This window comes from Mycolicibacterium cosmeticum (genome assembly GCF_000613185.1).
Lineage (GTDB): Bacteria > Actinomycetota > Actinomycetes > Mycobacteriales > Mycobacteriaceae > Mycobacterium > Mycobacterium cosmeticum.
On the sequence record NZ_CCBB010000003.1, the window covers coordinates 1,242,728 to 1,354,317 of the forward strand.

114 protein-coding genes and 1 other RNA gene (2 of these 115 running past the window's edge) are annotated in these 111,590 nt (G+C 68.2%); 50 read left to right on the forward strand and 65 right to left on the reverse strand.

Annotated elements, in window-relative coordinates; all coding sequences use genetic code 11:
• Positions 1–307, reverse strand: partial view of a flavin monoamine oxidase family protein gene (locus BN977_RS25155; protein WP_165576370.1) — the beginning only. It extends 1,022 nt beyond the left edge of the window; 307 of the gene's 1,329 nt are visible here — the first part of the coding sequence; it begins with the start codon at positions 305–307; its stop codon lies beyond the left edge, outside the window.
• Positions 308–366: 59 nt separating this feature from the next.
• Here BN977_RS25155 and BN977_RS25160 point away from each other — a divergent pair, with 59 nt between their 5' ends.
• Together BN977_RS25160 and BN977_RS25165 are read left to right on the forward strand one after the other, a co-directional pair.
• The gene (locus tag BN977_RS25160; RefSeq protein ID WP_036404381.1) at positions 367–1,350 is read left to right on the forward strand and encodes a TIGR03617 family F420-dependent LLM class oxidoreductase; all 984 of its coding nucleotides are present in this window, start codon (positions 367–369) and stop codon (positions 1,348–1,350) included.
• A 45-nt stretch (positions 1,351–1,395) separates the two neighbouring features.
• Positions 1,396–2,943 (forward strand): flavin-containing monooxygenase, encoded by a 1,548-nt coding sequence (locus tag BN977_RS25165; RefSeq protein WP_051561890.1) that lies wholly within the window; start codon positions 1,396–1,398, stop codon positions 2,941–2,943.
• Here BN977_RS25165 and BN977_RS25170 read toward each other — a convergent pair.
• Complete coding sequence (locus BN977_RS25170) at positions 2,893–3,450, reverse strand: YdcF family protein (RefSeq protein WP_036402328.1); 558 nt, start codon at positions 3,448–3,450, stop codon at positions 2,893–2,895. The two genes, BN977_RS25165 and BN977_RS25170, sit on opposite strands and share 51 nt — an antisense overlap.
• An 18-nt stretch (positions 3,451–3,468) precedes the next feature.
• Positions 3,469–4,224: an AraC family transcriptional regulator gene (locus tag BN977_RS25175; protein ID WP_036402329.1), complete on the reverse strand. Its 756-nt coding sequence runs from the start codon at positions 4,222–4,224 to the stop codon at positions 3,469–3,471.
• 37 nt (positions 4,225–4,261) lie between these two features.
• On the opposite strand from BN977_RS25175, the gene BN977_RS25180 reads away from it, so the two are divergent.
• Positions 4,262–4,612 carry a DUF4345 domain-containing protein gene (locus BN977_RS25180; protein WP_036402332.1) on the forward strand — a complete coding sequence of 117 codons (351 nt, stop codon included), beginning with the start codon at positions 4,262–4,264 and terminating at the stop codon, positions 4,610–4,612.
• On the opposite strand, the gene BN977_RS25185 is transcribed toward BN977_RS25180, so the two are convergent.
• Positions 4,609–5,724 carry an Rv3169 family protein gene (locus tag BN977_RS25185; RefSeq protein WP_036402335.1) on the reverse strand — a complete coding sequence of 372 codons (1,116 nt, stop codon included), beginning with the start codon at positions 5,722–5,724 and terminating at the stop codon, positions 4,609–4,611. The two genes, BN977_RS25180 and BN977_RS25185, sit on opposite strands and share 4 nt — an antisense overlap.
• Positions 5,724–6,851, reverse strand: a complete 1,128-nt coding sequence (locus tag BN977_RS25190) for a phosphotransferase family protein (protein ID WP_036402337.1) — start codon at positions 6,849–6,851, stop codon at positions 5,724–5,726. The genes BN977_RS25185 and BN977_RS25190 overlap by 1 nt, the downstream gene beginning before the upstream one ends.
• Before the next feature lie 42 nt (positions 6,852–6,893).
• Between BN977_RS25190 and BN977_RS25195 the strand changes: the two genes are divergently transcribed.
• Together BN977_RS25195 and BN977_RS25200 are read left to right on the forward strand one after the other, a co-directional pair.
• Positions 6,894–7,490: a TetR/AcrR family transcriptional regulator C-terminal ligand-binding domain-containing protein gene (locus BN977_RS25195; protein ID WP_024454811.1), complete on the forward strand. Its 597-nt coding sequence runs from the start codon at positions 6,894–6,896 to the stop codon at positions 7,488–7,490.
• Positions 7,491–7,528: 38 nt separating this feature from the next.
• Complete coding sequence (locus BN977_RS25200) at positions 7,529–8,419, forward strand: alpha/beta hydrolase (RefSeq protein WP_036402345.1); 891 nt, start codon at positions 7,529–7,531, stop codon at positions 8,417–8,419.
• Here the strand turns inward: BN977_RS25200 and nuoN are convergent.
• The 17 genes from nuoN to BN977_RS25285 all read right to left on the reverse strand — a co-directional run bounded on the left by nuoN (position 8,409) and on the right by BN977_RS25285 (position 24,988).
• Positions 8,409–9,962 (reverse strand): NADH-quinone oxidoreductase subunit NuoN, encoded by a 1,554-nt coding sequence (gene nuoN / locus BN977_RS25205; RefSeq protein ID WP_036402347.1) that lies wholly within the window; start codon positions 9,960–9,962, stop codon positions 8,409–8,411. The two genes, BN977_RS25200 and nuoN, sit on opposite strands and share 11 nt — an antisense overlap.
• Complete coding sequence (locus tag BN977_RS25210) at positions 9,959–11,521, reverse strand: NADH-quinone oxidoreductase subunit M (RefSeq protein WP_036402349.1); 1,563 nt, start codon at positions 11,519–11,521, stop codon at positions 9,959–9,961. Before BN977_RS25210 ends, nuoN begins: the two co-directional genes overlap by 4 nt.
• Positions 11,518–13,398, reverse strand: coding sequence for an NADH-quinone oxidoreductase subunit L (gene nuoL / locus BN977_RS25215; RefSeq protein WP_024454807.1), 1,881 nt, complete (start codon positions 13,396–13,398; stop codon positions 11,518–11,520). The genes BN977_RS25210 and nuoL overlap by 4 nt, the downstream gene beginning before the upstream one ends.
• Positions 13,398–13,697 (reverse strand): NADH-quinone oxidoreductase subunit NuoK, encoded by a 300-nt coding sequence (gene nuoK / locus BN977_RS25220; RefSeq protein ID WP_024454806.1) that lies wholly within the window; start codon positions 13,695–13,697, stop codon positions 13,398–13,400. The genes nuoL and nuoK overlap by 1 nt, the downstream gene beginning before the upstream one ends.
• The gene (locus BN977_RS25225; protein WP_024454805.1) at positions 13,694–14,398 is read right to left on the reverse strand and encodes an NADH-quinone oxidoreductase subunit J; all 705 of its coding nucleotides are present in this window, start codon (positions 14,396–14,398) and stop codon (positions 13,694–13,696) included. The genes nuoK and BN977_RS25225 overlap by 4 nt, the downstream gene beginning before the upstream one ends.
• Complete coding sequence (nuoI, locus tag BN977_RS25230; protein ID WP_407661211.1) at positions 14,395–15,024, reverse strand: NADH-quinone oxidoreductase subunit NuoI; 630 nt, start codon at positions 15,022–15,024, stop codon at positions 14,395–14,397. Before nuoI ends, BN977_RS25225 begins: the two co-directional genes overlap by 4 nt.
• Positions 14,918–16,144 carry an NADH-quinone oxidoreductase subunit NuoH gene (gene nuoH, locus BN977_RS25235; RefSeq protein ID WP_036402352.1) on the reverse strand — a complete coding sequence of 409 codons (1,227 nt, stop codon included), beginning with the start codon at positions 16,142–16,144 and terminating at the stop codon, positions 14,918–14,920. Before nuoH ends, nuoI begins: the two co-directional genes overlap by 107 nt.
• Positions 16,141–18,501 carry an NADH-quinone oxidoreductase subunit G gene (locus tag BN977_RS25240; RefSeq protein WP_036402355.1) on the reverse strand — a complete coding sequence of 787 codons (2,361 nt, stop codon included), beginning with the start codon at positions 18,499–18,501 and terminating at the stop codon, positions 16,141–16,143. The genes nuoH and BN977_RS25240 overlap by 4 nt, the downstream gene beginning before the upstream one ends.
• A 76-nt stretch (positions 18,502–18,577) precedes the next feature.
• On the reverse strand, positions 18,578–19,882 hold the full coding sequence (gene nuoF / locus BN977_RS25245) for an NADH-quinone oxidoreductase subunit NuoF (RefSeq protein ID WP_036402358.1): 1,305 nt from the start codon (positions 19,880–19,882) through the stop codon (positions 18,578–18,580).
• Positions 19,879–20,580 carry an NADH-quinone oxidoreductase subunit NuoE gene (nuoE, locus tag BN977_RS25250; RefSeq protein ID WP_036402361.1) on the reverse strand — a complete coding sequence of 234 codons (702 nt, stop codon included), beginning with the start codon at positions 20,578–20,580 and terminating at the stop codon, positions 19,879–19,881. Before nuoE ends, nuoF begins: the two co-directional genes overlap by 4 nt.
• The gene (nuoD, locus tag BN977_RS25255; RefSeq protein ID WP_036402364.1) at positions 20,577–21,878 is read right to left on the reverse strand and encodes an NADH dehydrogenase (quinone) subunit D; all 1,302 of its coding nucleotides are present in this window, start codon (positions 21,876–21,878) and stop codon (positions 20,577–20,579) included. The genes nuoE and nuoD overlap by 4 nt, the downstream gene beginning before the upstream one ends.
• Positions 21,878–22,615 (reverse strand): NADH-quinone oxidoreductase subunit C, encoded by a 738-nt coding sequence (locus BN977_RS25260; protein WP_165576371.1) that lies wholly within the window; start codon positions 22,613–22,615, stop codon positions 21,878–21,880. The genes nuoD and BN977_RS25260 overlap by 1 nt, the downstream gene beginning before the upstream one ends.
• A complete protein-coding gene (locus BN977_RS25265; protein ID WP_024455018.1) occupies positions 22,612–23,166 on the reverse strand; it encodes a NuoB/complex I 20 kDa subunit family protein in 555 nt (184 codons plus the stop codon). Before BN977_RS25265 ends, BN977_RS25260 begins: the two co-directional genes overlap by 4 nt.
• Positions 23,157–23,531 carry an NADH-quinone oxidoreductase subunit A gene (locus tag BN977_RS25270; RefSeq protein WP_024455019.1) on the reverse strand — a complete coding sequence of 125 codons (375 nt, stop codon included), beginning with the start codon at positions 23,529–23,531 and terminating at the stop codon, positions 23,157–23,159. Before BN977_RS25270 ends, BN977_RS25265 begins: the two co-directional genes overlap by 10 nt.
• A 159-nt stretch (positions 23,532–23,690) precedes the next feature.
• Positions 23,691–24,092: an Rv3143 family two-component system response regulator gene (locus BN977_RS25275; protein ID WP_036402368.1), complete on the reverse strand. Its 402-nt coding sequence runs from the start codon at positions 24,090–24,092 to the stop codon at positions 23,691–23,693.
• Positions 24,093–24,101: 9 nt separating this feature from the next.
• Positions 24,102–24,623 carry a YceI family protein gene (locus tag BN977_RS25280; RefSeq protein WP_024455021.1) on the reverse strand — a complete coding sequence of 174 codons (522 nt, stop codon included), beginning with the start codon at positions 24,621–24,623 and terminating at the stop codon, positions 24,102–24,104.
• Positions 24,620–24,988: a nuclear transport factor 2 family protein gene (locus BN977_RS25285; protein WP_024455022.1), complete on the reverse strand. Its 369-nt coding sequence runs from the start codon at positions 24,986–24,988 to the stop codon at positions 24,620–24,622. The genes BN977_RS25280 and BN977_RS25285 overlap by 4 nt, the downstream gene beginning before the upstream one ends.
• 53 nt (positions 24,989–25,041) lie before the next feature.
• Between BN977_RS25285 and BN977_RS25290 the strand changes: the two genes are divergently transcribed.
• On the forward strand, positions 25,042–25,656 hold the full coding sequence (locus tag BN977_RS25290) for a class I SAM-dependent methyltransferase (protein ID WP_024455023.1): 615 nt from the start codon (positions 25,042–25,044) through the stop codon (positions 25,654–25,656).
• A 1-nt stretch (position 25,657) separates the two neighbouring features.
• On the opposite strand, the gene BN977_RS25295 is transcribed toward BN977_RS25290, so the two are convergent.
• From BN977_RS25295 to BN977_RS25345, 11 genes are all read right to left on the reverse strand, one after another.
• Positions 25,658–26,002: a DUF6285 domain-containing protein gene (locus BN977_RS25295; protein ID WP_024455024.1), complete on the reverse strand. Its 345-nt coding sequence runs from the start codon at positions 26,000–26,002 to the stop codon at positions 25,658–25,660.
• 13 nt (positions 26,003–26,015) lie between these two features.
• Positions 26,016–26,960, reverse strand: a complete 945-nt coding sequence (locus tag BN977_RS25300) for a phosphotransferase family protein (protein WP_109790288.1) — start codon at positions 26,958–26,960, stop codon at positions 26,016–26,018.
• The gene (locus BN977_RS25305; RefSeq protein ID WP_036402371.1) at positions 26,957–28,195 is read right to left on the reverse strand and encodes an acyl-CoA dehydrogenase family protein; all 1,239 of its coding nucleotides are present in this window, start codon (positions 28,193–28,195) and stop codon (positions 26,957–26,959) included. The genes BN977_RS25300 and BN977_RS25305 overlap by 4 nt, the downstream gene beginning before the upstream one ends.
• Before the next feature lie 20 nt (positions 28,196–28,215).
• The gene (locus BN977_RS25310; RefSeq protein ID WP_036402373.1) at positions 28,216–28,830 is read right to left on the reverse strand and encodes a TetR/AcrR family transcriptional regulator; all 615 of its coding nucleotides are present in this window, start codon (positions 28,828–28,830) and stop codon (positions 28,216–28,218) included.
• A gap of 1 nt (position 28,831) precedes the next feature.
• Entirely contained in the window at positions 28,832–29,734 is a 903-nt protein-coding gene (locus BN977_RS25315) for a hydroxymethylglutaryl-CoA lyase (RefSeq protein ID WP_036402375.1), read from the reverse strand.
• Complete coding sequence (locus BN977_RS25320) at positions 29,731–30,930, reverse strand: CaiB/BaiF CoA transferase family protein (RefSeq protein ID WP_036402378.1); 1,200 nt, start codon at positions 30,928–30,930, stop codon at positions 29,731–29,733. Before BN977_RS25320 ends, BN977_RS25315 begins: the two co-directional genes overlap by 4 nt.
• Positions 30,930–32,120: an alpha/beta hydrolase family protein gene (locus tag BN977_RS25325; protein WP_084172671.1), complete on the reverse strand. Its 1,191-nt coding sequence runs from the start codon at positions 32,118–32,120 to the stop codon at positions 30,930–30,932. The genes BN977_RS25320 and BN977_RS25325 overlap by 1 nt, the downstream gene beginning before the upstream one ends.
• On the reverse strand, positions 32,120–33,211 hold the full coding sequence (locus BN977_RS25330; protein ID WP_036402380.1) for a homogentisate 1,2-dioxygenase: 1,092 nt from the start codon (positions 33,209–33,211) through the stop codon (positions 32,120–32,122). The genes BN977_RS25325 and BN977_RS25330 overlap by 1 nt, the downstream gene beginning before the upstream one ends.
• A 138-nt stretch (positions 33,212–33,349) precedes the next feature.
• Entirely contained in the window at positions 33,350–33,757 is a 408-nt protein-coding gene (locus BN977_RS25335) for a DUF3887 domain-containing protein (protein WP_036402382.1), read from the reverse strand.
• Between the two features lie 25 nt (positions 33,758–33,782).
• A complete protein-coding gene (locus BN977_RS25340; protein ID WP_036402384.1) occupies positions 33,783–34,940 on the reverse strand; it encodes an acyl-CoA dehydrogenase family protein in 1,158 nt (385 codons plus the stop codon).
• A gap of 33 nt (positions 34,941–34,973) precedes the next feature.
• The gene (locus BN977_RS25345; protein ID WP_036402387.1) at positions 34,974–35,540 is read right to left on the reverse strand and encodes a TetR/AcrR family transcriptional regulator; all 567 of its coding nucleotides are present in this window, start codon (positions 35,538–35,540) and stop codon (positions 34,974–34,976) included.
• Between the two features lie 244 nt (positions 35,541–35,784).
• Here BN977_RS25345 and BN977_RS25350 point away from each other — a divergent pair, with 244 nt between their 5' ends.
• On the forward strand, positions 35,785–36,753 hold the full coding sequence (locus BN977_RS25350) for an esterase family protein (RefSeq protein ID WP_036402390.1): 969 nt from the start codon (positions 35,785–35,787) through the stop codon (positions 36,751–36,753).
• A gap of 65 nt (positions 36,754–36,818) precedes the next feature.
• Here the strand turns inward: BN977_RS25350 and BN977_RS25355 are convergent, their stop codons facing one another.
• The 4 genes from BN977_RS25355 to hisN form a co-directional block, all read right to left on the reverse strand.
• Entirely contained in the window at positions 36,819–38,198 is a 1,380-nt protein-coding gene (locus BN977_RS25355) for an FAD-dependent oxidoreductase (RefSeq protein WP_036402392.1), read from the reverse strand.
• 109 nt (positions 38,199–38,307) lie between these two features.
• Complete coding sequence (locus BN977_RS25360) at positions 38,308–39,516, reverse strand: acyl-CoA dehydrogenase family protein (protein WP_024455037.1); 1,209 nt, start codon at positions 39,514–39,516, stop codon at positions 38,308–38,310.
• A 30-nt stretch (positions 39,517–39,546) separates the two neighbouring features.
• Positions 39,547–40,935, reverse strand: coding sequence for an acyl-CoA dehydrogenase family protein (locus tag BN977_RS25365; protein ID WP_036402394.1), 1,389 nt, complete (start codon positions 40,933–40,935; stop codon positions 39,547–39,549).
• Between the two features lie 81 nt (positions 40,936–41,016).
• Positions 41,017–41,784 carry a histidinol-phosphatase gene (hisN, locus tag BN977_RS25370; RefSeq protein ID WP_036402396.1) on the reverse strand — a complete coding sequence of 256 codons (768 nt, stop codon included), beginning with the start codon at positions 41,782–41,784 and terminating at the stop codon, positions 41,017–41,019.
• 24 nt (positions 41,785–41,808) lie between these two features.
• Between hisN and BN977_RS25375 the strand changes: the two genes are divergently transcribed.
• The gene (locus BN977_RS25375) at positions 41,809–42,168 is read left to right on the forward strand and encodes a hypothetical protein (RefSeq protein WP_036404391.1); all 360 of its coding nucleotides are present in this window, start codon (positions 41,809–41,811) and stop codon (positions 42,166–42,168) included.
• Between the two features lie 67 nt (positions 42,169–42,235).
• Here BN977_RS25375 and BN977_RS25380 read toward each other — a convergent pair whose 3' ends face one another.
• A complete protein-coding gene (locus tag BN977_RS25380; RefSeq protein WP_036402398.1) occupies positions 42,236–43,576 on the reverse strand; it encodes an FAD-dependent oxidoreductase in 1,341 nt (446 codons plus the stop codon).
• 141 nt (positions 43,577–43,717) lie between these two features.
• Between BN977_RS25380 and prfB the strand changes: the two genes are divergently transcribed.
• From prfB to BN977_RS25415, 7 genes are read left to right on the forward strand one after another with little or no spacing between them, the layout of a single operon-like run.
• A complete protein-coding gene (gene prfB, locus BN977_RS25385) occupies positions 43,718–44,824 on the forward strand; it encodes a peptide chain release factor 2 (RefSeq protein ID WP_036402401.1) in 1,107 nt (368 codons plus the stop codon).
• 3 nt (positions 44,825–44,827) lie between these two features.
• Positions 44,828–45,736, forward strand: coding sequence for a mechanosensitive ion channel family protein (locus tag BN977_RS25390; protein WP_036402404.1), 909 nt, complete (start codon positions 44,828–44,830; stop codon positions 45,734–45,736).
• The gene (locus BN977_RS25395; RefSeq protein WP_036402407.1) at positions 45,733–46,263 is read left to right on the forward strand and encodes an Rv3103c family proline-rich protein; all 531 of its coding nucleotides are present in this window, start codon (positions 45,733–45,735) and stop codon (positions 46,261–46,263) included. The genes BN977_RS25390 and BN977_RS25395 overlap by 4 nt, the downstream gene beginning before the upstream one ends.
• A 35-nt stretch (positions 46,264–46,298) precedes the next feature.
• Entirely contained in the window at positions 46,299–46,988 is a 690-nt protein-coding gene (gene ftsE, locus BN977_RS25400; RefSeq protein ID WP_024455045.1) for a cell division ATP-binding protein FtsE, read from the forward strand.
• Positions 46,989–47,885 carry a permease-like cell division protein FtsX gene (gene ftsX / locus BN977_RS25405; RefSeq protein WP_036402410.1) on the forward strand — a complete coding sequence of 299 codons (897 nt, stop codon included), beginning with the start codon at positions 46,989–46,991 and terminating at the stop codon, positions 47,883–47,885.
• Positions 47,886–47,887: 2 nt separating this feature from the next.
• Positions 47,888–48,394, forward strand: a complete 507-nt coding sequence (gene smpB / locus BN977_RS25410) for an SsrA-binding protein SmpB (protein WP_036402415.1) — start codon at positions 47,888–47,890, stop codon at positions 48,392–48,394.
• The gene (locus BN977_RS25415) at positions 48,391–49,236 is read left to right on the forward strand and encodes an EamA family transporter (protein WP_338100697.1); all 846 of its coding nucleotides are present in this window, start codon (positions 48,391–48,393) and stop codon (positions 49,234–49,236) included. Before smpB ends, BN977_RS25415 begins: the two co-directional genes overlap by 4 nt.
• 71 nt (positions 49,237–49,307) lie before the next feature.
• On the opposite strand, the gene BN977_RS25420 is transcribed toward BN977_RS25415, so the two are convergent.
• The 5 genes from BN977_RS25420 to BN977_RS25440 form a co-directional block, all read right to left on the reverse strand.
• Positions 49,308–50,858: an ATP-binding cassette domain-containing protein gene (locus tag BN977_RS25420; protein WP_051561892.1), complete on the reverse strand. Its 1,551-nt coding sequence runs from the start codon at positions 50,856–50,858 to the stop codon at positions 49,308–49,310.
• A complete protein-coding gene (locus tag BN977_RS25425; protein ID WP_051561893.1) occupies positions 50,855–51,703 on the reverse strand; it encodes a phosphatidate cytidylyltransferase in 849 nt (282 codons plus the stop codon). The genes BN977_RS25420 and BN977_RS25425 overlap by 4 nt, the downstream gene beginning before the upstream one ends.
• Positions 51,687–52,289, reverse strand: a complete 603-nt coding sequence (locus tag BN977_RS25430) for a lysophospholipid acyltransferase family protein (protein WP_051561895.1) — start codon at positions 52,287–52,289, stop codon at positions 51,687–51,689. The genes BN977_RS25425 and BN977_RS25430 overlap by 17 nt, the downstream gene beginning before the upstream one ends.
• A gap of 62 nt (positions 52,290–52,351) precedes the next feature.
• Complete coding sequence (locus BN977_RS25435) at positions 52,352–53,092, reverse strand: CDP-alcohol phosphatidyltransferase family protein (RefSeq protein WP_084172672.1); 741 nt, start codon at positions 53,090–53,092, stop codon at positions 52,352–52,354.
• A 74-nt stretch (positions 53,093–53,166) separates the two neighbouring features.
• Positions 53,167–54,981 carry a serine/threonine-protein kinase gene (locus tag BN977_RS25440; RefSeq protein WP_036404406.1) on the reverse strand — a complete coding sequence of 605 codons (1,815 nt, stop codon included), beginning with the start codon at positions 54,979–54,981 and terminating at the stop codon, positions 53,167–53,169.
• 142 nt (positions 54,982–55,123) lie between these two features.
• Between BN977_RS25440 and ssrA the strand changes: the two genes are divergently transcribed.
• Positions 55,124–55,492, forward strand: a transfer-messenger RNA (tmRNA) gene (gene ssrA / locus BN977_RS32055).
• A 132-nt stretch (positions 55,493–55,624) separates the two neighbouring features.
• Positions 55,625–56,203, forward strand: coding sequence for a hypothetical protein (locus tag BN977_RS25445; protein ID WP_131590210.1), 579 nt, complete (start codon positions 55,625–55,627; stop codon positions 56,201–56,203).
• Here BN977_RS25445 and BN977_RS25450 read toward each other — a convergent pair.
• A complete protein-coding gene (locus tag BN977_RS25450; protein WP_036402421.1) occupies positions 56,200–56,991 on the reverse strand; it encodes a helix-turn-helix transcriptional regulator in 792 nt (263 codons plus the stop codon). The genes BN977_RS25445 and BN977_RS25450 overlap by 4 nt on opposite strands.
• A gap of 76 nt (positions 56,992–57,067) precedes the next feature.
• Between BN977_RS25450 and ilvD the strand changes: the two genes are divergently transcribed.
• Positions 57,068–58,924, forward strand: coding sequence for a dihydroxy-acid dehydratase (ilvD, locus tag BN977_RS25455; protein WP_036404409.1), 1,857 nt, complete (start codon positions 57,068–57,070; stop codon positions 58,922–58,924).
• A 73-nt stretch (positions 58,925–58,997) separates the two neighbouring features.
• A complete protein-coding gene (locus BN977_RS25460; RefSeq protein WP_036402423.1) occupies positions 58,998–59,651 on the forward strand; it encodes a hypothetical protein in 654 nt (217 codons plus the stop codon).
• Between the two features lie 85 nt (positions 59,652–59,736).
• Here the strand turns inward: BN977_RS25460 and BN977_RS25465 are convergent, their stop codons facing one another.
• Complete coding sequence (locus tag BN977_RS25465; protein WP_036402425.1) at positions 59,737–60,696, reverse strand: hypothetical protein; 960 nt, start codon at positions 60,694–60,696, stop codon at positions 59,737–59,739.
• Positions 60,697–60,702: 6 nt separating this feature from the next.
• Complete coding sequence (locus tag BN977_RS25470; protein ID WP_084172673.1) at positions 60,703–61,245, reverse strand: M23 family metallopeptidase; 543 nt, start codon at positions 61,243–61,245, stop codon at positions 60,703–60,705.
• Positions 61,246–61,444: 199 nt separating this feature from the next.
• On the opposite strand from BN977_RS25470, the gene BN977_RS25475 reads away from it, so the two are divergent.
• The 6 genes from BN977_RS25475 to BN977_RS25500 all read left to right on the forward strand — a co-directional run bounded on the left by BN977_RS25475 (position 61,445) and on the right by BN977_RS25500 (position 73,605).
• Positions 61,445–66,562 carry a hypothetical protein gene (locus BN977_RS25475; protein ID WP_036402431.1) on the forward strand — a complete coding sequence of 1,706 codons (5,118 nt, stop codon included), beginning with the start codon at positions 61,445–61,447 and terminating at the stop codon, positions 66,560–66,562.
• Positions 66,562–69,636, forward strand: a complete 3,075-nt coding sequence (locus BN977_RS25480) for a hypothetical protein (protein WP_036402434.1) — start codon at positions 66,562–66,564, stop codon at positions 69,634–69,636. The genes BN977_RS25475 and BN977_RS25480 overlap by 1 nt, the downstream gene beginning before the upstream one ends.
• 111 nt (positions 69,637–69,747) lie before the next feature.
• Positions 69,748–70,515, forward strand: coding sequence for a LuxR C-terminal-related transcriptional regulator (locus BN977_RS25485; RefSeq protein ID WP_051561897.1), 768 nt, complete (start codon positions 69,748–69,750; stop codon positions 70,513–70,515).
• 117 nt (positions 70,516–70,632) lie between these two features.
• Complete coding sequence (locus tag BN977_RS25490; protein ID WP_036402437.1) at positions 70,633–70,929, forward strand: hypothetical protein; 297 nt, start codon at positions 70,633–70,635, stop codon at positions 70,927–70,929.
• Complete coding sequence (locus BN977_RS25495; protein WP_036402440.1) at positions 70,922–72,328, forward strand: radical SAM/SPASM domain-containing protein; 1,407 nt, start codon at positions 70,922–70,924, stop codon at positions 72,326–72,328. The genes BN977_RS25490 and BN977_RS25495 overlap by 8 nt, the downstream gene beginning before the upstream one ends.
• A 2-nt stretch (positions 72,329–72,330) precedes the next feature.
• A complete protein-coding gene (locus BN977_RS25500) occupies positions 72,331–73,605 on the forward strand; it encodes a S8 family peptidase (RefSeq protein WP_036402443.1) in 1,275 nt (424 codons plus the stop codon).
• A 70-nt stretch (positions 73,606–73,675) separates the two neighbouring features.
• On the opposite strand, the gene BN977_RS25505 is transcribed toward BN977_RS25500, so the two are convergent.
• The 3 genes from BN977_RS25505 to BN977_RS25515 form a co-directional block, all read right to left on the reverse strand.
• The gene (locus BN977_RS25505; protein ID WP_036402446.1) at positions 73,676–74,416 is read right to left on the reverse strand and encodes an SDR family NAD(P)-dependent oxidoreductase; all 741 of its coding nucleotides are present in this window, start codon (positions 74,414–74,416) and stop codon (positions 73,676–73,678) included.
• Between the two features lie 65 nt (positions 74,417–74,481).
• On the reverse strand, positions 74,482–74,841 hold the full coding sequence (locus tag BN977_RS25510) for a nuclear transport factor 2 family protein (RefSeq protein WP_036402449.1): 360 nt from the start codon (positions 74,839–74,841) through the stop codon (positions 74,482–74,484).
• A gap of 27 nt (positions 74,842–74,868) precedes the next feature.
• Positions 74,869–75,384, reverse strand: a complete 516-nt coding sequence (locus tag BN977_RS25515) for a MarR family winged helix-turn-helix transcriptional regulator (protein ID WP_036402452.1) — start codon at positions 75,382–75,384, stop codon at positions 74,869–74,871.
• Positions 75,385–75,568: 184 nt separating this feature from the next.
• Here BN977_RS25515 and BN977_RS25520 point away from each other — a divergent pair, with 184 nt between their 5' ends.
• Positions 75,569–78,418, forward strand: coding sequence for an MMPL/RND family transporter (locus BN977_RS25520; RefSeq protein WP_036404414.1), 2,850 nt, complete (start codon positions 75,569–75,571; stop codon positions 78,416–78,418).
• Between the two features lie 30 nt (positions 78,419–78,448).
• Here the strand turns inward: BN977_RS25520 and BN977_RS25525 are convergent, their stop codons facing one another.
• Complete coding sequence (locus BN977_RS25525) at positions 78,449–78,778, reverse strand: hypothetical protein (protein ID WP_051561898.1); 330 nt, start codon at positions 78,776–78,778, stop codon at positions 78,449–78,451.
• Positions 78,779–78,881: 103 nt separating this feature from the next.
• Between BN977_RS25525 and BN977_RS25530 the strand changes: the two genes are divergently transcribed.
• The 10 genes from BN977_RS25530 (at position 78,882) to BN977_RS25570 (ending at position 86,268) form a co-directional block, all read left to right on the forward strand.
• Positions 78,882–79,514: a DsbA family protein gene (locus BN977_RS25530; protein ID WP_036402454.1), complete on the forward strand. Its 633-nt coding sequence runs from the start codon at positions 78,882–78,884 to the stop codon at positions 79,512–79,514.
• A 486-nt stretch (positions 79,515–80,000) separates the two neighbouring features.
• A complete protein-coding gene (locus BN977_RS32705) occupies positions 80,001–80,279 on the forward strand; it encodes a hypothetical protein (protein ID WP_131590212.1) in 279 nt (92 codons plus the stop codon).
• 230 nt (positions 80,280–80,509) lie between these two features.
• Entirely contained in the window at positions 80,510–81,478 is a 969-nt protein-coding gene (locus BN977_RS32965) for an amidase domain-containing protein (protein WP_191262493.1), read from the forward strand.
• A gap of 7 nt (positions 81,479–81,485) precedes the next feature.
• Positions 81,486–81,962, forward strand: coding sequence for a hypothetical protein (locus tag BN977_RS25540; protein ID WP_036402458.1), 477 nt, complete (start codon positions 81,486–81,488; stop codon positions 81,960–81,962).
• Positions 81,959–83,236, forward strand: a complete 1,278-nt coding sequence (locus tag BN977_RS25545) for a hypothetical protein (protein WP_036402461.1) — start codon at positions 81,959–81,961, stop codon at positions 83,234–83,236. Before BN977_RS25540 ends, BN977_RS25545 begins: the two co-directional genes overlap by 4 nt.
• Positions 83,237–83,267: 31 nt before the next feature.
• On the forward strand, positions 83,268–83,714 hold the full coding sequence (locus tag BN977_RS25550; RefSeq protein ID WP_131590214.1) for a hypothetical protein: 447 nt from the start codon (positions 83,268–83,270) through the stop codon (positions 83,712–83,714).
• Between the two features lie 52 nt (positions 83,715–83,766).
• Positions 83,767–84,411: a hypothetical protein gene (locus BN977_RS25555; protein WP_036402467.1), complete on the forward strand. Its 645-nt coding sequence runs from the start codon at positions 83,767–83,769 to the stop codon at positions 84,409–84,411.
• Between the two features lie 170 nt (positions 84,412–84,581).
• Positions 84,582–84,938, forward strand: a complete 357-nt coding sequence (locus BN977_RS25560; protein WP_036402470.1) for a hypothetical protein — start codon at positions 84,582–84,584, stop codon at positions 84,936–84,938.
• Between the two features lie 150 nt (positions 84,939–85,088).
• The gene (locus BN977_RS25565) at positions 85,089–85,379 is read left to right on the forward strand and encodes an ANTAR domain-containing protein (RefSeq protein WP_051562159.1); all 291 of its coding nucleotides are present in this window, start codon (positions 85,089–85,091) and stop codon (positions 85,377–85,379) included.
• A gap of 31 nt (positions 85,380–85,410) precedes the next feature.
• Positions 85,411–86,268: an NAD(P)-dependent oxidoreductase gene (locus BN977_RS25570; protein WP_084172675.1), complete on the forward strand. Its 858-nt coding sequence runs from the start codon at positions 85,411–85,413 to the stop codon at positions 86,266–86,268.
• 25 nt (positions 86,269–86,293) lie between these two features.
• On the opposite strand, the gene BN977_RS32710 is transcribed toward BN977_RS25570, so the two are convergent.
• Positions 86,294–86,614 (reverse strand): hypothetical protein, encoded by a 321-nt coding sequence (locus tag BN977_RS32710; RefSeq protein ID WP_024451325.1) that lies wholly within the window; start codon positions 86,612–86,614, stop codon positions 86,294–86,296.
• Between the two features lie 221 nt (positions 86,615–86,835).
• Between BN977_RS32710 and BN977_RS25575 the strand changes: the two genes are divergently transcribed.
• The gene (locus BN977_RS25575) at positions 86,836–87,891 is read left to right on the forward strand and encodes a DUF7159 family protein (protein WP_036402476.1); all 1,056 of its coding nucleotides are present in this window, start codon (positions 86,836–86,838) and stop codon (positions 87,889–87,891) included.
• Between the two features lie 3 nt (positions 87,892–87,894).
• Here the strand turns inward: BN977_RS25575 and BN977_RS25580 are convergent, their stop codons facing one another.
• Positions 87,895–88,632, reverse strand: coding sequence for an SDR family oxidoreductase (locus BN977_RS25580; protein ID WP_036402479.1), 738 nt, complete (start codon positions 88,630–88,632; stop codon positions 87,895–87,897).
• Between the two features lie 56 nt (positions 88,633–88,688).
• On the opposite strand from BN977_RS25580, the gene BN977_RS25585 reads away from it, so the two are divergent.
• Positions 88,689–89,096, forward strand: coding sequence for a MerR family transcriptional regulator (locus BN977_RS25585; RefSeq protein ID WP_036402483.1), 408 nt, complete (start codon positions 88,689–88,691; stop codon positions 89,094–89,096).
• Positions 89,097–89,213: 117 nt separating this feature from the next.
• On the opposite strand, the gene BN977_RS25590 is transcribed toward BN977_RS25585, so the two are convergent.
• Both BN977_RS25590 and BN977_RS25595 read right to left on the reverse strand, forming a co-directional pair.
• Positions 89,214–89,717 (reverse strand): lipocalin-like domain-containing protein, encoded by a 504-nt coding sequence (locus BN977_RS25590; RefSeq protein ID WP_036402485.1) that lies wholly within the window; start codon positions 89,715–89,717, stop codon positions 89,214–89,216.
• Positions 89,718–89,883: 166 nt separating this feature from the next.
• A complete protein-coding gene (locus BN977_RS25595) occupies positions 89,884–90,249 on the reverse strand; it encodes a DUF1330 domain-containing protein (protein ID WP_036402487.1) in 366 nt (121 codons plus the stop codon).
• A gap of 73 nt (positions 90,250–90,322) precedes the next feature.
• Between BN977_RS25595 and BN977_RS25600 the strand changes: the two genes are divergently transcribed.
• The 3 genes from BN977_RS25600 to BN977_RS25610 all read left to right on the forward strand — a co-directional run bounded on the left by BN977_RS25600 (position 90,323) and on the right by BN977_RS25610 (position 92,464).
• On the forward strand, positions 90,323–90,952 hold the full coding sequence (locus tag BN977_RS25600) for a TetR/AcrR family transcriptional regulator (RefSeq protein ID WP_207384147.1): 630 nt from the start codon (positions 90,323–90,325) through the stop codon (positions 90,950–90,952).
• A 99-nt stretch (positions 90,953–91,051) separates the two neighbouring features.
• Positions 91,052–91,960, forward strand: coding sequence for a haloalkane dehalogenase (locus tag BN977_RS25605; protein WP_036402490.1), 909 nt, complete (start codon positions 91,052–91,054; stop codon positions 91,958–91,960).
• A gap of 225 nt (positions 91,961–92,185) precedes the next feature.
• Complete coding sequence (locus BN977_RS25610) at positions 92,186–92,464, forward strand: hypothetical protein (protein ID WP_051561900.1); 279 nt, start codon at positions 92,186–92,188, stop codon at positions 92,462–92,464.
• A gap of 250 nt (positions 92,465–92,714) precedes the next feature.
• On the opposite strand, the gene BN977_RS25615 is transcribed toward BN977_RS25610, so the two are convergent.
• Positions 92,715–94,322 carry a peptide chain release factor 3 gene (locus BN977_RS25615; RefSeq protein WP_036402494.1) on the reverse strand — a complete coding sequence of 536 codons (1,608 nt, stop codon included), beginning with the start codon at positions 94,320–94,322 and terminating at the stop codon, positions 92,715–92,717.
• Positions 94,323–94,436: 114 nt separating this feature from the next.
• Here BN977_RS25615 and BN977_RS25620 point away from each other — a divergent pair, with 114 nt between their 5' ends.
• On the forward strand, positions 94,437–95,120 hold the full coding sequence (locus BN977_RS25620) for a YceI family protein (RefSeq protein WP_036402496.1): 684 nt from the start codon (positions 94,437–94,439) through the stop codon (positions 95,118–95,120).
• A gap of 2 nt (positions 95,121–95,122) precedes the next feature.
• Here the strand turns inward: BN977_RS25620 and BN977_RS25625 are convergent, their stop codons facing one another.
• Entirely contained in the window at positions 95,123–96,883 is a 1,761-nt protein-coding gene (locus tag BN977_RS25625; protein WP_036402500.1) for a sulfatase-like hydrolase/transferase, read from the reverse strand.
• A 48-nt stretch (positions 96,884–96,931) separates the two neighbouring features.
• Here BN977_RS25625 and BN977_RS25630 point away from each other — a divergent pair, with 48 nt between their 5' ends.
• A complete protein-coding gene (locus tag BN977_RS25630; protein WP_036402502.1) occupies positions 96,932–97,819 on the forward strand; it encodes an LmeA family phospholipid-binding protein in 888 nt (295 codons plus the stop codon).
• Positions 97,820–97,825: 6 nt separating this feature from the next.
• Here BN977_RS25630 and BN977_RS25635 read toward each other — a convergent pair whose 3' ends face one another.
• Positions 97,826–99,382 carry a PTS transporter subunit EIIC gene (locus BN977_RS25635; RefSeq protein WP_036402505.1) on the reverse strand — a complete coding sequence of 519 codons (1,557 nt, stop codon included), beginning with the start codon at positions 99,380–99,382 and terminating at the stop codon, positions 97,826–97,828.
• A 69-nt stretch (positions 99,383–99,451) separates the two neighbouring features.
• Here BN977_RS25635 and BN977_RS25640 point away from each other — a divergent pair, with 69 nt between their 5' ends.
• From BN977_RS25640 to BN977_RS25650, 3 genes are read left to right on the forward strand one after another with little or no spacing between them, the layout of a single operon-like run.
• Entirely contained in the window at positions 99,452–99,907 is a 456-nt protein-coding gene (locus BN977_RS25640) for a PTS sugar transporter subunit IIA (RefSeq protein ID WP_036402508.1), read from the forward strand.
• Entirely contained in the window at positions 99,907–100,692 is a 786-nt protein-coding gene (gene nagB, locus BN977_RS25645) for a glucosamine-6-phosphate deaminase (protein WP_036402511.1), read from the forward strand. The genes BN977_RS25640 and nagB overlap by 1 nt, the downstream gene beginning before the upstream one ends.
• On the forward strand, positions 100,693–101,853 hold the full coding sequence (locus BN977_RS25650) for an N-acetylglucosamine-6-phosphate deacetylase (protein ID WP_036402514.1): 1,161 nt from the start codon (positions 100,693–100,695) through the stop codon (positions 101,851–101,853). It begins immediately after the preceding gene.
• On the opposite strand, the gene BN977_RS25655 is transcribed toward BN977_RS25650, so the two are convergent.
• Positions 101,810–102,046 carry a hypothetical protein gene (locus BN977_RS25655; protein ID WP_036402516.1) on the reverse strand — a complete coding sequence of 79 codons (237 nt, stop codon included), beginning with the start codon at positions 102,044–102,046 and terminating at the stop codon, positions 101,810–101,812. The genes BN977_RS25650 and BN977_RS25655 overlap by 44 nt on opposite strands.
• A 127-nt stretch (positions 102,047–102,173) precedes the next feature.
• On the opposite strand from BN977_RS25655, the gene BN977_RS25660 reads away from it, so the two are divergent.
• The gene (locus BN977_RS25660; RefSeq protein WP_024451303.1) at positions 102,174–102,560 is read left to right on the forward strand and encodes a DUF2237 family protein; all 387 of its coding nucleotides are present in this window, start codon (positions 102,174–102,176) and stop codon (positions 102,558–102,560) included.
• A 7-nt stretch (positions 102,561–102,567) separates the two neighbouring features.
• Here BN977_RS25660 and ptsP read toward each other — a convergent pair whose 3' ends face one another.
• The 4 genes from ptsP to BN977_RS25680 are packed head-to-tail and all read right to left on the reverse strand — an operon-like array spanning position 102,568 to position 107,348.
• Complete coding sequence (gene ptsP, locus BN977_RS25665) at positions 102,568–104,994, reverse strand: phosphoenolpyruvate--protein phosphotransferase (RefSeq protein WP_036402519.1); 2,427 nt, start codon at positions 104,992–104,994, stop codon at positions 102,568–102,570.
• Positions 104,991–105,572 (reverse strand): dihydroxyacetone kinase subunit DhaL, encoded by a 582-nt coding sequence (gene dhaL / locus BN977_RS25670; RefSeq protein WP_036402521.1) that lies wholly within the window; start codon positions 105,570–105,572, stop codon positions 104,991–104,993. The genes ptsP and dhaL overlap by 4 nt, the downstream gene beginning before the upstream one ends.
• 2 nt (positions 105,573–105,574) lie before the next feature.
• Positions 105,575–106,573 (reverse strand): dihydroxyacetone kinase subunit DhaK, encoded by a 999-nt coding sequence (dhaK, locus tag BN977_RS25675; RefSeq protein ID WP_024451300.1) that lies wholly within the window; start codon positions 106,571–106,573, stop codon positions 105,575–105,577.
• Between the two features lie 10 nt (positions 106,574–106,583).
• Positions 106,584–107,348 (reverse strand): MIP/aquaporin family protein, encoded by a 765-nt coding sequence (locus BN977_RS25680; RefSeq protein WP_024451299.1) that lies wholly within the window; start codon positions 107,346–107,348, stop codon positions 106,584–106,586.
• Positions 107,349–107,489: 141 nt separating this feature from the next.
• On the opposite strand from BN977_RS25680, the gene BN977_RS25685 reads away from it, so the two are divergent.
• On the forward strand, positions 107,490–108,230 hold the full coding sequence (locus BN977_RS25685; protein ID WP_024451298.1) for an IclR family transcriptional regulator: 741 nt from the start codon (positions 107,490–107,492) through the stop codon (positions 108,228–108,230).
• On the opposite strand, the gene BN977_RS25690 is transcribed toward BN977_RS25685, so the two are convergent.
• The gene (locus BN977_RS25690; RefSeq protein ID WP_024451297.1) at positions 108,227–108,436 is read right to left on the reverse strand and encodes a hypothetical protein; all 210 of its coding nucleotides are present in this window, start codon (positions 108,434–108,436) and stop codon (positions 108,227–108,229) included. The two genes, BN977_RS25685 and BN977_RS25690, sit on opposite strands and share 4 nt — an antisense overlap.
• 18 nt (positions 108,437–108,454) lie before the next feature.
• Here BN977_RS25690 and BN977_RS25695 point away from each other — a divergent pair, with 18 nt between their 5' ends.
• The gene (locus tag BN977_RS25695; protein WP_407661212.1) at positions 108,455–108,799 is read left to right on the forward strand and encodes a DUF488 domain-containing protein; all 345 of its coding nucleotides are present in this window, start codon (positions 108,455–108,457) and stop codon (positions 108,797–108,799) included.
• Between the two features lie 41 nt (positions 108,800–108,840).
• Complete coding sequence (locus BN977_RS25700) at positions 108,841–109,470, forward strand: GNAT family N-acetyltransferase (RefSeq protein ID WP_036402524.1); 630 nt, start codon at positions 108,841–108,843, stop codon at positions 109,468–109,470.
• Between the two features lie 2 nt (positions 109,471–109,472).
• On the opposite strand, the gene mbtN is transcribed toward BN977_RS25700, so the two are convergent.
• Complete coding sequence (mbtN, locus tag BN977_RS25705) at positions 109,473–110,642, reverse strand: mycobactin biosynthesis acyl-ACP dehydrogenase MbtN (RefSeq protein ID WP_036402526.1); 1,170 nt, start codon at positions 110,640–110,642, stop codon at positions 109,473–109,475.
• Positions 110,639–111,590: the 3' portion of a long-chain-fatty acid--ACP ligase MbtM gene (gene mbtM, locus BN977_RS25710; protein ID WP_191262510.1), read on the reverse strand. Its footprint extends 617 nt past the window's final position; only the last 952 of its 1,569 coding nucleotides appear in the window; its start codon lies off the right edge, out of view; its stop codon occupies positions 110,639–110,641. Before mbtM ends, mbtN begins: the two co-directional genes overlap by 4 nt.

The window sequence follows — 111,590 nt, forward strand, 5'->3', positions numbered from 1 at the left end:
ACAGCTTCGGGATGGTGCTGCGGTAGGACCGCACCCGCCCGTGCCAGTCGATCAGGTTCTTGCCGCGGCAGTAGGTGGGCACGGTGTCGCAGCCCAGTTCGGCCGCCAGCTTCAGCACCGCGGTCTGGGTGGGGCCGACGAAGGTGGCACCGAGGTCGACCGGCACGCCGGCGATCGTCGTGGTGTGCGAGCGGCCGCCGACCCGGTCGCGCCCCTCCAGCACCACCACGTCGTGTCCCCGTCTGGTCAGTTCGCGCGCCGCCACCAGCCCCGCGAACCCGGCTCCCACCACGATCACATCGCCCACGGCCTCAGTCTGCACCGAAGAACCGCCGCTGCGCACTAGGGTGAGCCGCTGTGAAGGTCATGACGGCGTTGTACGGACCGACCGATGCCATCGAGCGTGCGCGGGCGTTGCGCGATGCCGGTGCCAGTGGGGTGTTCACCTTCGAAGGGCCGCACGACGTGTTCACCCCGCTGACGCTGGCCTCGACGGTCGGCGGCCTGGATCTGATGACCAATGTGGCGATCGCGTTCCCCCGCAATCCGATTCATCTGGCGCACCAGGCGATCGACCATCAGATCCTCACCGGCGGCCGGTTCACGCTGGGGCTGGGCACCCAGATCCGCACCCAGATCGAGAAGCGGTTCGGCGCCGACTTCGACCGGCCGGTGGCGCGCATGACCGAGCTGGTGGCCGCCCTGCGGGCCATCTTCACCACCTGGTCGACGGGTGAACGGCTGGATTTTCGGGGCGAGTTCTACCGGCACACCCTGATGACCCCGACCTTCACCCCGCGTGACAACGTCTACGGGCCGCCGCCCATCTATGTCGGCGCGCTCGGGCCGAAGCTGACCCGCGCGGTCGCCGAGCACGCCGACGGCCTGCTGGTGATGCCGTTCGGGTCGAAACGTTTCCTCAACGAGGTGACCATGGCCGCGGTGGACGCCGGCCTGAGTGCGGCAGGTCGTGGTCGGGCGGATCTCGCGATCGTTCCGGAGGTCATCGTGTCGGTCAGCTCCGACACCAATCCCGACCATGCTGCCACCCGCCAGTTGCTGGCCTTCTACGGTTCCACCCCGGCGTACCGGCCGGTGCTGGAGGCGCACGGCTGGGGCGAGCTGCAGCCCGAACTGAACGCGCTGTCCAAGCAGGGCCGCTGGGCCGAGATGGGCGGGCTGATCGACGACGATGTGCTGCACACCATCGCCGCCTGTGGCACTCCCGCCCAGGTCGCCGCCCATATCGCGGACCGGGTGCGCGGGGTGTCCGACCGGGTGTGCATCTACCAGCCCGGACCGATCGCGGTGGATTCGCTGGCCCAGATCGTTGACGCACTGCGTACCTGAGCACCTATGGTGGTGGTACGGCGCAGGACCACGAGGAGGTCGTCCATGGGCGAGGAGCACGTCGAGTCCGGGTTGATCCCTGGCGTCGCCCCCGAATTCACTGATGTGCTGATCATCGGGGCGGGCATCTCCGGCATCAACGCCGCCTACCGCATCCACGAGCAGAACCCGCGGCTGACCTACACCATCCTGGAACGTCGCGAGCGCATCGGCGGCACCTGGGACCTGTTCCGCTACCCGGGTATTCGCTCCGACAGCGATATCTTCACCCTCAGCTTTCCCTACGAGCCGTGGACCCGCGAGGAGCACGTCGCCGACGGTGCCGATATCCGTGCGTACCTCACGCACACCGCCCGCAAGTACGGCATCGACCGGCATATCCGGTTCGGCACCCGGGTGCTGTCCGCCGACTGGGATTCGGCGACCGACACCTGGTCGGTGCGCACCGAGTCCGACGGGGTACCGGCCACCCGCCAGGCCCGCTTCCTGTTCTTCGGCACCGGGTACTACGACTACGACCACCCGCACACCCCGCCGATCGCGGGGATGGACGACTTCACCGGTACGGTGGTGCACCCGCAGTTCTGGCCCGAATCGTTGGACTACGCCGGCAAGAACATCGTGGTGATCGGGAGTGGAGCCACCGCGATCAGCCTGGTTCCCGCGCTGGCCCGCACGGCCGGTCACGTCACCATGCTGCAACGTTCGCCCACCTACATGATGGCCATGCCCGCCGTCCCGGCCGTCATGCAGACCGTCCGGAAGCTGTTGCCGGACAAGCTTGCTCATCGCTTCATCCGGTTCCGCAACGCCTGGATGCACTATGCGCTGTTCCTGTTCTTCAGGAAGGCGCCGGGCCTGGGCCGGCGATTGATCCGCAACAGGACCATCGCGCGCCTGCCCGCGGGTTATCCCGTCGACGTGCACTTCAAGCCCCGCTATCGACCCTGGGACCAGCGAATGTGTCTGGTGCTCGACGGGGACCTGTACGAGGACCTCGGTGCGGGGCGCGCCGACATCGTCACCGATCACATCGATCACGTCGACGCCACTGGCATCGTGCTGGCCGGCGGTGGCCGGCTGGACGCCGACATCATCGTCACCGCAACGGGGTTACAGCTGCAGGCGCTCGGCGGGATCGAGTTGCGCATCGACGGACAGCGGATCGAGCCCACCGACCGGTTCGTCTACAAGGAGCACCTGCTCGAAGAGGTGCCGAACATGGCGTGGTGTGTCGGATACACCAACGCGTCGTGGACGCTGCGCGCCGACATGACGGCGAAATCGGTGGCGAAGCTGTTGGCGTACATGGATACCCACGGCTATACCCACGCCTACCCGCACCGCAACGGTGTGCCGATTCAGGAGAAACCGGCGTGGGACATCAACGCCGGCTACGTGGCGCGGGCGCCGCACGCACTGCCCAAGTCCGGTACCCGCCGGCCGTGGAACGTGCGGCACAACTACGGCCTGGACGTCATCGACCACCGGTTCGATCGGATCGAGGAGTCGATGGTCTTCGGGCGTGCGCCGGCCCGCACGCTAGCCGAACCGGCGCCGGTACAGGTGGTAGGCCAGCAGGGCCACGTGTAGCGGTCCCCATTCACCGGGGAGGTAGTCGCGGGCGGGGCGCAACCGGCGGGCCAGCGTCGGTGCCTCGTCGTGGACGATCTGTCGCGCCCGGCGCGCGTGGAAGGTGTTGGACGCGATCTTGATCGCCGGGCTGTCGGTCATCAGCGGGATCGAGTTCACGATGTTCTGCACGGTGTTTCGCGCCCGATCCTCCACGGTGACGTTCGCCGGCGGCACCCCGAGACGGGTGACGGCGTAGTCGGCCATCAGCGCCGCCTCCGGCACCGGTGTGCGCACCGCGGCCCCGGAGAAGATGAACCGCGCCGTCGACGGATCGGTCGAGCGGACGGCGATGCGGACCCGCCACTTCCACAGCGCGGTGATCGGGCACCCCAGCACCAGGACGGTTTCGCCGGGCACCGGCGCATCGCCGGCACTCTCGGTCAGCTCGCGGGAAGCTCGCCAGGTCACCCACTCCGCCGCGCCGAAAACCAGGACGGCCGGCACCCACACCCGTTTCGACGCCATCGCTCCATTCGACCACGCTCACAGAATCCGGATGGTCAGCCCCGTCGCCAGTAACCGGGTGGCCGACAACCCGAATGTCGTCTTGAACCGGTCGGCCAGGTGCGAGGGGCTGGCGAAGCCGGCTTTCGCCGCGGCGGTGGTGAGGTTGTGCCCGGCCGCCAGTTCGGCGCCGGCGCGGATCAGTCGGCTCCACATCCGGTAGCGGCGCAGGCTCGATCCGGTCTCCTGGCGGAATAGGTGCAGGAACCGCGATTCGGACAGCCCGGCAGCCGCCGCCAGCTCACGCGCTGGGGTCTGCGTGCTGGGATCGTCGCGAATTTGCTTGGCCACCAGCTCGATCCGGGCGTCGATCACGTCGATCGCGACCGGCGCCGCCGCGGCCAGCCACCGCGCCGCCGCGGCATCATCCTGCGGCACGGTCAGCAGGGTCCGCTGTGCGTCGTGGTGCACGCCGATCTGGTGATCGAACTCGGTGAACCGCTGCCGGCAGGGCCGGGTGCGCTCGGACGCGGGGTCGAGGTAACACGACACCAGGCGGCCGTCGACCGCCAGGTGGTGGGTGAGCCGCGGTGGGATTAGCGCGGAGCGGGCCACGATCCGGCGGGTGCCGACGGTGACGGTCAACGGCGCGTCGATACCCACGGCCAGACACCACACCGATCCGGAATGCGGTTCCAGGCCCAGCCCGGGGCCGGCGTAGAGCGCCTGTCCGGGGCTCAACCACACCGCGGGATAGCAGGTTTGTGGAAGCGCCGCCGGATTCGCGCTGGGCATGCTGGACTCCTGATCGCTGACGAAACAGGAGGTTACCGTGGTCGAAGTGGTCATTGCGGTGTTCTTCGCCGGGATGGGCGTCTACGCACTGGCCGCGCCGGCGGCCATGTTGGGTCCGTTCGGCGTCACGCTCGGCACCGCGACCGCGCGCTCGGAGGTGCGGGCCGTCTACGGCGGATTCGGTCTGGCCATCGCCGCGGTGCTGATCTACGCCGTCCGGGTGCCCGAGGTGCGCACCGGTGTGCTCGTCACCGTGGGTGCCGCCCTGGCCGGGATGGCGGTCGGTCGGCTGGCGTCGGTGTTCGGTGAGCGGACACCGTTCTACCCCAACTGGTTCTACTGCCTGGTCGAAGCCGTGGGCGCGGCGGTGCTCTTCTGGTCCGTCTAGGGAGCCACGGTCAGCCAGTCGGCGAACCCGGACGGGTCGTGCCGGCCCAGCGCGCCGTGCTCGAACAGGCCCCACCCCTCGGCCGGGGCGCGGTCACCCTCGGTGCACACCGCCCGGCCGACGTGGTCGATCACCCCGAAGCCGGAGCGCCCGATGATGGCCGGGTCGGTCATGTCGTAGGTGAGCCGTTCGGTGAACTTCTCGCCCCGCCACACGCCGTGCGTCCAGTCCGAATCACCGCCGTAGCCGCCGCCGACGTGAATCGGCACCGGCAGTTTGGATTCCACGTCGAACCGGACCGGCGAGCCGTCCTGCGCGGTCGCGTCGATCGTCGCGCCGGTGGGGATGCGGGTGCCGGAGCGGTAGTGGATCCGCACCCGCGGCCAGCCCAACTGTTCCACCCGCCCGTCCTTCCAGATGCGGGTGCAGTCGTTCAACGACCGGAATCCGTTGGGCTCCTCCTGGATGATCAGCACGATCGAGAAGTCGTCGAATGCCATCGGCACGTACAGCCACCACATACCCTCGAACGGGGGATCGGCGGGCCGCCCGGCGGGCTCGGCCTCACCGATCGGTCGGATACCCCAGGACCGGTCCCGGGATCCGATCCACACCGCGGGATCGACGGTGATCCGCTCCCCGTCGATCTCCAAAGTGCCTCGCCATGAACCCAATTGGGCGAATCGCTGGGCGTCCAGGGTCACCCGGTTGCCCTGCCGCATGATGTGCGGTTGTTCCTGCACGACGTCGAACAGTCCGGTCCAGGTGAGATCGGCGGCGATGCCGTCGGTTTCGTCGAGGGTGATGCGCAGCGAGTGCAGCGGGTCGGTGACGTCGACGCGGTAGCCCAGCACATGCTGGTGCAGCCGGTCGGCGTCGATGGCATCGGACAGGTGCACGGCGGTTTGGGTGTCCCCGCGCCTCAGCAACAGGAAGGCGTCTTTCACCCCGAGGTTCGGGTAGTACCCGATCCCGGTGATGACGAAGATGTCACCGGTGCGGTCGTGGGCGTTGAAGTAGGACCGGTCGTAGAAGTTGCGGTCCGACGTTCCCGGCCAGGCGATCGGCTTCGGGATCTGGTGGACCGGGAATTCGTCCATCGGGCCAAGCATCAGTGCTCCTCTTCCAACAGTCGTCGCAGCAGGGAGGCGTGGTAGAACGTCGACTCCACGTCCTCGGGTTTGTCCATCTCGCCGAAATGCACGCGGCGTGCGGTGGTGCGCATGAACACGCAACACCAGATCACCCCGGAGTAGATGTAGAACCAGCGCAGGTCACCGAGGGTGACGCCGGTCAGGCCTTCGTAGGTGGCCCGCACATCGTCCTCCCGCAGGACATCCGGCAGGCCCGGTAGCCCGGCCAGTCCGGCCAGTTCCTGGAACACCATGTGGGCGAAGATGATCCACGAGACGTCGAGTTCGCGGGGTCCGACGGTGGCCATCTCCCAGTCCAGGACCGCGGCGGGGCGGAAATCCTGGTACAGCACATTGCCGATGCGGGAGTCCCCCCAGGCCAGCACCGGGGTGGTGGCGGCGACGTCGGTGGGGAAGTTGTCCTCCAGCCAACCCAGCGCCCGTTCGACGAGTTCGGAGCGGCCGATGTCCGGGACGGCGAACTCGTACCAGCCCTTGAGCCAACCGAAATGCCGGCGCAGCGGGGTGTCCCCGGCCGGGTCGGCTTCGATGAGGAACGAGAACCGTTGGGCCGCATCGGGGATGGAGTGCAACTTGGCGAGCACCTCGACGGTGCTGTCCTGCAGTTCGCGTCGGCGCTCGGCCGGTGCGTCGGCGAACCAGTTGCCGCCGAAGGTGTACGGCATGACATCGGGCGGGACCACGCCGTCCACCCGGTCCATCAGGAAGAACGGCGTGCCCAGCACGTCACCGGTGGTGTCGATCCAGCGGACGCGGGGGACCGGGACGTCGGTGAGTTCGCCGACCTGGCGGATCAGCTCGAATTGATGGTCCAGCCGGTAGGACGAGAACACCGGAACGTCGGCGGCGGTGGGGGCGACCCGGGCGACCAGGTTCTGCTGCGTGCCGTGCCAATCGACGCTCAGCAGCAGCGTCTCCGAGGACATGCCGTTGGCGTCGACGCCGCTGTCAACGGTGACCGTGGGGGTGCCCTTGCCGGGCAGTTGCGTCGCCAGCCACTGCGCGATCGCGGCGGGCACGGCGCCGATATCTCGGCTGGAATGCTGCAGGCGGCTGACGTCTTCGACGGCCGGTTCGTTCGACACGGTGTTCCTTCCCGTACCAATTACGCTACGATCGGTAGCGTTATGAAAGCAGACTCACCTACGGTTGACAAGGGGGCGGGCCGACCCCGTGATCCCCGCATCGACGCTGCCATACTCGGCGCCACCGCGGATCTGCTTGTGGAGATCGGCTATTCGAATCTGACGATGGCCGCCGTCGCCGAACGCGCAGGCACCACCAAGACGGCGCTGTACCGCCGGTGGTCGAGCAAGGCCGAGTTGGTGCACGAGGCGGCGTTCCCCACCGCGCCGACCGCGCTCGGCATGCCGGAGGGTGACATCGCCACCGATATCAGGGCCATGATCGCCGCCGCCGGGGCGGTGTTCACCAGCCCGGTGGTGCGTGCCGCGCTACCCGGGGTGATCGCCGACATGGCCGCCGACCCGCAGCTCAGCCAGCGGGTGATGAGCCGCTTCACCGGGCTTTTCGACATCGTCCGGGACCGGCTGGTGCACGCCGTCGAGCGCGGTGAGGTGCACCCCGATATCGACCCGGACCGGCTCATCGAGGTGATCGGCGGGGCCAACCTGCTGCGCATGCTGCTGGTGCCGGGCTGGGAGATCGACGATGAGTGGATCGACCAGACCACCGCCATCGTCGTGCACGGCGTCATCCGCTAACCCATCCCGCCCTGCAACCTATGCGTATGGTCGTTGGCGTGTCCGTGTTATCGACGCCCGTCATCGCCGACGCGCTCGCGCGCCTGTTCGCCCGCGTCGTCAATCCCAGCCCGAAACCGGGGGTGCGGTTTCCCGAGTTCGTCGTCGACAGCGCCGAGGTCAGCATCCCCACCCGGCACGGCGACACCCCGGCCACCGTGTACCGCCCCGACGGTCCGCCGGCCGGGGTGTACGTCAACATCCACGGCGGTGGCTTCGTGGTCGGGCACCGCGAACAGGACGACCCGTGGTGCCGCTTCCTCGCGGCGCGAGCCGGCGTCACCGTGGTCAACACCGACTATCTGCTTGCTCCGCACCACCGTTTCCCGACCCCCGTGGAACAGCTCTACGACGTGGTGACCTGGGCGGCAGCGCAGGAGGCCGCCGACATGCTCTGCGTCGGCGGGCAGAGCGCGGGTGGCAACCTGTCGGCCGCCGTCGCCCGGATGGCGCTGACGCACGCAGGCCCGTCGATCGCATTGCAGGTTTTGCACTACGCACCCCTGGATTTGGTGACGGCGACCGCCGAGAAGCGGTCACCGCTGGCCGCCAAGGCCATCATGAAACCGTGGATGGGTGAGGTGTTCGACACCGCCTACATACCCGAGGTCGCACGACGGCGGGACCCGTTGGCCTCACCGGCCTGGGGCGACAACGCCGATGACATCGCCGGTATCGCGCCGGCTTTGGTGATCGCCTGCGAGTACGACCGGCTGCGCGACGAAGCGGCGGCCTACGCCAAGAGCCTCGACGCGGTCGGGGCCCTCGTCGATTACGTCGAGGTGCCCGCTGTCGACCACGGCTACAACATCATGAGCGACGCCACCGAGGTGACCCGCGGCATGTACGAACTGATCGCCGGGCAGGTGCGCCGGGCCGTCAGCCGGTGAACTGCTGACCGTTGACCAGATCCAGCAGGGGCTGGGGCAACGCGCCCAACGCGAAGGTGACGGCGGCGGTGATCGTCACCGTCGCCGAACTCAACATGCTGGGCACGACGACGGTCGGCGCGTCCTCGGGTGGGTCGGTGAAGAACATCAGCACGATCACCCGGACGTAGAAGTAGGCGGCCACGGCGCTGGCCACCACACCGATGATCACCAAGGGTGCGGCACCGCCTTCGGCGGCGGCCTTGAACACCGCGAACTTGCTGACGAAGCCGCTGGTCAGCGGGATTCCGGCGAATGCCAGCAGGAACAACGAAAAGACTACGCCCACCACGGGATAACGCCGCCCCAGGCCGGCCCACCGGGCCAGTGCGGTGGCTTCCTCGCCGTCGGCGCCGCGCACCAGGCCGGCCAGCGCGAACGCGCCCAGCGTGCTGAAGCCGTAGGCGAACAGATAGAACAGTGTCGCCGCCAAGCCGGCACCGTTGAGCGCGATGACGCCGGTCAGGATGAACCCGGCATGGGCCACCGACGAGTAGGCCAGCATCCGTTTCACGTCGTTCTGGGATACCGCGGTGACGGTGCCGACGACCATGGTGACGATCGCGATGACCCACAGCACCGGACGCCAGTCGTCGGCCAGGCCGGGCAGCGCCACGTAGAACAGCCGCAGCATCGCGCCGAATGCCGCGATCTTGGTGGCGGCCGCCATGAATGCCGTCACGGGCGTGGGAGCGCCCTGATAGACGTCGGGTATCCAGGAATGGAACGGCACCGCGCCGACCTTGAACAGCACTCCGACCGAGACCAGCGCCGTGCCGACCAGCGCCATCGAGGTGTCGCCGCCGGTCCGCACCGCCGAGGCGATGCCACTGAGGCCGAAGGTGCCGGAGAATCCGTACAGCAGCGCGATCCCGTACAGGAAGAACGCCGATGAGAACGCGCCCAGCAGAAAGTATTTCAGCGCGGCTTCCTGGGACAGCAGCCGGCGCCGACGCGCCAGCCCGCACATCAGGTACAGCGGCAGCGAGAACACCTCCAGGGCCACGAACATCGTCAGCAGATCGTCGGCGGCCGGGAACAGCATCATGCCGGCGACCGCGAACATCGTCAGCGGGAACACTTCGGTCTGGGCCACAACCGCTTTCGCGGCGATCTTCTCCGCCACACTGCCCGGCACCGCCGCGGCTTGCGGGGTGAAGGCGTCCAGGCCGCCTTCCTCTTCGGTGGGCAGCCGCCGTTCCGCGATCAGCAACGTGCCGAGGATGCCCACCAGCAGCAGGGTGCCCTGTAGGAACAGTGCCGGCCGGTCCACGGCGACGGCGCCCACCGCCACCGGGGCACCCGTACCGTCGAGCGCCGACGTCACCAGCACCACCGCCGCCAGCGCGGCCAGTTGGCCGCCGATCGCGAGCACCAGTTGTGCGGCGTAGCGGACGCCGCGCGGCAGGAATGCTTCCACCAGCACCCCGGCCACCGCCACCCCGAGGATGACGAGAACCGGTGCGAGCTGGAAGTATTCGATGGACGGTGCCTCAATTCTCATCGGGCCGCACCCTCCGCGGTCGGGACGGGATCCTGCTGATGGATGGTGCGCAACGTGTGGTCGACGGCCGGGTTGATGACGTCGAGCGCCGGTTTGGGATAGATGCCCAGCACCAGCAGCAGCGCGATCAGCGGCGCCACCACGGCCAGCTCGCGCGGCACCAGGTCCCGCAGCCGCTCGTTACCCTCCTTGACCGGGCCCGTCATCATCCGCTGGTACGCCCACAGGATGTAGATCGCCGAGAGCACCAGGGCGGTCACCGCGAACACCGCCATCGCCGGGTAGCGGGTGAACGTGCCGATCAGCACCAGGAATTCGGAGATGAACGGTGCCAAGCCCGGCAACGACAGCGTGGCCAGCCCGGCGATCAGGAACGTGCCGGCCAGCACCGGCGCCACCTTCTGCACGCCACCGAAGTCCGCGATCAGGCGGGATCCGCGGCGCGACACCAGGAATCCGGCGATCAGGAACAGCGCCGCCGTGGAGATGCCGTGGTTGACCATGTACAGCGTGGAGCCGGACTGGCCCTGGCTGGTCATCACGAAGATGCCCAGGATGATGAAGCCGAAATGCGAAATCGACGTGTAGGCGATCAGGCGCATCACGTCGGTCTGGCCGATCGCCACGATCGCGCCGTAGACGATGCCGATCACCGCCAGGGTGATCACCAACGGCCGGAACGTCATCGACGCGTCCGGGAAGAGTTGCAGGCAGTACCGCAACATGCCGAACGTGCCCACCTTGTCGACGACGGCCATCATCAGCACGGCCGTGGCCGGGGTGGCCTCCACCGCCGAGTCCGGTAGCCAGCGATGGAACGGCCACAGGGGTGCCTTCACCGCGAAGGCGAACATGAACCCGAGGAACAAGGCGTTGAGCACGGCGGGGCTGGCGCCCAGTTCACCGCGTGACGCGGCACCGGCGATGGCCCGGAAGTCGAATGTGCCACCGAGCGGATCGGCCGTCACCACGTACAGACCGATCACCGCGGCCAGCATGATGAGGCCGCCGAACAGGTTGTACAGCAGGAACTTCACCGCCGCGGCCGACCGGTTGGCCCCACCGAACCCACCGATGAGGAAGTACATCGGAATGAGCATCGCCTCGAAGAACACGTAGAACAGCAGCACGTCCAGGGCCACCAGCGAGATCAGCACCATGCCCTCGACGGCGAGCGTCAGGGCCAGGTAACTCTGGGTGGACCGGGTACCGAAGCGCGTCTCATCCGCGCCGCCCTGCGCCCCGCCGTCGTTCCAGCCCGCGACCAAGAGCAACGGCACCAGCACCGCGGTGAGCACCACCAGAGCCAGCGCGATCCCGTCGACGCCGAGGAGATATCCGGTGCCGAACGACGGAATCCATTGACGGTCTTCGACGAACTGGAACTGCGGCCCGCCCGGATCGAACCGGACCGCCAACACCAGCGCGATGGCCAGCACCCCCAGCGAGACGACCAGTGCCAGGTAGCGCGCGATCTGTTTGCCGGGCAACACGATCACCACCGCGGCACCGACGATGGGTACCGCCCACAGCGCGCTCAGCCAGCCGATGCCGTTCACCAGATCCTCACCACCAGGAACGCTCCGATCACCAGGGCCGCACCGCCGAGCATGGACAGCGCGTAGGAGCGGGCGAATCCGGTCTGCCACGACCGCATCCGCCGCGAGAGGTCACCGATCCCGGCGGCCAGCCCTCGCGTCACCCCTTCGACGGCGTCATCGTCGATCTCGACCAGGCCCGCGGTGAGCTGCTGCCCGGGCCGCATGAAGACGGTTTCGTTGAACCGGTCGCCGTACAGGTCGGCCCGGGCGGCGGCGGTCAAAGCCGAACCCGCCGGGGCGGTTTCGGGGACGGGACGGGCGGCATACAGCCGGTAGGCGATAGCGACGCCGACCGCCACCACCGACAAGGTGATCACCGTCATCACCCACACCGGGACCGCGCCGTGCGCTTCATGGCTGCCCGCCGGGTTCACTACGGGCTCCAACCAGTGCGCCAGCGTGCCGCCGACGGCCAGCAGCGCACCGGCGCCGACGGAGCCGACGGCCAGGACGATCATCGGGGCGGTCATGACGCCGGGCGACTCGTGCGGATGAGCGGTCTCTTCCCAGCGCTTGTCACCGAAGAACGTCATCAGCATCACCCGGGTCATGTAGAACGCGGTGATCCCGGCGCCCAGCAGCGCCGCCCCGCCGAGCAGCCAGCCGCGTGCACCGCCCGCCGCGAACGCGGTCTCGATGATGGCGTCCTTGGAGAAGAACCCGGCGAACGGTGGCACGCCGATGATCGCCAAGTAGCCCAGCCCGAACGTCACGAAGGTCACCGGCATGTACCTGCGCAATCCGCCGTAGCGGCGCATGTCGGTTTCATCGTTCATGCCGTGCATCACCGAGCCCGCGCCCAGAAACAGCCCGGCCTTGAAGAAGCCGTGGGTGAGCAGATGCATGATCGCCACCGCGTACCCGGCCGGCCCCAGCCCGGCCGCCAACACCATGTAGCCGATCTGCGACATGGTCGACGCGGCAAGGGCTTTCTTGATGTCATCCTTGGCGCAGCCGATGACGGCACCGAACAGCAGTGTCACCGCACCGACGATGGTGACGGCCAGCTGCGCATCGGGAGCCAGGTTGAACACCGGTCCGGACCGGACGATCAGGTAGACGCCCGCGGTGACCATGGTGGCCGCGTGGATGAGTGCCGAGACCGGCGTGGGGCCTTCCATCGCATCGCCCAGCCAGGACTGCAGCGGCACCTGCGCGGACTTGCCGCAGGCGGCCAGCAGCAACAGCAGGCCGATCGCGTTGAGCGACCCGGCCGACAGTGCCGGTGCCGTCTGGAAAAGGCCGGCGTACGAGACGGTTCCGGCGACGCTGAACATCACCATCAACGCCAGCGCCAGGCCCATGTCCCCGACGCGGTTGACGATGAACGCCTTCTTGGCCGCCGTCGCCGCCGACGGCTTGTGCGACCAGAACCCGATGAGCAGGTAGGACGCCAGCCCCACGCCCTCCCAGCCCATGTACAGCCCGAGGTAGTTGTCGGCGAGCACCAGCAACAGCATGGCCGCGACGAACAGATTGAGGTACCCGAAAAACCTTCTGCGGTCCGGGTCGTGTGCCATATAGCCGATGGAGTACAGGTGGATCAGCGAACCGACCCCGGTGATCAGCAGCACGAAACAGATGGACAGGGCATCGACCTGCAAGCCGAAATCCACCGTCAGCTCGCCGACCGGCACCCAGGTGAACAGCGTCTGGTGGATCACCCGGTCCTCGGCGGCGCGGCCGGCCAGGTCTGCGAACAACACCGCACCGACGACGAACGACGCCAGCGCCGTGGCGCAACCGAGCAGGTGCCCCCAGGCGTCGGTGGCCCGGCCGCCGAGCAGCAGCACGGCCGCACCGGCCAGGGGGAGGGCGATCAGCAGCCAGGTCATCAGTTCCTCAGCAGACTGGCCGCGTCCACCGAGGCCGAGCGTCTGGCCCGGAAGATGGTCATGATGATGGCCAGCCCGACCACCACCTCGCAGGCCGCCACCACCATGGTGAAGAACGCCACCACCTGACCGCCCAGGTGACCGTGCATGCGGGAGAAGGTGACAAAGGCGAGGTTGGCCGCGTTGAGCATCAACTCGACGCACATGAACATGACGATCGCGTTGCGCCGCAACAACACTCCCGCCGCGCCGATGGTGAACAGCAACGCCGACAGGTACAGGTAGTTCGCCGGGTTCATTTTCCACCGCCTGTGCGGGGCACGAGGATGGTGCTCACCGATGTCCGCGCGGCGGTGCCGTCGGGCAGCCGGGCCGGGATGTCCACAGCGTTGTGCCGGGCATACACGCCGGGGTTGGGCAGCGTGGTCGGATATCCGCCCGGGCCGAACCGTTCGACGGCAAGCTCGCGCTGGGTCTTGCGGCGGTCGAACCTCTCCCGGTGCGCCAGCACCATGGCGCCCAGGGTGGCGGTGATCAGCAGGGCGCTGGTGAGCTCGAATGCCCACACGTACCGGGTGAAGATCAACACCGCCAGGCCCTGGACATTGCCGCCGGCGTTGGCCGAGTCCAGGCCGGTGAACCCGTTGACCGACACGTTGCCGATACCGCCGATCAACAGCACCCCGAAACCGATACCGGCGATGGTGGCCGCCACCCGTTGGCCGCGAATGGTCTCGACCAACGACTCCGACGAGTCGACGCCGATCAGCATGAGCACGAACAGGAAGAGCATCATCACCGCGCCGGTGTAGACCACCACCTGCACGATGCCCAGGAACAGGGCGTCCTGCGCGATGTAGAGCACCGCCAGGTTGATCATCGTGATCGCCAGGAACAACGCCGAGTACACGGCCTTGGTGGCGGCCACCACGCCGAGCGCGCCCAGCACGGCCAGCGTCCCGACGACCCAGAAGACGACGGCTTCCGCGGTGGAGGTCATTGCGCCGACTCCCGTTGGCGGGCAAGGCCGGTGGCGGTGATGTTGCCGCGGTAGTAGTCCTCGTCGGTGCTGCCCGGCGCCATCTCGTGCGGTGGCGCGGTCATCTCCGGCGTCAACGGCGCCAACAGCTTGTCCTTGCCGTAGATCAGGTCGGCGCGGTTGTCGTCGGCCATCTCGTAGTCGTTGGTCATGGTCAACGCGCGGGTGGGGCATGCCTCGATGCACAGCCCGCACCCGATACAGCGCAGATAGTTGATCTGATACACCCGGCCGTAGCGTTCGCCGGGCGAAAACCGTTGTCCCTCGGTGTTGTCGGCGCCTTCGACGAAGATCGCGTCGGCCGGGCAGGCCCAGGCGCACAGTTCGCACCCGATGCATTTCTCCAGCCCGTCGGCATAGCGGTTGAGTTGGTGGCGGCCGTGATAGCGCGGCGCCACCGGCCCCGGTTCCTCCGGATACTGCTCGGTGATCGGCTTCTTGAACATCGTCTTGAAGGTGACGCCGAACCCGGCGAGTGCATCACCGACCTTGGACATCTGCGACCTCCTTGTTCGGGAGCGGTGGCACCGGGAAGGCCCCGGCGTCGGGTGGCGGCGGCGCGACGGTGGTGTTGTGCCGCACCGCATGCCAGATCAGCAGCAGCAGCGCGGCGCCGGCGAGGGCGCCGATGCTGACCACCGCCGTCATCCAGGACGGGCTGCCCTCGGCGCGCAGCTGATGCGTCACCGCGACGACGACGATCCAGCCCAGCGACAGCGGGATCAGCACCTTCCAGCCCAGCGCCATGAACTGGTCGTAGCGCAGCCGGGGCAGGGTGGCCCGCAGCCAGATGTAGAAGAAGAGGAACGTCCACACCTTGGCGACGAACCACACCAGCGGCCACCAGCCCGAGTTCGCGCCGTCGATCAGGTTGAACGGGAACGGTGCGTGCCAGCCGCCGAGGAACATCGTGGTGGCCAACGCCGACACGGTGGTCATGTTGACGTACTCGGCGAGCATGAACATCGCGAACTTCAGCGACGAGTATTCGGTGTGGAAGCCGCCCACCAGTTCGCCTTCGGCCTCCGGGAGGTCGAACGGCGCCCGGTTGGTCTCGCCCACCATCGACGTGACGTACACCAAGAACGACGGCAGCAGTAGGAAGACGTACCAGGTGTCGTGCTGGGCGGCCACGATGCCGGACGTCGACATGGTGCCCGCGTACAGGAACACCGCGGCGAACGACAGCGCCATCGCGATCTCGTAGGAGATCACCTGGGCGCTGGAGCGCAACCCGCCCAGCAGCGGATAGGTGGACCCGGATGCCCAGCCCGCCAACACGATTCCGTACACCCCGATGGAGGTGACCGCGAGGACGTACAGCACCGCCACCGGCAGGTCGGTGAGCTGCAGGGGCGTGGTGTGCCCGAACACCGACACGGTGCCACCCATCGGGATGACGGCGAAGGCCATGATCGCCGGGATCACCGACAGAACCGGGGCCAGCAGGTAGATCGGCTTGTCCACACCGGCCGGGATCAGGCCCTCCTTCAGGGCGAGCTTGATCCCGTCGGCCAGGCTCTGCAGCAATCCGAACGGGCCGACCCGGTTGGGGCCGAACCGCATCTGCATGCGGCCCAGCACCTTCCGTTCCACCAGGATGGCGACCAGCACGGTGAGCAGCAGGAAGACGAAGATGCCGAGGGCCTTCGCGATCATCAGCCACCACGGGTCGTGGCCGAATGCGCTCAAATCCGGGGAGGTCATGCCGGCTCGATTCGCACGATGGATCCCATGCCCGCCCCGAGCGTGCCGTGCACATGCGAGCCCGGTGAGTTCAGCGGCAGCCACACCACCCGATCCGGCATGTCGGTGATCTCCAGGGCCAGGGTGATGGCGCCGCGGTCGGTACTCACCCGAACCGCGTCCCCGCACCCGGTCTCGGCGGCCGTGGCGGCCGACAACCGGGCCACCGCCGGCCGGGCGGTACCGGCCAGATACGGTTCGCCGTCCTGCAGCCGGCCGTCATCCAGCAGCATCCGCCACGACGCCAGCACCGCCTCGCCCGGACCCGGCTGTGCCGGGACGGCCCCGACATCGGGTGCGGATGCCGGCGCACCTTGCCACACCCCGAGCCGGGCGATGTCGGCACGCACCCGCGCCGCGTCGGTCAGACCCAGGTCCACCCCCACCTCGTCGGCCAGTGCGGCGAGCACCCGCATATCGGAGGTCGCCGACGGGGGCAGGGCGCCGTCGAACGGGCGGGGCCGGCCCTCCCAGTCGACGAAGGCGCCGCTCTTCTCGGTGACCGGTGCGACGGGGAACACCACGTCGGCGCGTTCGGTGATGGCGCTGTGCCGCACCTCCAAGCTGACCACGAAGCCGGCGGCCTCGACCGCGGCCAGCGCCGCGGCCGGGTCGGGCAGGTCACCGATCTCCACGCCGCCGACCAGCAGGGCCTTGATGTCACCGGCCGCGGCGGCGGCCAAGATCCCCGCCGTGTCCCGGCCCGGGCCCTCGGGCAGCTCTTCGACGTTCCAGGCGGCGGCGACCTCGGCGCGCGCGGCCGGATCGGCGATCGGCCGGCCGCCCGGCAGCAGGTTCGGCGCGGCACCGACCTCCAGCGCGCCACGCTCCCCGGCGCGCCGCGGCACCCAGCCGATCCGGGCGCCGGTGGCCTGGGCCAGGCGCAGGACCGCGGAGTAGGCGCCGGGTGCGGCCGCCAGCCGTTCACCGGCCAGGATGATGCTGCCGGTGGGCAACTCGGTGCCCAGCCGGTCCAGGGCCATGGCCTCGGCACCGGGTGCCGCGCCGATCAGCCGGCCGTTCAACTTGGCCAGTCCCCGGCTGGCGAACGGGGCGACGGCGATCACCGGTAGCCCGGCTCTGCGGACGGCCTTGCGCAGCCGCAGGAAGACGATGGGGGATTCCTCCTCGGGTTCCAGCCCGGCCAGCACCACCGCGGGAGCGGTTTCCAGGTCGGCGTAGGTCACCGCGAACGACCGGCCCGCCACCGCGTGGGCCAGGAACTGGGCCTCCTCCGCCGAGCCGGCCCTGGCCCGGAAGTCGATGTCATTGCTGCCCAACATGATCCGGGCGAACTTGGCGTAACCGTAGGCATCTTCGACGGTGAGGCGGCCGCCGGTCAGCACCCCGGCGGGTCCGGCGGTCAGTCCGCGCAGCGCCACCGCCACCGCCTCGGACCAGGACGCCGGCCGCTGGCCGCCGTCGGCGTCCCGCAGCAGCGGGGTGGTGATCCGGTCACCCTGGGTGGCGTACGCGAACGCCCACCGACCCTTGTCGCAGTTCCATTCCTCGTTGACCTCCGGGTCGTCACCGGCCAACCGGCGCAACACCTTTCCGCGCCGGTGGTCGGTGCGCTGCGCACACCCCGAGGCGCAGTGCTCGCACACACTGGGGGTGGACACCAGATCGAAGGGGCGGGCCCGGAACCGGTAGGCGGTGCCGGTGAGCGCGCCGACCGGGCATATCTGCACGGTGTTGCCGGAGAAGTAGGAGTCGAAGGGTTCACCGTCGGCGATGCCCACCTGCTGCAACGCGCCCCGCTCGAGCAGCTCGATGAACGGGTCCCCGGCGATCTGGTTGGAGAACCGGGTGCAGCGCGCACACAGCACGCAGCGTTCCCGGTCCAGCAGCACCTGCGATGACAGGTTGATCGGCTTGGGGTAGGTGCGCTTGACGTCGGTGAAGCGGGAGTCGCTGCGCCCGTTGGACATCGCCTGGTTCTGCAGCGGGCACTCACCACCCTTGTCGCACACCGGGCAGTCCAGCGGGTGGTTGATCAGCAGCAGCTCCATCACCCCGCGCTGGGCCTTGTCCGCCGCCGGCGAGGTGAGCTGGGTGCGCACCACCATGTCCGGGGTGACCGTGGTGGTGCACGACGCCAGCGGTTTGCGCTGCCCCTCCACCTCGACCAGGCATTGCCGGCAGGCACCCACCGGGTCCAGTAGCGGATGATCGCAGAACCGCGGGATCTGGATGCCCATCAGCTCGGCCGCGCGGATCACCAACGTCCCCTTGGGCACGCTGATCTCGTGGCCGTCGATGGTCAGCGGCACCATCTCGACCGCCGAGGTCTCCCGGGCTCCTTCGGCCAGCGTCATGCGCGCACCCCCTCCGTGTGTGCGGTTTCATCCGCGACACGCCGCCTTCCGCGGATGAGATCGCACATTGACGTCGTCATGCCCCCACCCCTTCCGTCGCGAACACCGCCGAGGCGTGCGGATCGAACGGGCAGCCCGCGCCGAGGTGCGCCTCGTACTCGGCGCGGAAATACTTGAGCGAGGACATGATCGGGCTCGCCGCGCCGTCGCCGAGCGCGCAGAACGACTTGCCCAGGATGGCGTCGGAGATGTCGAGCAGTGTGTCGATGTCCCCGGATGTCGCGTGTCCGGTTTCCAGTCGTTCGAAGATCTGGGCCAGCCAGTAGGTGCCCTCCCGGCACGGCGTGCACTTGCCGCAGGACTCGTGGGCGTAGAACTGCGTCCACCTCCGCACCGCCCGCACCACGCAGGTGGTCTCGTCGAAGATCTGCAGCGCCTTGGTGCCCAGCATCGACCCGGCACCGCCCACCCCTTCGTAATCCAGTGGCACGTCGAGGTGTTCGGGGGTCAGCATGGGTGTCGAGGATCCGCCGGGCGTCCAGAACTTCAGCTGATGCCCGGCGCGTACCCCGCCGGCGTAGTCCAGCAGTTCACGCAGCGTGATGCCCAGCGGGGCCTCGTACTGGCCGGGCCGGGTGACGTGACCCGACAGCGAGTACAGCGTGAACCCGGGCGACTTGTCCGACCCCATCGACTTGAACCAGTCCACCCCGTTGCGCACGATGGGTGGCACGCTGGCAATGGATTCCACGTTGTTGACCACCGTCGGGCAGGCGTACAGGCCGGCCACCGCGGGGAACGGTGGGCGCAGCCGCGGCTGTCCGCGCCGGCCCTCCAGCGAGTCCAGCAGCGCGGTCTCCTCGCCGCAGATGTAGGCGCCGGCCCCGGCGTGCACCACCAGGTCCAGGTCGAATCCCGAGCCGAGGATGTCCCGGCCCAGATAGCCGGCCTCGTACGCCTCGGCGACGGCGGCCCGCAGCCGGCGCAGCACCGGCACCACCTCACCGCGCACGTAGATGAAGGCCTGCCTGGCCCGGATCGCGTACGAGGCGATGATGGCGCCCTCCACCAGCACGTGCGGGGTGGCCATCATCAGCGGAATGTCCTTACACGTACCGGGTTCGGACTCGTCGGCGTTGATCACCAGATAATGCGGCTTCGGATCCGACTGATTGATGAACGACCACTTCTGCCCGGTCGGGAAACCGGCGCCGCCGCGGCCGCGCAGCCCGGAGTCCTTCACCAGCGTGATGACGGCGTCGGGGTCCATGTCGAGGGCGGCGTCGAGCGCCTGGTATCCGTCATGGCGCAGGTAGGTGGCCAGCGTCCACGACTGCGGCTCGTCCCAGTAGCGGCTCAGTACCGGTGTCAGGGCGGTCATCGCGGCTCCTCGGCGACGCGCAGCCCGGCCAGGGTGGCCGCGCCGGGCGGTGAGGTGTCCGGCGTACCGGGATCCACCCCGGCCAGGATGCGTGCGGTCTGCCGGAAGGTGCACAGCGGGGCGCCGCGGCTCGGGGTCACGGGGGCGCCAGAGCGCAGTTGGTCGACGAGTTCCCGCACTGACGACGGGGTTTGGTTGTCGAAGAACTCCCAGTTCACCATGACCACGGGTGCGAAATCACACGCTGCGTTGCATTCGATGTGCTCCAGGGTGATCGCGCCGTCGGTGGTGGTCTCGCCGGCGTGCACACCGAGGTGTTCGGCCAGCACCTCCAGCAGCGCGTCACCGCCCATGATCGCGCACAACGTGTTGGTGCACACGCCGACCAGATAGTCCCCGGTCGGGGTGCGGCGGTACATGGAGTAGAACGTGGCGACGGCGGTCACCTCGGCGGGGCTCAGGGCCAGTTGCGCTGCGCAGAACTCGACGCCGGCCGGGGTCAGGAAACCGTCTTCGGCCTGCACGAGATGCAGCAACGGCAGCAGCGCCGAGCGTGCCTGCGGATAGCGGGCGATGATCTGTTCGGCCTCGCCGGCCAGCCGGGCGGTCACCTCGGCCGAATACGATTGCGGCCCGGCCGATATCGGCGGTCCCGGTTCGTCGGGCCGCTGGCCCAGCCGCAGGTCGATCGCCGTCACCTGTCCACGCCTCCCATCACCGGGTCGATCGACGCCACCGCCGAGATCGCGTCGGCCACCATGCCGCCCTCGCACATCGCCGCCACCGCTTGCAGATTGGTGAACGACGGGTCGCGGTAATGCACGCGGTAGGGCCGGGTGCCGCCGTCGCTGACCATGTGCACGCCCAGTTCCCCACGTGGGGATTCGACGGCTGCGTACACCTGCCCGGCCGGCACCCGGATCCCCTCGGTGACCAGCTTGAAATGGTGGATCAACGCCTCCATCGAGGACCCCATGATCTTGGCGATGTGCGCGGGCGAATTACCCAGGCCGTCGGGCCCCAGCTTCAGGTCCGCGGGCCAGGCCAGCTTCTTGTCGGTCAGCATCACCGGTCCGGGCTCCAGCCTCTCGACGCACTGTTCGACGATCCGCAGCGACTGTTTCATCTCCTCGACACGAATCAGGTAGCGGCCGTAGGCATCACACCCGTCGTCGGTGCAGACGTCGAACTCGTAGGTCTCGTATCCGCAGTACGGCTGTGCCTTGCGCAGATCGTGGGGCAGGCCGGTGGAGCGCAGCACCGGACCGGTCACCCCGAGCGCCATGCAGCCGGTGAGGTCGAGATACCCGATGCCCTTGGTGCGCGCCTTCCAGATGTAGTTGTCCCGCAGCAGGTTCTCCATGTCGCGGAGCCGACCGGGCAGGATCCTGATCAGTTCGCGTAACTGCGGCATGGCTTCGTCGGGCAGGTCGGCGGCCAGCCCGCCCGGCCGGATGTAGGCGTGGTTCATCCGCAGGCCGGTGATGGTCTCGAACATGGTGAGGATCAGTTCGCGTTCCCGGAACCCGAAGAACATCGCCGACATGGCACCGAGTTCCATGCCGCCGGTGGCCAGCGCGACCAGATGGCTGGAGATGCGGTTCAGTTCCATCAGCAGCACCCGGATGACGCTGGCGCGCTGCGGGATGTCGTCGGTGACACCGAGCAGTTTCTCGACGCCGAGGCAGTATGCGGTCTCGTTGAAGAACGGCGACAGGTAGTCCATCCGGGTCACGAACGTCACGCCCTGCGTCCAGGTCCGGTATTCGAGGTTCTTCTCGATCCCGGTGTGCAGGTAGCCGATACCGCAGCGGGCCTCGGTGATCGTCTCGCCCTCGATCTCCAGGATCAACCTCAGCACGCCGTGCGTGGACGGATGCTGCGGGCCCATGTTGACGACGATCCGCTCGCCGGCGTGTTCGGCGGCAGCGGCGACGACGGCGTCCCAGTCCTGGCCCCCGACCATGACGACGGGGGGTTGATGATCGATGGTCATCAGTTGTAGGACCTCCGCTGATCGGGCGGCGGGATCTGCGCACCGTGGTACTCCACCGGGATGCCACCGAGCGGATAGTCCTTGCGTTGCGGGTGGCCCACCCAGTCGTCGGGCATCTCGATCCGGGTCAGCGCCGGATGACCATCGAAGAGGATGCCGAAGAAGTCGTAGGTTTCGCGTTCGTGCCAGTCGGTGGTCGGATAGACCGAAAACAGCGACGGCACATGCGGATCGGCGTCCGGTGCGGTGACCTCCAACCGGATCCGGCGGTTGTGGGTGATCGACATCAGCGGATACACCGCGTGCAGTTCGCGTCCGTGCTCGTCGGGGTAGTGCACACCGGACACCCCGAGGCACAGTTCGAAACGCAGCGCCGGGTCGTCACGCAGCGTCTGGGCGACCGCCATCAGGTGTTCGCGGCGCACCTCCAGGGTCAGCTCGTCGCGGAACACCACCACGCGTTCGACGGCCGCGTCGTACGCGTCCTGGCCCAGCACGGCGGTCAGCCGGTCGGCGATCTCGTCGAAATAGCCGCCATACGGCCGCGGCGAGCTGCCCGGCAGGGCCACCTCGCGAACCAGGCGGCCGTATCCGGACGTGTCACCGGACCCCTGCACGCCGAACATGCCGCGACGGGTGCCGATGACCTCGACATCGCGGTCGTCGCTCATCTGTCGTTGATTCGCTCCGCGAGCGTCGCTCATCTGTTGTTGATTCGCTCCGCGAGCGTCGCTCATCGCAGCAGCCCCGTCAGCTCGATGGTGGGCCGCGACGCCAACGCCGCCTGTTCGGCCGCGGCAATCGCCTCGGCGCGGTTCACCCCGAGCGGCATCTCGGCAATCTTGGCGTGCAGCTTGAGGATTGCGTTGAGCAGCATCTCCGGACGCGGGGGACAGCCCGGCAGGTAGATGTCCACCGGCACCACGTGGTCGACACCCTGGACCACCGCGTAGTTGTTGAACATGCCGCCCGATGACGCGCACACGCCCATGGCGAGCACCCATTTCGGCTCGGCCATCTGGTCGTACACCTGTCGCAGCACCGGCGCCATCTTCTGGCTGACCCGGCCGGCCACGATCATCAGATCGGCCTGCCGGGGCGTGGCCGAGAACCGCTCCATGCCGAACCGGGCGATGTCGAACCGTGGGCCGGCCGTCGCCATCATCTCGATGGCGCAGCAGGCCAACCCGAACGTCGCCGGCCACAACGACCCTTTGCGGACATAGCCGGCGACCTTCTCGACGGTGGACAGCAGGATGCCGCCGGGCAGCTGCTCCTCTAATCCCATGACAGCCCCCCGCGCCGCCACACGTAGGCGTAGGCGACGAACACCGTCAGCATGAACAGCAACATCTCGACCAGCGCGAACAAGCCGAGCGAATCGAAGGAGACCGCCCACGGATAGAGGAAGACGATCTCGATGTCGAACACGATGAACAACATCGCCGTCAGGTAGTACTTGATCGGAAATCTCTGGCCCGTCGCCAGCTTGGCATCCTCGGCGGGCCGCAGCGGTTCGATGCCGCATTCGTAGGCTTCGAGTTTGGCTCGGTTGTAGCGGCGCGGGCCGATGAGGACGGCGATTCCGACCGAGCCGACCGCGAACACCGCCGCGATCCCCCCGAGAACCAGAATGGGTAGGTAGATGTTCATAGCTCCCTCGCTGGGCTTTCGATGTGAGCTAGAACACAGCTTAGTCACGCTACCGGTCGCGCCGGTGCATTTTGGCTAGGATGAAACCAACAGCTGGGTCGCCGCGCCGTCACCGACGACGACGTGAAGAATCAACGGCCACAGCGCTTTTCGTGCTGCTTAGACAGCGCCCGCGCGCAACAGGGTGGCCACGGTCTCGCCGAGTGCGATCGGGTCGATCGGATGGGGCACCGCGGCTTCGGCCCGCGACCATGACGCCAGCCACGCATCGTCGGCACGGCCGGTGAGCACCAGGATCGGCGGGCAGTCGGTGACCTCGTCCTTCAGCTGCTTGGCCAGCCCCAGTCCGCCGGCGGGCGTCGCCTCACCGTCCAGGATGGCCAGACCGAAGTCCCCATCGGCGATCTGCTCGACGACCATCGGTGCGGTCGCGACATCGAGATAACTCAACTCGGGCAGGTCAGGGTGCACCCGGCGGCCGAGTGCGGACCGCACGGCGTCACGGGTGCGGGGGTTGGAGCTGTACACGAGAATCCGGACCTGCGCATCGGTGTCGGCCACGCTGCGATGCTACGACTGCCGGACGAACACCGCGGTGGCTTCGATGTTCACCGCTTCGCCCATCATGCCCAGCAGATTGCCGTCGACGCCGTAGTGCAGCCGGTTCAAGGTGGTGGTGGTCTGCAGCCGCAGCGCACCGTCACCGGCGGACCGCACATGGGTGGCGAGCTCGAGGTCGCGCTGCGTGTCCTTGACCGACAGCGTGGCCTGCAGCAGCACCCATCCCGTGCCGGTGACCTCACCGGAGTGCACCACCACGGTGATGCTGGGAAATCTCTGTACGTCGAAGAAGTCGGGGGAACGCAGATGCGTGTCGCGTTTACCGATCCCGGTCTTCAGCGACGCCGCGTCGATGTCCAGCCGGCCGGTCACGTCGATGCCGTCCGCGGCGGCGGCGACCCGCCCGGATCCCGTGACGCCGCCGAAGGTGCCCTTGACGTGGGCCAGGCCCCAGAAGGTCGGGCTGTGGAACTCGATCCTGGTGCGTTGCGGGTCCAGCCGCCAGTCGCCGATCCAGTTGGTGTCCGTCATGCCATCAACGGTGCCATATCCGCCGGGTCGAAATACTCGTCGATCCGGGTGATCAGGCCGTCGTCACCCACTTTGATGACGATGCAGACCCGCAGTGCGATCGAGCCACCGGTGACGACCTCGGCGTGCAGCAGGTGCTGCTGCACGAAACCGCCGTCGAAAAGCTGTCGGTCCAGGATCTCGTACCGGCGGGCGGTGGTGCGGTCGAGGAACCACCGGATGACCTTGAGGGCACGCCGGCGGTCATTGTCGTGGGTGTCGCCGCTGTGCCACACCGCGACGTCCTCGGCCCACAGCGCCTCGACCCCGGCGTAGTCGCCGGCCTCGATGGCACCGAACAACTGGTTCGCCACGTCGGCGATCATCTGCCCTCCTGCGGGTTGACCTCAAGCATTATTCAGGTTGAAGACTGGACGCCATGAGAGAACGTTTCACGGCCGCATACCAGACGAACACCGCGCCCTGGGTGATCGGTGAACCCCAGCCCGCCATCGTGGAATTGGAGCGATCCGGTGTGCTGCACGGCCGCATCCTGGACGTGGGCTGTGGTCTCGGCGAGCACACCATCCTGCTGACCCGGCTGGGCTACGACGTCCGCGGGATCGATTACGTCGCCGAGGCGATCGCGCAGGCCCGACGCAATGCGCAGGACAAGGGCATCGATGCGCGCTTCGAGGTGGCCGATGCGCTCGACCTGCCCGCCGACCCGAGCTACGACACGATCGTCGACAGCGCGCTGTTCCACATCTTCTCCGACGACGACCGGCCCCGCTACGTCGCAAGCCTGCACCGCGCGTGCGCGCCCGGCGGCCGGGTACACGTGCTGGCCCTCTCCGACGCCGGGCGCGGGTTCGGGCCGCAGGTCGGCGAAGCGACGATCCGCTCGGCCTTCGGCACCGGCTGGGAACTGGAACGGCTGGACACCACCACCTACCGGGGTGTGGTGGGGGAGGCGCACGCCGAACCGCTCGGCCTCCCGGTGGGGACCGTCGTCGACGAGCCGGCCTGGCTGGCCACCGTGCGCCACCTCTAGCTCACTCCCGCTCGTAACCGGGATGCGCGACGGCCAGCCGATGCGCCACCAGTGCGCGCAGCGCGGGCAGCACCTCATCCCCGGTGGCGCCGGATCTGATGGCCGCGGCCAGCGCGGCCTCGTCGTCGAACCCCAGTTCCTCCAGCGCCCGGAGCGGGGCGGCGGCGGTGGTGTCTGTGGCGTCGGCGAGCAATTCACGTTCGACCATGCGCAACACATTGGCCGCCACCCGGGCCTGGAAGTTCAGGGCGTCGGTGAGCTGACCACTCTCGCGCACCTCGGTTTCCAGGAACTCCGCGACCGCCGCGACGAGTTCGGCCGCCGTCGGCTTGTAGTGCAGATTCATGGGCCCTCCAACGTCACTGGCCCGCCAACAAGGACAGCAGGTCGTACTCGGTCTCGCACACCCGGCGCCCGATGGCCGCCAGTTCCACCGACCGGGTCTGCCCGCAGCGGTGCCGCTCGTACTGGTAGCGACAGATGACGCCCCAGCGCAGGGTGGCCAACACCAGCCACCAGTGCAGCGCACCGCGGTCGATCGCGGCGCCGTCGGCATCCTGGTAGGCGGTGACGAAATCGTCGATGCTGCCCAGGCCGCCCGCGGCGAGTTCCCGGGGAGCGCCGAACCGCCAGGCCCGGATACAGAACCACGCCAGGTCTTCGGCGGCCGCCCCGAGGTGGGTGAGCTCCCAGTCCAGGACCGCCGCCAACCGACCGTCGTCGACGATCAGATTGCCCATCCGGAAATCGCCGTGCACCAGCACGGGCGGGGCCGGCGCGGGGCGGTGGTGTTCCAGCCAGCGGAACGCGTACTCGAAAGTGGCCGTGGTGTCGCCCATCTCGTCGAGCTGGCGGCGGGCGTCCTGCAGCGGATCGGCCATCGGCAGTCCGATGCCGTCGGGCTCGGCGCGGTGAATGCTCGCCAGCGCGCCGGCACACTGTTTCAGCAGCGCGGCCCGGGATGTGCCGTCGAGCGTGCGGGCGATCTTGCGGACGATGGTCTCGCCCTCGACGAACTCGCACACCAGATACGGATTTCCCAGCGGCTCGGTCGAATTGGACGCGGCCAGGACGGCGGGCACCGGGGCCCCGGCCGCGGCGGCGCGGCGCAGTGCCGCGGCCTCCAACTCCATCCCGGCGTGGATCTCGTCGGGCGGGCCGGTGCGCAGGATCAGCGGCCGGTCGTCGGCGGTGAAGGCCCAGGTGGCCCGGCTGGCGCCGCCGGTGAGCACGCGCAGGTCCGCCACGCGGCTCGCACCGAGAACCGACTCCAGTGCCGTCGGCAAGGCCTGGGTGTCGATCACGTGCGGCCGAACTTGAGCATCCGTTGGGCGACGCGGCGGATCTGGATTTCCTCGGCCCCCTCCGTGATCCGGTACCGGCGGTGGTGCCGGTAGATGTGCTCGAACGGTTCGTGCCTGCTGTACCCGATGCCGCCGTGGATCTGCATGGCTCGGTCGGCCGCCTCGCACACCAAGCGGTTGGCCCGGTAGTTGGCCATCGACACCTTGTCCGAGACCTCCATGTGGTGATCCCGGTCCAGATGCCACGCCACGTAATACACCAGCAGCCGCACCATCTGCGCCTCGGTCTGCAACTCGGCCAGCGGCCACTGCACCGCCTGGTTCACCGCCAGCGGCTTGCCGAAAACCACGCGTTCGCCGGCGTATCGGGCCGCCCGGTCGATGCAGTACTGCGCGGCACCGAGACTGCTGGCGGCCTGCCGGATCCGGTTCTCGTGCAGGAACGTCTGGCCGACCTCCAGGCCGTGGTCCACCTCGCCGAGCACGGCGTCGTCGGGCACCCGGACGTTGGTGAGTTCGACCTCGCCGTGGTCGCTGGGCATGTTGAACGTCCACCAGTAGTAGGGGACGTGAAACCCCGGCGCGTCGGTGGGCACCAGGAAGGCGGTGATGCCGGTGGCCGATCCGTCCTGCCCCGAGGTGCGCGCAAAGATGAGGTCGTGCGTGGCGCGGTGCACCCCGGTGTTCCAGCGCTTGGCGCCGTTGATGATCCAGCCGTCGCCGTCGCGGACCGCGGTGGTCTCCAGCCAGGTGGCGTCGCTGCCGTGGTTGGGCTCGGTCAGGCCGAAGGCCATGGAGCGCTGCCCGGTCAGCATCGCCTCGACCCACTCGGCCTTCTGCGCGTCGGTGCCGAACCGGCTCATCATGATGACCTGCGGGAAATTCCCGACGATCGACGACTCGTCCTGCAGATCGTTGTGCAGGCCCAAACCCTTGTGCGCCAGATGCTCCCGGATGACGGCCATGTCCAGGTTGCTGCCGCCGCGGCCGCCGAACTCTTCGGGTAATCCGTAGCGCAGCCAGCCCGCCGCGTCGGCGCGGCGGCGCATCTCGTCGAGCAGGTCCTCCCATTCCCTGGCCGGCACGCCACCACCCGCCAGGTCGGTGCGCGCGAACTCGCGACGCCGGTCGAAGTACTGCATGTGCTCGCGTTCCAGTGGCTTGATCTCGGCCTCGATGAACGCGTCCATCTCGGCCAGCAGCCCCGGAAGGTGTTCGGGTAAAGCGAAATCCACGCTGATCTCTCTTTCGTCCGCTAGGCGCCGTACAGGGTCTTCTTCCAGATCGTCGACAGTGTCCTGATGGCGTCCTCATCGCTGATCTGCAGCTCTGACCCGGGATTGCCCACCACCACGACGGTGAAGTTCTCGAACAGCAACGCGATCGCCGCGGCGATGTGCTCGGGGTCGAGGTCGCCGGCGTAGCCCTGCTCGATGGCCCGACGCACCGAACCGGCCACCATGTCCATGCCGAACCGGCGAAACGCGTGCTGCACCTTGGCGAACCGGGGCTGGGTGGCGCCCAGTTGCGCGACGGCGATCATGATGCCGATGTTCTGCTTGAACAGATTCCAGTAACCCGTCACCACCGTGGTGAAGTACTCGGTGTCCGCGGGGGAGTCGGGCAGCGGCACCCGGGTACCGGACGGCTCCACGATATCGTGCAGGAAGGATTCGGCCAGCGAGGCCAGCAGGTCTTCCTTGTCGTCGAAATAGCGGTAGAACACCGCCGAGGACTTGCCCGCCGCCGAGGTGATATCGGCCAGCGTGGTGCCGTGGAAACCGCGTTCGGCGAACAACTTCCGGGCCGCCAGTTCGATGGCTTCGCGGGTTTGTCGGCCTTTGGCGGTCAGGGCGTCGGCGGGTGTCATGTCAGGCCAGGATGCGATCACCGGCACGCAACAGCGCGCTGGGTAGCTGGTGGCCGACGGCGTCCTGCGCGACCTTGGCGGCCGCGATCGCGCGGTCCAGGTCGACGTCGACGTCGACATCGCTGTCCCGCAGCAGGTACACCAGATCCTCGGTGGCGATGTTGCCCGAGGCGCCGGGTGCGAACGGGCAGCCGCCGAGGCCACCGACGGCCGCGTCCAACCGGGTCACGCCGGCCTGCACGGCCGCGTAAGCGCTGGCCAGTCCGGCCCCGCGGGTGTTGTGGAAATGCGCCCCGAGCGGGATGTCCCCGATGAGCGGTTGCACCTGCGCGACCAGCGCGCCGACCCGCCGCGGCGTGGTGGTGCCGATGGTGTCGGCGATGGCGATCCGGTCCACACCCAGTTCGGTGGCGGCGGTGACGATGTCGAGCACCCGGGCCGGCGGTGTCGGACCGTCGAAGGGGCAGTCCCACGCGGTGGCGATGATGACCTCCACCGTGGCGTCGCCGTCGTGCGCGATGCGTGCCACGTCGGCGATGGCGGCCGTGGCCTCCGCGGTGTCGCGCCCCACGTTGGCGCGGCTGTGCGCGTCGGAAGCCGACACCACGTACTCGAGAGATCGCAACCCGGCCGCGACGGCCCGGTGGGCGCCGTTGGCGCTGGCCACCAGGGCGGAGAATTCGACGTCCGGGAACCGGTACAACTCGGCGGCCAGTTCGGCGGCGTCGGCCAGCGCGGGCACCTTGGACGGGGAGACGAAGGCGGTGGCCTCGATCTCGCGCACCCCGGTGGCGACGATCGCCTCCAGCAGTTCGATCTTGGCGGCCAACGGAATCGGGGTCTCGATCTGCAGGCCGTCACGCAGACACACCTCGCGGATGTCGACCTTCTTCGGCAGGTTCACAGGACCCCCTCGTCCTTGAGCGACCGGATCTCCTCGGAGGACAGCCCGAGCAGTCCGCCGTACACCTCGTCATTGTGCTGGCCGGGGCTGGCCGAACCCGCGTGGTGCACCGAGCCGGGAGACTCGGAGAGCACCGGGACGACGCCGGGCCCCTTGACGTTTCGCCCGATGCGCTCGTCGAAGTGATCGGCGATCATGCCGCGGGCCCGCAGCTGCGGGTCGGTGACCACCTCGGCCACGGTGTTGATCGGCCCGCTGATCACGCCGGCCTCCGACAGCGTGTCGATGATCTCGGCGGGTTGGCGCTGCGCCGCCCAGGCACCGATGATCGCATCCAGCTCGTCCTGATTGCGCCCGCGCGCAACGTGATCGGCGAAGCGCTCGTCGACGGCCAGCTCCGGGCGGCCCATCGCCGCGCAGAGCCGCCGGAACACGGTGTCCTGATTGGCGGCGATCACCACCCAGCTGCCGTTGGCGCTCTGATAGATGTTGGACGGCGCGATACCCTCCAGCCGGGTCCCCGACGGTCCGCGCACCACACCGCCGACGTCGTAGTCCGGGATCGTGGACTCCTGGATGGCCAGGCACGATTCGGTCAGCGCGGTGTCGACCACCTGTCCGACTCCGGTGACGGTGCGCCGGTACAGCGCCGCCAACGCGCCCTGGGCCGCGAACATCCCGGCCAGGCTGTCGCCGAGGGACAACGCCAGCCGCGGGGGCGGCCCGCCGGGGAAGCCGTTCATGTGCCGCAGCCCGCTGGCCGCCTCGGCGACCGAGGCGTAACCGGCCTTACCGGCGTCCGGGCCGGTCTGCCCGTACCCGGAGACCCGGACCAGGATGATGCCCTGGTTGCGGTCGCGCAGCACGTCGTAGCCCAGGCCCCACTTCTCCAGCGTGCCGGGGCGGAAGTTCTCCACGATGATGTCGGAGCGGTCCACCAGCTCCAGGAACAGCTCGCGGCCGCGCGGCGTGCGCAGATCCAGGGTGATGGCTTTCTTGTTGCGCGCGTGCACCGTCCAGAAGAAGTGGTGCCCGTCCAGTTCGGCCTGCCCCCAGGTGCGCAGCGGGTCGGGGGAGGTGGGCAGCTCGACCTTGAGCACCTCGGCCCCCATGTCGCCGAGCAGCCGGCCCGCGAACGGGCCGGAGATGAGGGTGCCCAGTTCGAGCACCCGGACGCCGTCCAAGGCTCCCGGCATCAGACCGAGAATCCGTGCCGGTGCAGCCAGTCGGTGCAGATGCCGACGGCCTGGCGCAACGTGTCGCGCTGGTCGGGTCCGGAGTAGTAGTGGTTGGCGCCGGGGATCTCGTACATCTCCTTGTCCGGATGTCCGATGGCCTGGAACAACCGGCGGGTGTGGCTCGGGGTGCACGCGTCGTCGGCCAGGTTGCCGATCACCAGCGCCGGAACCGCGATATCGGGACCGGCCTTCACCGCGTCACCATGGGCGTCGTCATAACTCCACTGTGACAGCCAGCTGCGCAGGGTGCAGAAGCGGGCGAGCCCCACCGGGCTCATGTTGACCACCCGCGGGTCGCCCAGATAACACTGGCCGGGGGTGCGTTCGTTGGGGTCGACGGTGGGATCCAGCCAGCGCGGGTCGGCCATGGTGCCGTGCACGACGAATGCGAACTCGTCATCCGGGCGGCCCTGTGCCTTCAGCTCGGCGAGCTTGTCCTTGACCCACTTGGTGATTCGCCGATTCCTGGCGGTCTGGGCCTGCCGGTAGCGCTCCAGGAACTCCGGGGTGTAGGGCGGCTGGTTCGGGTTGTCCGGGTTGTACAGGTCCAGCTCGGGATCACGCTGGGACGGGTCCTGCTCGTCGAGGATCGAGGCGTCCAGCCATTCGGTCATGGTGCCGTGCCGGCTGATGTGGGCGGCCAGCAGCATGATGCCGTCGGCCGGGATGAGGCCGAGGGTGGTCAGGTCGGGCCCGTCGCCGGACGGGCTGGCGGTGACCGTCGGGTGCTGGGCCTGCTGTTGGTAGAACACCGACAGTGAGCCGCCGCCGCTCCACCCGGCCAGTACCACCTTGGCGTAACCCAGCCGGTTCTTGGCGTCCTTGATGCACTCGCCGAGGTCTTCGACCACCTTCTCCATCAGCAAGGCGGAGTCGGTGCCGCGGAACCGGCTGTTGCAGTAGATGACGTGATGCCCGGCGCGGGCCAGCGCGTTGATCATCGGCAGGTAGGCACCGCCGCCGATCGGGTGCATGAACACCAGCACGGTATCTGATGGCTTCGTCTTCGGCCGCAGCAGATAGCTTTCCAGCACCACCAGCTCGGCGACGCCGCCGTACACATCACGGACCGACGAGTTGTTCTGGTAGGCAACCAGATATGGGATGCGGTCGTACTCGTGCTTGACGGGCTTCTCCACGGTGGTCACTAGTGCTGCCCCAGATCGTTGGCCAGGATGTCGGCGGACGGCACCAGCCGGCGCCGGGTGTCGATGGCGATCACCGACCAGTCCACCCGGTCGTAGTCGTCGAATTTGCGCCGGGCACGTTCGCGCGCCTTCTCCGGCGCGCCGTGGTGCACCCCTTGCGGCGCATGCGAAATCAGGCCGGGCGGCATGGGAATGCCGTACAGCGAGCCGGCGTGGAAGAAGGCGATCTCGTCGTAGTCGACGTTGCGGTGATACCACGGCGTGCGTTCGGTGCCCGGCACGCTCTCGGCCGGTTTGGGTAGGAAGTTCATCACGTAGACGCCGGTGGCCTGCATGAACAGGTGCACCGTCGGCGGCAGGTGCACGCTCTCGGAGGTGATGACGGTGTAGTCCGCGATGTTGAATGTGAACGGGAAGTTGTCCCCGCGCCACCCTTCCACGTCGAGTGGATGATGTTGGTAGAACAGCGAAGTCGGGCCGCCGTCATGGATCAGCCGGACCTCGTATTCGGCCCTGCCGTCGTCGTCGATCGGTTCCGGTTCGGGGATGGTGACCTGGGCCGGGTCGAACGGGAAGTGCCGGCCCAGGGTGCCCGGCGGCGGCACCCGGAAGTCGTCGGTGGCCTGGATCATCAGCCAGGTGCTCTCGGTGTCGGGCACCTGGCGGAAGGTGCAGGCCTTGGGCAGGTACACCCAGTCGCCCTCGCGGTAGCGCAGCGGCCCGAACTCGGTCTCCAGCAGACCCGTACCGGCGTGCACGAACAACAGCAGGTCGCCGTCGACGTAGCGGACGAAGAACGGCATCTCGGCGCTGCGCCGGCTCAGCAACACCTGGCAGTCGGCGTTGGAGAACAGCAGCAGGGGACCGCCGTGCGGATCGGTGGCGTCGGTGGGCTTGAGTTCGGACGACAGCACGTCGGTCGGGCGCAGCGGGCCGACGGCGCGGTAGGCGGTGGGGTCGTGACGCCGGTACATGTTGGCGGTGCGCCCGACGAAGCCGCCGCGGCCGAGCTCATCGTCTTTGAGACCGTCCAGATCGGCATGTACCCGTCTCGGGGTCTTGCCCTTGCGCAGGTGGACGAAGGATTCCATCTCGCTCCTCGATGATCGGACGGCGTAAAACTAAAAGTGACATTACTTTTTGTTTCGCGGGATCACAAGGGCCGCCGAGACTGAAGTCAGGGACGGTTCGCCGTCGAGATTCGTCCCTCACTTCAGTCTCGGGATCGATCAGGGCACCGGCACGCCCTCTTTGAGGAACTTCACGCTGGAGATGGAGCCATCGGGTTGCACCGCCAACCGGAACTGGCCGGGGCGCATCTGCATCTGCAGCGGCACGTTGACGATGGTCACGTCATCGCGGGGGATCGACTCGGGCTCGCCGTGCGACTGGAAGGCGCCGAACGTGCGTTGGTACATGTCCCAGGACTCCTGCAATGCCGTGGTGGGCAACAGCTTCTGCAGGGTCGGGTTGAATTGGGCCGCGGCGGCGGGGTAGTCGCCCCGCACGATCTCGTCCAGCGTGGTCAATGCGACCTGGTCCGGGGTGTCGGCGGCCATCGCCGGCGGCGCCACGGCACCCGCGCAGGCCAGGAGTGTCGAAACGGCGGCCGCCAACCCGAGAGTGTGTCGCTGCATGCGAATCACCCTATGCCTCACGGGCTCAGATCATCGACGTCCGTGGAATCTTCATGCCGAGGGCCAGTGCGCCGGCGAGTTCGCGGCTGGTGTCGTAGTCGAACACCACATGCCCGGCCAGCACGTCGACATCGCGTTTGAAGCGTTGCAGCGGACTGGACAGGAAGTGGATGCTGGCGCCGCCCGCGCCCAGCAGTTCGGTGATCATTGCCCGCGATTCGGCGACGATGTGGGCCGCGGCCAGCCGGGCCTGCGCGCGGACGGGCTTGTCGACGGTGTCGCCGCGCTGCACGACGGCCTCGATCTCGCCGACGGTGTCGGCGAGCAAGCCGTGCAGGGCCCGCAGCCGGACCTGTGCCCCGGCCAGGTGCGCCTGGGCGATCGGCTTGTCCTTCTGTACGACGCCCTCGTACGGCAGCACCCGTTCGGCCAGCCGGTCGGCGTACAGCCGGGTGACCCGCTCGGCGCTGCCCAGCGCCGGCATCGCGGCCAGCAGCGCCAGCGCCGGCACCATGGGCCAGCGGTAGGTGGCGACGTCGTGCAGGCCGGCGCCCGGCGCGGTGCCCGCGTAGATGTCGGTCACCTTGACCAGTCGATGCTCGGGCACGAACGCGTCGGTGACGATCGCGTCGTTGGAGCCGGTGGCCCGCGTCCCGTCGGTGTGCCAGATGTCGGCGACGGTGACCGCACTCATCGGCAGCAGCGCCAGCGCCGGGTAGGGCGCATCGTCCGGTCCGCAGAGGGCGGCCACGATGATCCAGTTGCCGTGCATCACCCCGGTGGCCCACGACCATCGCCCGGTCAGCCGGATGCCGCCGTCGACGGGCCGGCCCCGGCCGGTCGGGGCCAGCGGCGCGGGCGCCAGGAACGGCCTGCTGCCGAATGCCTCGTCCTGGGCCTGCTCGCCGAACAGCGCCAGCATCCAGTTGTGCAGCGTGAAGAAGCCGATGGTCCAGGCGCTCGACGTGCAGCCGTGCGCGAGCCGCCGGACCGGATCGAGGAGGGCCGGAAACGGGGCCTGCTGTCCTCCGTACCGGGCCGGAACCAGCAGATCGGTGAATCCGGACGCCAGCAGGTCCTCGAGCGTGGCATCGGGCAGCCGGCGCAGCGTTTCGGCCTCGGCGGCCCGGTCGGCGAGCGCGGCGACGAACTCATCGGTGATTCCGGGCTGCGTGCTCAACATGCCCGGACGCTACCATACTTTTTAGTATGGAAATCAGGTCGCGAGCATGAGATCCAGGAATCGTTCGCTGCGGGCGGCCTGGCCGGGGTGCGGCGTGGAGCCGGAGAGATGGAGTAACCCGATTCCCACGGCGAACGTCGCGTCGGCGCGCAGCTCGGCCTCGTCGGCGTCGAAGCCGTAGTCCAGGAAGGCGCGCCGCACCGCGGCCAGCACGCGGCGATCGGCGGCCCGCACGCTGGCGGCCACCGCCTCGTCGGTGCGTGCCCATTCGCGCATCGCTCGCTCCAGCGTCCAGTGCCGGGGGCTGATCAGCGCGGCCATCATGTGCCGCAGGCGATCGCGAGGAGGCAACGATCCGATCTCTTCCCAGGACCGGCGATCCGCGTCGCGCAGCTCACCCCAACCCTGGACAAGCGCTGTGCGATAGCTGGACATGCCCGTGAAGTGCCAGTAGAAACTGCCCTTCGTCACCTCGAGTCGGTGGCACAAACGGTCGATTTTCAGGGCTTTTATGCCCTCCTCCGCCAGGATTGCGTAGCCGGCCTGCAGCCAGTCGTCGACCGACAAGCGGTTGCTGGGGGAGGTGCGATCGCCGGTCATGAAGCGAAGCCTACGGCGGCACGCCGCGACCCCGGACTTTCTGAACCCGCTGGCTGCATGTTTTACTGCAAGCCGCGACAACTGAAATTCTCGGTCCGCTCTGCTGCCACAACCCGAGGGTCGAGCGGACGCGTGATACCGCCGTGCAACGTCGCGCAGCGGTATTGCTGGGTGGTGCCGGCCTCGTGGTCTTCGCTGCCCAGGGGCGAGCGTGACCGTGAACAATCTGAGTTGGGATGGATTTATGCAGAACGTTGTAGGCCGATGGATGCGCCGGATCGGGGCTGCTGCCGCCGCGGCGCTCGTCATTCCGGGTGCGGTCGCCATGACCGGCGAAACCGCGACCGCCGGTGCTTTCTCGCGCCCCGGTTTGCCGGTTGAGTACCTCCAGGTGCCCTCGCCGTCGATGGGCCGCGACATCAAGATCCAGTTCCAGAGCGGAGGCGAGGGTTCGCCCGCCGTCTACCTGCTCGACGGCCTGCGCGCCCAGGACGACTTCAACGGCTGGGATATCAACACCCCGGCGTTCGAGTGGTTCCTCAACAGCGGCCTGTCGGCGGTCATGCCGGTCGGCGGGCAGTCCAGCTTCTACGCCGACTGGTACGCGCCGGCCCGCAACAAGGGCCCGACGCTGACCTACAAGTGGGAGACCTTCCTGACCCAGGAACTCCCGCAGTGGCTGCAGGCCAACCGTGGCATCAAGCCCACCGGCAGCGCCGCCGTCGGCCTGTCGATGGCCGGCTCGGCCTCGCTGACCCTGGCGATCTGGCACCCGGAGCAGTTCATCTACGCCGGTTCGCTGTCGGGCTTCCTGAACCCCTCCGAGGGCTGGTGGCCGTTCCTCATCAACATCTCCATGGGTGACGCCGGTGGCTTCAAGGCCGACGACATGTGGGGCAAGACCGAGGACCCGAACAGCGGTTGGAAGCGCAACGACCCGATGGTCAACATCGACCGCCTGGTCGCCAACAACACCCGCATCTGGGTGTACTGCGGTAACGGCCAGCCCAACGAGCTCGGCGGCGGCGACCTGCCCGCCACCTTCCTGGAGGGCCTGACCATCAAGACCAACATCACCTTCCGCGACAACTACCTGGCCGCGGGCGGTAAGAACGGCGTCTTCAACTTCCCGGACAACGGCACGCACAACTGGGCGTACTGGGGCCGGGAGCTGCAGGCGATGATCCCCGACATGCAGCGCACGCTCGGCTGAGCTGACGCATAGCGAAATCCCCCGGGACCGTATTGGTCCCGGGGGATTTTGCTATGCGGAGGTCCTCACGGCTTGGCCATCGGGACCGGCTGCGGCGCAACACGTTCGCGGTGCCGCTGGTTGACCCGGGCCGCGCGCGCGACGAAGCCGGGCCGGAACAGCCGCATCGGTGAGTCGAGCATGCCGGTGACCCGCAGCAACTGAATCGCGGTGTCGTCGTCGGCTTCGGCCGCCCGCATCACCCAGTCGAGGTAGGCGTTCGACAACCGCATGGGCAGCGGGCGCGGGCCGGGCACCTCCGGCAGGGACAGGTCCGAGCCCACCGCGGTCTGCCAGGCCACCCGCAGTCGACGCGCGCCGGCCCGGAAGAACCGGTGCGCCAGATCGCGATCGCCGTGACTCAGGCAGTCCCGCAGGATGGTCGACTCGATCGCCGCAACCGTCATGCCCTGTCCGTAGATCGGGTTGAAGCTGCAGATCGCGTCGCCGAACACGAGCAGACCGCGCGGGAAGCGCGCCATCTTGTCGTAGCGCCGCCAGCGGTTGGACGGCACCCGGTAGTGCTCGACATCGCTGAGCGGGGTCGCGGCGCGCACGGCCGCCAGCGCATGTGGCGGCGCGAAACCTTCACCGAAGGCCAGCAATTCGGCCCGATCGGCGGGCGGCTCCTGGCCGACCATCGAGCCCACCGTCATCATCCAGGTGTCGTGCTCGTAGCCGACGAGGGTCCATGTCCGGGGACGGCCAGGTGCTGGGAACAGCCCGATCATCTGCTCGTGCAGGGTGCCGGGCGGGATGCGCAGCAGTTGGCTGGCATAGGCCAGCTTGACGACCAGTTCGTCCTCGCGCGGGCGGCCGTAGCCGAGCTCGTCGAGGAACACCGGTGTGCGCGAGCCTCGCCCCGTCGCGTCGACGACGATATCCGCACCGATGATCCGGTGGTCGTCACCGCCGTGCCGGGCCACCCGGACACCGGTGACGTCACCGGCCCCGTCCGACGAGAGACCGATGACATCATGGCCGTCCAGCACGGTCACGTTCGGGATGGCGCGCACCCGCCGGCGGATGTTGCGCTCCAACAGGGCACGGCTGGGAAAGTACAGCGGCGGAGCGCCCGGCGAGACGACGTCGCGGTGGTGCGCGAATTCGTGACCGCCGATGGCGATATGCAACCGCGTCAGCTCGGTACTCCACGCCGCCACACCGTCGGCGACCAGTTCGTCGCCGAAGCCGGGGAAGAGTTCGGTGAGGATCTGGGCGCCCCGGGCCAGCAGCGCGTGCCCATGCCGGCCCTGCGGGACACCGCGGCGCGGGACCGCTTCGTCGTCGAGCACATCGCGTTCGACGATCAGGACATCGCGATACCGTTCGGACAGCACCCGTGCCGCCAGGAGGCCGCCGACGCTGGCGCCCAGGACTATCGCGCGATCACCGATATTCGCCATTTCTGGAGTGTCGGTGCGCGGGCGGCAGCGGCATAGAGTATGCCGGTACTCGAAAACGACGACGGCGTCCGCGCGAATCCCGCACGGACGCCGCCGATCGTCACGGACGCTACTTCAGCTGCGCCGAGGACAGCCCCAGCAGCCGCCGGGCGACCACCAGCTGCTGAATCTGTTGCGTGCCTTCGAAGATGTCCAGGATCTTGGAGTCCCGCGCCCACTTCTCCAGCAGCGTTTCCTCCGAATAGCCTGCGGTACCGGCCATCTCGACGGTCTTGAGGGTGATGTCGGTTCCCACCCGGGCGGCCTTGGCCTTGCCCATCGAGGCTTCCTTGGAGTTGGGGATCTTGTTGTCGGCCTGCCACGCCGAGCGCACCGTCAGCAGGTAGCCCGCCTCCCAGTCGGCCTCCATCCGCAGGAACTCCGCCGCGGCGGCGCTCTGCGCGTGGGCCGGCTTGTCGTAGGAGATCTCGACGCCCGCCTCGGTGAGGATGGTCCGCAGCTCCTCCAGCGCGGCGCGGGCCACGCCGACGGCCATCGCCGCCACGATGGGCCGGGTGTTGTCGAAGGTCTCCATGACCCCGGCGAAACCCTTGTCCACCTTGATCTCCGGATCGCCCAGCAGGTTGTCCTTGGGAATGCGGGCGTTCTCGAAGCGGATCACCGCGGTGTCGGACGCCTTGATGCCCAGCTTGTGCTCCAGACGCTCCACCGTCACCCCGGGATGCTCCCGCGGCACGATGAACGACTTGATGGCCGCGCGGCCCTTCGACTTGTCCAGCGTCGCCCACACCACGATGTGGGTGGCCCGCGAGCCGGCCGTCACGAAGATCTTCTCGCCGTTGATGACGTACTCGTCACCGTCGAGGGTGGCCGTCGTCGACACCGCCGCCGAATCCGAACCGAACGACGGCTCGGTGATCGCCATCGCGGCCCACACCTTGCCGAGCCGCTCGAGCTGTTCCTTGCTGGCCACGCTCGAGATGGCGGCGTTGCCCAGGCCCTGGTACGGCACCGACAGCAGCAGCGCGACATCGCCCCAGCTGATCTCCAGCGCGTTCAACAGCGCAGACATGTTGGCGCCGTTGATGTTCTGGCCGGTGCTGTCGCCGGAGGCGAAGGCCTCGGCCCCGGCGAACGAGATGGTCTTGGCCTCCGAGATGCCCTCGAAGAGGGTGGCCAGGGTGTCCAGCTCGACGGGGTAGGCGTGCTCGGCCTTGTCGTACTTGCGGGAGATGGGACGCAGCATCTCGGCCGCGCCCTGATGCCCCTTCTCGATGACCGCTTGCAGTTTGCGCGGCATTTCCAGATTGATCGCCATGATTTTGAGCCTTTCCAGAGAGCCGTGCGGTTACAGGACGACGACACCCTCGGCGACACCGATTGCCCGCAGATCGCGGTACCAGCGTTCGACCGGGTGTTCCTTGGTGTAGCCGTGGCCGCCGAGCAACTGGACACCGTCCAGGCCGATCTGCATGGCCTTGTCGGCGCCGAACTTGCGGGCCAGGGCGGCCTCGCGGATGAACGGCAGGCCCTGCTCGGCGCGCGACGCCCCGCGCCAGGTGATCAGGCGCAGCCCGTCGAGCTCGATGGCGATGTTGGCGGCCATGAACGCCACCGACTGGCGGTTGGCGATCGGCTCGCCGAACGCCTCGCGCTCCTTGATGTAGGGGATGACGTAGTCGAGCACGGCGTGCGAGGTGCCGACGGCCAATGCGGCCCAACCCAATCGGGATAAGGCAACGGCTTCAGAATAATCGTCGTCGGATGCTTCGTCCTCGCCGAGCCGGTTGTGCAGCGGCACGGCGACGTTGTCCAGTTCCACCTTGCCCAGCGCGGCGGCGCGGATGCCCATGCTCGGGTCGGCCTTGACGGTGAGGCCCTCCGACGACGATTCGACGATGAACAGCGCGGGCTTGCCGTTCAGCTGCGCGCCGATGATGAACAGCTCGGCGTCGGCGGCCGCCGGCACCAGCGACTTCACGCCGGAGAGCCGGTAACCGCTGGGGGTGCGGACCGCGGTGGTCTTCAGTGCCGTCGGGTCGAACAGCGCGTGCGGTTCTGCGATCGCGACGCAGGCCTGCGGCACGTTCTCGCCGGCGAACTCGGGCAGGTAGGTGGCCTGCTGGTCGGCGCTGCCCCAGTGGGTCAGGGCGGAGGCGACGCCGCCGGGCGCGAGGATCGGCAGCGCCAACCCCATGTCGCCGTAGGCCAGGGCCTCGGCGACCAGCGCGGTGGTGACGGTGGAGCGATGCGCGGCGATCCCGTCGAAATCCTCCGGGATGTTGATCGCGGTGATGCCGAGCTCGGCGGCCTTGGCGATCAGGTCTTTCGGGTAGGTCGCGGCGTCGTCGGCGTCGTGGGCGGCGGGCCGCAGGATCTCCTCGGCGAACTCCTGGACCGTCTCGACGATCAGCTTCTGATCCTCGTCGGGGGTCAGGTCGAAGTAGTCGGACCCTTTTCCGGGCCGGGCGGCTTCGAGTCGCGTCGCCGGTTTGCCGAGGCCCTGCACCCGCTTGATCTGCCGGGTGGTCGCGCCTGCGGCGGAGAACGCCGTCTTGACGCCGTAGCGCAGGGTCTTGTTCAGCGGGTCGCGCAGACCGTAGCGGTCCAGGAACTCCTGGCCGACCAGGGGTGTGATCAGCGCCAATCCGATATCGGTCGCTGTCCGCTTGTGCTTGTGCAGCCCGACGGCACTCTCCGGTCCGGTGCGCTTCGGGCGGGATTCGATCTGGGTCATGTCACAGCCTCATTCAGTAGGTGCGGTGCGCCATGACCGTATCTTACTCTGGAGTAAGGTCGGCAAAATCTGTTACGAAATTCACACCAGGCGGCGCAGCACCTGCTCGTGCAGCAAACCGTTGGTGGCCAGTGCGCTACCGCCGTGCGGGCCGGGTCGGCCGTCGACGCTGCTGAAGGTGCCGCCGGCCTCCCGGATCAAGATGTCCAGCGGGGCGATGTCCCAGACCTTCACCTCGGGTTCGCAGGCGATGTCGACCGCACCCTCGGCGACCATGCAGTACGACCAGAAATCGCCGTAGGCGCGCACCCGCCACACCTCGTCGGTGAGGGCGACAAACTTCTCGCGGCGGTCCTCCCAGCCGGTGGTCAGATCCGAGTAGGACAGGCTGGCCGCGCCCAGCTCGCTCACGCCGGACACCTGAATCCGCCGGGTGGTCCCGTTGAACGAGACGTGCGCCCCCTCGCCGGCGGCCGCCCACCAGCGCCGCCCCAGTGCCGGCGCGCTCACCACACCGACGGTCGGCACGCCGTCGTCGACCAGGGCGATCAGGGTGCACCAGACCGGCACCCCGCGGACGAAATTCTTGGTGCCGTCGATGGGATCCAAGATCCACTGCCGGCCGGTGAATGTTGTTGCGCCGCCGAACTCTTCACCGAACACCGCATCGTCGGGGCGGGCCTGGGCCAGGGTGGCGCGCAGCGCCCGCTCGGCGCCCTGGTCGGCGTCGGTCACCGGGGTCAGATCCGGCTTGGTCTCCACCCGCAGATCCAGTGCGCCGAAACGCTCCATGGTCAACGCGTCGGCCTGATCGGCGAGTTGAAGGGCGAGAGTCAGATCGGTGCTCATGGCAGCAGTCCTACCATGGTCGTCATGTGGGAATTCGCCATGGTGTTGCTGTTGATCGGGGCGTTGGTGCTGCTGGCCGCACCGTGGATCCGTAAGCGTCAGGGCCGCGGCGGTGGTGTCGCCGCCGGTTGGCAGTCCGGCAACCTGCTCGTGACGGGCGTCAGTCCACGCCCGGACGCCACCGGCGAGCAGTTCGTCACCATCACCGGCGTGATCAACGGACCCACCGTGGCCGAGCACGTGGTGTATCAGCAATTGGCCGTCGACGTGAACGACTGGCCCACCATGGGGCAGTTGATCCCGGTCGTGTATTCGCTCAAGAATCCGGACAATTGGCGCTTCGCGCCGCCGCAGGTGCCGGACAACCCCGCCGGGCTGTATTAGTCGGACCGCGGGATTGCCGTTGTGGCACGAAAGTTCGTGCCGCAATCGCGCGAGCGCGGCCGGGTGATCAGCCGTGTGCGATGCCGAGCATGTCGGCGACGCTGACCAGCTTGACCCGCGGCCGGTTCTGGGCCTCCCCGACGGCCCGCTCGTGGGCGTCGATGCGCTGCCAATGATCGTCGGTGACCAGTTTGGGTTGGCGCTCCAGCAGCCATCGGGCCAACTCGGACGCGTGGTCCTCGGCGAACCCGGGCTCGCCGAGATCGGCCAGCAGCGTGTCGACGGTGTCGGCCGAGTCCTTCTTGTTCGACCCGATGACACCGGACGGTCCGCGCTTGATCCAGCCCACGACGTACTCGTTGCGGCTGCCGTCGATACGCCCGTCGGTATGCGGGATGGTGCCGGAGCGGTCGTCGAACGGCAGCCCGGCCAGCGGCACCCCGCGGTAACCGACCGCGCGCACCACCAGCTGCACCGGGATCTCCTCCCGCTCGCCGGTGTCCTTGGCCACCACCCGGCCGCCCTCGTCCACAAGCTCGTTGCGGCCCAACACAATCGACTCGACACGGCCGTTGCCGCGAATCTCGATCGGCGACGTCGCGAACTTGAACACCACCCGCCGCTTCACCTCCGTCGGAGTCAGCTCGGCGTACTCGCGCAGCACCTTGACGTTCTGCTTGACGGTCTTGCCGGCCGCCTCCAGCTCCTCGTCGGTGATGGCGTCGAAATCCGCGCGGTCCACCACGATGTCCACATCGGCCATCTGCTCCAGGTGGCCGAGTTCGCGTAGTTCCAGCGTCGTGAACGGGGCCTGCACCGGACCTCGCCGGCCCACCACGATCACCTCCTTGACCCCGCGCACCCCCAGCGAGTCCAGCGCGTGGTCGGCGATATCGGTCTGCGCCAGGATCTCCGGATCGCTGATCAGGATCCGCGCGACGTCCAGGGCCACGTTGCCGTTGCCGATCACGACGGCGCGCTCGGCGTTCAGATCGGGGGCGATGCCCTCGAAATGCGGGTGCGCGTTGTACCAACCCACGAAGTCCACCGCGGCCACGCTGCCCGGCAGGTCCTCGCCGGGAATCCCGAGCGCCCGGTCGGATTGCGCGCCGACGGCGTACACCACCGCGTCGTAGCGCTGCGCCAACTCGGCCGCCTGGACGTGGTCGCCGACGGTGATGTTGCCGAAGAACCGGAACCGCGGATCCTCCGATGTCTTCGCGAACTGCGCGCTGATCGACTTGATCTTCGGATGGTCGGGCGCCACCCCGGACCGCACCAGCCCCCACGGCGTGGGCAGCATCTCCAGCATGTCGACGCGGACGTCTCGATCCGACTTCAACAGCGACGCGGCAGCGAAGAACCCCGAGGGGCCCGAGCCGACGATCGCCACGTGGTACGGGCGCATACGCAAAGCCTTTTCGTCAGGCTGACCGGCGGCGCGCTATGGGCTGTCGCGACGTCACCGGACCGGTTACCAGCCCGATGCTAGCCGCGGCGCGCCGATCGAGGGCGGACTCTGGATAAGCGGCCGGTACCCTGAACTTTCGTGGATCCCGACCTTCTTGCCGATATCGCCGCCCTCGACGCAACGCTCACCACCGTGGAGCGGGTGCTCGATGTCGACGGTCTGCGCGCCCGCATCGCCACGCTGGAGGCCGAGGCCACCGACCCCAACCTGTGGAACGACCAGGCCAACGCGCAGAAGGTGACGAGCAGCCTGTCGCACGCCCAGAGCGAGCTGCGCCGCGTCGAGGAACTGCGCCGCCGCATCGACGATCTGCCGGTGCTCTACGAACTGGCCGCCGAGGAGGGCGGCGAGGACGCCAAAGCCGAAGCCGACGCCGAGCGTGCGCAGCTGCGCGAGGACCTGGAGGCCCTCGAGGTGCGCACCCTGCTGTCGGGGGAGTACGACGAGCGCGAGGCCGTCGTCACCATCCGCTCCGGCGCGGGCGGGGTGGACGCCGCCGACTGGGCCGAGATGCTGATGCGGATGTACATCCGCTGGGCCGAGGCCCACAAGTACCCCGTCGAGATCTTCGACACCTCCTACGCCGAGGAGGCCGGCATCAAGAGCGCCACCTTCGCGGTGCACGCGCCGTACGCCTACGGAACGTTGTCGGTGGAGCAGGGCACGCACCGGCTGGTCCGGATCAGCCCCTTCGACAACCAGGGCCGCCGCCAGACCTCCTTCGCCGACGTCGAGGTGCTCCCGGTGGTGGAGACCACCGACCACATCGACATCCCGGAGGGCGACCTGCGCGTCGACGTCTACCGCTCCAGCGGCCCCGGCGGGCAGTCGGTCAACACCACCGACTCGGCGGTTCGGCTTACGCACATCCCCACCGGCATCGTCGTCACCTGCCAGAACGAGAAGTCCCAGCTGCAGAACAAGGTGTCGGCCATGCGGGTGCTGCAGGCCAAACTCCTGGAGCGCAAGCGTCAGGAAGAGCGCGCCGAGATGGACGCGCTCAAGGGTGACGGCGGCAGCTCGTGGGGCAACCAGATGCGGTCCTACGTGTTGCACCCCTATCAGATGGTCAAGGACCTGCGCACCGAATACGAGGTGGGCAGCCCGTCGGCGGTGCTCGACGGCGATATCGACGGATTCCTGGAAGCCGGCATCCGGTGGCGCAACCGCAAAGAGGACGAGTAGCCCTTGAACTGGTCGCAGCAATGGCACGGCTTCTGGCACGGCCAGATCGGCGAATGGATCCTCACCCGCGGGTTGCGGATCGTCATGCTCGTGCTCGCCGCGATGCTGGCCGCCCGGTTCGTCAACTGGATCGCGCAGAAGGTGACCCAGCGCATCGACGCCGACTTCCGCGAGAGCGATGCCCTGGTCCGTTCGGAGACCACCAAGCACCGGCAAGCCGTCGCCTCGGTGATCTCCTGGGTGACCATCGCGATGCTCGTCGTCATCGTGTTCGTGGAGTTCACCGACATCCTGGCCATCCCGATCGCCTCCCTGGTGGCGCCCGCGGCGGTGATCGGTGCCGCGCTCGGTTTCGGCGCGCAGCGGCTGGTGCAGGACCTGCTGTCGGGCTTCTTCATCATCACCGAGAAGCAGTACGGCTTCGGTGACCTGGTCGCGTTGACCGTCTCCGGCATCGCACTGCCGGCCGAAGGCACGGTGATCGACGTGACGCTGCGGGTGACCAAGCTGCGCTCCTCCGAGGGCGAGATGTTGACCATCCCCAACGGCCAGATCGTCAAGACGGTGAACCTGTCCAAGGACTGGGCGCGGGCCGTGGTGGACATCCCGGTGCCGGTGACCGCCGACCTGCACACGGTGAATGATTTGCTCAACGGGGTATGTGAGTCCGCGATGAACGATCCACAGATGCGCGAACTGCTCCTGGACAAACCGCAGGTGATGGGCGTGGAGAGCATCCAGGTCGACACCGTGAACCTGCGGATGGTGGCCCGCACCCTGCCCGGCAAGCAGTTCGAGGTGGGCCGGCGGTTGCGGCTGCTGGTGATCGCGGCGCTGGCCGGCGCGGGTATCGCCTCGCCCGCCGAGACCTCGACGCTGGCCCCGGCGGTGGCGCAGGAGCCCAAGCAGTGAAATTCCAGCTGCGCCGCGAGGGGGAGAACCGGCACTGGCCGCACTATCTGTTGTGGGGCCGGATGCGGACGTCCACCTTCGCGCTGATCGTCGCCTTCTTTTTCACCTGGTGGCTGTACAACACCTACGCACCGGCGCCCGCACCGCCGCCGGCCCCGGCCCAGCAGGTGGTGCCGCCGGGTTTCGTCCCCGACCCGGAGTACACCTGGGTGCCGCGCACCAAGGTGGAGACGCCGCGCAGCACCTACCGGACGACGACGACCACGACCACCCCGACCACCGAGCCGACCACCACAACCGAGACCACGCCGCCCACCGACACCACCACGCCGGGCGTGCCGCCCACCACCACGACGACGCCGGCCCCGCCGACGACGACGGTGATCGATCCCGACGGCCCCGGCCCGATTCCGCCGCTGACCTTGCCGGTCCTGCCGGGGGCGGTGCCGCCACCCACGACGCAGACGACGATCGATCCCGGGGTGGCCCCGGCGACACCCCCGCCGCCGGCCCGCAGCGCGAGCTGACCCGCGTCGCCCTCCGGCTACACTGGCGTGCCGTGATGATCACGCTCGACAAAGTGAGCAAGCAGTACAAATCCTCGGCGCGGCCCGCGCTCGACGATGTGTCGCTCAAAATCGACAAGGGCGAGTTCGTCTTCCTCATCGGTCCCTCCGGGTCGGGCAAGTCGACGTTCATGCGGTTGTTGCTGGCCGCCGAACACCCCACCAAGGGCGATATCCGCGTCTCCAAATTCCACGTCAACAAGCTCTCCGGCCGGCACATCCCGCAGCTGCGCCAGGTGATCGGCTGCGTGTTCCAGGATTTCCGGCTGCTGCAGCAGAAGACGGTCTTCGACAATGTGGCCTTCGCGCTCGAGGTGATCGGCAAGCGCGGTGACGTCATCAACCGGGTGGTGCCCGACGTGCTGGAGATGGTCGGGCTGTCCGGCAAGGCCAACCGGCTGCCCAACGAGCTCTCCGGTGGCGAGCAGCAGCGGGTGGCGATCGCGCGGGCGTTCGTGAACCGGCCGCTGGTGCTGCTGGCCGACGAGCCGACCGGCAACCTGGACCCCGAGACCAGTAAAGACATCATGGATCTGCTCGAGCGGATCAACCGCACCGGCACCACCGTGCTGATGGCCACGCACGACCACCACATCGTGGACTCCATGCGTCAGCGTGTCATCGAGCTCGAACTGGGCCGGCTCGTCCGCGACGAACAGCGCGGCGTCTACGGAATGGATCGCTAAGTGCGTTTTGGCTTCCTCATCAATGAGGTTCTGACCGGTTTCCGCCGCAACGTCACCATGACGGTGGCGATGATTCTGACCACGGCCATCTCCATCGGCTTGTTCGGCGGTGGTCTGCTGGTGGTCCGACTGGCCGACCAGTCCCGCGCCATCTACCTGGACCGGGTGGAGAGCCAGGTCTTCCTCACCAATGACGTCTCGGCCAACGACCTCACCTGCGACTCCGATCCCTGCAAGGCCCTGCGCGCCCGGATCGAGGCGCGCGACGACGTGAAGTCGGTCCGCTTCCTGAACCGTGACGAGGCTTACGAGGACGCGGTCAAGAAGTTCCCGCAATACAAGGACGTCGCGGGCAAGGACGCCTTCCCGGCGTCGTTCGTCGTCAAGCTGGACAACCCGGAGCAGCACAAGGACTTCGATCAGGCCATGCAGGGCCAGCCCGGGGTGCTCAACGTGCTCAACCAGAAAGACCTGATCGACCGGCTGTTCGCCGTGCTGGACGGGATGAGCAACGTGGCGTTCGCGGTGGCGCTGGTGCAGGCGATCGGTGCGGTCTTGCTGATCGCGAACATGGTGCAGGTGGCCGCGTACACCCGGCGCACCGAGATCGGCATCATGCGGCTGGTCGGCGCCACCCGGTGGTACACCCAGCTGCCCTTCCTGGTGGAGGCCATGCTCGCCGCATTAATCGGTGTCGTGTTGGCGGTCATCGGGCTTATTGTGGTGCGGGCCGTGTTCCTGGAAAAGGCGCTCGACCAGTTCTACCAAGCCAATCTGATCGCCAACGTCGATTACGCGGACGTGCTGTATTACAGCGCTCCCCGGATGCTGCTCCTCGGCATGGCGATGGCTGGCATCACGGCCTATGTCACCCTCCGCAGTTACGTCCGAAGATAGAGATGGCTACTACGAGTAAGAAGCCAGGCAAAGCTGCCGATAAAACTAATAACCAGGTCGTCGCGACCAATCGCAAAGCCCGGCACAACTATTCGATCCTGGAGACGTTCGAGGCCGGGGTCGTGCTGGTGGGCACCGAGGTCAAGAGCCTGCGTGAGGGGCAGGCCTCGCTGGTCGACGCCTTCGCGACGGTCGACGACGGCGAGGTGTGGCTGCGCAATCTGCACATCGCCGAATATCACCACGGCACGTGGACCAACCACGCCCCGCGGCGCAACCGCAAGCTGCTGTTGCACCGGCGGCAGATCGACACGCTGGTCGGCAAGATCCGGGACGGCAACCTGACCCTGGTGCCGCTGTCGCTGTACTTCACCGACGGCAAGGTGAAGGTGGAGCTGGCGCTGGCCCGGGGTAAGGAGGCCCGCGACAAGCGCCAGGACCTGGCCAAGCGTGACGCGCAGCGCGAGATCAGTCGCGAGATGGGCCGGCGGGCCAAGGGCATGCGCTGATCGGGGTCGCGCTCGCGCTGGTGTCGGCGATCGGCTACGGCGTGAGCGACTTCGTCGGGGGGATCGCCTCGCGCCGGGTGGCCGCGCTGCGGGTGGTCATCGTGTCCTATCCGTTGGCCTTGCTGCTGCTGACCGGGCTGGCTTTTGTTGTCGGCGGTCATATTTCACAGCCGGCGGTGTTCTGGGGTGGGCTGTGCGGGCTGGCCCAGGCCTTCGGGGTGTGGTGGTTTTACGCCGCGCTGGGGGCGGGCCCGATCGCGGTGGTGTCGCCGCTGACGGCGATCCTGGTGGCCGGTGTCCCGGTCGGGTTCGGGGTGGTGATGGGGGAGCGACCCAGTGCGGTCGCGCTCGCCGGGATCGCGGTGGCGCTGGTCGCGGTGGTGCTGGTATCCCGAGGTGTCACCGATGAAGACACCACCGAGCACCGGTTCACCATCAAGGTGGCCTGGCTGACCGTCGGGTCCGGGCTGGCGTTCGGGCTGAACTTCGTGGTGATCGACCAGGCCCCGCACGAGGCTGGGTTGTGGCCGCTGGTGTTCGCCCGGTTGTCGGCGTCGCTGTTGGTGGTGTTGATCGCGCTGGCCGCCCGCCAGCTGCGGGTCCCGACGGGTGTGCCACTGTGGCTGGCGCTGACCGCCGGTGCGCTGGACACGATCGCCAACGTGGCCATGCTGCTGGCCCTGCAGCACTCGCTGCTGTCGTTGACCGGCGTGCTGATCGCCCTGTATCCGGCCGGGACGGTGGCCCTGGCGCTGCTGGTGCTCAAGGAGACGGTCACCCGCTGGCAGGTGGTCGGCATGGTCGCCGCCCTCGCCGCGGTCGCCATGATCGCCGGGGGTTAGGGTTCTTTCGCGAGCGGCCGTGTTTGCACGCGACACGCCGCGCGAAGTTGGCATTTTGGGGCCGCTCGCGATCACACGCGACGCAACTGCCACCGTGCGACAGCGGCGAACGCCAGGGCCAGCACCCCGAGCATCGCCATGTCGAGTCCCCACGCGCCGGCCGTGTGCTGCCAATGCCCGTCCTGCGCGATGCCGACCACCAGGTTGCTCAGGTCCGCCGTCGAGGCCGACGCCGAGAAACCCCACCGTGCCGGGGTGACCGACGCCAGCGCCGACAGCGCCGGCCGGCCGGTCACCGGGATGAAGCCCCCGGCCAGCACCAGCTGCGCGGTCAGCGCCACCGCGAGCAGCGGCATCAACTGATCGACGGTCCGGGCCACGGCCGAGATGGCCAGGCCGAGGACGGCGGCGACCACCGCCGTGGCGGCGACACCCACGCCGAGTTCCAGCAGCGGGCTGCCCAGCGTCGTGGCCTCGGTCGGAGCGGGCTTGCCGATGCAGACGATGAGCACCAGCAACGTTGCCTGTGCGGCGGCCACGGCGCCGAAGACCGCGATCTTGGCCAGCAGGTAGGCACCGGCCGACAACCCGGCCGCACGTTCCCTGGTGTAGATCGCTCGCTCGCCGGTCAGGTCGCGCACCGTCAGCGTCGCGCCCATCAGGATGGCGGCGAAGTTGGTCAGCGCGATCACCTGCTTGGCCTCGAACGGCGCGGATACCGCCGAGGTGAGGAATCCGGCGTGGCCGGACACCGTCAGCGGCAGGATGCCCACCAGCACGGGCAGCACCGCCAGGAACGCCAGATGGCCGCGGTCGGCGGTCAGCAGCCGAATCTGACGACGGACCACGGTGCGGAACTGCCCGAGGGTGCCCTGGCGGTGGGGCGGCCGCGGTGAGCGGGCCAGTACCGGGGTGTGCGGGTAATAGCGTTGCGCACCTTCGGGATCCGCGCACAGCCGGGCGAAGATCTCGGCCCAATCCGTGCTGCCCAGCACCAGTCCGAGGTCCGCGGGCGCGCCGCAGTAGGCGGTCCTACCGCCGGGCGCGAGCAACAGGACCTGGTCGCAGATGTCCAGGAAAGCCAGCGAATGGGTCACGACGATGACGACCCGGCCGGCGTCGGCCAGCCGACGCAGCAGCGTCATCACCTGACGGTCGAGGGCGGGATCCAGCCCGGTGGTGGGTTCGTCGAGGATGAGCAGCGACGGGCCGGTCAGCAGTTCCAGTGCCACCGAGACCCGTTTGCGTTGCCCGCCGGACAGCATGTCGATCCGGGTGCCGGCGTGCGCGGTGAGCTCCAGTTCGGCCAGCACATCGGCGATGGCCGCGGGCTCGACATCGCGCAACTCCGCGGCGTACCCCAAAGCCTCTGCCACGGTGAGCTTTCCGTGCAGGATGTCGTCCTGGGGCACCATGCCCACGGTGCCGTCGAAGTGCACGGCGCCGGAATCGGGCCGGGTCGCCCCGGCTAGTACCCGGGCCAGGGTGGACTTGCCGGCACCCGAGGGGCCGATGAGTGCGGTGAGCGTGCCCGTCCGGGCCGAGAACGACACCCGGTCCAGTCGGGTATCGAGGGTGACGCCGTGGACGTCCACACCGCGCGAGATGGTCTGCGTTTTCATGTCAGTACATACACCAGGGGAAGGGCCAACAGGAGGGAGTCGATGCGGTCGAGCAGGCCGCCGAAGCCGGGCAGCCAGTCGCCGGCGTCCTTGACCTGAGCCTGCCGCTTGAGCATCGATTCGAGCAGATCGCCGAACAGCCCGCCGACGGCGACGGCCAGGACCAGTCCGACCGAGACGGTGCCGAGCACGAACAGCACCGCTGTGGCACCGAGCACCGCGCCCACGACACCGCCGAGGGTCTTGTTCGGGCTCAACGGGGAGATCGGGCGCCGGGCCCACGCCAGGCGCCGCAGCCCTTTACCGCCGCACCACGCGGCGACGTCGGTGGCGGCGACGGCGAAGCACACCAGGAAGGCATCCGGCCACACCAGCACCAGGTGCGCCAGTGACCAGCAGATCCACACCGACCCGAACGCGGTGAAAGCGGCCCGGCGCGAACCGGTTTCGACGTCACCGGAGAGCACCGCGGGCACCGCGCACAGCAGCACCAGCAGCGGCGTGAACCCCAGCACTGACGGGCGCAGCCACGCGGCGACCGGATAACCGACTGCCAGCACCAGCAGCACCACGGTGTCGGCGCGGCGCAAGCCGATCAGCCGGCCGTACTCGAGGACGGCAACCGCGGCGAGCGCGGCGGCGAACGCGGCGGTGGTGCCGGCGCCGAGCATCGTCGGGATGCCGACGGCGGGGGCGATCAGCACCCAGGTGCGCCATTTGCGGATCAGGTCGCGCTGGCGTGAGATCAGCACCGCGATTCCGGCGACGGCCAGGATGCCGACGGTGAGTGCCGGCAGGAACCAGGCCGGCCGGCCGAAGTCCACCGTGTCAAGCAGCGAGGGCATGGTGCTCTCCGGTGCGCAGCGCCAGCACCGCGTCGCGCAGGCGCGCGGCCGTCGTCTGGTGCGGGTCGACGGGGTCGCCGAGGTGCACCCGCATCGGGCACCCCGGGGTGAACGTGCCGCCCTTGGGCAGCACGTCGGCGGTGCCCAGCACGGCGACCGGGACGATCGGCACACCGCAGTCGCGGGCCAGTCGTACTGCACCGGAACGGAATTCGGCGATGCTGCCGTCGGTGGACCGGGTGCCCTCCGGGTAGATGACGATGGTGTGGCCCGCCTTCAGCAGCGGGCCGGCGGCCCGGACCAGGTCGTCGTAGCTGCCGCCGCCGGTGCGCCGCAGCGGCAGCACGCCGATCAGCGAGGTGGCGATCAGCCGGCGCGCCGGCACGTCGAACCAGTAGTCGGCGGCCGCGGCGAACATCACCTTGGCCGACGGGGGAAGGGCGGCCAGCAACACCGCGGTGTCGGCGTGCGAGGCGTGGTTGGCGACGATCACCGCACCACCGCGGACCTGCCAGCGACCGGTGACGGTCAACCCGCCGGAGGCGGCACACACCGTGCGCCACAACCAGTGCCGGAGCGCGCTCATGCGGTTGCCTCGCAGGCTCGGCTCCCGCATTTCAGATTGCCGATTCGCTCGGCAAGCCTCGCTCATGCTGCCACCACCGCCCGCATCGGCCGGGTGGGCAAGTTGGACACGACGGTCCGCGGTCGGGTCATCGGCACCGTCACCGCATCGTCCTCGACGGCCTGCGCCTTCAGCTCGCGGTGCGCGCTGCGCAGCCGCAGGGCGGTGGTGATCAGTGAGCCGTTGACCAGTTGGGCCAGCAGGATCGGCATCAGACCGGGGAACGCGGTGGCCAGCACGGTGAACACGCAGCGTTCGGTCTTCCCGAGCGGTCCACCGTTGATCCGGGTGGCGCCCGCCCCGGCGGCGGCTAGCGACGCGAAGGTGGGCAGCGTGGCGGCCAGTGCGGCGATCACCACCTGCAGCACCGTCCAGGACAGCCAGTGCAGGCCCGGCCCGTGCTGGCGTGCGGCCCACACGGCCAATCCGCCGAAAGTGAGTAGATCGGCTGCGCGGTCACCGATTTCGTTGAGCACGAAGCCCCACGGACGGCTGACACCGCGAGCCCGGGCGACCGCGCCGTCCAGGTTGGCACCCGCCAACCGCAGGACCAGAAAGACCGCGGCCAGGTGCCACCACCCGAGAGCGATGAACACGCCGGCGATGCCGGCGGCGAGCACCCCCGCGGCGGTGAAGACATCCGGTGAGATGCGGTGCGCAACAGCGGTATCGAGGATGGGGGTGAGGCGCGCGGTGAACCACGGCTTCAGCGCGTAGAGGCCGGCCATGCGGCGTCGTTGCGGGGAAGGCACATACCGGTTCATGGCTGGCTCCTTTCGTGACGGGTGTCTCGGTCACGAAAAGGTTGCGGCCCGCGGCTTGGCGGATTCTTGTGGCGTCAGTCCCCGGTGCGCGTGAAGGTCTCGTCGAACTCGGTTTTCATCGCGCACGGCGCGGATTCTTCCCACGTGCCGTGCCCCAGCAGCAGGTTGATCGGGTTCTGCACGGGCTGCGGCAGCGGGTACTGCCCGGTGGCGGTGAGCTTGATGACGGTGCCGTCGCAGACGGCCTCGGACTGGCTGTTGAGCGACCAGGTGCCGTTGGCGAAGAGCAGCGGGCGGTAATCCTCGGGCTTGTGGAAGTAGCTCATGCACCGCTCGCCGGTGCGCAAACAGTCGGTCCGGACGGTGTAGTCGCCCTGGATCGGCGGAAGACCGTTGCGGAACGTGCGGGTGCTGCGGTAGCTGCCGCGCAGCCCCTCGGCGGGGGAGACGACGCGGGCCGGCAACGCGGCCGGGTCGGGCAGGGTGGCCGGGTCGACGTCGGTGGTGCGGTTGAAAGTGATGGTGGCCCGGCCGGAGCACGAATTGCCCGCCGTGCCGGTGAACTGGCCCGTGAGGGCGCCGTCTGGGCGTTCCCGCAGCGTGAAGACGTACCAGATCTCGTCGGCGATGTCGTGGCACTGCTCGGCGGCCAGCGCGACGGCCACCCACTGGCCGTCGATCTGATCGAACTCCAGTTTCGCGACCGGTGGACCACCGTCACCGCTTTGCCGCTCCGCGACCGCCACGCAGCCGTCCGGCCGGCACGTCGAGCGCACCGCCCACATGGCCGTCGACGGTTTCGCGCCGTCCAGCGGGCCGCCGTCGATCAGTGTCGGTGCGCTGAACACGGCCTGGTAGACGCCGCCGAAGGCCGGGGCTGCCGGTGCGGTCGAGGTGGTCGAGGTGGTCGATGGGGCCGCGGCGGGAGTGTCCTTCTTGGCGAGGGCCAGGCTGGCGGCGACACCGCCGGCCACCAGCACCACGACGGCCGCCACGGCGGTGAGGATCAGCCCGGTCCGGTTCGCCTTCTCGGGTTTCGGTGGCGGTGTCCAGGCTTGCGTCGGCGCCGCGTCGGTCGGGTAGATGAGGGCCCGCTGGGCCGCGCCCGCCAGATCCACGGTGGTGGGGAAGCGGTCGGTGGGCTGCTTGGCCAGGCCGGTGGCGATCACCTGGTCCATGGCGGTCGGGATGGTCGGCAGATCCTGCGACGGTCGCGGCGGCGGCATCATCATGTGGCTCACCGCGACCTGTTCCAGGGTGTCCCCGGGGAAGGGCAGGTTGCCGGTGAGGCATTGGTACAGCACGCAGGTCAGGGCGTAGATGTCGGCGCTGGGACCGCTTTCGCCGGTGCTGAACCGTTCGGGTGCCATGTAGGCCCAGGTGCCGACGGTGGTGTTGGCCGAGGTGAGCGCCGTGTCGGTGTTGGCGCGGGCGATGCCGAAGTCGATCAGATAGGCAAAGTCGTTGTCGCCCAACAGGATATTGGACGGTTTCACGTCGCGATGCACCAGCCCGGCCTGGTGGGCGCTGTGCAGCGCCGTAGCGATCTGGCCGATGATGTACACCGCCCGTGCGGGTTCCAGCGGGCCGTTGTTGATCAGGGTCTGCAGGTCGGCGCCGTTGATCAGCCGCATGGTGACGTAGAGCCGGCCGTCGATCTCGCCGACGTCGTGGATGGGCACGATGTGCGGGTCGTCCAGCCGGGCCGCGGCGCGGGCCTCGCGGCGGAACCGCTTCTCGTAGTCGGGGTCCCGGGCGAAGTGCGGCAGCAGCATCTTCAGCGCGACGATGCGGTCGATCTCGGTGTCGTAGGCGCGCCAGACCTCGCCCATCCCGCCCCGGCCCAGCAGTTCGATCAGCTGGTAGCGGCCGAACGGCGTCCCCTGCACCGATTCACGATAAACCAGCAGGCCCACGGGTTCAGGGCTGATCGACTGGTGAGCAGTTCGGAACCCGGAACAAATAACCACTGGCCGTCGTTGAGCAAACCGGTATGATGGACTGTCCTGCCGAAAGTCGGCGGGGATGCGAGGGGCCGAACGGTTTCGACATCGCGCATCGAATCAAGGGAAGCGTGCCGGTGCAGGCAAGAGACCACCGTAAGCGTCGTTGCAACCAATTAAGCGCCGATTCTCATCAGCGCGACTACGCACTCGCTGCCTAAGCGACTGCGTGTCTGTCAGACCGGGAGCGCCCTCGGCCCGGACCCTGGCATCAGCTAGAGGGACCCACCCACGGGTTCGGTCGCGGGACCCGTGGGGACATCAAACAGCGACTGGGATCGTCATCTCGGCTCGTCTGCGTGACCGGGAGATCCGAGTAGAGGCATAGCGGACTGCGCACGGAGAAGTCTTGAGGGAATGCCGTTGGACCCGGGTTCAATTCCCGGCGGCTCCACAAGAGAAGGCCAGGGCACACGCCCTGGCCTTCTTTCGTCTCTCGGCCCGCGTTTGTGCGGTTTCATCCGCGACCCGCCGCGGCGGGCGGATGAGTTCGCACGTATGCGGCGACCTGCTCTGACACCCTGTGCACGTGGACCTCATGTGGAGCGTCATCGCGGTGACCGTCGCGACGTTCACGGTGCTGCTCGCGGTGCGCCGATTCGTGATGGCGGGAAGCCAGCTGGTGTTCTCCCGCTATGTGGCCGTCGGGGGATTGGTGGCCTTCACCGCCGACCGGGTGGGAGACGAGTACCGCATGCGATTCGAGGTCGGCGGGCCGGGCGTCTTCCACAACGTCACGGTCCGACTGTTCGGCGCGGCCGCGCCCGAGCCGCCCGCGGTGCGGCACACCATGGCCGCCGGCGATGAGCCGATCCAGTGGACCGTCCGGGCCGACGACCAGGCCTGGGTGATGGTCACCTGGGTCCGTCCCTACCTGCAGGGTGTGGAATCCGAGGCGCTCGCCTTGCGGTTGTCGACCGGTCGCCTCTACGAGTGGCGGTGGTACTCCGAGACCAACCGCTACCTGCGGACGGCGCTCCGCTTCCTGGCCAGACGCTGGTCGTTGCCGGGCGCCGACCTGCCGCTGTACGGGCGGTGGCGACGGACCACGTCGAACTCCGGCGCCGATCTGCTGGGGCCGGCGGCCACGGCTCCGCCGTCACGTTAAGCCGGCGTGTAGACGACGATCTGGAATTCGGGCTGATCCGACGGCCGCAGCTGGTGGTGTTCGTAGCGCACCGTGCCGAGCTCTGGGTGGTGAAAGATCCGCTCGCGCGATTCGAACCCACGGATGTCGTGGCGCTGCCACCCGTCGCGGAAATCGGCGCTGGCCTCCGACAATCGCGCCACCAGATCCAGCAGAGCCGGATCGCCCAGCCGCGAACCGATCTCGGCGCGGAACTCCGCGAGGAAGCGCTGGCTGGTCACCTGCCAGTCATCGAGGAGGTCCCGCACGGCGGGGTCGGTGAACACCACCCACAGCAGGTTGCGCTCGGCGGGCGGGGTGGTGGCGACATTCGGGTAGAGCCGCTGGTAGGCCGTGTTCCAGCCGGCGATGCCCCATTCGGGCGTCAGCGCGTAGGCGGGGTTGTCGCCGATGGCGTCGAGGAAGCGCTGCACGTGCGGCGGCACCGTGGTCACCTCGCTGGCGGCCCCGGCCGGCAGGGGCGCGAACCCCGCCAGGCCCAGGACGTAGCGGTGCTCGGGCACACCCAGGCGCAGTGTGCGGCTGACGGCGTCGAGCACCTGCCGCGACGGATTGATGTCCCGACCCTGCTCCAGCCAGGTGTACCAGGTGACGCTCACCCCGGACAGGTAGGAAACTTCTTCGCGACGCAGACCCACCGTCCGGCCCCGTCCGGCCACGGGTAGTCCGAAGTCGGTACGGGTCAGGCGTTCGCGGGTGGAGCGCAGGAACGCGCCCAGTTCGGTGCGGCGTTCCTCGGCGGTCGGCACGCTCCAAGCCTATTACTCTCACTACTAGTACTGAAGGCGTCTTCCCAGCGTGCGTGCCGCACCCGACAGTGAAGGCATGATTCCGCTGCGTTCCCGCACCGTCACCGATGGTCGCAATATGGCCGGAGCCCGCGCCCTGCTGCGCGCCGCCGGCGTCGCCCGGGAGGACTTCGGCAAGCCCATCGTGGCGGTGGCCAACAGCTTCACCGAGTTCGTGCCGGGCCACACTCACCTGCAACCCGTCGGCCGCATCGTGTCCGAGGCGATCAAGAATGCCGGCGGTATCCCGCGCGAGTTCAACACCATCGCCGTCGACGACGGCATCGCCATGGGGCATTCCGGGATGCTGTACTCGTTGCCGTCGCGCGACCTGATCGCCGATTCGGTGGAGTACATGGTCGAGGCACACAAGGCCGACGCGCTGGTCTGTATCTCCAACTGCGACAAGATTACTCCGGGCATGCTGATGGCCGCGCTGCGGCTCGACATCCCCACGGTGTTCGTCTCCGGTGGGCCGATGGAGGGCGGTCGCGCCACCTTGGTCGATGGCCGGGTGCGCACCGGGCTGCACCTGATCGACCCGATGGCCGGCGCCGCCGACCCGTCGATGTCGGATGAGGATCTGGCGCGGATCGAGGAGGCGGCGTGCCCGACGTGCGGGTCGTGTTCGGGCATGTTCACCGCCAACTCGATGAACTGCCTGGTCGAAGCGCTGGGCCTGGCGTTGCCCGGCAACGGCTCGGTGCTGGCCACCCACACCGCGCGGCGCCACCTCTACGAGAAGGCCGGCGCCACCGTCGTCGACCTCGCCGCCCGGTATTACGGCCAGGGTGATGTCTCGGTGCTGCCGCGGGCCGTCGCGTCGCGATCGGCGTTCGAGAACGCCATGGCGATGGACGTCGCGATGGGCGGGTCCACCAATACCGTGCTGCACTTGATGGCCGCCGCGCATGAGGCCGAGCTGGACTTCGCGATCACCGAGATCGACGAGATCTCCCGTCGGGTCCCGTGTCTGTGCAAGGTGGCCCCCAACGGCGCCTATCTGATGGAGGACGTGCACCGCGCCGGCGGCATCCCCGCCATTCTCGGCGAGCTGCATCGGGCGGGCCTGTTGGCCAAGGATGTTCACGCCATACACGCCCCGACCCTTGACGAGTGGTTGGCCCACTGGGACATCCGCGGCATCGCCCCTTCCGGCGAAGCGTTGGAGCTGTTCCATGCCGCGCCAGGTGGACGCCGCAGCGCCACCGCGTTTTCCCAATCCGAACGCTGGGAGAGCCTGGACACCGACGCGGCGAACGGCTGCATTCGCGATGTGGCCCATGCCCATTCGGCCGACGGCGGGTTGGCGATCCTCACCGGCAACCTGGCGCCCAACGGCGCGGTGGTCAAGACCGCCGGCGTCGATCCCGGTGCGCTGACGTTCGAAGGTCCCGCGGTTGTCGTCGAATCACAGGAGGAGGCGGTGGACGCGATCCTCGGCGGCCGCGTCACCGCCGGTGACGTGGTGGTGGTGCGGTACGAGGGCCCGCGGGGCGGGCCGGGAATGCAGGAAATGCTCTATCCCACATCGTTTTTGAAGGGCCGCGGGCTCGGTAAGTCGTGCGCCCTGATCACCGACGGCCGGTTCTCCGGCGGCACCTCGGGGTTGTCGATCGGGCACGTGTCGCCCGAGGCCGCCGCCGGCGGTCCGATCGCCCTGGTGCGCGACGGCGACCGCATCCGTATCGACATCCCGTCGCGCGCCATCACGTTGGACCTGTCGGAGGACGAGCTTGCGCGCCGCCGTGCGGATATCGGCGCGTTCACACCGCGGGACCGCGACCGCCCGGTGTCCAAGGCGCTGCGGGCGTACGCGTTGTTGGCGACGTCCGCGGATCGTGGGGCGGTGCGAGATGTCGACGGCGCGGTGCGGACGGGCGAAAGCAGGTAGCCCGCTACGCGTGGCGGGCGTCGCAGCGCTTCGTAGGCTGACTTGTGAAGTTATTTCACGAGAAAGGCTGACCATGGCACTCGAATCGGGTGATCACATCTGGTACTACGACGGGCAGGGCAACGAGTTCGCCATCCCCGGGGAGCAGACATCGACGGACAAGAACGTCCCGCGTCAGGTCTGGTTCCCGGGCGCCAACCCGGGCGATCAGAACGACTACCGCGGAAACGGAAAACACATCTTCTACTTCGTGCTGTTCGATACCGAGGTCCGGCGCGGGCAACCGCAATTGCTCAGTGGACGCGGCAGCTTTGCCTGGCTGCACAACAATCCCGGCAACCTCAGCAGCGACGGTCGGGACTATGGCCAATTCCCGGGAAAACTGGGCTGGCACAACTTCTTCGTCTTCCCCGACAAGGACACCGGGTTCGCGGCCATTCAGCCCTGGCTGGAGAACAACGGCTACCTGGGGCTGTCGATCACCGAGACATTCAAGAAGTACGCACCGAGGGGTGACGGGCACAACACGCCCGAGCAGTATGCCGCGCAGGTGGCTGCCGCGGTGGGGATCAGCCCCGACACCCTGCTGCAGGATCTCGGCGATGACGAGTGGCAGTCGCTGCTCAACGGCATCGAGCGGGTCGAGGGCACCATCGAGGGTGACACGTTCACCTACAACGACCCCGATCTGCCCGCCGCTATTTCGTCTCTCGCGCTGAATCTTTGAGGGACCCAGACCCCATCATCTGGTCGAATTGCGGGGCCGAGGTCGTGGCGCACGACCTCGGCCTGCGCACGTCGTCCGGCTGTGATCAGCCCTCCAGTCGGCGCCGGAGATATTCGGTAGCAATCGAGGCGGTGAGTCGGTGCTTGCCGACGACGCGAACCAGCTGGTCTTCTGCGAGTAGCGCCGTGTAGGTCTCCGGCGACGTCGCGATCCGATAGTAGAGCAACGGGCCATCCGGCTCTGCGGTGCCGTCGATCGCTGACCAACGCCAGGCCGCCGGCAACGTTCTCTCGAGCCATTCGCGGGTCACCCTGGGGGCTGAGATCTCATCGATGTTGAGGGCCGAAACGGCTGCAGGCCAGGCGAATGCGATATCGGACGCTTCCTCGGATCGATCGCGTGGCGAAGGCTGGGCGACAGCTTGCCGGTACGCATTCTGATAGGCGACCGCCAGGGCGGGGAAAATCCGTTCGATCTCCTGGACGAGCGCCGAAGGTTCGGCCATCCCGGCGTACCTCGATTGCGAATGCACGAACACGACGCGCTTGACCTCGGTGTAATGAGCCAGCAAAGCGGACAGCAAGTAGAGCCGTGTCGACCACCAGTAGGATCCGGTGTGCAGTTCGATTTGGATGATCTCGCAACCCGGCGACGTGATGACGTTGGCAATCTGCTCGGGAATCCCGCGGCTCTGGCCCGTATCGATGGCACTGGGATTCACTTCGCTGTAGTTGACCATGACGACATCGGTGATATCGCCAGAGCCGAAAGCCGTTATATCGGGCAGTGATACCGATACGGCTTTGATCTCGACCTCGATGCCAAAGCCCCGAAACGATCGGATCTGATCCCCGACGAAGGCGATCGCCAGGGGGAGGGACATGACGACCGCGGCGCCGATCGCCACCGTGTGGTCGTGACTTGGCGCCAGCACCCGCGCCGCGACGTACACGGCACCGAAGGCCAGGGTGACGAGGTAGCCGGCCAGCGCGATCTTGAATCGCCGTTTGGCCGTTACTGGGCACTCCGGACTTTTCCCGGACACAAGACCTCAGACCTGCTGGGGCTCCGGCGCCCGTCCGTCCTGCCAGAACTGCACCGGGACATAGAGATCCGGATGGTTGCGCTGTAGGTCCAGGAAGAAGCTGTACAGGTCCACACCGGTGTACTGGCCGCCGGGGGCCCCGCCGATGATCTCGACCAGAGCCAGGTGCAGGTGCGGCGAGATGCCGGCGAACTCGTAGACCGTGCCCAGGTAGTCGCCGACGGCGATTTCCGCACCCTGCTGAACCTTGTCGTCGGTGTCTGTGAGGTGGGTGTAGAAGCCACCCATCATGTCGTTGTCCGAGCGGATGAAGATCTGCGCGCCGTAGACCTTTCCGCTGTCCTCGGCGGGATTGTGCGGCTGGAACTTGGTGATGTGCCCGGCGAACGCCGCATACACAGGTGTCCCACTCGCGCCGCCCAGGTCCATGCCGTAGTGGATGTACCAGTTCGGCCCCGTATGACCTCCTACGCCAGGCCCGCCGTAGCCCGTCGTGAAGCCCGGTACGGCGACTGGTGCCGTCATGTCGATGGTGAACGGAGAGGACATCGGTATCTCCTTCGCATGGTCGATGTCGAAGACCGCAATGGTCTGCTGTCACATTCGCACCGGCGCGCGGCGCTGACACGAGTAGTGCACTACTCGGAACTTCGTGGCATCACATGGCCGTGAGCAGAACGCAATCCGAGTAGCCCACTACGCTAGGACACGGCCGCAGCGGACGACACGATGGCGCCATGGTGTCGACATGACGAGCCTCTTCGAAGCGATCGCGCCCGCCCGCCACGGTGTGGCGATTCCACCGCCGGTGGAGACGTTGCTCTCCGCACTGCAGGACACACCCGGTCCGGTCCTGGGCGACGGCACGCATACCGGCAAAGCCCAGGGCGGCGTCAAGACCAAGCTGTTCGGGTTCCTCACCGTGGACCTGGCCCCGTTCGGACCCGAAGTACCCTATCGGTGGAAAGCTCTGCCCGGCGCGGGTTTCCAGCTGGACCTGCTGCTCCAGCATCTTCCCGGCGTCGACAAGGTCCTGACGTTCGTGGATCCCGGGTCCGTGCTGTTCGCGGCGAAACGTGAGACCGAACCCGACCCGGAGGGCGGAACGCCGCGGGAGTGGCTGACGAAGACCGGCGACCCGGTCGACATGCACGCCGATCTCTGCCTCCGGGTGCGCGGCACCCCGACGGTGCCCGCGGCGATCACCTGGCTGAAGTTCGAACTCGGCCAGGATCCACAAGACGATGTGTTCGTCCTGCAACCCACCCCGACACAGATCCTGTTCGGCGGCAGCGGCTTCGGGATCGAACTTCCCGCCGGCATCATCGTCGACGACAGCACTACCGCGTCCGCACCGGGCTCACCGTCGGCCGCGTGGACCGGCGTGGCGATCCCGAACGCGAAGCTCTACATCCCGCGTGACATCCCGTTGATCGGTGGGCATGCGGTCGACTTCGACCTCGCGCTGGCCGCGTCCGGCGGGCTGCACGCGTCCGCCACGGCGACGATCGCCGCCGCCGGGCACCGACCGGAGATCACGGTCCAGATGGAGTGGCAGGATCCCGCCGCGTCCACCCTCGCCGACCTGTTGCCGACGGCCATCGAGGCGACGGCTGAGTTCCCCATCGCGGGCCGCCACGAGCCGGCGCCCGGCGGCTCGTTCACCCTGGCCGGTGGCGACCCCCTGACCGTCCGGGTGCGCTGCTCGCGTGCGCTGCAGCCGGAGGCCTCGGTGACCTTCGAGGTCGCGGTCGACGCCGCCGGGCCCGACGGGCTGGTCAAGGCTGCCGGTACCAGCGCGGTGGGCAAAGTGGTGGTGACCGCCGCTGCGCTGGCCACCGCCCTGATCGCGGACTCCTCGCTGAGTTCGCCGTCCCCCGGCGGGGACGCAACCGGGATCTGGCTGCACGAGCTGCTCACAGCGGCCGCCGGGGCGAGCGTCTTCCTCGACCCTGGCGGCACCGTCGTCATCGACCGGGCGGCAGTGGCATTGTCCACCGCGGGCAGCGGCCAGGCGGTGCGGCTGAGTATCGACTACCTCGTCGACGTGTTGGTGCACACGTTCGATGTGGGTGGGGCGATGCGGATCGAGATGGCCGCCGATCGACCGATGCGGATCCGGTACCGCAACGTGGCCGTCGAGACCACCGGCCAGGACCTCGCGTCGATACACCTCAGCTTCGACGACGCCACCTTGGACGTGGAGGACCCGGGCGCCTGGCGGGTGCAGTCGCCCGGGTCACTGCTGGACATCATCGGAACCCGATCCGGGCACGGATCGCTCTGGTATGAAATCGATCTGAAGTTCAAGGTCGATTTGGGCCCGATCACCGTCAGCAACGCCACCGTCCGGATCACAGCCGCCGGTGCAGGCACACCCGATGTCGAATTGCGCGGACTGGGGGTCGACATCGACACCCCGGCCCTGAGCGGACACGGCGCCGCGAACATCACGAACACCGGGTTCAGCGCCGACCTGTGGGGCCGGATCGGCTCGCCGCTGGGCGTCGGTGCCCGGGTGTACTTCGTCTACGGCGGCGGGGACAGCTTCCTGCTGGACGTGGTCGGCTCGCTGCCGGGCCCGATTCCGTTGGGGCCCACCGGTCTGGGCCTCTACAGCCTCGGCGGCATGTTCGGGTTGAACATGCGACCCACGCTGCCCGCCGGCGGCGACTTCGTCGAGAACCAACTCGCATGGACGCCGACGGACACCGTGCCCGACGCCGGGGCGATGATGCTCGGCCTGCAGGCCGGGGTCGGCACCGTCTACGACCTTGCCTACACCTTCAGTGCCACCGGTAACCTGCTGGTCACCGTGCCCGATGTCGCCTTCCGGCTGGCCGTCAACGCCCGGGTGTTGCACGAGCCGGACTTCCTGAACACCGAGAACAACGGTCCCCTCAAGGGACTGATCGTCGTCGACGAGGACGGGATCACCGTCGGCGCCCGTGGCAACCTTGCCATCGACGCTGATCCGCCGCGGCTGGTGGAGGTGAAGGTCCCGCTCGATGCCCAGCTGCCCTTTGCGGACCCGTCGTCGTGGTACTTCCGGCTGGGCTCCGACGGGGTAGCCGGCCGCGAACCCGGGCCGATCACCGCCACCGTGCTTCCCGACCTGTTCAAGATCGGCGCCTCGGCCTACCTGATGATCCAGGGCGACAACCTGGATCACCTCGGCAACTCCACCATGAAGCTGCCCGGCCCGGCGATCGGGTTCGGATTCTCCGTCGACGTCAACTGGGGCCTGCCACCGGTCTGGTTGCAGCTCTCGGCCCGCGCCGCGGTCGGGATGGCCACCAACCCATGGTTTCTCGCGGGACAGGGCAGCATCGGGGGTGCACTGCACCTCGGGCCCTTCTCGATCGGCGCCCACGCCGACCTCGCCCTGCAACTCGGGCCCGGGGCGTTCCTGTCCGCCGACTTCCGGGTGTGCGGCAGCATCGATCTATGGTTCACCGAGATCGAGGGCTGTGTGAACCTGCACATCGGTCCCGACAAACTCGGTGCCGTCGCACCGCCACCCGGCCCCTGGGGCGCGACGAAGATGTCGCTGTCGGACCGGCACTATGTCGAGGTCGCGCAGGCCGCGTCGACAGCGGACGCGGCGCCCACCGTGTGGCCCGACGTGGTGCCGATCCTGCAATTCGATCTCGGCCCCGACGTCACGAAACTACAGACGGCCTTCGTCGGGGCCGACGGACTGCAGGCCAGCGGCCAGACCGGCAATGACAAACTGCGCTACACCCATCACCTCAACGGGGTCGAACTCTGGCGCATGGACGGCGGCGCCCCGGTGCTGCTCGCCACCGGTCTCGAGGCCGCCTGGCAGCAGCCCAAACAGGCCGAGGCCGGCGCCGGCGGCGCCGGAAACCCAGCCGGGGCACGAGAACTGGCGCTGCTGACGTATCGCTCGGACCTCTGGGCGCACCGCCGCAACGACGGCGGCGCCCATACCGCACCGGGTGTCGACCCGGTCAGTACGACTTCGACGGCCTGCCGCGTGCCCCACCGGGCCGGCGCGGGCTGGGCGCTCGGCGACGTGGCCCGGCCGACCGGCGAGGGGTGGACCCTGCCCGCGGCACCGGACGCGGGTGTGCACGCCTCCCGGTTCACCGCGACCGTCACCATCGGCCGGTGGAGCAACGGAGTCCAGCTCAGCGAAGCCGGGATGGCCGGGGTACTGGCCGCCCCGTTGACGTTCAGGCCCGCCGCGATCGTCCCCGTCGACGAACTCGACGTCGAGGGCCGGGCTTTCACCGCCGGCCTGGCACTGCCCTTCGTGTGGTCATACCTCTCTCTGAACGACAGCTTCAAGGCGTTACGTGACGATGGCCGGATCCTGGCGACCGTGGTCGCCGATACCGCCGACGCCAGCCTGCGCGAGGCGGTGCTGTGGGTCATCGTGGACGGCACGTTCCCCGAGCTTCGCGACGAGATCTCGGTGGTCGACATCGACTCGGGTGCGGCGTGGCTCTACACCGGGGCCGCCGATCTGCCGGGTGGACGGTCGCGCGTCGGCTACAGCGCGCCGACGTCGACTCGAGGCGCCCGCGTAACCTACTCACCACTGCAACGCATCACGATCCTGGGCGTGCACGCCACCACCTGGGCCGCCTTCGGTGACGCTAAGGCCGCCGCGACGAGCGCCGCTACGGCGGCGGCCACCACCGACAAGCACAACAACGCCGACCCGCAGTTCCGCACACCGCTGAAACTCAGCGCCGATGCGCTGTACAAGGTGGTGGTCACCACGGAGGTCACCGGTCAGACCGAACAATCGAGCGCGCCCACCCCGTACCCGCAACCGGCGCAGGAATTCTGGTTCCGCACCGCCAAACGTCCGGCGCCCGGTGCCGTCGTGGTGCACCACCCGCCCCGGCCCGAACTGGCCTGGCGGGAAGCAGCGTGGACCCAGGCGGTGTTCAAGACCGAGTACCTGGCCCGCTACCTCAAGAGCTACAGCCCCGGCGATCGCACCGAGCACTGGTATCTGGCCGACGATCTCGTCGCGAACTTCGACCAGGATCAGGTCGACCAACTGGCCGGCCTCTACGGGTACCGGCTGGACCTGAGGTGTGTGCGCACCGACGGACCCCCGCGCAGCGCCACCGTGCCCGCCCCCTGGCTGGTGGCGCTGAGCCCGGCGCACTGGCACGATCTCATCGATACCGCCGTCCTCGACCCGCTCGGAAAGCGTTATCTGGACGTGGACCAGGCGCACAGCTGCCCGGTGCCCAAATCCGGTGCGAGCCTGAAGGCCTCCACCGACGCGCTGCAGCCGTCGGCCACCTATCAGCTCAACGTCGTCTTCGTGCCCAACCATGTCGCCGGCCAGCCCGACGCACCACCGGCGGATCCGTTGCCCGGCATCATCTTCGGCACGTCGCGCTACCGCACTCCCGATGCCCAGATCGCCGACCTCGGCTTCACGAATCCGGCCGGCGCACCGCACGGGCAGCGCGGCGTCACCCCCGCGGCGCTGCCCGCACCCGAGATCTCGGACGCGGCCTACGCCGCGGCGCTGTCGAGGCTCGGCCTGGACGGCTGGCCGTTGCCGACCGCGGGGCGCACCTCGCTGCTGTGGACCGCCGGAACCGCCCTGCTGGCCGGGGTTTTGGTGGAGTCACCCGAGCCGCTGTCCCGGCCCGGGCGGCTCGATATTACCGGACTGCAGGTCAACGGGGTGAGCTTCGCCCGGCGCTACGGCGACGCCGCGCAGTGCCGCTACCTGTTCGTCCCCGCCGCACCCACCGAGATCGCGGCGGGAGCGCCAGTCACGTTGCGCCTCGGCTACACCGACGCCGGCACAGCCAAGTCCGCGACATGCGCGGCGATCAGCCCTGCACAAGGAGAGGCGGTCCGGTGATGCGCCAGGCTTTCACCCCGGAGGCGTTGTTCCGGGTCTCCACCCTCGGTATGCGTGTGGACACCGACCCGTACGTCGCGCCCGGTGCGCAACTGCGGGCCTGGGTGAACCCCGCGGTCGGGTTCCCGTTGCGCGGCATCACCTTCCTGCCGCTGCGGGCCCAGGCGATCGATCCCGGCAACGGCTCCCTGGTGCGACCACTGCTGGTGCACTGGTGGGTCTACGACGACGACGGTGTGCCGCAGTCGCTGGGCACCGATCTCGACGTCCCGGTCAAACCGGATCGCCCGCTGTACGGCGACATCGTCGAACTGCAGGAAGCGGTGGGCACGAAGGATCCCTGGATCAGCTGGATCCGCGTCGAGGTCGACGAGGACAGCCCGGTTCGGCTCTCGGTGGTCGGGCGGACCGGTGGGGCTCACGAGCGGATCCTGGTGTCACGCAGCCAGAAACCGTTCGCGCTGGCCGCCTCCCGGATACGTCGCATCCGGCTGACAGGAGAGGGGAGGGTGCGGTCGGTGATCGGGCTGGACGCCGGCCTGGCCACCCGCGAGCACATCGACTACGACAACAGGATCCGAATCGGCCTGCCGCTGGAACAAGTGTCGGAGTGGGCCGACCCGGTCGACGGGTCCGGCGGCGGGATGGACCGTGTCACCCGCGGCGCCCCGTGGCACACCGGACCGCAGGAGGTGCCCACCGACACCGATGGCGACGAGGCGGCGCGGGTGCAGAAACTGCTGGACGGGGTGGGCGAGACCTCGGTGCAGTTGCTGCTGGAGCGGGCTTACGCAGATCCGGGGTCCTACCCCGGCCGGCATGTCACCCCGCTGGAGATCCGGGACGTCGAACAGAAAGCCACCACCGAGCTCGGGAGTGTCGAGACGCTGATCACCGCGGCCGCCGATCCCGGCATCGCCCGGTGGCTGGGGCTGTCCACGCCCGTCGACGCCGATATCAGCGACGACTCCGTGCCGGTCGGCTGGATCGCCGTCGGAACCTGGGCGGCCGACCCCGCGGCGCGGGTCGCCGCGGGGACCACGGTGGCCGACCTGGTGACGACCATGAATGCCGCGGGCCCGGACAAGCCCACCCTCGCCCCGTGGGTGGCGCTGGCCGGTGAGCGTCCGGTCGATCAGCAGCTGCTGAACAGTTGCGGCGTGGTGAAGCTGACGTTGGTGACCCCGGCTGTGATCGGGGCGCTGCCGGACCTGCCCGATGCGCCGTCCCCGGCCTTGGACGGCCCGCCCACCTGGGGCGGCACGGATATCTACCGTCAGGACATCGCGCTGCTCGGAACCCCGCCCGCCGGGCCGGTCGCGTTCACCCGGACCGTCGACGGTGCCGTCGCGTCCCAGCACGCCTTCATCGACGTCGACGGCACCCCGCGGGCCCTCACGCTGCTGGCAGGACGCCGCGAACTGAACACGGGATGCCAAGGGGCATTGGTCGATTCGACGGTGCCCGCCGCGAAGGGCCCGGTGGCCTGGTACGTCGCCGAATCGGACGAGTTCGGCAGGTGGGGGCCGCCCGGCACGCTGGATGCGGTGCCGCCACCGCGCCCCCTGCTGCCGCCGCCCGCGCCACAAGCCTACTTCCTCGCCGACCACACCCTGCGCGACGCACCCCCGGGGCTGCGCGTGCCCGGGACCATCACCGTCGCCGTCGACGTGCCGGCCCCGGACACGCTGGGACCCGGCACGCCGCCGATCACCCGGGTGAGCATCGACGGCCAAGCCTACGATGCGCCGTTCCCCGAGGACCGGTTGCAGGTCAGCTTCCCTGCCGCGCCAACGCAACTCGGTCAGGTGCGCGATCAGTCGGTGACCGTCGTCTTCAACCCGGACACCGAGCAGCGCTCGACCGCGGCGAAGGTGCACGTGGTGGATCCCCGCCGGCCCACGCCGCTGAGCACCGCGCCGCGCCTGCTCTGGTCCTCGCGCCGTGATCCGGTCGGGGCGGCCCAGATCGACTTGAGCTGGCCCACCGAGCCGGGCCACGCTGCCTACAACGTGTACCTGGCCGATGAGCGGGTTGTCACCGCCCAGCTGCACGTGTTCCCGGCCTCACCCAACCGCGCGACCCGGGCCGCCGCGCTGTATGACCATCAGCACCAACACATGGCGCGCGAATCGTTCACCCTGCTGACCCCGGCGCCCCTGCCTGCGGGTGGCACCGTGCGCTTCGCCCACACGCTGCCGGGATCCCTTCAGACACTGCAGTTCCTGCGTATCGTGCCGCTGACCGGGGCCCAGGTGGAGGCGAACTTCGATGCCTGCGGGTTGACGCCGGCGGCCGTGCCGGGCGGTGACCAGCCCCCGGCGCCTCTGGTCCGCGTCGACGCCGGCGGGGGTTCGGTACGGGTGCAGGTCGAGGCGCACGGCATCAACGCCCATGTCATCGAACGCCTGGGCAGCCAGTCGCCGCCGGAGTACCGGGTGCGCTGCACCGCTGCGGCGACCTCCTACCTGTACGGCAGCACCGTCGACGAGGGGCATCTTGTCGAGGTGGCCGGTACGCCCGATACCTACACTGCGGTGGTCCCGGACGAAAAGCTGGCATCCTTACCGCCTTTCGTGCCGCTCGGTGTGACCGCCCAGGTGCGCTACCCGGCCGAGGTGTCGACGGAGCCCGGTGCGGCACCGCTACCGTCACCCATCGTGACGACCGCCGGGCTCATCGACGCACAACCGGCGGATTGGAGCGCCCCCAGCGCGCCCGTGATCGCGATGACCACGGCACCCACGCCCGATCTCGACGTGGAGGTCCGGCGGGACGGGGCCGGGGTGGCGTTGACGGTGCGCAACCTGCCGCCGCAACACACGCTGCAGGTCAAACCGTGGCGACTGTACCTGTGGCGGGTGATGGGCGACGGCGAACTGCGGTCGCTGGCGCCCGGGGACGCCGACATCGTGGTGGATCCGGTCGCTGCGCCGCCCGGCGACGGGTGGGAGTTCACCTCCGCGACTGTGCGTGTCCGCGACGGGCTGGCCGACGTCGCCGGCTATGCCACGATGCTGCTCAACCCGCTCGATCAGGCCGGCCCGCTGACCCGGCACCCCGTGCAGGGGTAGCGAAGACAGGTAGAGCGCTACGCGCGTTCTGCGGTGCCGCGACGAGCGAGACTGGCGACAGCCGTTGTTCCGCAGGGAAATCCATGTGTGTCCGAAAGGTGCAGTGCGACGATGTTCGATGTTGTTCTCGTGGCGTCGGTTCGCGCCTACCGTGAAGCCGTCGCCGCCGCGCTGGGCGCGCAACCGGGGCTCACGCTGCGCGCCGAGGCCGGCACGCCCGGGGCGCTCGCCGCGATGGCCGCCCGCCGGCCCGACGTCGTGCTGGTCGACTTCGGCCTGCCCGCTTTGCTCGACCTGCTCGAGCCGCTGCACCGTGACGCCCCGAACCTGCCGACGATCGGGATCGCCATCGACATCCGCACCGACAGTAATCTGGACACCCTGGTCCGCGCCGCGGAGCTGGGGATGACGGGATTCGTCGACGTCGATCAGACGCTGGACGAGATCGTCACCGTCGCCGAGCGCGCGGCCGACGGCCGGTCGTTCTGCAGCCCGCGCATCGCCGCCGCACTGATGCAGGCCTGGCGTGCCGAGACGCCCGTCGTCAGCCCCGGCGGGTCCTCGATCCCGCTCACCACCCGGGAGAGCGATGTCGCCAGTCTGGCTGCGCGCGGTCTCACCAACCGTCAGATCGCCACCCGCCTGACGATCGCCGAGTCGACCGTCAAGACGCACATCCACTCAATCCTGGCCAAGCTCGAGCTGGGCCGTCGCTACGAGATCGCGTCAGCGGTCGCCCCGGATCGGTGCGGCGGAGCATGCTCGGCCGAAAAGACCTGCACTGCACTGACACTGGTCGGCCACGGAGATGAGTCGCCGCCGCTGCTGTCGCTGGTGTCCGACCGGTCGGATGCGCCGAGGCGGAGAAAAGATGGATGACCGGCCTCCACCTCGACCTCCATCGTTTATCGGCATACAAGGCCGATCCCGCCGCCGCGAAGTCGGCCGATGATGGAACACGACCCAGACCCACCCGGCAGAATCCTGGAGCCCGCAATGTCAGAGTCCGCACCGTCAGATTCCTCCTTTCCCTCCGGTACCTTCACCGCGAAAACCGGGGTCGCGCAGATCGTTCGGCTCGGTGAGGAGACCCTGCTGGTCACCCGCCTGGAGAACGGTGACCGCCTGGCGCCCGGGGACGTGACCATCCAGAACATCATCGCGACACCGGACGACGGGACCGGGGTCAGCGGTGCCGCACCGTGTGCCGGGAAGGGTTGCGGCGGCAAGGGCACCTGCAGCGGTGCCTGCGTCATCCGCTTCGGTGTCGACGAGGAGGTCATGGATGAGTGAGTTGCAACGGTCGCGGTATAACTCGTTCGTACGCCGCGACGACGGCTGGGTCGGCTACAACGCGCGCACCGGCAGCTTCGCCCGGTTCTCCGCCGCGGTCGGTGACGCTCTCCAGGAGACCGGGCCGGTCGTCGCGACGCCGGACACCCCGGGACTGCTAGACATGGGTTTTCTGCATCGCGGTGACGAGCTGCAGCAGGTGATCTCGGTTTACCAGAACGGCCGCGCGACCGGTGACACCATGAGCCTCACCATCGCCCCGACACTGGCCTGCAACAAGGCCTGCACCTACTGCTATCAAAACGAGTACCGGACCGACCGGGTGATGTCCGCAGCGACCCAGGACGCCACGGTCGGGTACGTCCGGGCCCGGGTGGCCGAGGGCTGGAAGGCCGTCGACTGCACCTGGTACGGCGGGGAACCGCTGCTGGCCGTCGACATCGTGGTGGATCTCTCGGTGCGGCTGCGAACTGCCATCGAGGAGGCCGGCGGGACGCTCGAGCCGATGGGCATCATCACCAACGGCACCCTGTTGGATCGGGCCACGGCCGAGCGGCTTCGTGAGGTCGGCATCCGGTCGGCGCAGATCTCCTTCGACGCGCTCGTCGACGACGGGCCGGAAAGCCGCGGGGTGCTGGATCCCGACGGCGCGCCGTCGACCATCCTGCGCAACGTGCTCGATGCGCGACAATATCTGCACATCACGTTGCGTATCAACGTCAATCGCACCAACGCCGACGACATCACGCGCATCCTGGACGTGCTGCGCGAACACGATCTGCACCGGATTGCGCATCTGGCCCGCACCGACGACCTGGACGGGGAAGCCGGCTGCGTCACCGGCACCGACGGGGAGCGCTTCAAACCGGCGATCAAGTCCCTGCCGCTGACGGTGGTCGGTTCCGCCGCGCCGCCGCGGGTCAAGGAGAGCCCGGAGGTGATGACGCGCTCCGAATACGCCCGCTTCGAGCAGAGCATGTTCGCCAAGCTGCCCGACTCCGCCCAGATGATGGTCCGACGGCTCACCCCCAAGAAGCACTTCTGCGGGGCCACCAGCGGCGCGCTGTTCGTGATCGACCCGGCCGGCAACATCAGCCGTTGCTGGGACAGCGTCGGGGTGGCGGCCGAGGCGATGGGCAATGTGCGGCAAGTTGATTCGGACATGACCGGCACCGCGATCGCGCAGAAGTGGCAGCTGATGTCGCCGTTCATCTACCCGTCCTGCACATCGTGCCCGGTGCTGCCACTGTGCATGGGTGGCTGTTCCCATCCACGCGTGTTCATGGGCACCAAGAAGTCGCCGTGTGAGGCGATCAAGTTCCAGATCCAGTCGGCGGTGGAGACCATCGGCCAGGTCATCCCGCTGCCGGAGCTGCAGCCGCTGGCGCTTGCGGAATGACGATGTCGCGGGGGGATCGTTCGTTTCAGGTGCGGTCGGGCAGCGACCGGCTGGTGCAACTGTCACCGGATGTGATCCCGCCGATCACCGGATTCGGCAAGCTGATTGCGCCGGGCACGCTGCTCGTCCCCAAGGAGCTCGTGGACGCGGCCGGCCAGGACCTGATCGGTGACGTCTTCGACAACGTGACCATCGAATTCGCACTCGATCCCGGGGCGATGGGTGCCAGCGCGGTCGACAACGACGACAACTGGGGGATCGGTCCGGACGGGTTGGATGCCGGCCGGTTCTGGGACAAGGGTTTCCGCGGACAAGGGGTGCGTATCGGCATCGCCGACAGCGGCCTGGACAGTACCCATCCGGCGTTTGTGGACTTGGTGGCCGAACAGCGGCTGAGCGCTTTCGCGCAGTTCGACAAATCAGCGGTGAAGCAGGTGCAGAAGAATCCAGACGGGTCTGCGCTGCCGGACAGTCAAGCCGTGCCGACGTTCTCGCACTGGCACGGCACGCACTGCGCGGGCATCCTGGTCGGGCAGCCGACGGACGGGAAGGCGCGCGGGATGGCGCCGGCGGCGGAGTTGGCGGTGACGCGGGTACTCGAGCAGTCGAACGAAGGCTCGGTGGCGGGTATCGGCGCAGGGCTGTGGTGGCTGACAGAGCAACACTGTCAGGTGGTCTCGATCTCCCTGGGCTGGCCGGGATTGCACGAGGAATGGGCCGCGCCCGTCGAGGCGCTGTTGAAGGACGGTGTCGTCGTGGTGGCGGCGGTGGGCAATGAGTTCGATGTTGCTGGTGTCGCCAAATCTCGTTCGCCGGCCAACTACCTGACGGTGCCGGCTGATGACGCGGCCGGCATCCTGGTGTGCGTCGGCGCGCACGACCGGGCCGGTGCGGTGTGGGATTCAAGCGGCGGCGAAGTCGTGAACTGGAGCGCGGTGACCGTGGCGCAAACCGACGGCAGCACCCGTGCATCGCGCTTCGCCTCGGTGCCGGCCCGCACGGTCCCGGTGATGGTGGCGCCCGGCGTCGACATCATCTCGTCCATCCCGGGTGACAAGTACCTGTCCTCGCCTGGGAGTTCGATGGCCACCCCGCACGTCGCGGGACTGATCGCGCTTGTGCTGTCCGGGCTGCGGGCCCACGACCCGGCGACTCGGCCCCGCGCCGCCGCCGAACTGGTGCTCGCCAGCCTCGTCGACGAGGGGGACCCGGGGGTCGACATCCGGTTCGGTGGCGGCCGGGTGGACTTGGACCGGCTGCTCGCGTCGATTGGATAGGCGCGCTGTTTGTGCGATGTCATCCGCGACGCGCCGTCGCCGGCGGATGAGACCGCACACACACGAGCGATCAGACCTGGATCAGCCCACCATCGACGGCCAGCTCGGCACCCGTCATGAAGCTGCTCTGGTCCGACGCCAGGAACAGCACCGCCGCCGCGATCTCCTCGGGGCGGCCGACGCGCTTGAGCGGCACGCTGGCCGCCATGCCGTCGAGCAGGGCCTGCTGCTGATCGGCGGGGGCCAGGCCGGCGAGGCCGGGCGTCTCGATGGGGCCGGGGACGATGGTGTTGACCCGGATCTTGCGGTCGGCGAGTTCGGCGGCCCAGGTGCGGCCCAGCGACCGGATGGCCGCCTTGGAAGCGGCATAGAGCCCGAAGGACGGTGTGCCCTCGGAGGCTGCGGTGGATCCGGCCAGAATGATCGACGCACCTTCGTTGAGTAGTGGCAGGGTCTTCTGGATGGTGAACACCGTGCCGGCCACGTTGCGGTCGAAGTTGTCCCGGTAGTGCCGTGGCGTCACGTCGGCCAGGGTGGCGAAGTCGCCGCCGCCGGCGTTGGCGAAGACGATGTCCAGTCCCTTGCCGTGCTGGGCGATCTCGGCCGCCAGCGCGTCGAGTTCTTCTGGCTTGCTGATGTCGCTGCGCACGCCGTGGGCGCCGATCTTCTGGGCCGCCTCTGTCAGGCGGGTCTGGTCACGGCCGGTGATGAAGACGTAGGCGCCTTCGTCGGCGAGCCGCTGGGCCGTCGCCAGGCCGATGCCTGACGTACCGCCGGTGACCAATGCTGTCTTGCCGTCGAGTTGTCCCATGATCGGGGCTCCGTTCTGGTGTCGTTTTGATGAGTTCGCCCGTTACAACATAGGTGACACATCACCTATTCCGGCGTCAGGATGGTCCACAGTCTCGCAATCCGGCCGTCGGCGATCTCGGCGACGTCGAAGCCGGAGGCCACCGCGGCGTCGTCGGGCGTGCGTACCTCCCACGCGAGGTAGCCAAGGCCCCGGGTCTGGCGCACCGGTCCGGCTTTCACGAAATGCAGTCCGGCCAGCTTCTCCTGCAGCTCAGCTGCCTTGGCGTTGAGCTCGTCGTGACCGGTGGCGATGCCCTCGTCGTCGATCCACTGAACGTCGGTCGCGTAGGTCTGCGCGATGGCGGTGGCGCGACGTTGCGGGTCGCGTTCGTTGAACACGGCCAGCAGGTTGGCTTCCATCAAGTCGGTGATGATGTTGCTCATAAACACTCCTTGTAGGTGATTTATCACCTAATCATAGCCGGGGGCTGGCGGCAGCGAGCTGTTGTGATTGAGGTTCACGTGGATGTGTTCCAGTGCTGCGGTGAACGGGCCGAGTAGGTTCTCGGGTAGTGGGTCGAAGAACAGGCTGCGCACCAGGTCGACGTGCCCGGGCGCGGCCTCGATGATCGCCTGTCGACCGCTCGGGGTGAGCACGACGTTGGTGGTCCGGCCGTCATCGGTGCTGGCCTTGCGTTCGGTGAGGCCGCGTTCGTCCATGCGGCGCAGTTGATGTGAGAGCCGGCTGCGTTCCCAGCCGATCTGCGCGGCCAGGTCGCTGACGCGCATGCCGTCGTCCTTGGCGCCGCTGAGGGCCACCAGGACGTCGTACTCCGCCAGCGACAGTCCCGAGTCGGCTTGCAGTTGACGGTTTATCTCGTAGTTCATCCGCAACTGGACGCGCATGTACGCGATCCAGGCCCGCTGCTGCTTGGGGCTCAGCCACCCGCGTTTCGGTGATGTGTCCCGCACTTTTCTTGCCGCCATCGTGTGAGTATGACGGGCCGATATCCGGTTGGAAACCGACATGGGTTGACGAACGACCCGCAACTGGGACGATGCGGTTGACACCATCAGTTTGCCAAGCTACGTATATTACGCGCGATAGCGCAGTTGTAACGCCGACGAGCTCACGATGGGCGATGCGGGCCTGATCGGGAGGGTGCTGTCGATGACCGCTACGGTTGCCGGGCGATCCAGGATCGCACACCTCATCCGGGTGCTGTCGGTGCCACTGGTCATCGGCTGGGTGCTGCTCAATGTCGCCACCAACGTGCTCGTCCCACCCCTGGAGGAAGTGGGTGAGGCGCACACCGTCGGGCTGAGCTCACAGGACGCACCGGCGATGATCTCGATGAAGCGCATCGGCGCGGACTTCAAGGAGTTCGACTCCGACAGCAACGCCATGATCGTGCTGGAGAGCGACCAGCCGCTGGGCGCCGAAGCCCACCACTACTACGACGGCTTGATCGAACGGTTCCGCGCCGATCCGGCCCACGTCGAGCACGTCGCGGATTTCTGGGGTGACCCGCTGACCGCGGCGGGCGCCCAGAGCGAGGACGGCAAGGCCGCCTACGTGCAGCTGTACCTGAAAGGCAACCAGGGCGAGACACTGGCCAACGACTCGGTGGCCGCGGTGCGCGACATCATCGCGAAGGACCCACCACCGCCGGGCCTGCAGGTGTTCGTCACCGGTGGCGCGCCCCTGATTTCGGATCAGCACCACGCCGGCGACAAGAGCATCGCCCTGGTCACCGCGATCACCATCGGCGTGATCGCCGTGATGCTGCTGATCGTCTACCGGTCGATTGTCACCGTGCTGCTGACGTTGGTCATGGTGTTCATGGAACTGGGCGCCGCCCGCGGCGTGGTCGCCTTCCTGGCCTACAACAACATCATCGGGTTGTCCACGTTCGCGGTGAACCTGCTGACGCTCATGGTCATCGCGGCCGGAACCGACTACGCGATCTTCGCAATCGGCCGCTACCAGGAGGCACGCGGCGCCGGCGAGGACCGGGAAACCGCGTACTACACCATGTTCGGCGGTACCGCGCACGTCGTGCTCGGCTCGGGGCTGACCATCGCCGGGGCGATGCTGTGCCTGTCGTTCACCAAACTGCCGTACTTCCAGACCATGGGGGTGCCGTGCGCCATCGGCACCTTCGTCGCGGTCATCGCGGCGCTGACGCTGGGGCCGGCGGTCATCACCATCGGCAGCCGGTTCGGGCGCTTCGAACCCAAGCGCGCCATCCGGTCCCGCGGCTGGCGCCGGGTCGGCGTCACCGTGGTGCGCTGGCCGGGCCCGGTGCTGGTGGCGACGTTGGCGCTCGCGCTCATCGGTTTGGTGACCTTGCCGGGGTACAAGACCAATTACGACGCGCGCAAGTACCTGCCGCCCGAGATCAATGCCAACATCGGATACCAAGCCGCCGAGCGGCATTTCAGCGCAGCCCGGATGAACCCGGACCTACTGATGGTCGAGAGTGACCACGATCTGCGCAACCCGGCCGACTTCTTGGTGATCAACAAGATCGCCAAGGCGGTGCTCGCGGTGCCGGGTATCGGGCGGGTGCAGACCATCACCCGGCCCAACGGAAAACCGATCGAGCACACCACCATTCCGTTCATGCTGAGCCAACAGGGCGCCACGCAGAAGATGAACGAGAAGTACAACCAGGACATGTACGCGCGGATGCTCACGCAGATCGACGACATCCAAACCAACATCGACACCATGCAGAGGATGCAATCGGTCACCCAGCAGATGGCCGACACCACCCACTCCATGGTGCTCAAGACCACCAACATGACGGTCGACATCGCCGAATTGCGGGACCACATCGCCGATTTCGACGACTTCCTGCGGCCCATCCGCAACTACTTCTACTGGGAACCGCACTGCTACGACATCCCGGCGTGCTGGTCGATCCGGGCGGTGTTCGACACGCTCGACGGGATCGACACCATGACCGACGACATTCAGCAGTTGCTGCCCGACCTCCAGCACCTCGACACACTGATGCCGCAGATGGTGGCGTTGTGGCCGACGAACATCGAGGTCATGGAAAGCATGAAGACCAACATGCAGACCATGTACCAGACCCAGAAGGGTATGCAGGATCAAGGCTCGGCGATGCAGGACAATTCCACCGCGATGGGGGAGGCGTTCGACAAGTCGCTGAACGACGACACCTTCTATCTGCCACCGGAAGCCTTCAATAACAAGGACTTCAAGCGCGGCATGGGCAACTTCATCTCACCCGACGGCAAGTCGGTGCGCTTCATCATCAGCCACGACGGCGATCCGGCGACACCCGAGGGTATTTCGCATGTGGACCCGATCAAACAGGCCGCCCGGGAAGCGATCAAGGGCACGCCGCTGGAGGGCTCCAAGATCTTCCTGGCGGGGACGGCGGCCACCTACAAGGACATGCACGACGGTGCGCAATATGATCTGATGATCGCCGGAATCGCCGCTGCGTCATTGATTTTCATCATCATGCTGCTCATCACCCGCAGCCTGGTAGCCGCGGCCGTGATCGTCGGCACCGTGCTTCTGTCACTCGGTGCCTCCTTCGGTATGTCAGTCCTGTTGTGGCAGCACATCCTCGGGCTGGAACTGCACTGGATGGTGCTGCCGATGGCGGTGATCCTGCTGCTGGCCGTGGGGTCGGACTACAACCTGCTGCTGGTCTCTCGGTTCAAGGAGGAACTGCACGGCGGACTGAAGACCGGGATCATCCGCGCGATGGCCGGCACCGGTTCGGTGGTCACGTCGGCTGGCCTGGTGTTCGCGGCGACCATGGCCTCGTTCGCATTCAGCGATCTGAAGGTGATGGCCCAGGTGGGGACGACGATCGCGCTGGGCTTGCTGTTCGACACGCTGGTGGTGCGCTCGTTCATGACGCCGGCGGTGGCGGCGTTGCTGGGCAAGTGGTTCTGGTGGCCGCAAGTGGTGCGGCCGGCGCATTCGGACCGACGGCTGGCGGCGGCCGGGATCGAGCCGGCCGCAGCTCGGTAGGCCGGGGCCGTTCGGCCCCGGCCATGCTCGCTACGGGCTGGAGCTGATGGTGACGTGCGGGGTGACCTGCGGGATCTGATCCTCGGACAGGCCGATGCAGGCCCCACTGTCGGCGCCGGTGCACGGAATGCCGTCGATCTCGGGGATGTCCGGGTTGGCGGCGGTGGTGGTGAAGCCCTCGGAGTCGGGGGAGTTCGGCACCAGGAACGGCGTGCACTGGGTGGTGAACTGGTCTTCTTCTTCACCGCTGTTGCAGGCCGCTTGGGCGATGGCGGGGTTGATGGTGACCAGGGCGGCCGGGGTGCCGAGGGCGGCCAGGGCGAAGGCGGCGGCTAGCGCGCGCTTGGTCAGGTCATGCATGGGGCGGCTCCTCGTTCTTGAATTAGTCGTCAGGATTGTACGGCTGAGTCACAGAAGCCACACGGGGAACTGTCGGGGTTCGTGGCGCCTGCATGATGGGGGTATGAAGCTTCGTGTTCTCGCCGGTCTGGTCCTGACGTTGCTGATGCTGTTCCCCGGGGTGGCATCGGCGTCGGTGGCGGCGCCTTCGGGGGACGTCGTGTCGATCGGTGATCCCAACGCGCTGGGGCAGATCGATCTGTACGTGGACCCGCTCTGCCCGTACAGCGGGAAGATGATCCGCGCGCAAGGCTTGGAGATCGGCAAGCGCATCGAAGACGGGTCGCTGCGGGTGAACCTGCGGTTTGTGAACTTCCTCGAGAAGTACTCGGCCAGTGGCACTTACGACGCGCGGGCCATCTACGCGGCATTCGTGGTGGCCGGCCAGTCCGGGTCGAGCGATGTGACATGGCGGTTCGTGCAACAGATCTTCTCCGCAGAGCACCAACCGCACGAGGGTGGGGCGAGCGATCTGTCGAATGACGAGCTGGCAGATCTAGCTGCCGCGGCGGGGGCGCCTGGCTCGGCGGTCGACTTGATTCGGCTCGGCGTGTTCTTGGGTTACGACCCGCATGCCATTGCCGCGTCCAACCTTGCGGTGTTGCACACGTTCCCCGAGCCCGGGGTGCCGACGGTGGTTCTCGACGGTGAACCGCTGGACGGCGAGTCGGACTGGTTGGCGCGGTTGCCGGGGTGAGGGGGGTGTCTAGTGCCCGGCTCCGAGCGACAAACGAGCGACAGCTGAGTTGTCGGTCTTTCCGGGCGTCGCTGTGTCGGTACTGCAAACCAGCAAGAATATGTGAGAAGCGTTGCACTGGTGGCGTTGGTCGGCATGGCGGCGCCATGATCGCCTGGCCGGGGGCCAGAACTGTCACGGACGACGTCGAATGTCATCGCAAGGATCTGTAGGGCGCGCGCAAGATCTGATTCAGCCGCCGACCCACGATGCGATGTCGTTCACCAGGTTCACACATCTGGCCGGAAGGGGGCTGGGCACAGGTGGTGATCGCAAGTAGCACGCGTGCGCCTCGATGCCGCCGCTGCCGGGCAACGTTCACCCAGCACGAATATCGACTTTTGGAGAGTGCGAACAGCTCGTCGACATATCAGTAGGAGCGATGGTGTGCCTTGACCTTTCCTGTGTGCGATATCCTGCAGATTCTGATGCTGCTAGGTGGGGGCCATGGGGAGCAATCTGGAAGTTGATATCGGTGGCGTGCGGTCCGTGTCGTCGGCGAGCACTGAAATCGCCGCAACACTCGCACGTGGTGGCGCTGCGCCGCAGATAACGTCCTCTCGTCGGAGTGACCTCGGGATAGCGGCTCTAGATGTGGCGAGTGGCGCAGTGCGGACGCGGCAAGCCGATCGGATCGCCGGACAAGCGGCCGATCTTTCGTCGGCGAGTACCCGGTACGCCGCCGCCGATGACGACAATGCCTATGCGCTCGACGAGAAGATGTGAGCCCGGCAGCGACACACGCGGCTCTGCCCACCCGTTCTGAAGTAGTGGCCTGGGATACAGCGGACCTCGAGTCCGCCGCTTCGCGGTGGGAAGAAGCAGCCGCCGCGGCTGAGTCCGCGTTCGATCAGCACCGCCAGAACGTTGCCACTCCGACTTGGGTGGGTAGTGCCAAAGACGCAGCGTTGGGCCGCGCGACGGCAGATCTTGCGGTCGTACGCAGACAGGGGGAAGTGCAACGCGAAGCCGCAAACATTGCCGCCCAGGGCGGCGCAGACATTCGGAATGCGCAACGTCAGGCGGTGGAAGCGATCCAGGACGCTGAGGCCGACGGCTTCCGAGTCGGTGAGGATTTGTCGGTCACCGATGCGCGCCCGGTCGACGTGCAAACTGCGACTTCGCGCGCTGTCGCCGCCGCAGAGCATGCCGAGTACATTCGCTGGCGCGCGGAACAACTCGCCCAGACCGATGCATTGGTCGGACGTCAGTTGCAGTCCAAGGCCGAAGAGCTTGCGGGTATCAGGTTTGAAGGCGAACAGGAGGCCACCGACAACCAAGTGCAGCTTGTCGACGATGAGCTGCCGCTCGGTCCAGAAACGGCTGGTGGACCGCCACTATCGGAGAATCGCCGACGGGCGGTTGAGTATTCAGAGAAGTGGGCCGAGGGTTTCAATCCGGACTATGAATCACTCGGCGGTGGTGACCTGGATTGCACGAACTTTGCATCACAAGTAATGCGCGCGGGCGGATTTGGCGACGTGGGCAACGGGATCGACGACTGGCGCCGCGGCGACAGCGATGACTGGTATTACCAGAACGAAGGAGCGGTGTTTCCGGGCAACACGTCATCGAAGACCTGGACACTGGCGAAGGAGAACCACAACTTCGTCACCCAGCACTCAGGCCGGGGCGACATCGTCGGTGTTGTCCCTACTCCCAGTCGTAATGGTCTCGATCCGCTGGCGCCGTCAAAAGCTGGGTTGCTTCCAGGAGACTTGATTTACTACAAGGACGCCGACGGCGGCATCAACCACGTCGCGGTATACGCAGGTCAACAGGTCATCAACGGTGTGCCCACCGACGTGATAAATCAGCATTCGGGCGGAGTGAAGTTGCACGGTGACTGGATGCCGGACTCCGCGGAGTACACCCACGCGCCTGCCCAGGTCGAATTTGTTCATCTCAGATACCCGGGGGAGTGAGGCACTGATGGTTTGGTACGGCAGGCACCGACGCCTGGTATGGATCTCCGCAGCCGCTGCTGTCGCGGTGGTGGCCGGTGCGGTGTGGCTGCTGACGCTGCCGTCGGACGGTGACGGGCTGAAAATCGGCGATTACGGGACAGACAAGCAACGCGATTGGGCGCAACGACTTGTCACAGGCTTGAACACGCATGACGCCGAGCAGGTTCCGGTTCTGCGACTGAACGGGCTGCTATCTGATGAACAGCGAGAGTCGATCGATGCTGTGTTGCCCAGGGCGGGATGCAGCTACGAACTTCGATCGGTGACGGATCGCGGTCAGCAGGAAGACCAACAGCTCCCTGGGCTGGCTCCGGCGCAGTCGACCTACCGCTTCGATGCGACAGTCGAGGAAAGATGTCCGGGCCAGGCGTCGCGCGGTCGGGATATCGGTGTGCTGGCGATCGCCGATATGGGCTACTGGCAGCCCTACTACTTCAGGTGAATCAGTTGGGCCGGCTCGCACAGTGCGTGGCGATCGTCATGGTCGTAGCGGTCGGAGGGTGCGCCCCGTCGGGCGGACCGGAACCGGCCACGCCGATTGTGCCGTTCCTGGACAGCTTGCCGCGGCTGACGGATGTACCCGAGCTCACGAGTTTGACTTACCGCGTGCCTGCCGAACGGGGCTTCTTCAAAGATGATGACCGGTGGGCGGATTGCGGGCACTATCCCGAAGTGGGCGACCTGTCCGCCGTTGGTGTTCAGGGTGAGTACGAGGCAGCTGTGCCGGGGCACGCCGACTGGCCGACGTTCTTCGTCCGACTGCGTCCGGCCCGAGACGACGAGAATGTCGCTGCGGAACTGTCCGACTGGACCCAGCGTTGTCCTGGCGGTGAACTGGAAACCCTGAACCCCCGAATGCCGTTGGGGGCTTCGTTGCTCACACTCACCGGCCCCGGTGTGCGCCGTGCCGGCCCGCCTGCCGTGAAGATCGTGGCCGCGTCGTCGAACGGAGTCACCTTCGAGGCATGGGCACAAAGTGACTGGCGCGACGGGTTCCGGTTCGAGGTCCAACTCGGATTGTTGGCGCGCAGCTTTCTCCGCGGTGCGACACCAAGCGCGGTCGCACCTGTCGCGCAGCGGACGCCGGCCGAACTATCGAAGCTGTTCGTGTTTCCGGGGCAAGCCTGGGGCAGGGTGGACATCGCCTACGACACGAAACCGGGCGAGCCGCGGCTGATTGGTCCGCCCGACGACGTGTGCCACGACGATCCCTTACGGGCCAGCAGCTACGCCGGGGTGTCGAGCAGTGATCAGCCCGCCGACCTCGATGCGCTGGTCAAGTACAGCGGAACGCACTCCGACAATGACAGCGATACACCCGTGACCGTCGTCTACCGAGAGCATCCGGGTGTCGATTCCCTGGCTCGCATGCGGGACTGGATTTCACAGTGCGAATCGAGGCCCTCTGACGTTCCTCCGATCTGTGCGGATGGCGGGGTGAAACCTCAGTTTGTGCGAGTAGCGCAGACAGTCGAGGATGAGCAGGTCATCGGGTATCGACGGTTCGATCTTGTCGAGTTCGGCGGCGGGCATGCCGGCCATCCCTCCTGTGGTGCGACTGCTCGTCTGGCGCGTACTGTGCGGGTGGCCGGGCTGTTGGTCCACACCGAAATGGCGGTGGACGCGACCGGCGGACCACCGGACTGGTCGGCGGCCGTCAAGCCCTTGAATGTGCAAGTTGGCCAGGTCGTCGCCGCCATCCAACACGCGAACTGAGATGTCGGACGCCGGGCGTAGCGTCCGCGCTATGAACGACGGAAGAAGGCGGCGCCAAGCCAAGCAGGCTCGCCGCGATGCGCGGCGCCAGGTCAGGCGTGAGCGACAAGTGCTGCAGCCGACTCTGGCTGACGTCGTGCGCAAGATACTTGCAGACGGTCCACTGGCGTTACTGCAAGCGATGGGAATCGCGGTGGAAAAGGGAACGCCCGAGGTCTTTTCCCGCTTCAGACTGGGTGAGTCCACACCGATGAACCTCTCGATCCTCATCGACAACGTCGCCGTTACGCCGGATATCGAGCACACCATGGTTCTGGCGCTGCTCGCCGAACTGTTGGTTGACAAACCGGCATTGCAGCGGCGATGCCGCCTGCAGGTTGAGTTCCGGGGCGGCCAGTTGCCGGGCCTGGATCAGGGGCCTCCCGCGCACGCGAGTGGATCGCGCTGCTCGAATCGGGCACGCGCTCGGCGACCGTGACCAACTGCTGCTTGATGTTCGGATCGCTGATCATCAAGAGACTGTCGCCGTCATGATTGACCACCTGGCATTCTCCGACGTCAGCGACCTCGGAGCCACACAGGAGTCGTTCGATTGTGCGGTGGCCAACGCCAGAGACCAGGGTGCTCCGGTCGTCGAGATGGACCTCGCCGACGCGCGTGCCTGGATAGAGCAAGCGTTGGAGAACGTGATCATCCCGCGCTATGACGATTCGAGGCTGGGGTTCCCGGCGGTGCTCCGCTGGTTGCTCACAAAGCTGCCGACAGGCGGCCAGCAGCGGAAGTCCCCGCGCGACGACTATCGCACCGTATCGGCGGTGTTCGATGCCTTCTTCACGTCTCCGCAGGGTGCACGATTTGCGCCGCGTGATGAGTATGAGCATCTCCTGGGTGAGATCGTTGACGGAGGGACCGGGGATCCCTTGCGCTGGAGCGAGTACCGCGTACGGCGTGCGCTGGACTTCCTTTCGTTCGACGATTGCTGGACCACCGGTGTTCTAGTCGACGCACCCGCCTTGCTCCGGGTCTTCATCCCGATTGCACACGCGCTCAGTGGGATTCCTTCGGAATTCACCGACCGTGCGCTCTCAGCCATTGAGGAGGCGGAGCCGGCGTTTCGAGAGCGAATGGTCGCGGAGGCGAAGAGGTGGGATGACGATGAGGATTGGGCGAGTTAGGCACTTCTTTGACGGCGGAGCCCGGACGGCGGCAGTTCGAATGCCTCAGGTCGTGCCTGACGTCGTCGGTCGAATGTGTGGCATCGCGTCGGCTGACAAGTCGATCCGGACACACCACGTGAGTAGTTATACGGATGCGCGGACGATGCCCTACGCCGCAGGGTGGCGGTATGCCCGCCGAGGTCGCCGCCTACACCGCTCGCGAATCGAGCTCCCGCCCAGCCGTTCTCGGCCTGATGCTGTGTTGCTGTTCAGCCCTCTGCCTCGCCGTGGCTGCGGTGCTTACGCTGACGGTCTGGGGCAGCCCGGAATTCGCCGCCGACTTCGACGGCGGTACCCGTACCGCGCAGGTTTCCACTGATGTACGCCTGGCGACCGGGTTACTCATCGGCGGCGTGCTAGGCGCGATTGGCGCCGTCATCCGGGGCGGTGGCCACGTTGTGCGCGCCGTCGGCATTCTGCTGCTGTTGCTGGTAGCACCGGGTATGGCGATCCTGACGCTGCCCCTGCTGGATTACTACGGCTGATGCCATGGGATGTGCCGGAGCCCACACGTCATCACCGCCACCGGCGATTAAACCCCAGGCAAACGGGGTATTACGGTGCCGCCGGAACTGATACTCCGCTACAGGAACATGGTCCGGCTCATCGTTGAGAACGTGAAGGAGTGCGGACGGATGATTGCCCAAGTTGCCAGGTCGGGTGCAGTGGTCGGATCGGACGAGCAGCGACTGCTCGCCGCCGCCGAGGGCGTCCTGTTGGCACTTCGTCGCTACACCCCGCAGGCCGCCGCCGATGAACTCCGGACCGCCGCACGCCGCCACGGTGTTCCGCTGTCGACGATCGCGCTGGCGCTGGTCGACCTGGCCTCCTGCCGCCCGGTGGAGGGCACGCCCGGCCCGGCCCACGTTGCCGCGCAAGAGGAATGGGGCGCGTTGCTCGGCAACGCCGAGGCGGCCGCCGCATAGGTCGCGCACGGCCCGGACGCCTACGGGCACAATGATCGCCATGCGAGTTGCGGTTCTTGGTACGGGCGCCATGGGCGCGGGCATGGCGCAGTCCCTGCTGCGCGAGGGTATCGACGTCGTGGTGTGGAACCGCACGCCGGAGCGGGCTCAGCGATTGGCCGACGCGGGTGCAGAGGTGGCCTCCGATCCCGCGGCGGCCGTCACGGGCGCAGACGTCGTCGTTGCCATCCTGTTCGATGCGGCGGCAACGCTGGACGTGATGACGAGCGTGCTGCCTGCGATGGCGGATGACGCCGTCTTCGTCCAATGCGCGACCGTAGGCATCGAGGGCGCGGCCCAGGCGGCGGCCGTCGCCGCTGAACACGGTGTCGCCTTCCTGGACTGCCCGGTGTTGGGCACCAAAGCGCCCGCGGAGCAGGGAAAGCTGGTGATGCTGGCCTCTGGCGATCGCAGCTTGCTCCAGCGGGTGCAGCCGGCGTTCGACGCCATGGGAACCAAGACGGTGTGGGCGGGCGACGAGCCGGGAAACGGTTCGCGGCTCAAGCTGGCGTGTAACGCGTGGATTGCCACGCTGGCCGCGGCCATCGGGCAGTCGTTCGCTTTGGCGAAGAGCCTTGGCGTCGACCAACAGCTGATCTTGGACGCATTCGACGGATCCGCCGCGGGTTCGCCATACCTGCAGGCCAAGGGCAAAGCAATCCTCGACTCCTCCTTTGCACCACAATTCAGCGTCGACGGCGTCCGCAAGGACACCGGATTGATCCGCGACGCGATAGTCGCTTCGGGACTGTCGACCGTCTTGGTCGATGGGGTTCGGGCGGCCTTCGACGCCGCGAGCGAGGCCGGTCACGGCGACGAGGACATGGCCGCGGTCTACTTCGGGTTCTGACCGGTACGTCGATCCCGCGTGTAGCTCAATAAAGGCCGGGAACGGGCGACGGCTCGCCCTCCATGATCCGCCATCCCACCTCTACCTGCCCGTCGGTCGAACCGGTGTGACCGGCGAAACCGTAGTACCAGGTGTGGCAGACGTTCATGTCCCACTTGACGTTCGGTTCCATACCCGAGCCTCCGACAGGCAGTGGCTGTCCGGGGCACCACACCTGGCTGCACATGCTCAGCGCGTTGCACCTGGCTTCGGCGGTGCCGGGCGTCAACGCAACGCCGGTGAGAGCGAGGCCACCGGCGATCACGGCGCCTGCGAGGACACGGGTACGCATCTGGTGAGTGGTCATGTGGGTCCTTCCTTGTGCCGCACCACACAGTGTGGCGTCGTTGAGACAAGCTGACCCGACCCGCTCGGCTACCGATCCCAAAAATAGCTGGCCAAATGCCGAACCGCCCTGCTTTTCGACGGCCTCGCGGCGCTCACCAACGCTCTTGCCGGGCCTGCGCTGAGCCCAGGGTCACAAATGGGTAACCTCGACCCGAGAGTCGATGGATCAGGGGGAACTCCATGAGCCTCGTACTGGGCCTTTCGGTGACGACGAGGGATGTTCGCGGTGAGCTGGTTGACGGTGCCACCGGCCAGGGCGAGCACCTCGACCGCATCGTGCTCGACGCCGCCGACGTCGAGGACTACCTGGCCACCCTGCCCGCCGACGAAGACCTGCACGCCGTCGGACTGACCTGGACACCCGACGCCGAGTCGGCCGCGATCAAGGTTCGTGAGGCCCTCGACGTCTACGGCGGGGGAGCGCGCGTGGTCGCCGTCCGCGAGGTCGAGGCCACCGAAGCGCTGGCGCGCGGCATTGCCGAGATGACGGGCCACGACTTCCTGGTCGTCTGCATCGTCGAGCCGGACTCCGCGATGGTCGCGACGGTGGACGGATTCAGCGTGGCGGTCGAACAGATCGAGCGGATGGACGCCGCGACCCTGATCGACCGGGTGTGCGCCGTGGTGCGCAGCGCCCGCCCCAGCCCCGACGTCGTGTTCGTCCTGGGCTCCGAGGATGCCGACGAGCTCGTTGAGGCCCTGCAGCAGGAGACGGACCGGCCGGTGGTCACCGCCACCGAGGCCGACTTCGCGCTGACCCGGGGCGCCGCGCTGGCCTCGGCCTATGCCGCGAGCCTGCCTCAGGCGCAGCCGCGCGCGCCGCGGTTCACACCGGTACGGCTGCTGGCCTCGGCGTTGGGCGTCGCAAGCGTGGCGTTCGTGGTGGCGGTGTCGGTCGTCATCGGATCACAAGGGTTGCCGGAGCGCAGCGAGCGCACGACCGAGCCCGTCGCCGCGTCGGCGCCGATCGCCCGTCCGGCACCGCCACCGCCGAATGTCGAGACCGTCCGCGCGCTGGCACGCAAACCGTTTGCGTTGATGAATGTGCCTGCTCCGCAAGCACCTCCACCGGCGTCGGCACCCGCACCCGCCGCGCCGCCCGCACCCGAGCCCGCCGCGCCGGCCAACGTGTCACCGGCCCCGCCGGTCTATGTTCCGCCGGCGGCCCCGCCGCCCCAGCCGCGGCTGCGTGACCGGATCTTGGACAAGATCCCGATCATCGGCCGGTTCCGCTGACACTCAGCGGTGCGTCAGTCCGCCATCCACGGGGTATTGGCTGGCGGTCACATAGCTCGCGTCGTCGGAGAGCAGGAACAGCGCCACCGCCGCGGCCTCGTCGGCGCTGCCGACCCTGCCCAGCGGAACCCGGCTGACCACGCCGGCCTCGAACGTCGAACGGGTCGTGTCGTCCATGAAGCTGCGAAAGTCCGTGCTGATCGCGCCCGGCACCAGCGTGTTGACCCGGATGCCGCGCGGCGCCAACTCGGCGGCCCAACTCCGTGCCGCGGCGATCAGGGCCGCCTTGGTGGCGGCGTAGACCGCGGTGCGCGGTGCGCCCTCGTAGGTAGAGGTTGACGACGTGACCACTACGGAGGCTCCCTCGGCCAAGTGGTCGGACACGGCGCCCAATTGCAGCAGGGGACCGCGGACATTGGTTGCCATCATGGCGTCGAAGAGCTCGGCGTCGGTGTCGGCGATAGGGGCGATATCGGCGTACCCGGCGTTGAGCCACAGTCCGTCGATGCCGCGGCCGGCGTTGGCTTGCGCGAGCGCGCTTCCGGCCTCCGGCGTGGAAGCGTCGTTGAGAATGACGGTCGCGGAACCGATTTCACTCTGCGCTTGAGCGATTCGTGCCGGGTTGGTGCCGGTGAGCAGCAGATCGGCGCCCTCGTCGGCCAGGCGGCGGGCGCCGGCCAAACCGATGCCGCTGGTCGCGCCGGTGATCACGATGCGCTTTCCGTGGAATCGAGGTGTCATGTCGCCGACGCTACGACCTAGAGTTGACTCTAGGTCAAGTGCTGGAGGTGAGACGGATGACCGGCTACACCATCGGCGAGGTCGCCGAGGCGATCGGGCTCAGCGTGCACGCATTGCGGTTCTACGAGCGTGAAGGTCTGCTCATCGAGCCGGTGGAACGCACCACGAGCGGACGGCGCCGGTACAGCCAGACGAACGTCGACTGGCTACGCATCTGCACGCGGCTGCGCGAATCGCAGATGCCACTCGCCGACCTGAAACGATTCGCCGCCTTGGTGCGCAAGGGGCCGGGCAACGAGTCCGAACGCCTGGCCCTGCTCGATGCGCATCGCGCCCGGGTCGACGCCCAGATGCAGGCGTTGGAGCAGGCGCGCGACATCATCACGTGGAAGACCCAGATCTACGAAACAAAGCTGCGCGACGGCGACGCCGAAGGCCTGTGGGATCCGACGGCCGCGTCGTAGCAATCAGACCTTGGGCAGCCAGCAAGACCGTGCCGGTCGCTTTCCTCGAAACACGCGATGGTCGACATCATCAGACTTCGACGGGTTGGCCGGCACAGGATTTCGTGGGTAGCGACCCTAGCCATTCGTCACGCGTTCGAAGATGATCTCGATGGACGTGCCGTCGGGGCGGGTGAAGTGTTCGGTCATGCGATCACCGTCGACAGTGATGCGCAGCTCCTTTGTCGTTCGCACGTTTCCAACCCAATTGGGGAACGTCGCGCCTTCCACTCGGTTGCCACTGAATTCGCCGTTCTCGTCGACGGTATACGTGCCGAACATACCGATGCTGCCCGCCATGGCGGCCCGATTCTCGGCATCGGTGCCTTCGCCTCGCGCGTTGGAAGCGAAAGGGGCCACCGTGGAGTCGGTGAGGACCTCGACGTAGTGCATTTCCGGAGTGAACGTGAGTAATCCGCTCGGCCGGTCGCCGTACGCCGGAACGGAGTTCCCATCTCGCTCGATCGACGCCGAGACCATTCGCCACGTTCCGACCACTTGATTCGGCGGTGCGGAGGGAACTGAGCAGCTCGACAACATGATTGCCGACCACACCGCGAGGGCGGCGCAGCGCGCGATCATGGAGGTTCTGCTTCCCGGGCTTTCGGTCGTGCCGTTGGTGACAAGATGCGTTCCACCGTCCGATCACTCAACAGAAGTCGGACCGTGAGCAATCAGCCGATCACGCTGGCCCCCAACGTCTTCCGTCAGCAGCGTAGGGCGCTCGGAGACTTCGCGGACGCGGTGATTACTGCATCGGTCGTGTCGGCTGCAAAATCGTGGCAGCCAGAGCTTCCGTGCGCAGATTCTCGAATCGCCGGTAGTCCGGGTCGTTGATCATCTGGACGAAGTGTTTTCGGCTCGGATAGCTCACCACGACCACCATGTCCCAGTCCGGTCCGCCGGTGGTGACCACCGGGGGATCGCCGACGCCCGCGTAGACGATCGTGACGCCGTAGCGTTCTCCGACGCCGGTGCTGTTGAACTGCTGTATGTACTGCATGTACTTGTCAGCGCCGCCGGGGACGAAGCGCAGGAGATTCAACATCACCACCGGACCGTCGGGGTCGGCGGCGACGAAGCGCTCCAGCGTTGCCGGCTCGAGTGTTGTCATGAACGGCTCCCTACTTACTTGCTATACAACACGCAACTCTAGCAGCGATATGGATGTACCGAGAGGTGGAAACATGGCCGGCATGGCTGAAGCGATGCATGTGCGGCGCACGCAGGCGCAACGACGTGCCACCACCCGGCAACGTGTTCTCGATGCGGCAACGGGCCTGGTCGCGACGCAGGGAGTTCGCGCAGTGTCACTCGCAGCGGTCGGCGAGGCCGCCGGTTACAGCCGCGGCATCGTCAACCATCACTTCGGCACCAAGGTCGGCTTGCTGAAAGCGCTGATCGAGCACGTCGCGCAGTTCGAGGCACCCGCTGACGCGCCCACCGGACTGGGTCGGCTACTGCAGTTCGTGCAGGCATACCTGGGGGGAATGCGAGAGCGCTCGCCCCGCTCCGAGGCCTTTCTACTGCTATGGGCCGAATCGGCGGGCATGGAGCCTTCTTTGGCGCCGTTGTTCGCGGAACGCGACGCGTGGTTCCAGGGTGCGCTGGCACAACAGATCAGGGAGGGCGTGCTCGATGGTTCGATTCGCGGTGACGTACATCCGGAGGTGGCCGCGCTGGCAATCATCGGCCAGCTGCGCGGCACCGCGATGCTGGCCTTTGCCTCCGCTCGGGATGTTCCGGCCTCCGAACTCACCGCCGAGGTGGTCCGATTGGTCGAGCATGGTCTCGGCCGTATCCCATCACAGCGCTGATGCCGACATGGCATGTCGGTCGCATTGGGAAGGACCAGGCCGATGACGATGTCCGGCAAGTCGCTACCGGGACAGTAGTAGGCGTTGTACCTTCGGCCCGTGGAGATCCTGCGTACCCCAGACGACCGCTTCACCGATCTGCCGGGCTACGACTTCGAGCCGCACTACGTCGAGGTCACCGGTGCCGACGACACCCCGGTACGCATGCACTACGTCGACGAAGGCTCGCCCGACGGGCCGGTCGTTCTGCTGCTGCACGGCGAGCCCAGCTGGTGTTATCTCTACCGGCACATGGTGCCGGTCCTGGTGGATGCCGGGCTACGCGCCGTCGCCATCGACCTGGTGGGCTTCGGTCGCAGCGACAAGCCATCACGGCGTACCGATTACACGTACCAGGCGCACGTGGACTGGGTGCGGGCCGCCATCGACGGGATCGGCCTCGCCGATATCACCCTGGTGTGTCAGGACTGGGGCGGGCTGATCGGGCTGCGTCTCGTCGGGGAAGAGCCCGATCGGTTCAGCCGCGTGGTGGCCGCCAATACGTTCCTGCCGACCGGCGATCGACCGCCGGGTAAGGCGTTCCTGGCCTGGCAGCAGTTCAGCCAGCAGACGCCGGTGTTCGATGCCGGCGCCATCGTCAACGGCGGCTGCACCTCCGCCTTGTCCGAGGACGTCATCGCCGCCTACAACGCACCGTTTCCTGACGAGTCGTTCAAGGAAGGCGCCCGCCAGTTCCCCACGCTGGTGCCGACCAGCCCGGACGACCCCGCCACCCCGGCCAACCGGGCGGCCTGGGAATCGTTGGGGCGCTTCGAGAAGCCCTTCCTGTGCGCGTTCTCCGACTCCGACCCGATAACCCGCGGCGGTGATCGGGTGCTCGCAGCGCACGTTCCCGGCGCTCGCGACCACGAACCCGTCACCATCAACGATGCCGGACACTTCCTGCAGGAAGACAAGGGCGCCGAGCTCGCCGCGGTCGTGGTGGGCTTCATCGAACGCACAACGTGACCGCCGGGGCCAGCATGGGTTCAGCGATTTGCCAGGTGGCAGTGGCCTTTTCGTGATCGCAGGGCACACTTGCACCGAACCCTGACCGGGCACATAGCTTGTCCTTAAGGTCGGTAGCGAGACTAACTTTCAGACGTCCCTCGACGGCGTCGAGTCTGAAAGGAACCCTCCGACATGAGATTTGCGAAAGTCGTTTCTGCAGTAGGGATTACTGGAGCGCTCGCGATGGGCGTCGGCGCCGGTGTCGCCAACGCCGACCCGTACTGGGGGCCGCGCGAACCGCACGGTCCCGGCTGGAACCGAGGACCCGGACCCGCGGACTGGCATCACCCCGAGTGGGTCGGCTGGAACGACGGATACCCGGCGCCGGGCTGGCGGCCACCGGAGGGTTGGGAACCGCCCGTGGACTGGAACAACCCGGGTGGTTGGGCTCCGCCGGCTGATTTCCACATGCGCTGCGGCGGTCCGCTGTGGAATCTGTTCCACCCGATCCCGTGCTGGTGACCCCTCAGACCTGCTCCCTGTTCTGCCGCTCGCCGTCCGGCGGGCGGCAGAACGCGGGCGCTTGTGCTGTGGACGCACTCGACATCAGTCTGTCCGGGGCCGATCTGATGAACGCGTTCACGCGTCGAGTCGCGCACCAATTCCAGAAAGCGATATCACATGCGATATCGCTTTCTGAACACGAATACCTGCCCCTTGCGGTAGCCGGTGAGGCCGGTGCGGCTGCAGCGTCCCGAGCCACAGACCCGGCCTACCCCTCGGCCGCCACCAGCGAGCGCAGCTTCACCGACGGGTTGTCCCGCTGGAAGCCTTCCAACCGCCACTTGGTGGAGAACAGCACCAGCAGCACGCCGTCGGTCCGGGTCAACACCTCCGAGGACACCTGCTTGCTCATGAACTCCAGATCCGCGGGATCCAGCACCCGAGCCACCTGATAAGGCAAGGGCTCCAAGGTGATCGGTGCGCCGATCTCGGTGGCCATCCGGTGGGTGGCGACCTCGAACTGCATCGGCCCGACGGCGGCCAGCACGGGCGCCTGCTCGCCGCGGCGGTCGGAACGCAGCACCTGCACCACGCCCTCCTGCTCCAGCTGCTCTATACCCTTGCGGAACTGCTTGTGCTTACTGGGGTCCTTACCGCGGGCCACCGAGAAGAACTCCGGAGAGAAGCTCGGAATCGGCGGATACTGCACCGGCACATCGACATACAGCGTGTCCCCCGGCCGCAGCGCCTGAGCGTTGGCCAACCCGATCACATCACCCGGCCACGCGTTCTCCAGCGTGGAACGCTGCTGGCCGAACACCGACTGCGCGTACTTGGTGACGAACGGCTTGCCGGTCCCGGCGTGGGTCAGCACCTCACCCCGCTCGAACGAGCCCGAACACACCCGCGCGTAGGCGATCCGGTCGCGATGCGACGAGTCCATCCCGGCCTGCACCTTGAACACGAACGCGCTGAACGGCGCATCCACCGGCCGGCGCACACCGTCCACATCCACCGCGCCACTGGGCGGGGGCGCCAACTCGACCAGAACGTCCAGCAGCTGGTTCACCCCGAAGTTCAGCGCCGCCGAGGTGAACAACACCGGCGAGGACTCGCCACCGAGGAACGTCTCGCGGTCGTAATCCGAGCCGTCCGCGGACAGCAGCTCGGACTCCTCCACCGCGGTATCCCAGTCATCCCCGGCCGCGTCGTGCGCATCGGCGGCCGCGATGTGCTCCTCCGGTGCCGCGGTCGCGCCACCGGCGGTACGGGTGAACCGGATGAACTTGTTCGCCCGGCGGTCCATCACCCCCTTGAAATCACCGGCGATGCCGACCGGCCACGTCAGGGGAGTGGTGCGCAGCCCGATGCGCTCGTGGATCTCGTCCATCAACTCCAGGGCATGCCGGCCGGGCCGGTCCCACTTATTGATCACCGTGATGATCGGGATGCCGCGGTGCTTACACACCTGGAACAGCTTCAGCGTCTGCGGCTCAAGACCTTTCGCCGCGTCGATCAGCATCACCGCGGCGTCCACGGCCGTCAACACCCGGTAGGTGTCCTCCGAGAAGTCCGCGTGACCCGGCGTATCCAGCAGGTTGATCACGCAATCGCGATACGGGAACTGCAGCGCCGTCGAGGTGATGGAGATACCGCGCGCCTTCTCCATCTCCATCCAGTCCGACACGGTGGACCGGCGCCCCGCCTTGCCGTGGATCGCCCCGGCTTCGGTGATCACCCGGGCGTGCAGCGCCAGGGCCTCGGTCAGCGTCGACTTACCCGCGTCGGGGTGGCTGATGACGGCAAAGGTGCGGCGACGGGCCGCCTCGGCGGCGACGCGGCCGGCGGTACGGGTGTCCAGGGCGTTCTCGGTCATATCGCCCTCGATGGTATTTGCCCAGCAAGCGAATCAATAATCGGGCGGCCCCACGCGGTTAGCTGAATCACCGGATCGGTGCACAACGACGGCGCGTTCTGTCACCATACTGACGTGAAGAAACGGCGTTGGCGGATTCTGCTGGGTTTGCTGATCGTGTTGGTGATCGCCGCGGTGGCGGCGGCGCCGTGGGCCTTCCGGAACTATGTCGAAGGCGCCCCCGAACCCACCTTGGCGCTGCCGCCCGGCGCCCGGCCCGCCGGCACCGACGTCAACGGCTCCTGGACCGTGCAGCCCGGCTCGCAGGCCGGCTACCGCGCCGAGCAGAAGCTGCTGTGGCAGACGGTGGACGTCAACGGCCGCACCTCCGATGTCACCGGTCACGCCGAGGTGACCGAATCCCGGTTGGTGTGGGCCGAATTCACGGTCGACGTGGCCTCCATCGCGTCGGCGCACCACGGCCGCGACGACCGATTCCGCGGCCCCGACGTGATGGACACCGCGACGTATCCCACCGCTCAGGTCACCGTCAGCGCACCCGTCGACCTCACCTCTGTTCCCGACGACGGACGTGCGGTCGAGGTCGAGGTGCCCATCCACCTGACCCTGCACGGTGTCAGCCGCCCGGCGTCCGCGCACACCACCATCGCCCGCAACGGGGACCGGGTCGACGTTGCCGGAGCCATCCCGGTCCGCTTCTACGACTACAACGTGTCCCCGCCGAAGCCGTTCGCGTCACTGCTGGCGGTGCAGCCGGTCGCGACCATCGAGTTCCTGGTGCATCTCGCCAAGGGCTGACGCTAGAACCGCAGCCAACCCCGCTTGGCCGCCTTGTGTCGCTGCGCGTACGGCCACGGATTGTGCCGTTCGGGTACTGCCGCCGCGCGCACCTCTTTGAGTTGCGTGCGCAGGAAGCGTCGCACCTCGTCCAACGCCGGGTCCTCCCAGCGGTTGACGGCCTCGATCGGATCATCGGTCAGGTCGTAGAGCTCCCACTGATCGTCGAGCACATCGCTGCGGTACCGCTCGCCGCCGCGTCCGCTGTATGCCAGCTGTCGCACCCCGGGCTCGGTCCAGGTGCCCGGATCGTCGAACGTGCGCACCAGCTTCCACAACCGCCCGTCATACCGGCGGACCAGGCCCTCGAAATTTCCCGCCACGTGGGTGGGCACTCGAATCCGCAGCGGCGCAGGGGGATTGGCCAGCGCGCCGATCGCCCGCGCGGCCGCCGACGCCCCGGTATCGCCCTCCAGTACGTTGTCGCGGGTCAACAGGTACACCGACCGGTCATCGTCGGCGCGGCCGCCGTCCACCACGGGCACCAGGTCGCACCCGGGCAGCGGATGCACCTCGCTGAACGTCTCGGCCAATACCTCCGCGACGGCGGGCACATCGACACCGGCCGCGCCCAGCAGCGTCGGCACCAGGTCCACATGCGATGTCGGCGCCTCGACGGTGCGCGCCGCCGTCGCACCCGCACCGATACGCGCGACCACGAACGGCACCCGGGTGGCCTCGTCGTACAGGTTGAACCACTTCTGGTGCAGCCCGCCGTGGGCGCCCAGCAGGTCACCGTGATCCGAGGTGCGCACCAGCACCGCATCGGCCGAGCCCTCGGTGACCGCACGGCGCACCCGGTCCAGCGGGCCGTCCACCTCGGCGTGCAGCCGGTAGTACAGATCGCGGTACTGCTGCGCCTGACGCCGATAGGTCCGCTCGATGGCCCCGGCCGGCCCGTACCCGGAGTAGTAGGCCTCCCGGAACGCGGCCTGCGCGGCCGGCTTGGACCGCAGATCCTCCTCGGCCGTCGGGGCGGGCGGCACCGGCGGCGGATCCAGCGGTGACGGCCGCACCGGTGACCGGCGTGCCCACGCCGGAAACAGCACGATGTCATGCGGATTGACGAAACTCGCCACCAGCAGGAACGGCTTCAGCGCCGCCGCGTCACCGGCGCGGCGACGGGCGTACCGGTCGTCCAGCCAGGCCACGATCCGGTCGGCGAACAGCGGGTCCCGCCGAAAACCGCTGTTCGCCAGGCCCGCCCCGTGCGGTTCCGGGCCCACCCAACCGGAAAAGCCGTACGGTCCCAGCGGATCGGCGTCCAGGTAGCGCTGGACCGCCGCGGGGTCGACGACGCCGGCATCGTCGTTGGTGGCCAAGGGTTTTCCGGTTTTCGGGTCGGTCAGGTCGGCATGCGAGATATGCCATTTGCCGTCGTAATGGGTGTCATAGCCGGCGGCGCGAAACCAGTTGCCCAACGTCGGCACCTCACCGCGACGCAGCCAGCGCAGCCGCGAGTCGTCGTACCGCTTGCCGATGCCGTCGGTCTGGGTGACCCCGTGCAGATCCGGGTACTGCCCGGTGAACAGGGTGGGCCGGCTCGGCACACAGGCCAGCGACCCGGTGTAGTGCCGGGTGAACCGCACCCCGTGCTCGTCGAACCAGCGCCACCCGGCCAGCGTGCGGTGCCGCCACTGCCGCAACGCTTCGGTCTCGTACGGCGGCGCGGCGCGTTCCTCGTCGGTCATCAGGATCACGATGTCGGGTCGGCCGGTGCTCATCTGTGCATCTCACACCGTGCGCCCAGCCTGGTGGGGGAGAATTGCCGGATGTCGACACCGCCGCCCGACGCGGCGACCCGACGGATCCCTCGTCAGCCCCGCCCGGAGGGGCCGACGCAGCGGATTCCGCGGCCCGACCCGCCCACCGAACGGCTGCGCGCCCCGGAACCCGCGACCGAGAAATTCGCCCGGCCCAGCACGCCGCCCCCGGCGAAGAAACGCAACACGCAGACCATCGTCCTGGTCGCCGTCATCGTGATCGCCGTGCTGGTCGGCAGCCTGGCCGGCGCCGAACTGTACGCCCGGTACAAGGCGGCCGACGTGCTGTCCGACATCACCGACTGCCTGGTGCAGGACGGTGCCGACGTGTCCTTCTCGGTGAACCCGCCGTTCCTGTGGCAATACCTGTCCGGCGACTACACCAACATCTCGGTGGCCACCGCCGGCAACCGGGTGCAGGAGGCCAAGGGCATGACCGCCGACGTCACGCTCAGCGATATCACGCTCAAGGACGCCGACGATTCCAAGGGCACCATCGGCGCACTCGACGCGACGCTGTCCTGGACGTCGGCGGGCATCAAGGAGACCGTGGCCGAGAACCTCCCGGTGGTCGGCAGCCTGGTGACGGCGGTTCGTACCGATGCGGGCGCCGGAACGCTGATCCTGGAAGCCGCCGGCGGCACCACCGTCACCGCGCAGCCGGTGGTTGCCGACGGCAAGCTCAACCTGAACGTCACCGACGTCACCGGCCCGTTCGCCAAGGACACCGTGCAGTCGGCCCTCGACGAGTTGACCACCAAGCTCAACGACAACTACCCGCTGGGCATCAAGGCCGACAGTGTGAAGGTGACGAGCACGGGGGTGGTCGGCACGTTCTCCAGCCGCAACGCGACCATCCCGTCCGGGCAGAGCAATCCCTGTTTCGCCGACCTGTAGGACCGGCTAGAGGATGCCGAGGATGTCGTTCTTCAACGCCTCGGCCTCGGTGCCGAACACCGCCTGCACACCGTTACCCACCTCGATGACCCCTGCCGCACCAAGGCTTTTCAGCCGCGCCTGATCGACCTTGGCCGGGTCGGCCACCTCCATCCGCAGCCGGGTGATGCAGGCGTCGACGTTCACCAGGTTCTCCCGGCCGCCGAAGGCGGCGATCACCTGCTCGGCTTTCGAATCGGGCCGAGCATCAGGGCGAGCGTCACCCCCCGCGTCCGTCACGACGGCGGTCGCCGATTCGGCACCCTCACCGAGGTTGGCCTGCTCCTCGGCCTCGAACTCGGCCTCCGGTTCGCGGCCCGGCGTGCGCATGTTCCACCGCGTGATGGCGAACCGGAACAGCAGGTAGTAGACGAAGAAGAACACCACGCCCATGCCGATGAGCAGTGGGATGTTCTTGGCCGCCGGGGCGGTCCCGTAGAGCAGCAGGTCGATCAACCCGGCCGAGAACGAGAAACCCAGATGGATGTCGAGCAGGTAGGCGATGGCCAGCGACAGGCCGGTCAACACGGCGTGCACGACGTACAGCGGGAACGCCACGAACATGAACGCGAACTCCAGCGGTTCCGTCACGCCGGTGAGGAAGGCCGTCAGCGCCGCGGCGGACAGGATGCCGACGGCCACCTTGCGCTGTTTCTTGTTGGCGACGTGGATCATCGCCAGTGCCGCGGCCGGCAACCCGAACATCAGGATCGGGTAGAACCCGGAGGTGAGGATGCCCGCACTCGGGTCGCCGGCGGCGAACCGGGTCAGCTCGCCGGTCACGGTGTTGCCATCCGGTGTCTGGTAGTCGCCGTAGAGGAACCACACATACGAGTTCGGGATGTGGTGCAGGCCCAGCGGGATCAGCATGCGGTTGGCGAAGCCGTACACGAACGCACCGAACGCGCCGGCGCCACCGATGAACTTGCCCAGCCCGGTCAGCCCCGCGTCGAACAGTGGATAGAAGTAACTCAGGCCGAAACCGATGAACAACGACGCCAGCGACACCACGATCGGGACGAATCGGCGCCCACCGAAAAAGCCGAGATACGAAGGTAATTGGATGGTGTGGTAGCGGTCGAACAGCCAGGCCGTGACCAAGCCCACCACGATCCCGGCGAAGACGCTGTAGTTGATCTGCGCCTGTTCGCCGGATTTGTCCAGCTCGCCGGCCAGCACGATCGGCGACATGGTTTTGAACACCGCCGCGACCACCAGATAGCCCACCACGGCGGCCAGCGCCGTGGAACCATCGGCTTTGCGGGCGAACCCGATGGCAACACCGACGGCGAACAGCAGCGGCAGATTCGCGAACACCGCATCGCCGGCGGCGCTCATCGCCTTGAAGAACGCGCCGATCACCGGGGCGTCGATGCGCCCCAGCAGGTCGGGTTGTCCCAGCCGCAGCAGAATGCCTGCCGCGGGCAGCACCGCGATGGGCAGCATGAGGCTCTTGCCGAGCCGCTGCAATTGCGCAAATCCTGGAACCCGCCTGCTGGTACCGGGTTTCGTCGACTGGCTCATTCGGCGCAGCTTAGACGAGAACCGGCGAAGGCAAGACTCGGTTGGGCCATCCTCGTAGGGTTGGTAACCATGACGACACATGTTCACGCCCCGGTCGCCGGACGGGCGGTCGCCCTGGACCAGGTTCCGGACCCGGTGTTCGCCCAGGGGATGGTGGGCCACGGTGCCGCGATCGACCCGCCGCACACCGTCATCGACGCGCTGGCCCCGGTCACCGGCAAGCTGATCAAGCTGATGCCGCACGCCTACATCGTCATGACGGACGACAACGTCGGCGTCCTGGTGCATCTCGGCCTGGACACCGTCGCGCTGGCCGGCGAAGGCTTCACCACCCATGCCATCCAGGGCGACGACGTCACCGCGGGCCAGCTCATCGTCACCTACGACGTGCCCGCGGTCGTCGCCAAGGGGCTCAACCCGATCGTGCCGGTCGTGGTCATGGACGAACGCGAACCCGACAACATCAGCGACCGCGCCGACGGCGAAATCACCAGCGGGGCGGCACTGTTCACGGCGGCCAAGTAATGGAGGTCGTCATCCAGCCCGACCCGGCGGAGCTGGGTGCGCTGGCCGCCGATGCCATCGGCGCGCTGCTCACCCGCAAACCGGATGCGGTGCTCGGCCTGGCCACCGGTTCGTCACCGCTGGTCATCTACGACGAACTCGTCGCGCGCTGTGACGCCGGGCAACTCAGCTTCGCCCGTGCCCGCGGGTTCACCCTCGACGAGTACGTCGGGCTGCCCGCCGAGCACCCCGAGCGCTACCGCAACGTCATCGCCACGGTCTTCGTCTCCCGCGTCGACTTCGCCCCAGGCGCGGTCGCCGGGCCCGACGGTCTGGCCGACGACATCCCGGTCGCGTGCGCGGCCTACGAGGACGCGATCGCCGCCGCCGGCGGAGTGGACCTACAGATCCTCGGCATCGGTACCGACGGCCACATCGGCTTCAACGAGCCGGGGTCGTCCCTGGCGTCGCGCACCCGGATCAAAACCCTGACCCGGCAGACCCGTGTCGACAACGCCCGCTTCTTCGGCGGCGACGTCGACGCGGTACCCACCCATTGCCTCACCCAGGGGCTGGCCACCATCATGGCCGCCCGGCACGTCATCCTCATCGCCCGCGGCGCGGCCAAGGCCGAGGCGGTGCATCACCTCGTCGAGGGGTCGGTGTCGGCGATGTGGCCGGCGACCATCCTGCAGCACCACCCGCATGTGACCGTGCTGCTCGACGATGCCGCGGCCCGCCTCCTGCAGCTGTCCGACTACTACCGCGAGGCCTACCGGTCCAAGCCGGCCTGGCAAGGTATCTGAGTGCTGATCGCCGCCGACACCCTGCTCACGGGCACCGACCTGCTGCGGCCCGGCTGGATCGAGACCGCGGGCGACGCCGTGCGCGCCGTCGGTGCCGCAGCACCCCCGGCACCGGCCGACCACCACGCCGCGCTGGTGGTGCCGGGCTTCGTCGACACCCACGTGCACGGCGGCGCCGGCGCCGACTTCTCGGCGGGCGACCTGGCCGCCACCACCGCGGCGGTCGGCCTGCACCGCCGCCACGGCACCACCACGCTGATCGCCTCCCTGGTCACCGCCGCCCCCGACGACCTGCTGCGCCAGGTCACGGCCCTGGCCGGCCACGCCCGCGCCGGGCTGATCGACGGCATCCACCTGGAAGGCCCGTGGCTGTCCACCCAGCGCTGCGGCGCTCACGATGCTGCGCTGATGCGCGACCCGGATCCCGTTGAGTTGCAACGCATCCTGGCGGCCGGCGCCGGGACGATCAGGATGGTGACGGTCGCTCCCGAGCGTGACGGGGCGCTGGACGCGATCCGCCTGCTGACCGACGCCGGGGTGGTGGCCGCCATCGGGCATACCGAGGCCGGCTACGGACAGACCGTGGCGGCGATCAAGGCGGGCGCGACGGTGGGCACCCACCTGTTCAACGCGATGCGCCCGATCGGTCACCGTGCGCCCGGCCCCATCATCGCGCTGCTGGAGGACCCGCGGGTGACCGTCGAGCTGATCACCGACGGGGTGCACCTCGACCCCGCGATCTACCGGCACGTCTGCCGCAGCGGCGCACGCGTGAGTCTGATCACCGACGCGATGGCCGCCACCGGCAACGCCGACGGCCACTACCGGCTGGGCACCATGGCGGTCGAGGTGGTGGACGGGGTGGCCCGGGTGGCGGGCACCGACACCATCGCGGGCAGCACCGCCACCATGGACGCGGTGTTCCGGTTCGCCGTCACACACAGCGGCCTGGACCGGGATGCCGCGCTGCTGCAGGCGGTGCGCCAGGCGACCATCAACCCGGCCCGCGCACTCGGGTTGGCCCGTCCCGGCCTGGTGCCGGGTGCACCGGCCGATGTGGTGATGCTGGATGCCGGCCTCGTGGTGACCGGGACGCTGTACCGGGGTGAGTGGGTGGTCAGCCCTGACGGCGACGCCGCCGCCGATACCGCCACACCTTGAACGCGACGTAGACGCCGGTGCCGATCAGTACCATGGTCGGGCCACCGGGTGTGGTGGCGCCGTCCTCGGGGCTCGGGATGTGCCGGGGGGCCGGTGGCTGGGGATCGTCGGGTTCGGTCAGCGTCAGCTCCTCGATCGCCGTCGCGGCATCGCTCGCCGAACCGTTCATGTGCATCTCGTTGATCACCCTCATGCCAGTGCCGCCACGCTGGCAACGGCTACGACTGTACAGAGTCTCGGTTACCGGCGCGTATCGGCGACGCCGCCACGGGCGCGGCGGGCACCGCTCACCACCGGGTCCGGCAGGGCATGATGAGACGATGCCCGAACGCAATGTGCTCGGCGGCCCGCTGGAACCCTGTGGTACCGAACCACTCACCGGCTTCTACCGGGACGGCTGCTGCTCGACCGGCCCCGAGGATCCCGGCCTGCACTCGATCTGCGCGGTGGTGACGCGGGAGTTCCTGGACCACCAACGTTCGATCGGCAACGACCTGTCCACCCCGATGCCCGAATACCGGTTTCCCGGTCTGGTGCCCGGTGACCGCTGGTGTGTCACCGCCCGCAACTGGCTGCGCGCCTACGAGGACGGGTACGCCGCGCCGGTGGTGATGGCGTCCACCCACGAACGCACCCTGGACGTGGTGTCGCTGGAGGCGCTCGCCGAGCACGCCGTCGACGTGCCCGACGACGCCAGCGACCTGTAGCCGGGCCTCAGAGCCGATCCCGCACCGCCGCCGCCGAGTCGGCCGACAACACCTGCCCGGCCAGGGCGCCCGCGGCCGCCGCGTCGACGGCGCGCACCGCCTCCTTGGTCGCCGGTACGGCCGGGGGAGTGACACTGAGTGACTCCACCCCGAGGCCGACGAGCAGTCCCGTCGCCCGTTCGTCGGCGGCGAACTCCCCGCAGACCGAGACGCCGGCCTGCCCGGCGGCGCCCCGGCAGGTGGCCGCGATCAACTGCAGCACCCCGGGATCGAAGGTGTCGCCGAGCCCGGCCACCGCGTCGTTGTTGCGGTCGGCGGCCATCGTGTACTGGGTCAGATCGTTGGTGCCGATCGAGAAGAAATCGACATGCGGGGCGAACGCGGCAGCCTTCAGCGCGGCGGTGGGCACCTCGACCATCATCCCGACCTTGAGGTCGGCCGGCGGGTGCGGCCCCGTGCGGCCCAGCGCATCGTCGAGCAACCGGCGCGCCGCGAACAGTTCGTCCAGGGTGCTGACCATCGGGAACATCACGCTCACCGGGGTGTGCCTGGCGAGGGTGGCGATGGCCAGCAGTTGTTCGGTGAACAGTTCGGGATGTGCCAGCGACATCCGCAGGCCCCGCACGCCCAGATACGGGTTGCCCTCCACCGGCAGCGGCAGGAAATCCAGCGGCTTGTCCCCACCGACGTCCAGGGTGCGCAGCGTGATCCGGCGTCCCTCAAGCGCTTCCGCGATCTTGCGGTAGACGGCGAGCTGCTCGTCGGTGTCGGGCGCCTGCCTGCGGCCCAGGAACAGGAACTCGGTGCGGATCAGGCCGGCGAAGTCGGCGCCGTGGGCGGCGGCCGCCCTGGCATCGTCCACCGACCCGAGGTTGGCGCCGACGCCGATGCGCACCCCGTCGCGGGTGACGGCGGGCTCGGCCGACCGGGCCCGGGCCGCTTGCCGGCGTTCGGCGAGCGCGGCGACCTTGGCCTCGAACTCGGCGCGGACCGCGGCGCCGGGGTCGACGATGAACTCGCCGCGGTTGCCGTCGACCGCGACCGTGCTGCCGTCGGCGATGTCGAGCACCGCCGGACCGGCCCCGACGACCACCGGAATGCCCTTGGCACGCAACAGGATCACGTTGTGTGCCTGCGGGCTGCCGAACGCCAGCAGCACCGCGGCCACCCGGCCCGGATCGAGTTCGGCGGCCTCGGCGGGGCTCAGATCGGCGGCCACCACCACACCGCTGATCTCCTGGGCGGCGGTGGCACCGCCCACCAGCACCCGCAGCACCTGGTCGCCGACGGCCTGCACGTCGGCGGCGCGGGCCTGCAGGTACGGGTCGGTGAGCGCACTGAACTCGGCGGCCAGCGCGGTGACGGCGGCCGACCACGCGGCGGCGGCGTTGTGGCCCTGGTCGATTCGCTGCTGGGTTCCGCCGAGCAGGGCGTCGTCGTCGAGCAGTAACAGGTGGGCGTCGAAGATGCCGGCCTCGGTCTCACCGAGGTCGCGCGCGGTCCGGGCCCGCACCGTCGTGATGACACGGCGCACCTCGGCGATCGCGGCGCTCAGCCGCCGCCGCTCCGCCGCCGGGCTCTCGCCGGGTCCGTCCGGCACCACGACGTCCCCAGGCCGGGCCGAGCGGGCCGGGCCGATGCCGAGGCCCGGACCCGCGCCGATCGGCTGGTTGCGGGCCGGCTGGGGGGCCATTTGGGTTGGGACGTCGATGGTTTCGTCGAAGTTGCGGGCGGCCAGGGCCAGGATGTGCTCCAGCGTTTCGGCGGCCTGGCTGCCCGCCACCCGGACCTGCACCTCGTCGCCGCTGCGCACGCCGAGGGTGGCGATCTTGGACAGGCTGGCGGCATCGACCCAGGCCGAGTCGGTGCGCGGGTTGCGAATGCGGGCCCGGGCGTCGCGGCGACGTACCTCCTGGGCCAGTCGGGCGGCCGGACGGGCATGCAACCCGTGCGGGTTGGCGACGACGAAACTGCCGGTCAGTTCGTCGGCGGCCTGCGCGTCGGCGGATTCGGGCGCGGCGGGCGCCGGGCCGAGGTGGGCGATCTTGCCGGTCAGCGCACCCGATGCCTCGGCGGCGATCTCGGCTGCCGAGGCCTCTCCGGCGGCCGCGACGGCCGCCACCACCAGACCCTCGACGAGTGGGGCGGGGCACAGCACCACCCGCTCGCGTACCTCGTCGTCGAGCAGCTCGAGGGCGAGTTCGGCGGACAGCACGGCGCTGCCCAGATCCATCAGCACCACCGTGCCGTCGCCGCTGTCGGCGTCGGTGACGGCATCGACGATGTCGGCGGCGTCGGTGCCGAACGTGGTGTCGTCCAGGCCGGCCGCGATGGCGATGCGGATGTCCTTGCCGTGCACCATCTCCTGGGCCAGGGCGACGGCGGCGCGGGCCAGCGGGCGGCTGTGTGAGACGACGACCAGGCCGACCGTCATGTGCGCACCACCGTTGCCGCCGCGCTGAGCAGCAGCGCCGCCGATGCCGCGCCCGGGTCGATGTGCCCGACGCTGCGCTGCCCGAGGTAGCTGGCCCGGCCCTTACGGGCCACCATGGATTCGGTACCGTCGCGGCCCTTTTCGGCCGCGGCGGCCGCAGCGGCCAGATCACCGCCGGATTCCAGCGCCTCCAACGCGGGCGCCAGCGCGTCGAACATGGTCTTGTCGCCCAACTCGGCGCGGCCACGCTGGACCACCCCTTCGACGCCGGCCCGCAGCGCGGCGGCGAACCCCTGGTCCCACGCCGGGCCCATGCGCAGGAAGAACGTGCCGTACAGCGGACCGCTGGCCCCGCCGACCGACTTCACCAACGTCATGCCGATCTGTTTGCACGCCGCGGGCGCATCGGCCGGTGGTGACTCGTCGAGGGCGGCGACCACGGCGGTCATCCCGCGGTCCATGTTGATGCCATGGTCGGCGTCGCCGATCGCGGCGTCCAGATCGCTGAGATGCTGGGCGCTCTCGGCGATCAGGCGAGCGAATTCCCGCACCCAGGCTTGCAGTTGGGCCGCATCCATGCTCAGCATCCTCTCCGCAGTGCCGGGGTGTTGACCGGGTGGTCCCACAGGCGCAGCAATTCGTCGTCGGCGCGCAGTAAGGTCACCGAGCAGCCGGCCATGTCCAGGCTGGTGATGTAGGGCCCCACCAGGGACCGGGCGATCCGTACACCCGCCTTGTCCAGGATGGCCGCGAATTCGGCGTACATCACGTACAGCTCGATCAGCGGCGTGGCGCCCATGCTGTTGACGAACAGGATGACTCCGTCATCGGAGGCGAAATCGAGATCGGCCAGCACGGGCTCGGCCATCTGCTCGGCGATGGCGCGGGCGGGCTGCATCGGTACGCGTTGCCTGCCGGGTTCGCCGTGGATGCCGATGCCGATCTCGATGTCGGTGTCGGGCAGATCGAAGGTGGGATGGCCGACCGCTGGCACGGTGCACGACGTCAGCGCCACCCCCATGCTGCGCGACGCCGCGTTCACCCGGCGCGCCACGTCGGCGACGTCGGCCAGTGACCGGCCCAGATCCGCTGCGGCGCCGGCGATCTTTTCCACCAGCACGGTGGCGCCGACCCCGCGCCGGCCGGCGGTGTAGGTGCTGTCCTGCACCGCGACGTCGTCGTCGACGATGACCGACTCGACGGTGACACCTTCGGCGGCAGCCAGTTCGGCGGCCATCTCGAAGTTCATCACGTCGCCGGTGTAGTTCTTCACGATGTGCAGCACGCCGGCACCGCTGTCGACGGTCTTGGTCGCCTCCAGCATCTGGTCGGGCACCGGCGAGGTGAAGACCTCACCGGCGCAGGCCGCGTCGAGCATGCCCCGGCCCACGAAGCCGCCGTGCAGCGGCTCGTGTCCCGAACCGCCGCCGGAGATCAGCCCGACCTTGCCGGACACCGGGGCGTCGGCCCGGTAGATGATCCGGTTGGCGTGGTCGACGCGCAACTCCGGATGGGCAAAGGCGATGCCGCGCAAGGCTTCGGCGATGACATCAGCGGGGTCGTTGATGAGCTTCTTCATGCTGGGATCCTCAGGCTGCTGCGTTGGTGGGGGCGGACGGGGTGGCCACCGGCGCCGGGGTGGCGTCGGCGCGGGTGCGGGAGATGGCGACATAGCCGAGCGCGGCGAGTGCGCCGGCGAGCAGTTCGGCGACGACGTACACCGGCAGCTGGTGCCAGGAGACCGAGCCGCCGGCCAACTGCTGGACGAGCATCGGGCCGAAGGTGCGGGCCGGATTGATCGAGGCCCCGGTGGTGGGGGCGACCGGGATGATGGCGGCGAACACGACCAGGCCGATGGCGACACCGGCGAAACCGGCCGGCGCCTTGCGGTGTATCACGCCGAAGACGGTGAACACGAGAATGAACGTACCCACGAACTCGGCGAAAAACGCCTGTACCGGACTCGTCTGTGCGGAGTAGGTGGCGATGCCCAGCCCGGCGTCGCGGGCGGCCGTGCCCAGCACGCCCAGGATCGCCGCGGCTCCGACGATGGCACCCACCACCTGGGCGGCGATGTACGCGGGCACCCGCGACCACGGGAAGTGGCCGGTGACGGCCAGTCCGATGGTGACGGCGGGATTGATGTGGTTGCCGGAGATGTGCCCCAAGGCGTAGACGGTGGCCACCACGACGGTGCCGAAGGCCAGCGAGATCATGCCGAGGTCGGCCATGGTGAACGGCGCGTCCCCGTTCACGATGATGGTGGCGGGCACCGCGCCCACCCCGATGAAGACCAGGAATGCCGTGCCGAGCGTCTCGGCCGCGAGCTTCTGCCAGAGCGAGGGCTCATCCATATCGCGTTCTCCCTTGAACGATGGGGCAGCGCACCGCTGCGACTATCTCGGATGACATTCGATAATGTCGAATGTGATGTGGACCATACGCTTATGCTTCGGGGTGCACAAGAGGTCTGAACACCTACGAGAGGGGCCGTGATGATCCAGGCGGTGGATCGGGCGCTGCGCATTCTCACGGTGTTGCAGGGCGGGCGCCGGATGAGCCTGGGGGAGATTGCCACCGCCATCGAACTGGCGCCCTCGACGGTGCACGGCCTGGTCCGCACCCTGTTGGCGCACGGCATGGTGCAGCAGGAGTCCGACTCGGGCCGCTACCGGCTGGGGCCGGCGACGCTGCGGCTGGGCAACGTGTACCTGGAAAGCCTGGAACTGCGCTCCCGCGTGGCGATCTGGGCCGAAGGGCTGGCCCGGCGCACCGGTTGCGCGGTGCGCACCGGGGTGCTGTTGTTCGACGAGGTCGTCGTGGTGGCGCACGAACCGCGGCCGGACGGCACCCGGCAGATGCCGGAGGTCGGCATCGTCATCCCCGCCCATGCCAGCGCGCTCGGCAAGGGGCTGCTGGCGTTCCGGAAAGACTACGCCCCAACGACTCTGCGCAGCATGACCGGGGAGACCGTCACCGATCCCGCCGCGCTCGCCGAACAGCTTGCGCAAACCCGCCAGACCGGTATCGCGACCGAGGCCGAGGAAGCGGTGCTCGGTGAATGTGTCGCCGCGGCGGTGGTTTTCGACTCCTCGGCCGAGGCCGTCGGCGCGATCGGACTGGTGGTGCCCACCGGCCGCTGGCCGCTGGAACCGGCCGATGTCGACGCGCTGCGTGACACCGCCCGCACGGTCTCGCGTGAACTCGGTGCGCCGGTGTGGCCGCCGCGCGGTTAACCCGACCGCCCACCCCGGGACTCGACGAACCGCAGCAGCGCCGGGTCGGCGGAGGTGAAGCGGTCCACCTCCTCGCCGCCGTCGCAGCGCAGCAGCGCGATGGTGACCTCCGAGACCGCCTCGCCGGACCGGTTCTGCCACAGCACCTGCCAGTGCGCGCCGGCGTCCTCCCATCTGAGCAGTTCGGCCACCCGGTCACGCGTCATGTCCCTACGATGGCACCGATGGTGCGGGTGGCGCGAGTGTATGCGGTACTGGATCCGGACGACGGCCGGCGGGTGCTGGTGGACCGGCTGTGGCCGCGGGGCTTCCGCAAGGACGATCCCCGGGTGGGTCATTGGCTGCCTGCCGTGGCCCCGTCCAACGACCTGCGCCGCTGGTATTCGCACCAGTCCGCCCGCTTCGCCGAGTTCGCCGCCCGGTACGAGGCCGAACTGACGCTGCCGGAGGGCAAAGCGGCCCTGGATGAACTGCGCGAGCTGGCCGCCGCGGGCACGGTGACCCTGGTTACCGCGACCCGCGACCTGGCCGAAAGCCACGCCGCGGTGCTGCGCGGCCTGTTGGCGTAGCTCACCCGAAATTCGCGGCGTTGGGTAGGCTCGTCCCTCAAATGATCGAGACTGACGAGGCGCTGCCCATCCTGCCGCGCGAGTTGACCACGATTTCCGACGAGGTCCGCGCCGTCCCGGCGCCGACGATTCCGCAGATCGCCGCGCCGTACGGCGCCCGGCCGGCCGACCCCGACACCGACGCCGAGATGATCTCGCGGTGGATGAACCTGCCGCACCTGGCGCAGGCGTGGGAGTACGACTGGCCGCCGGAACGCTGGCGCCTGTACCTCAAGGCCCAGCTGGCCGGCTCGTTCTCCCGCCCGTTCATCACCAGCCGTAAGGGCGAGGACGTCGGCTATATCGAAATTTACCGGGCGGCAAAGGATTCCATTGCCACCCGGTACGACGCCGACCCGTGCGACCTGGGCATTCACGCGGCCATCGCCGACACCACCCTGGTGAATCGGGGCATCGCCGCCCTGATCCTGCCCAAGCTGCTGGTCGACCTGTTCGCCGGCGAGCCGCAGTGCCGGCGGGTGATGTTCGACCCCGATCACCGCAACGTGGGCGCGCGCCGGCTGGTCGAATACGTCGGATGCACCTTCCTGGGCGAGCATCAGATGTCGAATCGCCGGATGGCGCTCTACACGTTTCCACGCACCCCGGACGATATCCCGGCCCACCGGTAGGGTCAGCGGGCCATCATCGCGGCATAGCCGTCATGGTCGGGTTTCATGGCCGCGGCCACCAACTCCCAGAGCACCTCGTCGGTGCCGCCGCCGACCCGGGCCAGCTTCATGTCGCGCCAGTACTGGCCGAGTGGGGTTTCGTCGACCAGATAGCCGGTGCCGCCGAAGATGTGCATGCATTCGTTGACCACCTCTTCACCGAGGCGGGCAGCGGTGACCTTCATGGCGGCGGCGGTGCGCAGGTCCAGGGTCTTGCCCGCCGCGATACCGGTCAGCGCGTGGCGCAGCATGTCCACCCGGGCCTGCAGGTCGGCCACCCGCATCCGCAGCGCCTGGTGTTCGTAGAGGGTGTGCCCGAACTGGCGACGATCCATCATGCGCGCCAACGTGATTCCCAGCAGCCGCTGACAATTGCTGGCCACCTGCCCGGCCACCGACATCCGCTCATGCGCCAACCCCCAGGAGATGGCGGCCAGTCCGGTGCCGGGGCGGGCCACCAGCGCGTCGGCGGGCACCCAGGTGTCGATGTGCACCGCGGCGGTGGCCAGCGGCCCGGCGCCCACCTTGCGGTAGGGCGTCTGCACCGCCACCCCGGGATCGTCCAGCGGGACCGCGACGACGACCACATTGCCGTGTCGGCTGGACGGGTCATCGTCCACATTGCGGGCCACGGCCATCACGTAATCGGCGATGGGGGACAGCGAGACGAACTTCTTGATGCCCTTGACCTCGAAACCGCCTCGCGCCGAGCGCACTTCGGTGCCGACGATCTGCAGGTCGGATCCGCCGGACTCTTCGGACGCGCCGATACACAACACCGCGTCGCCGCGGATGGCACGGTCGGCGATGTCGCGCAGGTGGTCGTTGCGCGCGAATCGGCGCAAAATGGCGATCGCCGAGTCGTGCAGGCTCACCCCGACCGCGATGCCCGCCGAACCCAACCGGCCCAATTCGGTGGCCAGCGCGATCACCTTGCCGACGTCGGGTTGTTTGTCCTGGCCCCATTTGGCGGCGAACACCCCCTCACGGCCCAGGTACTCGATGAGCTCGCGCGGGAAGCGTTCGGTCGCTTCGGCTTCGGCGGTCCAGGCTGCGACCCGATCGTTGAACACCCGGCCGAGGAGGGCCGCGAAGTCGTCGGTGGCTGGGTGCGACGGTGCGCTAACGGTCACGGTGCGGCCTCCAGGTTGCGTTTGACCTCGAGGCGGCGCAGCTTGCCCGACGAGGTGCGGGGCAGCGACCCGGGCCGCATGAACACCACATCGGCCGGCACCACGCCGCATTCGGAGGCGATGCGCTGCACCAGTGCGCTGCGCGCCGCCGGTTCGTCGGCACCCTTGAATTCGGCGGCGATCACCAGTCCCGGCCGGGTCGAGGACGCGTCGGTGCCGACGGCGACCACGGCGCCGGGGCGGATGCCGTCGATCTGCGCGGCCACCTGTTCGATCTCGGTCGGGAAGATGTTGCGCCCGGCGACGGTGATGATCTCCTTGGCCCGCCCGCAGATCACCAGGCTGCCGTCCAGCAGGTAGCCGATATCGCCTGTCGGGAACCAGCTTTCGCGGTCGATGGGGTCGTCGCCGAGGTACCCGGTCATCATCGACGTGCCGCGCACCTGCACCTCGCCGACCTCGCGGTCGACGATGGTGCCGGCGAACCGTTCGTTCGGCGTGATCCGGATCTGCATACCGGGGATGGCCTCACCGAGCACGGCGTGCTTGCGCACATAGCCGCCGTCGTCGCTGACCACCTGGATCTCGTCGACGCGCAGCCCGCCGCCCGGGGTGGGAACGCTGACCGCGCAATTTGATTCGGCCAAGCCGTAGGACGGCGCCAAGGCGCCCGGCCGCAGGCCGAAGCGGGCCATCTCGGTGGCGAACCGGGCGCTGCCGTCGCAGTCCACCGGTTCGCCGCCGTTGAGCGCGAACCGCAGGTGCGAGAAGTCGACGTCGCTGACCAGGCGGGCGTACTTGCCGACGATGTTGTAGGCCATGTTCGGCGCGGCGGTCACGGTGGCGCGGCTGTCGGTGAGCCACTTCAACCAGCCGAACGGCTGCGCCGAGAACGCCGACGTCGGGGCCTGCCACAGGTTGGCCCCGCCGAGTGTCATGGTGAGCAGG

Bases quoted from the DNA above. Each gene is read 5' to 3' on its own strand.
- BN977_RS25525 (WP_051561898.1), bottom strand. From the start codon at position 78,778: ATGCATGACCTGACCAAGCGCGCGCTAGCCGCCGCCTTCGCCCTGGCC.
- BN977_RS32705 (WP_131590212.1), top strand. From the start codon at position 80,001: ATGGGGAGCAATCTGGAAGTTGATATCGGTGGCGTGCGGTCCGTGTCG.
- smpB (WP_036402415.1), top strand. From the start codon at position 47,888: ATGGCTACTACGAGTAAGAAGCCAGGCAAAGCTGCCGATAAAACTAAT.
- BN977_RS25280 (WP_024455021.1), bottom strand. From the start codon at position 24,623: ATGACGGACACCAACTGGATCGGCGACTGGCGGCTGGACCCGCAACGC.
- BN977_RS25195 (WP_024454811.1), top strand. From the start codon at position 6,894: ATGAAAGCAGACTCACCTACGGTTGACAAGGGGGCGGGCCGACCCCGT.
- BN977_RS25515 (WP_036402452.1), bottom strand. From the start codon at position 75,384: ATGGCGGCAAGAAAAGTGCGGGACACATCACCGAAACGCGGGTGGCTG.
- BN977_RS25495 (WP_036402440.1), top strand. From the start codon at position 70,922: ATGAGTGAGTTGCAACGGTCGCGGTATAACTCGTTCGTACGCCGCGAC.
- BN977_RS25560 (WP_036402470.1), top strand. From the start codon at position 84,582: ATGCCCGCCGAGGTCGCCGCCTACACCGCTCGCGAATCGAGCTCCCGC.
- BN977_RS25340 (WP_036402384.1), bottom strand. From the start codon at position 34,940: ATGTTGAGCACGCAGCCCGGAATCACCGATGAGTTCGTCGCCGCGCTC.
- nuoI (WP_407661211.1), bottom strand. From the start codon at position 15,024: ATGCGGTGCGGCACAACACCACCGTCGCGCCGCCGCCACCCGACGCCG.
- BN977_RS25260 (WP_165576371.1), bottom strand. From the start codon at position 22,615: ATGAGCGACGCTCGCGGAGCGAATCAACAACAGATGAGCGACGCTCGC.
- BN977_RS25610 (WP_051561900.1), top strand. From the start codon at position 92,186: ATGGGCGTCGGCGCCGGTGTCGCCAACGCCGACCCGTACTGGGGGCCG.
- BN977_RS32710 (WP_024451325.1), bottom strand. From the start codon at position 86,614: ATGACCACTCACCAGATGCGTACCCGTGTCCTCGCAGGCGCCGTGATC.
- BN977_RS25460 (WP_036402423.1), top strand. From the start codon at position 58,998: ATGGCACTCGAATCGGGTGATCACATCTGGTACTACGACGGGCAGGGC.
- BN977_RS25640 (WP_036402508.1), top strand. From the start codon at position 99,452: ATGACGACACATGTTCACGCCCCGGTCGCCGGACGGGCGGTCGCCCTG.
- BN977_RS25175 (WP_036402329.1), bottom strand. From the start codon at position 4,224: ATGCCCAGCGCGAATCCGGCGGCGCTTCCACAAACCTGCTATCCCGCG.
- BN977_RS25170 (WP_036402328.1), bottom strand. From the start codon at position 3,450: ATGGCGTCGAAACGGGTGTGGGTGCCGGCCGTCCTGGTTTTCGGCGCG.
- BN977_RS25345 (WP_036402387.1), bottom strand. From the start codon at position 35,540: ATGACCGGCGATCGCACCTCCCCCAGCAACCGCTTGTCGGTCGACGAC.
- BN977_RS25430 (WP_051561895.1), bottom strand. From the start codon at position 52,289: ATGAGCGCGCTCCGGCACTGGTTGTGGCGCACGGTGTGTGCCGCCTCC.
- BN977_RS25630 (WP_036402502.1), top strand. From the start codon at position 96,932: ATGTCGACACCGCCGCCCGACGCGGCGACCCGACGGATCCCTCGTCAG.
- dhaK (WP_024451300.1), bottom strand. From the start codon at position 106,573: ATGAAGAAGCTCATCAACGACCCCGCTGATGTCATCGCCGAAGCCTTG.
- BN977_RS25540 (WP_036402458.1), top strand. From the start codon at position 81,486: ATGGTTTGGTACGGCAGGCACCGACGCCTGGTATGGATCTCCGCAGCC.
- BN977_RS25700 (WP_036402524.1), top strand. From the start codon at position 108,841: ATGATCGAGACTGACGAGGCGCTGCCCATCCTGCCGCGCGAGTTGACC.
- BN977_RS25550 (WP_131590214.1), top strand. From the start codon at position 83,268: ATGAACGACGGAAGAAGGCGGCGCCAAGCCAAGCAGGCTCGCCGCGAT.
- hisN (WP_036402396.1), bottom strand. From the start codon at position 41,784: ATGAGCACCGATCTGACTCTCGCCCTTCAACTCGCCGATCAGGCCGAC.
- BN977_RS25690 (WP_024451297.1), bottom strand. From the start codon at position 108,436: ATGACGCGTGACCGGGTGGCCGAACTGCTCAGATGGGAGGACGCCGGC.
- BN977_RS25435 (WP_084172672.1), bottom strand. From the start codon at position 53,092: ATGAACCGGTATGTGCCTTCCCCGCAACGACGCCGCATGGCCGGCCTC.
- BN977_RS25625 (WP_036402500.1), bottom strand. From the start codon at position 96,883: ATGAGCACCGGCCGACCCGACATCGTGATCCTGATGACCGACGAGGAA.
- BN977_RS25570 (WP_084172675.1), top strand. From the start codon at position 85,411: ATGATCGCCATGCGAGTTGCGGTTCTTGGTACGGGCGCCATGGGCGCG.
- BN977_RS25615 (WP_036402494.1), bottom strand. From the start codon at position 94,322: ATGACCGAGAACGCCCTGGACACCCGTACCGCCGGCCGCGTCGCCGCC.
- BN977_RS25695 (WP_407661212.1), top strand. From the start codon at position 108,455: ATGGTGCGGGTGGCGCGAGTGTATGCGGTACTGGATCCGGACGACGGC.
- BN977_RS25420 (WP_051561892.1), bottom strand. From the start codon at position 50,858: ATGAAAACGCAGACCATCTCGCGCGGTGTGGACGTCCACGGCGTCACC.
- BN977_RS25480 (WP_036402434.1), top strand. From the start codon at position 66,562: ATGCGCCAGGCTTTCACCCCGGAGGCGTTGTTCCGGGTCTCCACCCTC.
- nuoH (WP_036402352.1), bottom strand. From the start codon at position 16,144: ATGACCTCCCCGGATTTGAGCGCATTCGGCCACGACCCGTGGTGGCTG.
- BN977_RS25490 (WP_036402437.1), top strand. From the start codon at position 70,633: ATGTCAGAGTCCGCACCGTCAGATTCCTCCTTTCCCTCCGGTACCTTC.
- dhaL (WP_036402521.1), bottom strand. From the start codon at position 105,572: ATGGATGCGGCCCAACTGCAAGCCTGGGTGCGGGAATTCGCTCGCCTG.
- BN977_RS25565 (WP_051562159.1), top strand. From the start codon at position 85,089: ATGATTGCCCAAGTTGCCAGGTCGGGTGCAGTGGTCGGATCGGACGAG.
- BN977_RS25165 (WP_051561890.1), top strand. From the start codon at position 1,396: ATGGGCGAGGAGCACGTCGAGTCCGGGTTGATCCCTGGCGTCGCCCCC.
- BN977_RS25680 (WP_024451299.1), bottom strand. From the start codon at position 107,348: ATGGATGAGCCCTCGCTCTGGCAGAAGCTCGCGGCCGAGACGCTCGGC.
- BN977_RS25285 (WP_024455022.1), bottom strand. From the start codon at position 24,988: ATGATCGCCGACGTGGCGAACCAGTTGTTCGGTGCCATCGAGGCCGGC.
- BN977_RS25635 (WP_036402505.1), bottom strand. From the start codon at position 99,382: ATGAGCCAGTCGACGAAACCCGGTACCAGCAGGCGGGTTCCAGGATTT.
- BN977_RS25530 (WP_036402454.1), top strand. From the start codon at position 78,882: ATGAAGCTTCGTGTTCTCGCCGGTCTGGTCCTGACGTTGCTGATGCTG.
- BN977_RS25425 (WP_051561893.1), bottom strand. From the start codon at position 51,703: ATGCCCTCGCTGCTTGACACGGTGGACTTCGGCCGGCCGGCCTGGTTC.
- nuoK (WP_024454806.1), bottom strand. From the start codon at position 13,697: ATGAACCCGGCGAACTACCTGTACCTGTCGGCGTTGCTGTTCACCATC.
- BN977_RS25575 (WP_036402476.1), top strand. From the start codon at position 86,836: ATGAGCCTCGTACTGGGCCTTTCGGTGACGACGAGGGATGTTCGCGGT.
- BN977_RS25290 (WP_024455023.1), top strand. From the start codon at position 25,042: ATGAGAGAACGTTTCACGGCCGCATACCAGACGAACACCGCGCCCTGG.
- BN977_RS25505 (WP_036402446.1), bottom strand. From the start codon at position 74,416: ATGGGACAACTCGACGGCAAGACAGCATTGGTCACCGGCGGTACGTCA.
- BN977_RS25520 (WP_036404414.1), top strand. From the start codon at position 75,569: ATGACCGCTACGGTTGCCGGGCGATCCAGGATCGCACACCTCATCCGG.
- BN977_RS25310 (WP_036402373.1), bottom strand. From the start codon at position 28,830: ATGACACCCGCCGACGCCCTGACCGCCAAAGGCCGACAAACCCGCGAA.
- BN977_RS25295 (WP_024455024.1), bottom strand. From the start codon at position 26,002: ATGAATCTGCACTACAAGCCGACGGCGGCCGAACTCGTCGCGGCGGTC.
- BN977_RS25225 (WP_024454805.1), bottom strand. From the start codon at position 14,398: ATGACCTCCACCGCGGAAGCCGTCGTCTTCTGGGTCGTCGGGACGCTG.
- BN977_RS25555 (WP_036402467.1), top strand. From the start codon at position 83,767: ATGATTGACCACCTGGCATTCTCCGACGTCAGCGACCTCGGAGCCACA.
- ftsE (WP_024455045.1), top strand. From the start codon at position 46,299: ATGATCACGCTCGACAAAGTGAGCAAGCAGTACAAATCCTCGGCGCGG.
- BN977_RS25355 (WP_036402392.1), bottom strand. From the start codon at position 38,198: ATGGCGAATATCGGTGATCGCGCGATAGTCCTGGGCGCCAGCGTCGGC.
- BN977_RS25185 (WP_036402335.1), bottom strand. From the start codon at position 5,724: ATGCTTGGCCCGATGGACGAATTCCCGGTCCACCAGATCCCGAAGCCG.
- BN977_RS25270 (WP_024455019.1), bottom strand. From the start codon at position 23,531: ATGAACATCTACCTACCCATTCTGGTTCTCGGGGGGATCGCGGCGGTG.
- BN977_RS25380 (WP_036402398.1), bottom strand. From the start codon at position 43,576: ATGCGCCCGTACCACGTGGCGATCGTCGGCTCGGGCCCCTCGGGGTTC.
- BN977_RS25585 (WP_036402483.1), top strand. From the start codon at position 88,689: ATGACCGGCTACACCATCGGCGAGGTCGCCGAGGCGATCGGGCTCAGC.
- nagB (WP_036402511.1), top strand. From the start codon at position 99,907: ATGGAGGTCGTCATCCAGCCCGACCCGGCGGAGCTGGGTGCGCTGGCC.
- BN977_RS25375 (WP_036404391.1), top strand. From the start codon at position 41,809: ATGTGGGAATTCGCCATGGTGTTGCTGTTGATCGGGGCGTTGGTGCTG.
- BN977_RS25475 (WP_036402431.1), top strand. From the start codon at position 61,445: ATGACGAGCCTCTTCGAAGCGATCGCGCCCGCCCGCCACGGTGTGGCG.
- BN977_RS25595 (WP_036402487.1), bottom strand. From the start codon at position 90,249: ATGACAACACTCGAGCCGGCAACGCTGGAGCGCTTCGTCGCCGCCGAC.
- BN977_RS25360 (WP_024455037.1), bottom strand. From the start codon at position 39,516: ATGGCGATCAATCTGGAAATGCCGCGCAAACTGCAAGCGGTCATCGAG.
- BN977_RS25240 (WP_036402355.1), bottom strand. From the start codon at position 18,501: ATGACGCTGGCCGAAGGAGCCCGGGAGACCTCGGCGGTCGAGATGGTG.
- BN977_RS25590 (WP_036402485.1), bottom strand. From the start codon at position 89,717: ATGATCGCGCGCTGCGCCGCCCTCGCGGTGTGGTCGGCAATCATGTTG.
- BN977_RS25660 (WP_024451303.1), top strand. From the start codon at position 102,174: ATGCCCGAACGCAATGTGCTCGGCGGCCCGCTGGAACCCTGTGGTACC.
- BN977_RS25335 (WP_036402382.1), bottom strand. From the start codon at position 33,757: ATGCAGCGACACACTCTCGGGTTGGCGGCCGCCGTTTCGACACTCCTG.
- BN977_RS25485 (WP_051561897.1), top strand. From the start codon at position 69,748: ATGTTCGATGTTGTTCTCGTGGCGTCGGTTCGCGCCTACCGTGAAGCC.
- BN977_RS25510 (WP_036402449.1), bottom strand. From the start codon at position 74,841: ATGAGCAACATCATCACCGACTTGATGGAAGCCAACCTGCTGGCCGTG.
- BN977_RS25580 (WP_036402479.1), bottom strand. From the start codon at position 88,632: ATGACACCTCGATTCCACGGAAAGCGCATCGTGATCACCGGCGCGACC.
- BN977_RS25470 (WP_084172673.1), bottom strand. From the start codon at position 61,245: ATGTCCTCTCCGTTCACCATCGACATGACGGCACCAGTCGCCGTACCG.
- ilvD (WP_036404409.1), top strand. From the start codon at position 57,068: ATGATTCCGCTGCGTTCCCGCACCGTCACCGATGGTCGCAATATGGCC.
- BN977_RS25600 (WP_207384147.1), top strand. From the start codon at position 90,323: ATGGCCGGCATGGCTGAAGCGATGCATGTGCGGCGCACGCAGGCGCAA.
- nuoL (WP_024454807.1), bottom strand. From the start codon at position 13,398: ATGACCTGGCTGCTGATCGCCCTCCCCCTGGCCGGTGCGGCCGTGCTG.
- BN977_RS25160 (WP_036404381.1), top strand. From the start codon at position 367: ATGACGGCGTTGTACGGACCGACCGATGCCATCGAGCGTGCGCGGGCG.
- nuoN (WP_036402347.1), bottom strand. From the start codon at position 9,962: ATGAGAATTGAGGCACCGTCCATCGAATACTTCCAGCTCGCACCGGTT.
- BN977_RS25330 (WP_036402380.1), bottom strand. From the start codon at position 33,211: ATGGAATCCTTCGTCCACCTGCGCAAGGGCAAGACCCCGAGACGGGTA.
- BN977_RS25320 (WP_036402378.1), bottom strand. From the start codon at position 30,930: ATGCCGGGAGCCTTGGACGGCGTCCGGGTGCTCGAACTGGGCACCCTC.
- nuoD (WP_036402364.1), bottom strand. From the start codon at position 21,878: ATGACCATCGATCATCAACCCCCCGTCGTCATGGTCGGGGGCCAGGAC.
- nuoF (WP_036402358.1), bottom strand. From the start codon at position 19,882: ATGACCGCCCTGACACCGGTACTGAGCCGCTACTGGGACGAGCCGCAG.
- BN977_RS25365 (WP_036402394.1), bottom strand. From the start codon at position 40,935: ATGACCCAGATCGAATCCCGCCCGAAGCGCACCGGACCGGAGAGTGCC.
- BN977_RS25685 (WP_024451298.1), top strand. From the start codon at position 107,490: ATGATCCAGGCGGTGGATCGGGCGCTGCGCATTCTCACGGTGTTGCAG.
- BN977_RS25500 (WP_036402443.1), top strand. From the start codon at position 72,331: ATGTCGCGGGGGGATCGTTCGTTTCAGGTGCGGTCGGGCAGCGACCGG.
- BN977_RS25265 (WP_024455018.1), bottom strand. From the start codon at position 23,166: ATGGGATTAGAGGAGCAGCTGCCCGGCGGCATCCTGCTGTCCACCGTC.
- BN977_RS25655 (WP_036402516.1), bottom strand. From the start codon at position 102,046: ATGAGGGTGATCAACGAGATGCACATGAACGGTTCGGCGAGCGATGCC.
- ptsP (WP_036402519.1), bottom strand. From the start codon at position 104,994: ATGACGGTCGGCCTGGTCGTCGTCTCACACAGCCGCCCGCTGGCCCGC.
- BN977_RS25350 (WP_036402390.1), top strand. From the start codon at position 35,785: ATGCAGAACGTTGTAGGCCGATGGATGCGCCGGATCGGGGCTGCTGCC.